The organism is Plantactinospora mayteni, assembly GCF_016862935.1.
Lineage (GTDB): Bacteria > Actinomycetota > Actinomycetes > Mycobacteriales > Micromonosporaceae > Plantactinospora > Plantactinospora mayteni.
Window position 1 is genome coordinate 114,261 of sequence record NZ_BONX01000035.1, and the last position, 114,080, is coordinate 228,340.

108 protein-coding genes, 1 pseudogene and 1 riboswitch (1 of these 110 only partly in view) are annotated in these 114,080 nt (G+C 72.1%); of the genes and pseudogenes, 81 read left to right on the forward strand and 28 right to left on the reverse strand.

Features of this window, described 5'->3' with window-relative positions:
- Positions 1–1,810: 1,810 nt before the first annotated feature.
- The 7 genes from Pma05_RS25115 to Pma05_RS25145 all read left to right on the forward strand — a co-directional run bounded on the left by Pma05_RS25115 (position 1,811) and on the right by Pma05_RS25145 (position 8,990).
- The gene (locus tag Pma05_RS25115; RefSeq protein ID WP_372441558.1) at positions 1,811–2,563 is read left to right on the forward strand and encodes a hypothetical protein; all 753 of its coding nucleotides are present in this window, start codon (positions 1,811–1,813) and stop codon (positions 2,561–2,563) included.
- Positions 2,564–2,721: 158 nt separating this feature from the next.
- On the forward strand, positions 2,722–3,192 hold the full coding sequence (locus Pma05_RS25120; RefSeq protein ID WP_203859928.1) for a DUF948 domain-containing protein: 471 nt from the start codon (positions 2,722–2,724) through the stop codon (positions 3,190–3,192).
- Between the two features lie 42 nt (positions 3,193–3,234).
- On the forward strand, positions 3,235–3,540 hold the full coding sequence (locus Pma05_RS25125; protein ID WP_203859929.1) for a hypothetical protein: 306 nt from the start codon (positions 3,235–3,237) through the stop codon (positions 3,538–3,540).
- Positions 3,537–6,218 carry an alanine--tRNA ligase gene (gene alaS / locus Pma05_RS25130; RefSeq protein WP_203859930.1) on the forward strand — a complete coding sequence of 894 codons (2,682 nt, stop codon included), beginning with the start codon at positions 3,537–3,539 and terminating at the stop codon, positions 6,216–6,218. The genes Pma05_RS25125 and alaS overlap by 4 nt, the downstream gene beginning before the upstream one ends.
- A gap of 247 nt (positions 6,219–6,465) precedes the next feature.
- The gene (gene ruvX, locus Pma05_RS25135) at positions 6,466–6,927 is read left to right on the forward strand and encodes a Holliday junction resolvase RuvX (protein ID WP_203859931.1); all 462 of its coding nucleotides are present in this window, start codon (positions 6,466–6,468) and stop codon (positions 6,925–6,927) included.
- Entirely contained in the window at positions 6,924–8,144 is a 1,221-nt protein-coding gene (mltG, locus tag Pma05_RS25140) for an endolytic transglycosylase MltG (RefSeq protein ID WP_203859932.1), read from the forward strand. The genes ruvX and mltG overlap by 4 nt, the downstream gene beginning before the upstream one ends.
- Positions 8,145–8,156: 12 nt before the next feature.
- Positions 8,157–8,990 (forward strand): shikimate dehydrogenase, encoded by an 834-nt coding sequence (locus Pma05_RS25145; RefSeq protein ID WP_203859933.1) that lies wholly within the window; start codon positions 8,157–8,159, stop codon positions 8,988–8,990.
- A gap of 117 nt (positions 8,991–9,107) precedes the next feature.
- Here the strand turns inward: Pma05_RS25145 and Pma05_RS25150 are convergent, their stop codons facing one another.
- Both Pma05_RS25150 and Pma05_RS25155 read right to left on the reverse strand, forming a co-directional pair.
- Positions 9,108–9,398 (reverse strand): hypothetical protein, encoded by a 291-nt coding sequence (locus Pma05_RS25150; RefSeq protein WP_203859934.1) that lies wholly within the window; start codon positions 9,396–9,398, stop codon positions 9,108–9,110.
- A 2-nt stretch (positions 9,399–9,400) separates the two neighbouring features.
- On the reverse strand, positions 9,401–9,652 hold the full coding sequence (locus Pma05_RS25155; RefSeq protein ID WP_203859935.1) for a hypothetical protein: 252 nt from the start codon (positions 9,650–9,652) through the stop codon (positions 9,401–9,403).
- Positions 9,653–9,907: 255 nt separating this feature from the next.
- Here Pma05_RS25155 and Pma05_RS25160 point away from each other — a divergent pair, with 255 nt between their 5' ends.
- Positions 9,908–10,684, forward strand: coding sequence for a helix-turn-helix domain-containing protein (locus Pma05_RS25160; protein ID WP_203859936.1), 777 nt, complete (start codon positions 9,908–9,910; stop codon positions 10,682–10,684).
- Positions 10,677–10,862 (forward strand): DUF397 domain-containing protein, encoded by a 186-nt coding sequence (locus Pma05_RS25165; protein ID WP_203859937.1) that lies wholly within the window; start codon positions 10,677–10,679, stop codon positions 10,860–10,862. The genes Pma05_RS25160 and Pma05_RS25165 overlap by 8 nt, the downstream gene beginning before the upstream one ends.
- An 88-nt stretch (positions 10,863–10,950) precedes the next feature.
- On the opposite strand, the pseudogene Pma05_RS25170 reads toward Pma05_RS25165, so the two are convergent.
- A pseudogene (locus Pma05_RS25170) lies at positions 10,951–11,595 on the reverse strand (IS5 family transposase); the annotation flags it as partial.
- Positions 11,596–11,702: 107 nt separating this feature from the next.
- On the opposite strand from Pma05_RS25170, the gene Pma05_RS25175 reads away from it, so the two are divergent.
- On the forward strand, positions 11,703–12,272 hold the full coding sequence (locus Pma05_RS25175) for a dihydrofolate reductase family protein (RefSeq protein WP_203859938.1): 570 nt from the start codon (positions 11,703–11,705) through the stop codon (positions 12,270–12,272).
- Positions 12,273–12,538: 266 nt separating this feature from the next.
- Here Pma05_RS25175 and Pma05_RS25180 read toward each other — a convergent pair whose 3' ends face one another.
- Positions 12,539–13,108 (reverse strand): hypothetical protein, encoded by a 570-nt coding sequence (locus tag Pma05_RS25180; protein WP_203859939.1) that lies wholly within the window; start codon positions 13,106–13,108, stop codon positions 12,539–12,541.
- A gap of 243 nt (positions 13,109–13,351) precedes the next feature.
- On the opposite strand from Pma05_RS25180, the gene Pma05_RS25185 reads away from it, so the two are divergent.
- The 3 genes from Pma05_RS25185 (at position 13,352) to Pma05_RS25195 (ending at position 21,173) form a co-directional block, all read left to right on the forward strand.
- The gene (locus Pma05_RS25185) at positions 13,352–13,540 is read left to right on the forward strand and encodes a hypothetical protein (protein WP_203859940.1); all 189 of its coding nucleotides are present in this window, start codon (positions 13,352–13,354) and stop codon (positions 13,538–13,540) included.
- 255 nt (positions 13,541–13,795) lie between these two features.
- The gene (locus tag Pma05_RS25190) at positions 13,796–14,782 is read left to right on the forward strand and encodes a WD40 repeat domain-containing protein (RefSeq protein ID WP_203859941.1); all 987 of its coding nucleotides are present in this window, start codon (positions 13,796–13,798) and stop codon (positions 14,780–14,782) included.
- A 196-nt stretch (positions 14,783–14,978) separates the two neighbouring features.
- Positions 14,979–21,173, forward strand: coding sequence for an RHS repeat-associated core domain-containing protein (locus tag Pma05_RS25195; protein WP_203859942.1), 6,195 nt, complete (start codon positions 14,979–14,981; stop codon positions 21,171–21,173).
- Positions 21,174–21,273: 100 nt separating this feature from the next.
- On the opposite strand, the gene Pma05_RS25200 is transcribed toward Pma05_RS25195, so the two are convergent.
- Positions 21,274–22,575, reverse strand: a complete 1,302-nt coding sequence (locus Pma05_RS25200) for a multidrug effflux MFS transporter (RefSeq protein ID WP_203859943.1) — start codon at positions 22,573–22,575, stop codon at positions 21,274–21,276.
- A 193-nt stretch (positions 22,576–22,768) separates the two neighbouring features.
- On the opposite strand from Pma05_RS25200, the gene Pma05_RS25205 reads away from it, so the two are divergent.
- From Pma05_RS25205 to Pma05_RS25215, 3 genes are all read left to right on the forward strand, one after another.
- Positions 22,769–23,296: a MarR family winged helix-turn-helix transcriptional regulator gene (locus tag Pma05_RS25205; protein WP_203859944.1), complete on the forward strand. Its 528-nt coding sequence runs from the start codon at positions 22,769–22,771 to the stop codon at positions 23,294–23,296.
- Between the two features lie 237 nt (positions 23,297–23,533).
- Positions 23,534–24,712, forward strand: a complete 1,179-nt coding sequence (gene aroC, locus Pma05_RS25210) for a chorismate synthase (protein ID WP_203859945.1) — start codon at positions 23,534–23,536, stop codon at positions 24,710–24,712.
- On the forward strand, positions 24,712–25,233 hold the full coding sequence (locus tag Pma05_RS25215; RefSeq protein WP_203859946.1) for a shikimate kinase: 522 nt from the start codon (positions 24,712–24,714) through the stop codon (positions 25,231–25,233). The genes aroC and Pma05_RS25215 overlap by 1 nt, the downstream gene beginning before the upstream one ends.
- A 246-nt stretch (positions 25,234–25,479) precedes the next feature.
- Here Pma05_RS25215 and Pma05_RS25220 read toward each other — a convergent pair whose 3' ends face one another.
- Positions 25,480–26,232, reverse strand: a complete 753-nt coding sequence (locus Pma05_RS25220) for an alpha/beta fold hydrolase (RefSeq protein ID WP_203859947.1) — start codon at positions 26,230–26,232, stop codon at positions 25,480–25,482.
- Positions 26,233–26,316: 84 nt separating this feature from the next.
- On the opposite strand from Pma05_RS25220, the gene Pma05_RS25225 reads away from it, so the two are divergent.
- The 5 genes from Pma05_RS25225 (at position 26,317) to nusB (ending at position 29,927) form a co-directional block, all read left to right on the forward strand.
- The gene (locus tag Pma05_RS25225) at positions 26,317–27,303 is read left to right on the forward strand and encodes a helix-turn-helix transcriptional regulator (RefSeq protein ID WP_203859948.1); all 987 of its coding nucleotides are present in this window, start codon (positions 26,317–26,319) and stop codon (positions 27,301–27,303) included.
- A gap of 11 nt (positions 27,304–27,314) precedes the next feature.
- Positions 27,315–28,391, forward strand: coding sequence for a 3-dehydroquinate synthase (gene aroB / locus Pma05_RS25230; protein WP_203859949.1), 1,077 nt, complete (start codon positions 27,315–27,317; stop codon positions 28,389–28,391).
- The gene (gene aroQ, locus Pma05_RS25235) at positions 28,388–28,834 is read left to right on the forward strand and encodes a type II 3-dehydroquinate dehydratase (RefSeq protein ID WP_203859950.1); all 447 of its coding nucleotides are present in this window, start codon (positions 28,388–28,390) and stop codon (positions 28,832–28,834) included. The genes aroB and aroQ overlap by 4 nt, the downstream gene beginning before the upstream one ends.
- Positions 28,835–28,935: 101 nt before the next feature.
- Positions 28,936–29,493: an elongation factor P gene (efp, locus tag Pma05_RS25240; RefSeq protein WP_203859951.1), complete on the forward strand. Its 558-nt coding sequence runs from the start codon at positions 28,936–28,938 to the stop codon at positions 29,491–29,493.
- A 23-nt stretch (positions 29,494–29,516) separates the two neighbouring features.
- A complete protein-coding gene (nusB, locus tag Pma05_RS25245; RefSeq protein WP_203860053.1) occupies positions 29,517–29,927 on the forward strand; it encodes a transcription antitermination factor NusB in 411 nt (136 codons plus the stop codon).
- 129 nt (positions 29,928–30,056) lie between these two features.
- Here the strand turns inward: nusB and bldD are convergent, their stop codons facing one another.
- Positions 30,057–30,545 carry a transcriptional regulator BldD gene (gene bldD / locus Pma05_RS25250; RefSeq protein ID WP_203859952.1) on the reverse strand — a complete coding sequence of 163 codons (489 nt, stop codon included), beginning with the start codon at positions 30,543–30,545 and terminating at the stop codon, positions 30,057–30,059.
- A 283-nt stretch (positions 30,546–30,828) separates the two neighbouring features.
- Here bldD and pyrR point away from each other — a divergent pair, with 283 nt between their 5' ends.
- From pyrR to ribH, 25 genes are all read left to right on the forward strand, one after another.
- A complete protein-coding gene (pyrR, locus tag Pma05_RS25255; protein ID WP_275414746.1) occupies positions 30,829–31,410 on the forward strand; it encodes a bifunctional pyr operon transcriptional regulator/uracil phosphoribosyltransferase PyrR in 582 nt (193 codons plus the stop codon).
- On the forward strand, positions 31,410–32,333 hold the full coding sequence (locus Pma05_RS25260) for an aspartate carbamoyltransferase catalytic subunit (protein WP_203859953.1): 924 nt from the start codon (positions 31,410–31,412) through the stop codon (positions 32,331–32,333). Before pyrR ends, Pma05_RS25260 begins: the two co-directional genes overlap by 1 nt.
- A complete protein-coding gene (locus Pma05_RS25265) occupies positions 32,333–33,649 on the forward strand; it encodes a dihydroorotase (protein ID WP_203859954.1) in 1,317 nt (438 codons plus the stop codon). Before Pma05_RS25260 ends, Pma05_RS25265 begins: the two co-directional genes overlap by 1 nt.
- Positions 33,646–34,764: a glutamine-hydrolyzing carbamoyl-phosphate synthase small subunit gene (gene carA, locus Pma05_RS25270; RefSeq protein WP_203859955.1), complete on the forward strand. Its 1,119-nt coding sequence runs from the start codon at positions 33,646–33,648 to the stop codon at positions 34,762–34,764. The genes Pma05_RS25265 and carA overlap by 4 nt, the downstream gene beginning before the upstream one ends.
- Complete coding sequence (carB, locus tag Pma05_RS25275; protein WP_203859956.1) at positions 34,764–38,132, forward strand: carbamoyl-phosphate synthase large subunit; 3,369 nt, start codon at positions 34,764–34,766, stop codon at positions 38,130–38,132. Before carA ends, carB begins: the two co-directional genes overlap by 1 nt.
- On the forward strand, positions 38,129–39,190 hold the full coding sequence (locus tag Pma05_RS25280; protein ID WP_203859957.1) for a quinone-dependent dihydroorotate dehydrogenase: 1,062 nt from the start codon (positions 38,129–38,131) through the stop codon (positions 39,188–39,190). The genes carB and Pma05_RS25280 overlap by 4 nt, the downstream gene beginning before the upstream one ends.
- 40 nt (positions 39,191–39,230) lie before the next feature.
- Positions 39,231–40,505 carry an adenosylmethionine--8-amino-7-oxononanoate transaminase gene (locus Pma05_RS25285; protein ID WP_203859958.1) on the forward strand — a complete coding sequence of 425 codons (1,275 nt, stop codon included), beginning with the start codon at positions 39,231–39,233 and terminating at the stop codon, positions 40,503–40,505.
- Between the two features lie 168 nt (positions 40,506–40,673).
- Positions 40,674–41,516 carry an orotidine-5'-phosphate decarboxylase gene (gene pyrF / locus Pma05_RS25290; protein WP_203859959.1) on the forward strand — a complete coding sequence of 281 codons (843 nt, stop codon included), beginning with the start codon at positions 40,674–40,676 and terminating at the stop codon, positions 41,514–41,516.
- Between the two features lie 171 nt (positions 41,517–41,687).
- Positions 41,688–42,005 carry an integration host factor, actinobacterial type gene (gene mihF, locus Pma05_RS25295; protein ID WP_101366727.1) on the forward strand — a complete coding sequence of 106 codons (318 nt, stop codon included), beginning with the start codon at positions 41,688–41,690 and terminating at the stop codon, positions 42,003–42,005.
- Between the two features lie 26 nt (positions 42,006–42,031).
- Positions 42,032–42,544, forward strand: a complete 513-nt coding sequence (locus Pma05_RS25300; protein ID WP_203859960.1) for a nucleoside/nucleotide kinase family protein — start codon at positions 42,032–42,034, stop codon at positions 42,542–42,544.
- Between the two features lie 145 nt (positions 42,545–42,689).
- Complete coding sequence (gene rpoZ / locus Pma05_RS25305) at positions 42,690–42,953, forward strand: DNA-directed RNA polymerase subunit omega (protein ID WP_101366725.1); 264 nt, start codon at positions 42,690–42,692, stop codon at positions 42,951–42,953.
- 19 nt (positions 42,954–42,972) lie between these two features.
- Positions 42,973–44,178 (forward strand): bifunctional phosphopantothenoylcysteine decarboxylase/phosphopantothenate--cysteine ligase CoaBC, encoded by a 1,206-nt coding sequence (gene coaBC, locus Pma05_RS25310; protein WP_203859961.1) that lies wholly within the window; start codon positions 42,973–42,975, stop codon positions 44,176–44,178.
- 92 nt (positions 44,179–44,270) lie between these two features.
- Positions 44,271–45,464, forward strand: coding sequence for a methionine adenosyltransferase (gene metK / locus Pma05_RS25315; RefSeq protein WP_203859962.1), 1,194 nt, complete (start codon positions 44,271–44,273; stop codon positions 45,462–45,464).
- A gap of 59 nt (positions 45,465–45,523) precedes the next feature.
- A complete protein-coding gene (locus tag Pma05_RS25320; RefSeq protein WP_203859963.1) occupies positions 45,524–47,797 on the forward strand; it encodes a primosomal protein N' in 2,274 nt (757 codons plus the stop codon).
- 239 nt (positions 47,798–48,036) lie between these two features.
- Entirely contained in the window at positions 48,037–49,026 is a 990-nt protein-coding gene (locus Pma05_RS25325; protein WP_203859964.1) for an AAA family ATPase, read from the forward strand.
- 181 nt (positions 49,027–49,207) lie between these two features.
- On the forward strand, positions 49,208–49,828 hold the full coding sequence (gene def / locus Pma05_RS25330) for a peptide deformylase (RefSeq protein WP_372441552.1): 621 nt from the start codon (positions 49,208–49,210) through the stop codon (positions 49,826–49,828).
- Positions 49,829–49,835: 7 nt separating this feature from the next.
- Positions 49,836–50,762, forward strand: a complete 927-nt coding sequence (gene fmt, locus Pma05_RS25335; protein WP_203859966.1) for a methionyl-tRNA formyltransferase — start codon at positions 49,836–49,838, stop codon at positions 50,760–50,762.
- Positions 50,759–52,423, forward strand: coding sequence for an RsmB/NOP family class I SAM-dependent RNA methyltransferase (locus tag Pma05_RS25340; RefSeq protein ID WP_239313038.1), 1,665 nt, complete (start codon positions 50,759–50,761; stop codon positions 52,421–52,423). Before fmt ends, Pma05_RS25340 begins: the two co-directional genes overlap by 4 nt.
- 144 nt (positions 52,424–52,567) lie before the next feature.
- Positions 52,568–54,685, forward strand: coding sequence for a xanthine dehydrogenase family protein molybdopterin-binding subunit (locus Pma05_RS25345; RefSeq protein WP_203860056.1), 2,118 nt, complete (start codon positions 52,568–52,570; stop codon positions 54,683–54,685).
- 72 nt (positions 54,686–54,757) lie between these two features.
- A complete protein-coding gene (rpe, locus tag Pma05_RS25350; RefSeq protein WP_203859967.1) occupies positions 54,758–55,438 on the forward strand; it encodes a ribulose-phosphate 3-epimerase in 681 nt (226 codons plus the stop codon).
- Positions 55,439–55,514: 76 nt separating this feature from the next.
- On the forward strand, positions 55,515–56,519 hold the full coding sequence (locus Pma05_RS25355; RefSeq protein WP_203859968.1) for a GGDEF domain-containing response regulator: 1,005 nt from the start codon (positions 55,515–55,517) through the stop codon (positions 56,517–56,519).
- A 99-nt stretch (positions 56,520–56,618) separates the two neighbouring features.
- Positions 56,619–56,791: riboswitch (FMN riboswitch) on the forward strand.
- Positions 56,792–56,957: 166 nt separating this feature from the next.
- Complete coding sequence (gene ribD, locus Pma05_RS25360) at positions 56,958–58,019, forward strand: bifunctional diaminohydroxyphosphoribosylaminopyrimidine deaminase/5-amino-6-(5-phosphoribosylamino)uracil reductase RibD (protein WP_203859969.1); 1,062 nt, start codon at positions 56,958–56,960, stop codon at positions 58,017–58,019.
- 5 nt (positions 58,020–58,024) lie between these two features.
- On the forward strand, positions 58,025–58,654 hold the full coding sequence (locus Pma05_RS25365; RefSeq protein WP_203859970.1) for a riboflavin synthase: 630 nt from the start codon (positions 58,025–58,027) through the stop codon (positions 58,652–58,654).
- Positions 58,651–59,940 carry a bifunctional 3,4-dihydroxy-2-butanone-4-phosphate synthase/GTP cyclohydrolase II gene (locus Pma05_RS25370; RefSeq protein WP_203859971.1) on the forward strand — a complete coding sequence of 430 codons (1,290 nt, stop codon included), beginning with the start codon at positions 58,651–58,653 and terminating at the stop codon, positions 59,938–59,940. Before Pma05_RS25365 ends, Pma05_RS25370 begins: the two co-directional genes overlap by 4 nt.
- Before the next feature lie 2 nt (positions 59,941–59,942).
- On the forward strand, positions 59,943–60,422 hold the full coding sequence (gene ribH / locus Pma05_RS25375) for a 6,7-dimethyl-8-ribityllumazine synthase (RefSeq protein WP_203859972.1): 480 nt from the start codon (positions 59,943–59,945) through the stop codon (positions 60,420–60,422).
- A gap of 58 nt (positions 60,423–60,480) precedes the next feature.
- Here the strand turns inward: ribH and Pma05_RS25380 are convergent, their stop codons facing one another.
- From Pma05_RS25380 to Pma05_RS25390, 3 genes are read right to left on the reverse strand one after another with little or no spacing between them, the layout of a single operon-like run.
- A complete protein-coding gene (locus Pma05_RS25380) occupies positions 60,481–61,239 on the reverse strand; it encodes an amino acid ABC transporter ATP-binding protein (protein WP_203859973.1) in 759 nt (252 codons plus the stop codon).
- Positions 61,236–62,075 (reverse strand): amino acid ABC transporter permease, encoded by an 840-nt coding sequence (locus Pma05_RS25385; RefSeq protein WP_203860057.1) that lies wholly within the window; start codon positions 62,073–62,075, stop codon positions 61,236–61,238. Before Pma05_RS25385 ends, Pma05_RS25380 begins: the two co-directional genes overlap by 4 nt.
- Positions 62,076–62,077: 2 nt before the next feature.
- Positions 62,078–62,935 (reverse strand): ABC transporter substrate-binding protein, encoded by an 858-nt coding sequence (locus Pma05_RS25390; RefSeq protein WP_203859974.1) that lies wholly within the window; start codon positions 62,933–62,935, stop codon positions 62,078–62,080.
- A gap of 196 nt (positions 62,936–63,131) precedes the next feature.
- On the opposite strand from Pma05_RS25390, the gene Pma05_RS25395 reads away from it, so the two are divergent.
- From Pma05_RS25395 to hisG, 4 genes are all read left to right on the forward strand, one after another.
- A complete protein-coding gene (locus Pma05_RS25395) occupies positions 63,132–63,653 on the forward strand; it encodes a SigE family RNA polymerase sigma factor (protein ID WP_203859975.1) in 522 nt (173 codons plus the stop codon).
- A 158-nt stretch (positions 63,654–63,811) separates the two neighbouring features.
- Positions 63,812–64,951, forward strand: a complete 1,140-nt coding sequence (locus Pma05_RS25400) for a GerMN domain-containing protein (protein ID WP_203859976.1) — start codon at positions 63,812–63,814, stop codon at positions 64,949–64,951.
- 81 nt (positions 64,952–65,032) lie between these two features.
- Entirely contained in the window at positions 65,033–65,296 is a 264-nt protein-coding gene (locus tag Pma05_RS25405; protein ID WP_101366712.1) for a phosphoribosyl-ATP diphosphatase, read from the forward strand.
- A 121-nt stretch (positions 65,297–65,417) separates the two neighbouring features.
- Positions 65,418–66,263: an ATP phosphoribosyltransferase gene (gene hisG / locus Pma05_RS25410; RefSeq protein WP_203859977.1), complete on the forward strand. Its 846-nt coding sequence runs from the start codon at positions 65,418–65,420 to the stop codon at positions 66,261–66,263.
- 435 nt (positions 66,264–66,698) lie between these two features.
- On the opposite strand, the gene Pma05_RS25415 is transcribed toward hisG, so the two are convergent.
- On the reverse strand, positions 66,699–68,312 hold the full coding sequence (locus Pma05_RS25415; protein WP_203859978.1) for a helix-turn-helix domain-containing protein: 1,614 nt from the start codon (positions 68,310–68,312) through the stop codon (positions 66,699–66,701).
- A 291-nt stretch (positions 68,313–68,603) separates the two neighbouring features.
- Between Pma05_RS25415 and Pma05_RS25420 the strand changes: the two genes are divergently transcribed.
- Positions 68,604–68,996 (forward strand): VOC family protein, encoded by a 393-nt coding sequence (locus tag Pma05_RS25420; RefSeq protein WP_203859979.1) that lies wholly within the window; start codon positions 68,604–68,606, stop codon positions 68,994–68,996.
- 271 nt (positions 68,997–69,267) lie between these two features.
- Complete coding sequence (locus tag Pma05_RS25425; RefSeq protein WP_203859980.1) at positions 69,268–70,002, forward strand: class I SAM-dependent methyltransferase; 735 nt, start codon at positions 69,268–69,270, stop codon at positions 70,000–70,002.
- A 426-nt stretch (positions 70,003–70,428) separates the two neighbouring features.
- Here Pma05_RS25425 and Pma05_RS25430 read toward each other — a convergent pair whose 3' ends face one another.
- Both Pma05_RS25430 and Pma05_RS25435 read right to left on the reverse strand, forming a co-directional pair.
- Positions 70,429–70,632: a DUF397 domain-containing protein gene (locus Pma05_RS25430; RefSeq protein ID WP_203859981.1), complete on the reverse strand. Its 204-nt coding sequence runs from the start codon at positions 70,630–70,632 to the stop codon at positions 70,429–70,431.
- Positions 70,625–71,515 carry a helix-turn-helix domain-containing protein gene (locus Pma05_RS25435; RefSeq protein ID WP_203859982.1) on the reverse strand — a complete coding sequence of 297 codons (891 nt, stop codon included), beginning with the start codon at positions 71,513–71,515 and terminating at the stop codon, positions 70,625–70,627. The genes Pma05_RS25430 and Pma05_RS25435 overlap by 8 nt, the downstream gene beginning before the upstream one ends.
- A 320-nt stretch (positions 71,516–71,835) precedes the next feature.
- Between Pma05_RS25435 and Pma05_RS25440 the strand changes: the two genes are divergently transcribed.
- The 3 genes from Pma05_RS25440 to Pma05_RS25450 are packed head-to-tail and all read left to right on the forward strand — an operon-like array spanning position 71,836 to position 72,586.
- Entirely contained in the window at positions 71,836–72,135 is a 300-nt protein-coding gene (locus Pma05_RS25440) for a DivIVA domain-containing protein (protein ID WP_203859983.1), read from the forward strand.
- Positions 72,132–72,401, forward strand: coding sequence for a hypothetical protein (locus Pma05_RS25445; RefSeq protein WP_203859984.1), 270 nt, complete (start codon positions 72,132–72,134; stop codon positions 72,399–72,401). The genes Pma05_RS25440 and Pma05_RS25445 overlap by 4 nt, the downstream gene beginning before the upstream one ends.
- The gene (locus Pma05_RS25450; protein ID WP_203859985.1) at positions 72,398–72,586 is read left to right on the forward strand and encodes a hypothetical protein; all 189 of its coding nucleotides are present in this window, start codon (positions 72,398–72,400) and stop codon (positions 72,584–72,586) included. The genes Pma05_RS25445 and Pma05_RS25450 overlap by 4 nt, the downstream gene beginning before the upstream one ends.
- A 41-nt stretch (positions 72,587–72,627) precedes the next feature.
- On the opposite strand, the gene Pma05_RS25455 is transcribed toward Pma05_RS25450, so the two are convergent.
- From Pma05_RS25455 to Pma05_RS25465, 3 genes are read right to left on the reverse strand one after another with little or no spacing between them, the layout of a single operon-like run.
- Positions 72,628–75,039 carry an ATP-binding protein gene (locus tag Pma05_RS25455; RefSeq protein WP_203859986.1) on the reverse strand — a complete coding sequence of 804 codons (2,412 nt, stop codon included), beginning with the start codon at positions 75,037–75,039 and terminating at the stop codon, positions 72,628–72,630.
- 3 nt (positions 75,040–75,042) lie between these two features.
- The gene (locus Pma05_RS25460) at positions 75,043–75,654 is read right to left on the reverse strand and encodes a DUF6879 family protein (protein WP_203859987.1); all 612 of its coding nucleotides are present in this window, start codon (positions 75,652–75,654) and stop codon (positions 75,043–75,045) included.
- Positions 75,647–75,919, reverse strand: a complete 273-nt coding sequence (locus tag Pma05_RS25465; RefSeq protein WP_203859988.1) for a hypothetical protein — start codon at positions 75,917–75,919, stop codon at positions 75,647–75,649. Before Pma05_RS25465 ends, Pma05_RS25460 begins: the two co-directional genes overlap by 8 nt.
- 120 nt (positions 75,920–76,039) lie before the next feature.
- Between Pma05_RS25465 and Pma05_RS25470 the strand changes: the two genes are divergently transcribed.
- The gene (locus Pma05_RS25470; RefSeq protein ID WP_203859989.1) at positions 76,040–76,456 is read left to right on the forward strand and encodes a hypothetical protein; all 417 of its coding nucleotides are present in this window, start codon (positions 76,040–76,042) and stop codon (positions 76,454–76,456) included.
- A gap of 88 nt (positions 76,457–76,544) precedes the next feature.
- The gene (locus Pma05_RS25475) at positions 76,545–77,435 is read left to right on the forward strand and encodes an IS5 family transposase (RefSeq protein WP_203859990.1); all 891 of its coding nucleotides are present in this window, start codon (positions 76,545–76,547) and stop codon (positions 77,433–77,435) included.
- Between the two features lie 6 nt (positions 77,436–77,441).
- On the opposite strand, the gene Pma05_RS25480 is transcribed toward Pma05_RS25475, so the two are convergent.
- Positions 77,442–78,347 (reverse strand): pentapeptide repeat-containing protein, encoded by a 906-nt coding sequence (locus tag Pma05_RS25480; protein WP_203859991.1) that lies wholly within the window; start codon positions 78,345–78,347, stop codon positions 77,442–77,444.
- Between the two features lie 198 nt (positions 78,348–78,545).
- Here Pma05_RS25480 and Pma05_RS25485 point away from each other — a divergent pair, with 198 nt between their 5' ends.
- Complete coding sequence (locus Pma05_RS25485; protein ID WP_203859992.1) at positions 78,546–78,860, forward strand: hypothetical protein; 315 nt, start codon at positions 78,546–78,548, stop codon at positions 78,858–78,860.
- Between the two features lie 260 nt (positions 78,861–79,120).
- Here the strand turns inward: Pma05_RS25485 and Pma05_RS25490 are convergent, their stop codons facing one another.
- On the reverse strand, positions 79,121–79,657 hold the full coding sequence (locus Pma05_RS25490) for a MarR family winged helix-turn-helix transcriptional regulator (protein WP_203859993.1): 537 nt from the start codon (positions 79,655–79,657) through the stop codon (positions 79,121–79,123).
- A gap of 40 nt (positions 79,658–79,697) precedes the next feature.
- On the opposite strand from Pma05_RS25490, the gene Pma05_RS25495 reads away from it, so the two are divergent.
- A complete protein-coding gene (locus tag Pma05_RS25495; RefSeq protein WP_203859994.1) occupies positions 79,698–80,654 on the forward strand; it encodes an EamA family transporter in 957 nt (318 codons plus the stop codon).
- Between the two features lie 46 nt (positions 80,655–80,700).
- Here the strand turns inward: Pma05_RS25495 and Pma05_RS25500 are convergent, their stop codons facing one another.
- The 10 genes from Pma05_RS25500 to Pma05_RS25545 form a co-directional block, all read right to left on the reverse strand.
- The gene (locus Pma05_RS25500; RefSeq protein WP_203859995.1) at positions 80,701–81,474 is read right to left on the reverse strand and encodes a DUF8817 family protein; all 774 of its coding nucleotides are present in this window, start codon (positions 81,472–81,474) and stop codon (positions 80,701–80,703) included.
- A 143-nt stretch (positions 81,475–81,617) separates the two neighbouring features.
- Positions 81,618–82,511 carry an oxygenase MpaB family protein gene (locus Pma05_RS25505; protein ID WP_203859996.1) on the reverse strand — a complete coding sequence of 298 codons (894 nt, stop codon included), beginning with the start codon at positions 82,509–82,511 and terminating at the stop codon, positions 81,618–81,620.
- 8 nt (positions 82,512–82,519) lie between these two features.
- Positions 82,520–83,788 (reverse strand): MAB_1171c family putative transporter, encoded by a 1,269-nt coding sequence (locus Pma05_RS25510; protein WP_203859997.1) that lies wholly within the window; start codon positions 83,786–83,788, stop codon positions 82,520–82,522.
- Between the two features lie 11 nt (positions 83,789–83,799).
- Positions 83,800–84,303, reverse strand: coding sequence for a hypothetical protein (locus tag Pma05_RS25515; protein ID WP_203859998.1), 504 nt, complete (start codon positions 84,301–84,303; stop codon positions 83,800–83,802).
- Positions 84,304–84,354: 51 nt separating this feature from the next.
- Entirely contained in the window at positions 84,355–84,804 is a 450-nt protein-coding gene (locus Pma05_RS25520; protein WP_203859999.1) for a helix-turn-helix domain-containing protein, read from the reverse strand.
- 369 nt (positions 84,805–85,173) lie between these two features.
- Positions 85,174–85,683: a nuclear transport factor 2 family protein gene (locus tag Pma05_RS25525; RefSeq protein ID WP_203860000.1), complete on the reverse strand. Its 510-nt coding sequence runs from the start codon at positions 85,681–85,683 to the stop codon at positions 85,174–85,176.
- Positions 85,684–85,730: 47 nt separating this feature from the next.
- Positions 85,731–86,600, reverse strand: coding sequence for an AraC family transcriptional regulator (locus Pma05_RS25530; RefSeq protein ID WP_203860001.1), 870 nt, complete (start codon positions 86,598–86,600; stop codon positions 85,731–85,733).
- A gap of 168 nt (positions 86,601–86,768) precedes the next feature.
- Positions 86,769–87,830, reverse strand: coding sequence for a polysaccharide deacetylase family protein (locus Pma05_RS25535; protein ID WP_203860002.1), 1,062 nt, complete (start codon positions 87,828–87,830; stop codon positions 86,769–86,771).
- Positions 87,831–88,004: 174 nt separating this feature from the next.
- Entirely contained in the window at positions 88,005–89,183 is a 1,179-nt protein-coding gene (locus Pma05_RS25540) for a DUF4037 domain-containing protein (RefSeq protein ID WP_203860003.1), read from the reverse strand.
- Between the two features lie 195 nt (positions 89,184–89,378).
- Entirely contained in the window at positions 89,379–89,792 is a 414-nt protein-coding gene (locus Pma05_RS25545) for a YchJ family protein (RefSeq protein WP_203860004.1), read from the reverse strand.
- 213 nt (positions 89,793–90,005) lie between these two features.
- Between Pma05_RS25545 and Pma05_RS25550 the strand changes: the two genes are divergently transcribed.
- From Pma05_RS25550 to Pma05_RS25655, 22 genes are all read left to right on the forward strand, one after another.
- The gene (locus tag Pma05_RS25550) at positions 90,006–90,956 is read left to right on the forward strand and encodes a DMT family transporter (RefSeq protein ID WP_239313042.1); all 951 of its coding nucleotides are present in this window, start codon (positions 90,006–90,008) and stop codon (positions 90,954–90,956) included.
- A gap of 106 nt (positions 90,957–91,062) precedes the next feature.
- Complete coding sequence (locus Pma05_RS25555) at positions 91,063–91,566, forward strand: PH domain-containing protein (protein WP_239313045.1); 504 nt, start codon at positions 91,063–91,065, stop codon at positions 91,564–91,566.
- Between the two features lie 355 nt (positions 91,567–91,921).
- Positions 91,922–92,542 (forward strand): translation initiation factor IF-3, encoded by a 621-nt coding sequence (infC, locus tag Pma05_RS25560; RefSeq protein ID WP_130460242.1) that lies wholly within the window; start codon positions 91,922–91,924, stop codon positions 92,540–92,542.
- Positions 92,543–92,562: 20 nt separating this feature from the next.
- Positions 92,563–92,757, forward strand: coding sequence for a 50S ribosomal protein L35 (gene rpmI, locus Pma05_RS25565; RefSeq protein ID WP_203860005.1), 195 nt, complete (start codon positions 92,563–92,565; stop codon positions 92,755–92,757).
- Positions 92,758–92,789: 32 nt separating this feature from the next.
- Complete coding sequence (rplT, locus tag Pma05_RS25570) at positions 92,790–93,182, forward strand: 50S ribosomal protein L20 (protein WP_203860006.1); 393 nt, start codon at positions 92,790–92,792, stop codon at positions 93,180–93,182.
- Between the two features lie 32 nt (positions 93,183–93,214).
- Positions 93,215–94,099, forward strand: a complete 885-nt coding sequence (locus Pma05_RS25575; protein WP_203860007.1) for a TrmH family RNA methyltransferase — start codon at positions 93,215–93,217, stop codon at positions 94,097–94,099.
- A gap of 506 nt (positions 94,100–94,605) precedes the next feature.
- Complete coding sequence (pheS, locus tag Pma05_RS25580; RefSeq protein WP_203860008.1) at positions 94,606–95,667, forward strand: phenylalanine--tRNA ligase subunit alpha; 1,062 nt, start codon at positions 94,606–94,608, stop codon at positions 95,665–95,667.
- A 59-nt stretch (positions 95,668–95,726) separates the two neighbouring features.
- Entirely contained in the window at positions 95,727–98,327 is a 2,601-nt protein-coding gene (locus Pma05_RS25585) for a phenylalanine--tRNA ligase subunit beta (protein WP_203860009.1), read from the forward strand.
- A gap of 272 nt (positions 98,328–98,599) precedes the next feature.
- Positions 98,600–99,682: a substrate-binding periplasmic protein gene (locus Pma05_RS25590; RefSeq protein WP_203860010.1), complete on the forward strand. Its 1,083-nt coding sequence runs from the start codon at positions 98,600–98,602 to the stop codon at positions 99,680–99,682.
- Entirely contained in the window at positions 99,679–101,136 is a 1,458-nt protein-coding gene (locus Pma05_RS25595) for a hypothetical protein (protein WP_203860011.1), read from the forward strand. The genes Pma05_RS25590 and Pma05_RS25595 overlap by 4 nt, the downstream gene beginning before the upstream one ends.
- A gap of 36 nt (positions 101,137–101,172) precedes the next feature.
- A complete protein-coding gene (locus Pma05_RS25600; protein WP_203860012.1) occupies positions 101,173–102,477 on the forward strand; it encodes an MFS transporter in 1,305 nt (434 codons plus the stop codon).
- A gap of 261 nt (positions 102,478–102,738) precedes the next feature.
- Entirely contained in the window at positions 102,739–103,119 is a 381-nt protein-coding gene (locus Pma05_RS25605; protein ID WP_203860013.1) for a hypothetical protein, read from the forward strand.
- A gap of 126 nt (positions 103,120–103,245) precedes the next feature.
- Complete coding sequence (locus tag Pma05_RS25610; protein WP_203860014.1) at positions 103,246–104,460, forward strand: outer membrane protein assembly factor BamB family protein; 1,215 nt, start codon at positions 103,246–103,248, stop codon at positions 104,458–104,460.
- Between the two features lie 136 nt (positions 104,461–104,596).
- Positions 104,597–105,604 (forward strand): N-acetyl-gamma-glutamyl-phosphate reductase, encoded by a 1,008-nt coding sequence (gene argC / locus Pma05_RS25615; protein WP_203860015.1) that lies wholly within the window; start codon positions 104,597–104,599, stop codon positions 105,602–105,604.
- Positions 105,605–105,868: 264 nt separating this feature from the next.
- On the forward strand, positions 105,869–107,044 hold the full coding sequence (gene argJ, locus Pma05_RS25620; RefSeq protein ID WP_203860016.1) for a bifunctional glutamate N-acetyltransferase/amino-acid acetyltransferase ArgJ: 1,176 nt from the start codon (positions 105,869–105,871) through the stop codon (positions 107,042–107,044).
- Entirely contained in the window at positions 107,041–107,946 is a 906-nt protein-coding gene (argB, locus tag Pma05_RS25625) for an acetylglutamate kinase (protein WP_203860017.1), read from the forward strand. The genes argJ and argB overlap by 4 nt, the downstream gene beginning before the upstream one ends.
- The gene (locus tag Pma05_RS25630) at positions 107,943–109,262 is read left to right on the forward strand and encodes an acetylornithine transaminase (protein WP_203860018.1); all 1,320 of its coding nucleotides are present in this window, start codon (positions 107,943–107,945) and stop codon (positions 109,260–109,262) included. Before argB ends, Pma05_RS25630 begins: the two co-directional genes overlap by 4 nt.
- Entirely contained in the window at positions 109,262–110,287 is a 1,026-nt protein-coding gene (gene argF, locus Pma05_RS25635) for an ornithine carbamoyltransferase (RefSeq protein WP_203860019.1), read from the forward strand. Before Pma05_RS25630 ends, argF begins: the two co-directional genes overlap by 1 nt.
- Complete coding sequence (locus Pma05_RS25640) at positions 110,284–110,799, forward strand: arginine repressor (RefSeq protein WP_203860020.1); 516 nt, start codon at positions 110,284–110,286, stop codon at positions 110,797–110,799. Before argF ends, Pma05_RS25640 begins: the two co-directional genes overlap by 4 nt.
- 76 nt (positions 110,800–110,875) lie before the next feature.
- On the forward strand, positions 110,876–112,087 hold the full coding sequence (locus Pma05_RS25645; protein WP_203860021.1) for an argininosuccinate synthase: 1,212 nt from the start codon (positions 110,876–110,878) through the stop codon (positions 112,085–112,087).
- 8 nt (positions 112,088–112,095) lie between these two features.
- Positions 112,096–113,562, forward strand: coding sequence for an argininosuccinate lyase (argH, locus tag Pma05_RS25650; RefSeq protein ID WP_203860022.1), 1,467 nt, complete (start codon positions 112,096–112,098; stop codon positions 113,560–113,562).
- 296 nt (positions 113,563–113,858) lie between these two features.
- A protein-coding gene (locus Pma05_RS25655; protein WP_203860023.1) for an epoxide hydrolase family protein crosses the window boundary here: on the forward strand, positions 113,859–114,080 show its 5' portion. 927 nt of this gene lie beyond the right edge of the window; only the first 222 of its 1,149 coding nucleotides appear in the window; it begins with the start codon at positions 113,859–113,861; the stop codon falls past the right edge of the window.

Genomic DNA, 114,080 nt, shown 5'->3' on the forward strand with positions numbered 1-114,080 from the left:
GGAGCCGTCCCCGGGACGCCGGGCGGCCCCGCCCACCGAACCGGGCGACGGTCGACACGGCCGCCCGGCCGGCCCCACCTCCGGTGACTTCCCCGGCCCGGGTGGCCCGGCCGGGCGGTTCGGGCCACCCGCCGCACCCGACGGCGGTGAATTCGTCGTACCGGCCTCCGGCAACGCCCCGTCCGTTCCGACCGCTCCGGCCGCACCTGGCCGTCCGGGCGCTCCCGAGCGCGACCCGGGCGGGCCGGGACGCGGCGGTCCGGTCCTGGGCGCGCGTCGCCCCGGTGCCGCCCCGCCGCCCTCCGGCGCACACGCCGCCGGCGCGGGTACGCACTCCGCCGCTGGCGGCTACTCCCCGGGAGCCGGTACGCACGCCTCCGGCGGGGCACACTCCGCAGACGGGGGCGCGCACGGCGCCGCTGGCGGTACGCACGCTGCCGCTGGGGCGTACTCGGTCGGTGGCGGTGCACATGCCGCGGTCAGTGGTCCGACCGGCGCGGGGGCGCATTCCGGCCCGGGTGGCGCACACGTGGCTGGCGAGCGGGAGAACCGCCCGTCCGGCCATCCGGAGCGGCCGGCGGACTGGATCCGCAAGGCTGGCCGGGGAGGCGTCCGGCCGGTCACCCCGGCCGCCGGATACGGGCCACCGGCTCCGGGCCCCGGAGTCGACGCGCCCGGATTTCCGCCGGTCCCGGCTGGTCCGACCGGCCCGGACCCGAGCAGCCGCCCACCCGGCGGACCGGGCCCGGTGAGCGGACCGGGTTCGGTATCCGGGCCGGGTTCACTGGGCGGGCCGGGCTCGCTGGGCGGGCCGGGTTCGGTGTCCGGGCCAGGTTCGGTGTCCGGGCCGGGTTCGGTGTCCGAGCCGGGCAGGGCGGGTAACCGGTCGGCGGGTAACCGGCCACCGTCCGGGCCGGACGGCTTCGACGGCGGGCATCCGGGCCCGGGTCGGCACGGGGCGCCGCCGACCGAGGACTCCCGGGACGACGGACGGGGTTCCCGGGGCCGCCCCGGCGCGGGTCCGTCCGGTCCGCCGTTCGGGCCCGACGGTGCCGGCGGCGGGCGGCACGGCGGGTTGCCGCCGGTCGTACCAGGGCGGCACGGCGCGGTCGCACCACCGGCCGGCGCCGGGCCGCGTGGTGACCATCCGACCACCGGAGGTCCGTCCGGAGCCGGCGCTCCGCCGGTCTCGGGTGCCCCCCGCAGCGCACCGCCGCGCGGCGGTACCCCCCGTCCGGTCGAACCGGGTGGTGAGCCGGGGTCGCCCCGGGCCGCCGCCGGGCTCGGCCGGCCTCCCGTCGAAGCGGCGGAGCGGCGCGCGGCGCCCGGCGGCAGGTACGCCGTCGAGCCGGCCGACCGGGTCGGCCCGCCGGTATCGGGACCCGGCCGGGGCGAGGGCCCCGCCGGCCGCCCGGCTGCAGGTCGCGCCGGTACGCCCGTCGACGGCGGTGCGGCTGCTCGACCGGGTGGTGCCGCCTTCGACGGTGGCGTACCGGGGCGACCCGGTGCAGCCCCGGTGTCCGGTGGCCCGGCTCGGGCGTCGGCCCGGGGGCCGGCCGCACCGGTGCACCCCGGTTCCGCCCCGCCGGCCGGCCCGACCCGGGACCCGGGCGCCGGTGGACCCGCCCGCCCCATACCGGCCGACGGCCGGGCGGCCACCACCCGTCCCGCCCCGGGACGGCTGGACGGGCCACCCCGGGACGAAGCGACCCGACCCGACCCGCCGGTCCGGCCCGACGCCCCGACCCACCCGCCGGTACGCCCGGACGGCGCCGCCCGCCCCGACGGCCCGCCCCGGCCCGACGCGGCGATGCGCTCCGCCGCCATCCCGCCGGCCGGCGGCCTCGGCTCCGACGGCGGTCCCGTCCGGTCCGATCCGGCGGAACCCCCGGCGGAACCCGCCCGGGGTGCCCGGGCCGAGTTGCGGCATCAGCTCCGCGAGCAGCGTCGACTGAAGACGATCGCCCTGCTGCTGGCCAGCCTGCTGGTGCTCGGCGCGCTGCCGACGTACTTCGGGGTCCGGGCCGCGACCCGGGATCCGGTGTTCAACTCGCTCGACGCGCTGGCGGTGCCGGCCTGGGCCGCCACCGACACGGTCGACGGGGTGAGCGGCAGCCGGTGGTGCTTCATCGAGTGCCGTTTCCGGGAGCGGACCGTCGAGTCGGACCGGAAGTGGGAGGAGACGGCGCAGGCCTACGAGACCGCCCTGGCCCGCGAGGGGTGGCAGCCGTGGAAGGTGGCGCTCTGCCCGGAACAGCCGCTCGACGGGCGCTACACCTGCTGGCGCCGGGACGAGCTGACCCTCGACATGTGGGTACGGCAACCCACCTGCCCCGACCCGGCGGTCACCGCCCCGGGTGCGATCCCGTCACCGGCCGCGACCGGGCCGGACGGGGTGAACTGTGAGGGTGCACTCGTCTCGATCAAGGTCCGCAACGCGATCGAGGACGACCGGATCGGCCCGCAGCCGACCACCGACCCGTCGCTGACCGGTGTGGACCCGGATCCGCTCTTCACCGACGATCCGCTCGGCGGGTTGACCCCCACACCGACCCCGTCGTGAGGTCGGCGTTCGTCACCGACGGTAGGGTTCGGGGTTGGTACTCCGAAGGGCATTCCGGGTAACCGTCGTGACACGGCGCCGGACGTCCGGGTGAGACGCCTCGCGCGCGATTTCCGAGACGGTGCATATTCCGAGACGGTGCATAGAGGAGGACACGGGTGGACGCTGGAGAGATCGGCCAGATCGCCGCGCTCGTCGCGGCCGGGGCGTTCCTGATGCTGGTGTTGGTGCTGGCCAGGCCGATCTGGCGGCTGGGCAACACGGTGGACGCGGCGACCCAGGCGATCAACGACATCAACGACCGCACGGCACCGCTGCTCGCCAACATGAACGTCACGGTGGAGAACGTGAACACCGCGCTGGGCCAGGTGCACACCTCGCTGGACGGGGTGAACATCCAGCTCGCCAAGATCGACACGATGACCGGTCACGCCCAGAACGTCACCGCCAACATCGCCAACCTGAGCACCGTCGTCTCGGCCGCTGCGGCGAACCCGCTGGTCAAGGTGGCCGCCTTCGGGTACGGCGTACGGCGGGCCGCCGCCGCCCGGCGGCATGCCGAGGAGGAGCGCGAGGTCCGTACCACCCTCAAGCAGCAGCGTCGGGCCGCCCGGCGCGGCGGGCACTGACCCGGCGCGCGGGGCGATCCGGTACGGAGGAAGGATGAGGCCATGAAACGACTGCTCTGGTTGGGCATCGGGCTGGCCGTCGGTGCGCTGGTCGTCCGCAAGCTGACCCGCACCGCCCAGGCGTACACGCCGGGTGGGATCGCGAGTTCGGTGGCGGATTCGGCGGGTGGCCTGGTGCAGTCCCTGCGGGACTTCGCGGACGACGTCCGGGACGGCATGGCCGAGCGTGAGCAGCAGATCCACCAGGCGTTCGCCGAGGGTGTCGCGTTCGACGACCAGTTCGAGGAACTGCGCGAGGACCCCAGGATCGGCGACCGTGAGTTGTTTCCGGAGGAAGGCACCCGATGAAAACGGCGGAAGTCAAGCGGCGCTACCTGGCGCACTTCGAGGCCAACGGGCACACCGTGGTGCCGTCTGCTCCGCTGCCGGCGATCGACGACCCGAACCTGCTGTTCGTCAACGCCGGCATGGTGCAGTTCGTGCCGTACTTCCTCGGCCAGCAGACGCCGCCGTTCCGCCGGGCGGTGTCGGTGCAGAAGTGCATCCGTACCCCGGACATCGACGAGGTGGGCAAGACCAGCCGGCACGGCACGTTCTTCCAGATGAACGGGAACTTCTCGTTCGGTGACTATTTCAAGGAAGGCGCGATCTCGCTCGCCTGGGACCTGGTGACCAAGCCGGTCGCCGAGGGCGGTTTCGGGCTGGACCCGGAGCGGATCTGGCCGACGGTCTACCTGGACGACGACGAGGCCGAGACGCTGTGGCGCAAGATCGGTGTGCCGGCGGAGCGGATCGTCCGGCGCGGCAAGGCGGACAACTTCTGGTCGATGGGGATCCCGGGGCCGTGCGGGCCGTGTTCGGAGATCTACTACGACCGGGGCCCGGCGTACGGGGCCGAGGGTGGTCCGGCGGTCGACGAGGACCGCTACCTGGAGTTCTGGAACCTGGTCTTCATGCAGTTCGAGCGGGGTCCGGGGACCGACAAGGAGAACTTCCCGATCCTCGGTGACCTGCCGGCGAAGAACATCGACACCGGGATGGGTCTGGAGCGGATGGCCGCGATCCTCCAGGGTGTCGACAACCTCTACGAGATCGACGAGGTGCGGCCGATCCTGGACCGGGCGGCCGAGCTGACCGGGCGGCAATATGGTGCCCGCTCGGGGCACGCGGCGAGCGAGTCGCACCCGGACGACGTACGGCTGCGGGTGGTCGCCGACCACGTGCGGACCGCGCTGATGCTGATCGGTGACGGGGTGACCCCGGCCAACGAGGGGCGCGGCTACGTGCTGCGCCGGATCATGCGGCGGGCGATCCGGGCGATGCGGCTGCTCGGCTGGCAGGACCGGGCGCTGCCGGAGCTGCTGCCGGTGGCCCGGGACTGCATGTCCCCGTCCTACCCCGAGCTGGCGAGCGAGTTCGACCGGATCTCGTCGTACGCGTACGCAGAGGAGGACGCGTTCCTCTCCACCCTGCGGGCCGGTACGACGATCCTGGACACCGCGATCGCCGAGACCCGTACGGCGGGCGGCGCGAAGCTGTCGGGTGACAAGGCGTTCCAACTGCACGACACGTACGGCTTCCCGATCGACCTGACCCTGGAGATCGCCGCCGAGCAGGGCCTGTCGGTGGACCAGGACGGGTTCCGCCGGCTGATGGCCGACCAGCGGGCCCGGGCCAAGGCCGACGCGCAGGCCCGGAAGACCGGCCATGTCGACCTCTCCGCCTACCGTTCGGTGCTGGACTCCGGTGGTCCGGTGCAGTTCACCGGCTACACCGAGGTCTCCCGGGAGTCGTCGGTGCGGGCGCTGCTCGGCGCCGGTGGCGCACCGGTCGAGGTGGCCGGCGAGGGCGACACGATCGAACTGGTGCTGGACGCGACCCCGTTCTACGCCGAGGGCGGTGGCCAGCAGCCGGATGTCGGCCTGATCACCGTCGGCGAGGGTCAGGTCGAGGTGCTCGACGTGCAGCAGCCGATTCCGGGGCTGATCGTGCACCGGGCCCGGGTGGTCCGTGGTGAGGTACGCACCGGCGAGGCCGGCCTCGCCGAGATCGACGTGGTACGCCGCCGCGCGATCTCCCGCTCGCACACCGCCACCCACCTGGTGCACCAGACGATGCGCAACTTCCTCGGCGAGTCGGCGACCCAGGCCGGTTCGCTGAACGCGCCGGGCCGGCTCCGGTTCGACTTCAACACCCCGACCGGGGTGGCGCCGAGCGTGCTGCTCGACGTGGAGCAGCAGGTCAACGAGGTGCTGCTGGCCGACCTGGAGGTGAACGCCTTCATCACCTCCCAGGAGGAGGCCCGCCGGCTCGGCGCGATGGCGCTCTTCGGCGAGAAGTACGGCGACGAGGTGCGGGTCGTCGAGGTCGGCGACTACGCCCGGGAGCTGTGCGGCGGTACCCACGTGGCCCGCTCGGCCCAGCTCGGCCTGGTGAAGATCCTCTCCGAGTCCTCGATCGGCTCCGGGGTACGCCGGGTCGAGGCGCTGGTCGGGCTGGACGCGTTCCGCTTCCTGGCCAAGGAGCACCTGCTGGTCTCCCGGCTCGCCGAGCTGTACCGGGTCCCCGGCGACCAGGTGGCCGACCGGGTCGAGCAGACCGTCGCGCAGCTCCGGGACGCCGAGCGGGAGTTGGAGAAGCTCCGCGCCCAGCTCGTGCTCGGCGGTGCGGCGGCGCTCGCCTCGGCGGCCCGGGACATCCGTGGGGTCGCCTTCGTCGGCACCGAGGCACCGGAGGGCGCGGCCGGCAACGACGTGCGTACCCTCGCCCAGGAGATCCGGGGCAAGATCGACCCGGCCCGCCCGGCGGTGGTCGCGGTGGCGGCCCGGGCGAACGGCAAGGCGTCGCTGGTGGTGGCGGTGAACGGCGCGGCCAAGGACCGGGGCGTCTCGGCGGCGGCCCTGGTCAAGGGCGCGCTCTCCGGCCGGGGTGGCGGCAACGCCGACCTGGCCCAGGGCGGTGGCCTGCCGGCCGGCGAGGCGCCGAGCCTGCTGGCGGCGGTCGAGAAGGCGCTCGCCGAGGCGTGACCTCGGGCAATGGTTGCTCCCCGGCGGGCCGTTGTGATTGGATCTTCAGCCACGACGGCTCGCCGGTTCGGGCGGATCTGCCCGGGACCGGCCGACAGGAATCGGATGATCCAGATTTTCTGGTGGCGTAACACGATGAACCGACCTTTCCCGGGCGGCGCGATGATCCGCTCGCACTCCGGCGCGGCACGATGACCCGATCTCACTCCGGCGCGGCACCGGCCGCCGACCGACAACGAGACGCACGATGACCGCTCCTCCCCGTGGCGCACGGCTCGGCGTGGACGTCGGCCAGGTACGCGTGGGCGTGGCGCTCTCCGACCCGGACGGGATCCTGGCCACCCCACTGGTGACGCTGGCCCGGGACCTGAAGACCGGTATTGAGGCGGTTCCAGCCGATATCTCGGAAATCGCGCGGCTCGTCGAACTCCACGAGGTGATCACGGTGGTGGTCGGTCTGCCGGTGACACTCGCCGGTGGGCACGGGCCGGCGGCGACCCAGGCGAAGGCGTACGCCAAACGGCTGGCTGCGGCGATCACGCCGGTGCCGGTCGATCTGGTGGATGAAAGGATGTCGACCGTCGTGGCTTCTCGTAGGCTAGCCGAGCGGGGCGTCCGAGGAAGGCGTCAACGGGCGGTGGTCGATCAGGCGGCCGCGGTGGAGATTCTGCAGAGCTGGCTAGACAGGCAGCGGAGGCGGACGGGATGATCGACGAGTTGGAGCTCGCGTTCGACGAGCGTGCGGAGAAGGGACGGCACCGGCGCGGCGCGCAACGCAAACGCAACGGCAAGAAGAAGCGTGGCGGGCGGGGTCGTACCGTCGCGGCCCTGCTGATGACGTTCGTGCTGCTGGGCGTGCTCGGCGGCGCCGGCTGGTACGGCTTCGACCGGGTACAGGGCTACTTCGTCACCCCGGACTACGACGGCGGTGGCAGCGGTGAGGTCCAGGTCCAGGTCGAACAGGGCCAGAGCATCGCCGACATCGCCAACACGCTGGTCGCGGCGGGCGTCGTCAAGAGCACCAAGGCGTTCATCGAGGCGGCCCAGGAGAACTCCCGGAGCCAGAACATCCAGCCGGGCGTATACAAGGTCCGCAAGGAGATGAACGCGAAGGCGGCGCTGGGCCTGCTGCTCGACCTGAAGAACAAGCTCGTCAACGGCTTCCTGGTCAAGGAGGGCGCGACCGCCAAGCAGATCTTCAAGGCGCTGGCGGCCGATACGAAGCTCCCGGTCAAGGACTTCGAGACCGCCGCCAAGGACCTGGAGGGGCTCGGCATCGCCGACTTCTGGTTCAAGCGCGACGACAAGCAGTCGGTTCGGAAGTCGATCGAGGGCTTCCTCTTCCCGGACACCTACGAGCTTCCGCCGAACGCCACCGCCGAGGCGATCCTCAAGCTGATGGTCCAGCGCTTCCTGTCGGTCGCCGAGGATATCGACTTCGTCGACCGGGTGCAGAAGGAGCGCGAGATCAGCCCGTACGAGGCGCTGATCGTGGCGTCGCTGGCCCAGGCCGAGGCGGGCAACGCCGACGACCTCGGCAAGGTCGCCCGGGTGGCGTACAACCGGATCTACAGCGGGGACCACTACTGCAAGAACGGCAACGGCCTGACCGGCTGCCTGGAGTTCGACGTCGGGGTCAACTACTACTGGGAGCTGACCGGCAAGAAGACCAAGCGGTCCGGGGACATGACCGACGCGGAACTCTTCGATACGAAGAACCCGTACCGGATGCACGGCAAGGCCGGTCTGCCCCCGGGGCCGATCAACAACCCTGGTCAGAAGGCCCTGGAGGGGGCGATGAACCCGCCGCCGGGCAAGTGGCTGTTCTTCGTGGCGGTCGACAAGGAAGGCCACTCGGAGTTCGCGGAGACGAACGAGCAACACGAGCGGAACAAGCAGAAGGCCCGTGAGAACGGCGTGCTCTGAGGTGACGGCGAGGTGAGCGCCCAGCGCCGGGCGGCGGTGCTGGGCAAGCCGATCGCCCACTCGCTCTCCCCGGTGATCCACAACGCCGGTTACGCGGCGGCCGGGTTGACCGGGTGGTCCTACACCGCGATCGAGTGTGCCGAGGCCGAGCTGCCCGACCGGGTGGCCGGGCTCGGCCCGGAGTGGGCGGGGCTCTCCCTGACCATGCCGCTGAAGGAGGCGGCGCTCGCGGTGGCCACCGAGGTCTCGCCGGTCGCCGCCGCGATCGGCGCCGCCAACACTCTGGTACGCCGACCGGACGGCTCCTGGGCCGCCGACAACACCGACGTACCGGGGATGGTCGACGTGCTGACCGGCGCAGGCGTGCCAGCCGGTGCCGAGGTGGTGCTGCTCGGTGCCGGCGGTACGGCCCGAGCCGCGCTCGCCGCCGCGGTCCAGTTGGCCGCCCGCCGGGTCACCTGCCGGGTACGCCGTCCCGCCGCCGGTGCGGAACTCGCCCGGCTGGCCGGCGCGCTCGGGCTGCGGTTCGAGATCGCGGACTGGGCGGCTCCGGCCGCCGAGCGGGACGGCGCGGATCTGGTGATCTCCACCGTGCCGAAGGGCGCCGCCGACGGTTTCGCCGGGGCGGCCCGGTCCTGGCGGCCCGAGACGGTCTTCTTCGACGTCGTCTACGACCCGTGGCCGACCCCGCTGGCTGCGGCAGCGGCGGGGGCCGGCTGCCGGATCGTCTCCGGCCTCGACCTGCTGCTGGCCCAGGCGGTCGGGCAGTTCGCGCAGTTCACCGGGGTACCCGCCCCGGTGTCCGAGATGCGTTCCGCCCTCGCCGCCGCCCGCGCCGCGCACTAAGCCGGATCCGGGTCGCGCGGACGACGCAGTTCGGATACTCGGGCGGACAAAGGCCCGCCCCGGAACGCCGAGGGGAAGGCGGCGAACCGAGGCGGGCCGGTTGGGTGATGAGGCAGGTCATTGGCGGCGCCGGGGCACCCAGTAGAGGATCTGTCCGGCGATCAACGCGGGGTGTGTGTCGGGCATCGCTTGCAGTGCGCGGGTGAGGTGCACACCGAGGTACATCATCAGTCCGACCCGGTTGCCTCTGAAGCCGATGAGCAGGGCCAGGCGGGCGGGCGCACAGGGCCAGGGGTCCCGACAGGTCTCGCAGTTGTACGACTGCGCCGGAGTGTGCCTGCCGGTCGGGTAGCGCCGCTGGGCGAGCCGTCGCATGTGCCGGTACCAGCGCTCCTGTGGCCCGATCACGGCTACATCCGACCGGCTCGCTCGGCGGCTGACTCCCGTTCGCCGTAGTGGCCCCGGTAGGTCTGGGCTGGTGTCAGCGCGCCGGCCCGGCCGATCTGTTGCCGTCCGGACGGCGAGTTCCAGATCGGATCGTCGCTGCCGTCCCTGCCCTGCCGCGACCGGCGCACGTTGGCTGGCGGCGGTCCGATCGGAGCCGAGCGCGTCACCTTGGGCGAGAACGCCTCCATGCCGGCCCGATACTCCGCCTCGGTCATCGGTCGCAGCGGGGGACCGAATGGCAGCGGAACCCGTTTGAGCGAGTCCGGGCAGACCCAGCGGTGGCCACATCGGCAATAGCGCCACAGCCGTCGCCAGTCACGTTGGTGGGGCCGCCTTCCGTGCGTCATTGGTTCACCTCTCAGTCGCTTGGTCTGCCCTCCACCCTGGACCGGAAGCCGCGTGGAGCGGAAGATAAGCGAGCGAGAGTATCGAAGGATATTGACTAGTTGATCTGGAGCCGGGTGGATTAAGTGAATGACCTACGCGAGATCCTCAGGACACAGCGAACGCGGGCGAAGCGAACCCGTGATCAGGTGGGGGCGGCCGTTGGCCTGAGTGGCGCGTCGATCGCGGCGTTCGAGCAGGGCCGGATGATTCCTCAGCCGGACACCGCCGAACGCCTTGACGAGCATTTCAAGACCGGAGACCAGATCCAGCGTGCGACCAGGGAGGCGCGAGAGGATGCCCGGCCCACCTGGCTGCGCCCCTGGACGGAGCACGAGCAGCGGGCAACCATGTTGCGCTGCTTCGAACACAGCCTGATTCCCGGACTTCTCCAGACCGAGGGGTACACCCGGGCGCTGCTGGCCAGCGGCAGGCTGCCCGATGAGGTGATCGACCGGACAACGCAGGTCCGGCGTGAACGGCAGGCCGCAACGATCGACCGGCCCAACCCTCCGATGCTGTCTGCGGTCATCTGTGAGGTGGCCCTTGGCTATGGGCCTGTCGACGTCATGAAGGGGCAGCTAGAGCATCTGATCGAGGTGAGTCGCCGGCCGCAGGTGCAAATCCTGGTTGTGCCCCGGGCTGCTGGCCTGCATCCTGGCCTCCAGGGAGCGTTCGTGCTGGCGACCCTTCCGGCCCGAGGGCGGGCCGTCTATCTTGACGACCAGCTTCGAGGACGTTCGGTGACTGACGGGGCGGACGTGGACGAACTGGAGCGATCGTGGGAGATCGTCCGAGGTCTGGCCCTGCCTGTAAGCTTGTCGCAAGACCTGATCATGAAGGCGGTCAACAACCATGACTGAGCCGAACTGGCACAAGAGCAGCCGCAGCGGCACCAACCAGGGCAACTGCGTGGAGGTTGCCGAAAACCTTCCGGGCCGGGTGCTGGTCCGGGACACCAAGGATCGGGATGGCGGCACCCTGACGTTCGGCCCGGCCGCTTGGCGGGCGTTCGTCGGCGAGGTGGCCCGGTTGCCGTAGCCGCCAGAGGCACGACCAGCGCCCCGACCCGGTCGACCGGGTGGGTGGGGCGTTGCGTCGGCTCTAGGCCGTGTTTCATAGGTGACGGTTATAGCCACTCGTTGATGGCGACGATGTGCAGGGTGGCCAGGTAGCGGACGGCGAGTTTGTCGTACCGGGTGGCCATCCCACGGTGGCGTTTGAGCCGGTTGATGCCGCACTCCACGGAGTGTCGCTGCTTGTAGATCTCGGGGTCGAAGGCCGGCGGACGGCCGCCCTTCGACCCCTTCTTCCGCCGGTTGGCCGCCTGGTCGACCTTGATCGGAATCGTGGCCGGGATACCGCGCCGACGCAGGTGCTCACGGTTTGCCCGGGAGCTGTACGCCTTGTCTGCGAGGACCCGGTCAGGTCGAGTACGAGGCCGGCCGCAGGCCGGTCTGGGTACTCGAATACCGGCCAGGACCCGGGCGAACTCGGGACTGTCGCCACGGTGCCCAGCGGTCAGCAGCATGACCAGGGGCTTGCGGCCCTGCTCACACCCCAGGTGCACCTTGGCGGTCCAGCCTCCCCGAGATCGTCCCAGCGCGTGATCGGCAGGTTCCTCCTGCCCTCCACCTGGCGGCTCCCTCTGCGACTCCGGTTCGGTACGGGCACCAGCGGCATGCTGATGCGCCCGAGTGACGGTGGAATCGATGCTGACGTCCCAGCCGATCAGGCCAGCGGCGTCGGCGCGGACCTGCAAGCCGGTCACGATCGGCGGCGTTGATGTAGTGCGATCGGGGCACCGATGAGAAATGCCGCCGGCGGTCGTCTAAGTAGGGTCCGATGAACGCGGGGCGCGCATCAAGGGAGAGCAACGAGATGAGACCACTTCGCTACTCGATCAACGTCACGCTCGACGGCTGCTGCCATCACGAGGCAGGGCTCCCCCCGGACGAGGAGACGATGCGCTACTGGACCGCTGAGATGGCACGAGCCGATGCCCTGCTGTTCGGCCGGGTGACCTACGAGATGATGGAGTCGGCGTGGCGGAAGCCGGCCACGGGCACGTGGCCTGACTGGATGGATGAGTGGCAGATCCCGTTCGCCGAGACCATCGACCGGGCGAAGAAGTACGTCGTGTCGAGCACGCTGAGCGGGGTCGATTGGAATGCCGAGCTGGTGCGAGGCGACTTGGGGCAAGCGCTTCAGCGGCTCAAGCAGGAGCCAGGCGAGGGCCTGTGGGTGGGTGGCGTGACGCTCCCCCTGGCGTTGGCAGATCTGGGACTGATCGACGAGTACGAGTTCCTTGTGCAGCCGGTCCTTGCCGGACACGGGCCGACGTTGCTCGCCGGCTTAGGCGAGCGGCTTGAGCTGAAGCTCGTGGGGCGCCAGGAGTTCCGGTCGGGGGCGGTCGCCCTGCGGTACCGGCCCGCGCGAGTTACGGCTTGACGTGATTTGTCCTGGCGCGTTGGCCGCTGCCTCACGACGGAACGACGGATCGGGTTGCATGACGAGGGCCGCCGGCTGACCCAGAACGCGCGGCCATATCGACGTGGGCGGCTGTCACTGAGGTGCCGGTGGAGGACCAGCGCAAACGTTGCCTGACGCGGCACTAGGAGCTTTGAAACACGGCCTAGTACCCCGGCCGTAGCTGTCCGAGCGCCCAGCCCTGCCGGTTGTCGGCAGGGCTGGGCTCACGGGCTTACCGGGTGGTTCTAGGAGTCGAAAAGCTCGATCATGTCGATTTTGTTGTTCCAGGTCCCGCCGCAGGCTCGCGGAGTGTTGGAGAGGTTGTAGATTGCCAGGTTCGGCCGGGCGAGAAGCGTCTCGTTCGGGCAACTGCTGTCGATCAGGACAACGTGACCGGACCGGTTGTTGAAGTAACTTGTGATCAGGTTGTTGACGTCCGGGAACGAGTACGCCAGGGATAGCGAACCCGAGGCGGACCGCCAGTGCCAGGGATAGGCCGAGTTGAAGTCCGCCGCGGCCCAGAAGCAGAATCGACCTTCGAGGCAGTCGTTGATCGAGAGCGGCGCCGTGACGACCTCGGAGGTCGCCCCGGACGCCCTGGACGTCCCGGCCGGCCCGCTGCCGGTGATCTCGGCCGCCACCGCCGCCGCCTTGTCTTCATAGCAGGTGAGCTTGCCGTCGCCGTGCCGGAAGCAGAACTCCGCACCGCTCTTGCCGGGAGGCGCGGCGGTTTCCGCCGCAGCCGGCGCGGCCGCAACGGCCGCAAGTGAAATCGCGGCGGCGAGTGTCGCCATCGTGTAACGAAGGACCCGCATTGTCCATTCCTTCCGCACAACGGTGCCGTCTCACCAACTGGCGAGACCCGGGGCGCAGGTTTCCATTCCTGGTCGTTACGGCCTGGATGCCTACGCCAACTCCACGATGGCGCTTCCGGACGTACCGCCACAGGCCGGCAACCGGACATTCACCGGACAGATCATGCGCCTGGTGCGGTGGTTCAGGTGAGTCGACGGGGGGTAGTCCTGTCATGCCCCGCGAGCCTGGAGGCCGGCCGAACCATGACTGACGCAACCGCACTCGTCACCGTTTTCGCAGAGCGCGACGCCGAAACCCTCGGCCTCACCGTCCGGGTGCTCCCGGACGGCCGGATCCAGGTCGTCACCGGGGACCGCGAGTGGACACTGCACCGGGACGACTCGTACACCGTCGCCTCGACGGCGATGTCGGCGATGGCGGACTCGGAGTGACCGGCGAACCGCGTACCCGGTAGCCGAGCGTCGCCACGATCGGCAGAACCTACTGTTCATGATTCATTCGGCTCTCTTCGACGGTCCACCGGATGCCGGCGACCCGGAGGAGTTGGGCGAGTGTTGCCCGGCGTGGGGACCAGCAGCGGTAGAAGGCCGCCGCCGGCGCGCTCCTGGAAGGTGGCTGGTACGGCAGGCTTCGTCCCCGAACCGGAGCCACGCGAGTTGTCGGATCGGACGGCTATCCTCCGCCGCGTGTCCGATGAGCGATTGATCTGGAATTCCCGCATTCCGTCCCGCAGTCCGGTGCAGGACTTCGCCGTGATCGATGTGGATGGCCGTCCGCTGGTGGTGTGTGCCGACTGGGGGAACAGGGTATGGACCTGGGACCTGCTCGCCGACGAGTGGGTCGAACGACCGCTGGCAGAGCTCGGCGACGGGTTGTACCGCGAATTCCAGCACGTGGCCGTCGAAGTCCTCAATGGACGTACGGTGCTCGCAACGGGCGGGCCGCGCCAGAACCTGGCCCTGTGGGATCTGTTCGGCGGCCAACTGCTCAGCCCTCCGCCGTTGGACCGCGCAGGTGTCCACGCGCTGGCGGCGGCACAGGTCGGCGGGCAGTTGACCCTCCTGGCCGGCGCCGGGTACCCCGACGTCTACTCGTGGGATCCGTCCCGGGTCGGGCCGGCGGTGCGGGCGGCGCCGCGGCTTTCCGGACACCGGGACGACATGTCCGGCGTCGCGGTGGCGCGACTCGACGGGCGTCACCTCGTGGTGTCCGGCGGTTACGACCGCAGGCTGGTGCTGTCGGATCTGGAGAGCGGTGAGCTGATCGTCGAGCTTTGGCCGGGCGGGGTCCCCCGTGCCGTGAAGCTGGCCACCGTCGGTGGTCGTCCCGTCGTCGTGGCGGCGAGCGATGCCGGAGAGACGAGCGATCGCGGAGAGGTGTGGATCTTCGACCCCGTCACCGCCGAACCGGTCGGCGCGGCACTCGCCGGGCACGAGAACCGCATCCTCGCCTTGGATGTCGCCGCGATCGGCGACCGGACGATCGCCGTGACCGGCAGCGAGGACGGGACCGCCAGGATCTGGGACCTGGCAGCCGCCCGACAACTCGGTGCACCGCTCACCGGCCACCGCGACGAGATCTTCAGCGTCGTGATCGCCACCGTTCGCGGTCGTCGGGTCGCGTTGACCGCCGGCCGGGACGGCAGGGTACGCGTCTGGGACCTGACGCCCTGAACGCGAAGTCGCTTCGAGAATCGTGTGCTGCTACTACCCCTGGAGGGGTAGTAGCAGCACACGCACCGGTCGTCGGCGGTCCGTTCCGGTTGTGACCGGGAGGTCGGAGTAGGCGAGTGTACGGCGACGTATGCACTTACATATGCGCATCGCTCAATAGCCTGGGTGGACCGTGAGGACCCCCAGAGGTGATGACATGCGCACTCCACGTACCCGTTCTGGAGGCCGAGCCTACCGCCTGTTCGTGGTGGCGCGCCGGGCCGTGACGTATGCGACGGCCGCGGCGGTCGTCGGAGGTCTGCTGGTCGCACCGCGTTCGGCGGACGCGGCCCCGTCCGGCGCCGAACGGGCCGCCGTCGCGGCGCCGGTCTCGGTACCGGTCGCCCCCGCACGCCAGGCGGCGATCCCGCCGGATCCGGCTCGGCAGGCGGTGTCCCAGCGGCCGGTGACGGTCACCTGGCCCGCGGCCGGGTCCGCCGAGGTGGCCGTGCCGGCCCCGGGCGCGAACCGGAGGGCCGGGGCTGCCGGCCCGGCCAGGGCCGGCAGCCTCCCCGTCTGGCTCGGGCCGGCCGGCACGGCGCCCGCGGCCACCGACCCGCGCGGGTCGGCATCGGCCGGGTCCGCGTCCGCCGGGCCCGCGGCGAACTCCCCGCCCGCCCGGGTGCGGGTCGAACTGCTCGACCAGGCGGCGGTACGCCAGCTCGGGCTCACCGGGCTGCTGCTGCGGCTGCGCCGCACGGACGGTGCGACGACCGAGGGTGCGGTCGCCGCAGAGGTGGACTACTTCGGCTTCCGGGCCGCCGCCGGGGGCGGCTTCGGGGCCCGGCTTCGCGTGGTGCGGCTGCCCGCCTGCGCGCTCGCCCCCGGCTGCACGAGCCCGGCCGAGGTGGTTCCCGGACGCAACGACGTGGCCCGGTCCCGGCTGCGCGTCGACGTCACCGTACCCGGCGGCGCCGGCGCGCTCTTCGCGGTCGTCGCGGCGCCGGCCGGCAGTACGGGGTCGTTCGCGGCAACCGAGCTGACGCCATCGGCCCGCTGGTCGGTCGGGCTCCAGTCTGGCGACTTCACCTGGTCGTATCCGCTGGTCGTGCCGCCGGCGCCCGGCCCGGTGCCGGACCTCGCGCTGACCTACAACTCCGGCAGCGTGGACGGGCGGATGGGCTCGTCGAACAACCAACCCTCCTGGGTGGGCGAGGGGTTCGACCTCTCCGCCGGGTACATCCAGCGTTCCTACCGGGAGTGCGCCGAGGACGGCGGCAACGCCGGCACCCTCGACCAGTGCTGGGTCACGCAGAACGCGACCGCGGTCTTCTCCGGGCTCGGCGGCGAACTGGTCCGCGACGACGCCACCGGCACCTGGCGGGCCCAGGACGACAAGGGGTGGCGGGTCGAGTTGAAGACCGGTGCGGTCAACGGGGACAACGACGGCGAGTACTGGATCCTCACCTCCCCCCAGGGCACCCGCTACTACTTCGGTCTGAGCCGCCTGCCGGGCTGGTCGTCGGGGCGACCGGTCACCCAGTCGACCTGGACTGTCCCGGTCTTCGCGAACCAGGCCGGCGAGCCCTGTCGCCAGTCCACTCCTGCGGCGTCCTGGTGCCAGCAGGCGTACCGGTGGAACCTCGACTACGTCGTCGATGCGCACGGCGACGCCATGTCGTACTGGTACCAGCAGGAAACCAACTCGTACGGCCGGTGGAACGGCAGCCCGTACTTTGGCGAGACCACGCCGTATGTGCGCGGCGGATACCTGACCCAGGTCGACTACGGGCAGCGCGACGGCGCGGTATACACCGCCACCCCGGCCGCCCGGGTGACGTTCGGCGTCGCCGACCGGTGTTCGGCCACCAGCACGAGCGCCTGCGATCCGGCCAACTCGGCCAACTGGAAGAACTGGCCGGACGTGCCGTGGGATCAACGCTGTACCAGCTCCTGCACCTACTACTGGCAGCCGACCTTCTGGACCACCAAGCGACTCGCCTCGATCAGCACGCTCGTCAACAGCGGCGGCACGCTGTCGCCTGCGGAGAGCTGGACCCTGCGCCACTCGTACCCGGATCCGTACCCGGCCGGCGGCGACCCGTGGACCGAACCCAACGACGCCAGCCGCTCGCTCTGGTTGGGCGGTATCACCCACTCGGGCGGCGGGGTAACCGAGCCGGAGGTGACCTTCAGCGGCGTCTCCAAGATCAATAGGCACAACGCGAACGCGGAGTTCCCGGGCCTGTACAAGTGGCGGGTCGGCGCGATCACCAACGAGACCGGCGGCCGGATCGAGGTGACCTACTCCTCCCCGCAGTGTGGCGCCGAGCCGTACATCATTCCCGACCGCAACGTCAGCCGCTGCTATCCCCGCGGGGACATGCCGGCGCCGTACGCCGGACCGGACGTGTTCTACAAGTACGTGGTCGACCGGGTGACCGAGCGCGACATGGTCGGCGGGAACCCGGACCAGATCACCAGCTACGAGTACCTCGACGGCGCGGCCTGGCGCTACGACGACGCGGACAACACCCCGACCGCCGACCGCGACTGGAACCAGTGGCGCGGCTACCAGAAGATCCGGGTACGCACCGGGCCGGCCGGCGCGCAGACGCTGCGCGAGCACCTGTTCCTGCGCGGCATGACCGGCGACCGGAACATGGACGGCAGCACCAAGAACGTGACCGTCACCGACTCGCAGGGCGGCACCACCAACGATCGGCTGTACTGGCGCGGCTTCGCCCGGGAGACCATCGTCTACAACGCGGCGGGCAGCGCGGCCATCGAGAAGACCCTCGGCGAGCCGACGCTGGTGCGTACCACCGCCACCCGCGCCCGCTCCGGACTCCCGACGCTGGAGGCCACGTACACCGACGAGCGGGTCGAGCGCAAGGTGACGACCCTGGCCGCCGGCGGCACCCGGACCACCGAGATCCGCAGGGAGTACGACGCGCAGGGCCGGCTCACCGCGATCGACGACATCGCGGACGTCGCCACCACCGCCGACGACGCCTGCACCCGGATCACGTACGCGGAGAACACCGACGCCTGGATCCTCGACGCGGAGGCCCGGATGGAGATCGTGGGGGTGAACTGCCAGACGACGCCCTCCTACCCCGGTGATCTGCTGCTGGACCGGCGGAACTACTTCGACGGCGCCACGGTGTGGGGGACACCGCCCACCCGGGGCGCCGTGACCCGGGTCGAGGAGGCGAGCGGCCACACCGGCGGCAGCGCCTCCTACGTGGAGGTGAACCGGTACCTGCGGGACGCGCACGGCCGCATCACCGCCAAGTACGACGCGCTCGGCAACGTCGAGACGACCGCGTTCACCCCGGCGACGGGCGGCCCGGCGACGCAGATCGTGACCACCAACGGCCTGGGGCACCGCAGCAGCACCGTGCTGGACCCCCGGTTCGGGCTGCCGCTGCGCAGCACCGACGCCAACGACCGGGTCACCGACATGGAGTACGACGGGCTGGGCCGGCTGCGCCGGGTCTGGGCGCCGGACCGTGCCCGGGCCACCTGGCCGAACGAGCCGAGCGTCGAGCACGGGTACACCATCCGGGCCGGCGGCCCGTCCTTCGTCACCACCAAGGCCCTGGTCGGCGACGGGAGCCGATACCAGACCAGCTACCAGCTCTTCGACGGCTTCCTCCGGGAGCGGCAACTCCAGGCACCGTCGCCGGCCGGCGGTCGCGTCATCACCGACGTCCGGTACGACGGGCACGGCCGGGTCAGCCGGAGCAATGCGCCGTACTGGAACAACCAGGCGGATCCGGGCAGCACCCTGGTGGACGTCGCCGACGCCGCCGTACCGGGCCAGACCCGGTTCCTCTACGACGATGCCGACCGGGAGACCGCCGAGATCTTCCTCTCCGGGGGCGTGGAGAAGTGGCGCACCACCACCTCGTACGGGGGAAACTGGATCGCCGAGGACCCGCCGGACGGCAGCCCGGCCACCATGCGGATCTTCGACGCCCGGGAGCGGGTGGTGGAGCTGCGGCAGTACACCGGGGGCGCGCCCACCGGCGCGTACGACACCACCCGGTACGCCTACGGGCGGGCCGGCGAGCTGTCGTCGGTGACCGACGCGGCGGGCAACGTCTGGCGCTACGGGTACGACCTGCGTGGGCGCCGGGTCCGCGCCGAGGACCCCGACACCGGCGTCGCCACCTCCAGCTACGACAACCTGGACCGGGTCACCGCCACCACCGACGGCCGGGGCCGGACCCTCGCCTACACCTACGACGCGCTGGGCCGCCGTACCGCGCTGCACGAGGGCTCCACGGCCGGCGCGAAGCTCGCCGAGTGGAGTTACGACATGGCCGGCGGCAAGGGGATGCCCGCGAGCACGGTCCGCTACGCCGGCGGCGCCGCGTACCGCAGCGAGGTCCTCGGGTACGACGGGGCGGGGCGCCCGACCGGGCACGCCGTGGTGATCCCGGAGAGTGAGACCGGACTCGCCGGACGGTACGAGACCCGACTGACCTACCACGACACCGGCGAGGTGGCCACGGCCACGCTGCCGGCGGCCGGCAACCTGCCGGCGGAGACCCTCCGCTACGGCTACCAGCCCGTGACCGGGGACCGCACGACGCTGACCAGCGACCTGGCGACGTACGTGCAGTCGGCCAGCCACACCGAGCTGGGCGAGCTGAGTCAGCAGCGGCTCGGCGCGCCGGAGAAGCAGGTGGTGCGGACCTTCGGCTACGAGACGGGTACCCGGCGACTGGCCACGGCGACCGCCACGACCCGTACCGCGACGGCCGAGACCCCGATCACCTCGGTCTCCTACACGTACGACCCCGCCGGCAACATCACCCGGATCGCCGACTCGGTCAGCCGGGACACCCAGTGCTTCCGCACCGACTACCTACGCCGGCTGACCGAGGCGTGGACGCCGGCCTCCGGCGCGTGCGACGCCGCACCGTCGACCGCCCTCGGCGGGCCGGCACCCTACTGGCACTCCTACGGCTACGACCGGACCGGCAACCGCGTCCGCGAGGTGCGGCACGCCGCCTCCGGCGACACCACCCGCGACTACGCGTACCCGGCGGCCGGCGCCGCCCAGCCACACACGGTGCGGTCGGTCACCACCACCGACTCGGCCGGCTCGCGTACCGATGCGTACGCCTACGACTCGGCCGGCAACACCACCAACCGACCGGGCCAGCAGCTCAGCTGGGACGCCGAAGGGCGGGTGGCCGCGGTCACCGAGGGCAGCTCGGTCACCTCGTACCTCTACGACGCGGACGGACAGCGGCTGATCCGCCGCGACGCCAGCGGCAGCACCCTCTACCTCGACGACACCGAGCTGCACAGCGCGACCGGCGGCACCCGCTACTACCTGCTCGACGAGCGACCGGTCGCGGTGCGTACCGGCGGCACGCTGACCTGGCTGGTGGCGGACCATCAGAACACCGGCGACATCGCCGTCGCAGCCGGCACGCTCGACGTGACCCGCCGGTACCGGCTGCCCTTCGGCGCGCCACGCGGCGCCACGCCGGTCACCTGGCCCGGCGAGCGGGGTTTCGTCGGCGGAGTCACCGACGCCGCCACCGGCCTGACCCACCTCGGTGCCCGGGAGTACGACCCCGGCCTCGGCCGGTTCCTCTCCGTCGACCCGGAGGTCGACCAGTTCGACCCACAGACCATGCAGGGATACGCCTACGCCCTGAACAGCCCGGTGACCCTCAGCGACCCGGACGGGCGCAAGGCCAAGCCCGACCCGTACAAGAACTGCGGCGGGACCAAGCGGGCCTGCGAGTACTACGAGGAGCAGTACGTCAAGTACAAGAAGAAGCTGGCGGAGCTGGAGAAGAAGCGCAAGGAACTACAGGAGGCCGCCAAGCGGATCCGGGAGCAGGCCGAGAAGGCGCGTCAGAAGGACAAGCCGGCCCTGGGCAAGCTCCTCGACTGGCTGGCCAAGCAGATCGACGAGATCACCAGCAGCCCGGTCTGGCGGGTGGTCAAGATGGGCGCGGCCCTCTGCGCGGTGGCGATGCCGGGCTGCGCCGCCGTGGCCGTCGCGATGAGCGCCGTCGACGCGGTGGTCAAGCTCAGCAAGGGTGACCTGGTCGGCGCGGGGCTCGAGATCGTCAGCACCCTCGCGGGATCCATCGGCCTGGCGGCCAAGGGGCTCGGCAACGTGGCGCGGGTCGCGTCGGGCGGACTGAAGAACCTCAGCAAGAAGGCCCCGAGCTGGCCCTTTGTCTGGCGGGTCACCAAGAAGGCCCCGCACGAGCTGGCGAAGAAGCTGGACCGCTTCGCGGACCGGATGGACCGACTGGCCGACCGGATGAACGGGGTCGGCTGGGCAGCGGAGACCGGCGGCCAGGGCTGGGACCTGTGGAAGAAGGCCGTGGAGGAGCAGAAGAAGGCGGAGGAACGCCGGAAGAAGGCGTGACGGCGTCCGTGCGCCCGGTTTGTGCGATCGACGACCCGGGCAGCGGGGTGCTTCAGGGACCCGGGCACGGGGTGCTTCAGGACCCGGGCAGCGGGGTGCTTCAGGTGCGTTCTGCCGGGGCGGGACCGGCGGACGTACCCGAGCGCTCGGTCTTCCACCGGCTCAGGCGCCTCGGTCGGTCCGCCGCCGGCTCGGCCGGTTCCCGTCCCCGGGCGATGGTGAAGACCACCAGCGCGGAGAGGGCGGTGCTGCCGAGCACCAGTACGGCCATCGGCAGCGCGCTGTCGTCCGGGCCGAGCCCGGCCAGCGGTGCCACGGCGGCGGCGATGGAGAGCTGGAGCGCGCCGAGCAGCGCGGCGGCGCTGCCGGCGTGCCCGGGATGCCGATCCAGGGCCAGGGCCAGCCCGTTCGGCAGGGTCATCCCGACGCACGAGACGAAGACGAAGAGCGCGACCAGGACGGTCGGGACGTTCTCCGTGGCCGCCCCGCCGAGCAGGGCGGCGCCGGCCAGCAGGCTGGCGAGCAGGGCGGTGCCGAGCAGTCGGCGGGTGCCGTACCGGTCGAGCAGCCGGGCGTTGAGTTGGCCGATTGCGGTCATCCCGACGGCGTTCACCGCGAAGACCAGGGTGAACCAGCCGGCGGAGAGCGCGAAGACGTCCTGGATCAGGAACGAGGACCCGGAGATGTACGCGAAGAGCGCGGCGAAGGCCAGCCCCTGGGTGAGTACGTAGCCGAGGTAGATCCGGTCGGTGAGCAGTCCCCACATCACCCGGGCGGTAGCGGCTGGTCCACCGGTGTGCCGCCGTTGCGGCGGGAGCGTCTCCGGCAGCCGCCAGACGACGGCGGCGAGCACCAGCAGCCCGATCGCCGACAGCGCGACGAAGACGGCCCGCCAGGAGCCGAACCGGAGTACCAGGTTGCCGAGGGCCGGCGCAATGGCCGGGGCGACCCCGAAGATCAGGATCAGCCGGGAGAAGTACTTCGCCGCCGCCACCCCGGAGTGCAGGTCCCGGACGATGGCCCGGGCGACGACCACGCCGGTACCGCTGGCCACTCCCTGGAGCAGTCGGAGCGCGGCCAGCGCCTCGGCCGACGGTGCGAACGCGCAGAGCAGACTGGTCACCGTGTACGCGGCGACGCCGACCAGTACCGGCCGGCGGCGTCCCCACCGGTCGCTGAGCGGCCCGGTGACGAGCTGGCCGAGGGCGAGGCCGAACAGGAAGGTGGTGAGGGAGAGCTGCACCTGTGCCGGAGTGGCGCGGAGGTCGCCGGTCATCTCGGGGAACGCCGGCAGGTACATGTCCAGGGACAGTGGACCGACCGCGGTCAGGGTACCGAGCAGCAGCAGTTGTCCGACTCCCGAGGCGCGGCCCGGCGGCGCTGCGGAGCGCGCTCTGCCCACGGTGGTCCCCCTAGTCTTGGGCTGGACACCGACACCTTAGCTCTGTAGGCAGAGCTATTGCGATGTGAGGTAGCCGACGCCGGGCCACCGACAGGTCCCGGCGACGACGGCACGGCGGACGAAACGGCGCCGGACCACGAGGGTGGGTGCCGGACGAGCACGACGGTGCCGGACGAGACGGTGAGGGGCGAGGATGACCGACGACGCGACGGCCGACGCGACGGCTGGTGCGGCGGAGGCGCTCGGCAGCGCCGTGGCCGACCTGCACCGGGTGCTGCGCCGCTCGACCAGCCGGCGGGTCGGCCGTCCACCGCTGCCCGACGCCCAGGTGGAGGTGCTGCGGCTGGTCGAACGCTGTCCGGAGATCAGCGTCAAGGAGGCGGCGGAGCGGCTGCACACCGCCGCCAACACGGTCAGCACGCTGGTCGGCGACCTCGCCGGAGCCGGCCTGCTGGAGCGCACCCGGGATCCGCACAACCGGCGGATCGTCCGGCTCCGGCTCACCCCGGCCGCGCACCTGCGGATCGGCGAGTACGTCGCGCACCGGCGTGACCTGCTGCTCGACGCGCTGCATCGGCTCGACGAGCCGGCCCGGCGGGACATCGAGCGGGCCGCCGGCCAACTGCACCGGCTCGCCGACCTGCTCGCCGACCACGAGCGTGCCACCGACCACGAGCGTGCCGACCAGCCGTCAGAGCCGCCGGCCGCTGCCCGTCCGTAGGCAGGAGCGTGCCGTCGACCAGGAGCGTGCCGACCAGCCGTCCGATCCGCCGGCCGCTGCCCGTCCGTAGGCAGGAGCGTGCCGCCGACCAGGAGCGTGCCGGCCAGCCGTCAGAGCTGCCGGACGCTGCCCGTCCGTAGAGCGGGACGGCACGGGCGGTGCGCGGCAGCACACCCGGCCCGTGCCAGACTTGACCGGCGGGCGGCCGGCCCGGTCGCGACGAGGAGAGGGTTGGTCGTGTTGCGCTGGTTGACGGCGGGAGAGTCCCATGGTCCCGCCCTGGTTGCGGTGCTGGAAGGGTTGCCGGCCGGGGTCGAGGTGACCAGCGAGGAGATCGTCCGCCAGTTGGGCCGCCGCCGACTCGGCTACGGCCGGGGTGCCCGGATGTCCTTCGAGCGGGACGAGGTCGAGATCGTCGGCGGTCTCCGGCACGGACTGACCCTGGGTAGTCCGGTGGCGATCCGGGTGGGTAACTCCGAGTGGCCGAAGTGGCAGACGGTGATGGCGGCCGACCCGGTCGACCCGGAGCTGCTGGCCGGCCAGGCCCGCAACGCACCGCTGACCCGCCCCCGTCCCGGGCACGCCGACCTGGCCGGCATGCAGAAATACGGCCACACCGACGCCCGGCCGATCCTGGAGCGGGCCAGCGCCCGGGAGACCGCGGCCCGGGTCGCGGTCGGCACCGTCGCCCGGGCCCTGCTCCGGCAGGCGCTCGGCATCGAGATCGTCTCGCACGTGGTGGAACTCGGCTCGGTGGCCGCCAAGCCCGGGCTCCAGCCCCGGCCGGAGGACGCCGAGCGGATCGACGCCGACCCGCTGCGCTGCCTCGACCCGGAGGCGAGTGCCCGGATGGTCGCCGAGGTGGACGCCGCCAAGTCCGACGCCGACACCCTCGGCGGGATCGTCGAGGTGCTCGCCTACAACGTGCCACCAGGGCTGGGCAGTCACGTGCAGTGGGACCGCAAGCTCGACGCCCGGCTCGCCGCCGCGCTGATGTCCATCCAGGCGATCAAGGGTGTGGAGATCGGCGACGCCTGGCAGCAGGCCCGGTCCCGGGGCTCGGTGGCGCACGACGAGATCGTCCCCACCGCCACCGGGGTACGCCGGGTCACCGACCGGGCCGGTGGCCTGGAGGGCGGGATCACCACCGGCGAGCCACTGCGGGTACGCGCCGCGATGAAGCCGATCTCCTCGCTCAACCGAGCACTGTCCACGGTGGACGTGGCGACCGGCGAGCCGGCGACCGCGATCAACCAGCGCTCCGACGTCTGCGCCGTACCGGCCGCCGCGATCGTCGCCGAGACCATGGTCGCGCTGGTACTGGCCGAGGCGGCGTTGGAGAAGTTCGGCGGGGACTCGGTTGCCGAGGTCCGCCGCAACCTCGCCGGCTACCTGGACAACCTGGTGATCCACTGATGGCGCCGGTCTGTGTGCTGGTCGGCGTGATGGGCGCCGGCAAGACCAGCACCGGGCTGCTGGTCGCCAAGGGGCTCGGGGTCGACTTCCGCGACACCGACAGCGACATCGAGGCGACGGCCGGCAAGCCGATCCCGGAGATCTTCGTCGACGACGGCGAGGAACACTTCCGTACCCTGGAACGGGCCGCGGTGGCGACCGCGCTGGCCTCCTTCGACGGGGTGCTGGCGCTCGGCGGCGGCGCGATCCTCGCCGAGGAGAACCGGGCCGCCCTGGCCGGGCACCGGGTCGTCTACCTCTCGGTCGAGCTGTCGGACGCGGTCAAGCGGGTCGGCCTCGGCACCGGTCGGCCGCTGCTCGCGATCAACCCCCGGGCCACCCTGAAGCATCTGCTCGACCAGCGGCGCCCGCTCTATGCCGAGGTGGCCACCTGGACCGTGGTCACCGACGGGCGGACCCCGGAACAGGTGGCCGACGAGATCCTGGCCGAGCTGGCCGGCGACCGGCAGCCGGGAAGGTAGTCGGTGCGAAGACTGTCGAGCTGGGTGCACGAACGGGGCGCGGAACCCCGGTGTCGGGACGGCGGTCGGCAGCTCCACCGGTAGCGCGGTGACCGTGCCGGGTGCCGGATGGCGCGACGGGTGCCGGATGGCGTGGTGGGGGCACAAGCGGGGCAGCTCGACAGTCTCCCCGCCGGACACCTTGCCCTCCCCGGCGGACACCCGCCGGCCACCCGTGCCCGGCGGGGACGCCCAAGCCGCCGACGGCTATCCGGTGCTGGTCGGGGTCGGAACCGCTCGGCCGATCCGGTCCAGCAGCTCGGTGAGGCGCTTCGGTTCGCTGAACATCGGCCAGTGCCCGGTCGGCAGGCCGTAGAGGTCGGCACCGGTCAGCCCGGCGAAGAACGGGTGCCCCTGCGCGATCATCTGCCGCACCGTCTCGACCGGGAAGGTGCAGGCGATCAGCGCGGTCGGCACCGCGCCGCCGTGCGGCAGTCGTACCGGGTCGGTGGCGGCGCGCAGCGGCTGGCCGGTGGTGCGGTCGCGGAGCAGGTCCAGCATCTCGTCGTCCAGCCCGGCCAGGTTGACCGGGTCGGCGGCCCGATCCCAGTCCGGCGGCGGCAGCAGGTGTCCGGCGCCGATCAGCGCCCGGAGCCGCTCCTGCTCCTCCGGCGGGTGGGTGTCGAACTGCGCCGTACCCGTCGGCAGCGGTCCGCTGTCGAGGTAGACCACCCGGGCGAACCGGTCGGGGAGTCGGTCCGCCGCCTGCTGGACCGGCATCCCGCCGCCGGAGTGCCCGACCAGTACGACGTCGTGCAGATCCTCCGCCTCGACCAGCCGGACGATGTCGGTGGTGTGGGTCTCCAGGCCCACGTCGGGGTCGGCCAGGTGGGCCCGGTCGGCCACCCCGGTCAGGGTCAACGGGTACGCCCGGTGCCCGGCCGCGCGCAGCCCCTCGGACACCTCCCGCCAGGCCCAGGCGCCGAGCCAGAAACCGGGGACGAGGACGAACGTGGCCATCTGTCTGCTCCTTCTGTCGGGCGATCCGGCGTCGACGGTAGAGTCGAATCCGGGCGACTTCCGCCCGGATCAGGAGCGTGACCCGTGCCACATCCGGCCGCCCGGGTGCTCGGGATGCTGGAGCTGTTGCAGAGTTCCCACCGGCTGACCGGTGCCGAACTGGCCGCCCGGCTCGGCGTCGACGAGCGGACCGTCCGGCGGTACGCCGAGACCCTGGTCGACCTCGGCATCCCGGTGACCGCCGCCCGGGGCCGGTACGGCGGCTACCGACTCCAGCCCGGCTACCGGCTGCCGCCGCTGATGCTCACCGACGACGAGGCGGTGGCCGTACTGCTCGGGCTGGTCGCCGCCGAACAGCTCGGGCTGGGTACCGCCGCGCCGGCCACCGGGCTCGCCCAGGCGAAGATCCGTCGGGTACTCCCCGGGCCGCTCGCCGACCGGCTCGACGCGGTGACCCAGAGCCTCGGGTTCAGCCTGCGACGGCGCGCCGACGTGCCCCGGCCGGCCACCGCGATCCTGCTCGCGCTGGGCGCGGCGACCCACTCCCGGCACCGGGTCACCATCGGCTACCGCTCCTGGCGCGGCGAGCCGTCGGTACGCGACCTCGACCCGTACGGGCTGGTCTTCCACGCCGGCCGCTGGTATGTCACCGGCCACGACCACCGGCGTGACGACATCCGTACCTTCCGGCTCGACCGGATCGCCTCGGTCGAGACCGGTACCGAGAGTTTCGCCGTGCCGGCCGGGTTCGATCCGGTCGGGCAGGTCACCCGGTCGCTGGCCGGGGTGGCCTACCGCTGGGAGGTCGAGGTGCTGTTGGAGACCGACCTCGAACAGGCCCGGCGCCGGGTACCGCCCAGCGTCGCCGAGCTGACCGCCACCTCCGACGGCATCCTGCTGCGGGGCCGGGCCGAGGACCTGACCGGGATGGCCCAGCTCCTCGCCGGGCTGGGCTGGCCGTTCACCGTGCTCCGCCCGGCCGAGCTGCGTACCGCCGTCACCGAATACGCCGGCACGCTCGCCGAGTACGCCGCCCGCCGACCACCGCCCCCGGCGGACCCCATCCTCTAGGCTCTAGCTCGATGGACGAGCTGACCCGCATTCCGGTCGGCGGTGACCGGCCGTACGACGTCCTCGTCGGCCGGGACCTGCTGGCCGCGCTGCCGCCGCTGCTGGCCGGTGCCGAGCGCGCCGCCGTACTGCACGCCCCGCCGCTGAAGGCGCACGCCGACGAGCTGGCCGAGCGGCTCCGCGCCGCCGGGATCACCCCGCTGACCGTGCCGGTGCCGGACGCCGAGGCCGGCAAGGACATCGAGGTGGCGGCCGACTGCTGGGCGCGGCTGGGTGCGGCGGGCTTCACCCGTACCGATGCGGTGGTCGGGGTGGGCGGTGGCGCCGTGACCGACCTGGCCGGCTTCGTCGCCGCCTGCTGGTTGCGCGGCGTCCGTTGGGTGCCGGTCTCGACCTCGCTGCTCGGCATGGTCGACGCGGCGGTGGGTGGCAAGACCGGGGTGAACACCGCCGCCGGCAAGAACCTGGTCGGTGCGTTCCACCCGCCGGCCGGGGTGCTCTGCGACCTGGCGATGCTGGACTCGCTGCCGGCGGTCGACCTGACCGCCGGGCTGGCCGAGGTGGTGAAGTGCGGCTTCATCGCCGACCCGGCCATCCTCGACCTGGTCGAGTCCGATCCGGCGGCCGCCGTTGATCCGACCGGGGCGGTGGTCCGGGAACTGGTCGAGCGGGCGATCCGGGTGAAGGCGGAGGTGGTCTCCGGCGACCTGCGCGAGGCGGGCCGGCGGGAGATCCTCAACTACGGACACACCCTCGGGCACGCGATCGAGAAGGTCGAGGGCTACCGCTGGCGGCACGGGCACGCGATCTCCGTCGGCCTGGTCTACGCCGCCGGACTGGCCCGCCGGGCCGGCCGGCTGGACGAGCCGACCGCGGCCCGGCACCGGACGGTGCTGACCACGCTCGGGCTGCCGACGAGCTACCGGGCGGACGCCTGGCCGGAGCTGCTGGCCGCGATGCGGGTGGACAAGAAGGCCCGGGGCAACCGGCTGCGGTTCGTGGTGCTGGACGGACTGGCCGAGACCGGAATCCTGGACGGTCCGGACGACGAGGTGCTGTTCGACGCGTACGCCGAGGTGGCGGCATGAGGGTGTACGTGCTCAACGGCCCCAACCTGGGCCGGCTCGGCATCCGGCAGCCCGAGGTGTACGGCGCCACCAGCTACGCCGACCTGGTGGCGAACTGCCAGGCCACCGGCAAGGAACTGGGGCTGGACGTGGAGGTCCGGCAGACCGACGCCGAGGCGGAGTTGATCGGCTGGCTGCACCAGGCGGCCGACGAGGAGGCGGGGGTGGTACTCAACCCGGCCGCCTGGTCGCACTACTCCTACGCGGTCCGGGACGCCTGCGCCATGCTGCGCGGCCCGCTGGTCGAGGTGCACATCTCCAACATCCACGCCCGGGAGGAGTTCCGGCACCACTCCGTGGTCTCGGCCGTCGCTACCGGGGTGATCTGCGGCCTCGGGGTCGACGGTTACCGGCTGGCTCTGCTGCACCTGGCCGGGCTGCGGGACCGGTCCGCCCGAGGCTGATCGACCGCCCCACCTCGCCGAAACGGGCTGGTCCTGATCAACTGGACGCCCCTAGTAGACTTGCCGGGTCCGTGCGCCCGAATTATAGATCAAGGCAGGAAATGGCCACCACCAACGACCTGAAGAACGGGCTGGTTCTCAACCTCGACGGCGAGCTGTGGGCCGTCGTGGAGTTCCAGCACGTCAAGCCCGGCAAGGGCGGTGCCTTCGTGCGCACCACGCTGAAGAACGTGCTGTCCGGCAAGGTGGTCGACAAGACGTTCAACGCGGGTACCAAGGTCGACACGGCCACCGTCGACAAGCGCACCATGCAATACCTCTACATCGACGGCGAGGACTACGTCTTCATGGACCTGGAGACGTACGACCAGATTCCGGTGCCCGGCGGCACGGTGGGCGAAGCGGCCAACTACCTGCTGCCCGAGGCGGAGGCGATCGTCGCCACCCACGAGGGCGTGCCGCTCTACGTCGAGTTGCCGACCAGCGTCGTGCTGGAGATCACCTACACCGAGCCCGGCCTCCAGGGCGACCGGTCCACCGGTGGCAACAAGCCGGCGACGGTCGAGACCGGTGCCACCGTCCAGGTGCCGCTCTTCATCACCACCGGCGAGAAGATCAAGGTCGACACCCGCGACGGCCGCTATCTCGGCCGAGCCTGATGGCGGAGGGCCCCAAGCAGCAGATGCCGGCCCGCCGCAAGGCACGCAAGCGGGCCCTGGACGTCCTCTACGAGGCGGACCTGCGGGACCGGCCCGTCCCCGAGGTGCTGGCCGGCTATCTCCAACGCCTGGAACAGCCGCGCCCGGAGCACCTGGGCTATGCGGTGGGCCTGATCGAGGGCGTGGCGGAGCACCAGGCCCGGATCGACGAGCTGATCGACAGCTATGCCGAGGGCTGGACGCTGGACCGGATGCCGGTGGTCGACCGTAACCTCGCCCGGATCGCCATCTACGAGCTGCTCTACATCCACGAGATCGACGACGCGGTGGCGATCAGTGAGGCGGTCGAACTGGCCCGGCAGATGTCGACCGACGACTCGCCCCGGTTCCTCAACGGCATCCTCGGCCGGATCGCCGAGTACGCGACCCGCTGAGGTATTTGCCGGCTTTCTTCGCCCGGCGGTCCGGTTCGGGCTGGCCGGACGATGTCTCTGCGCCGGACTACGGCGGAAACGGCTCGCGGGGCCCGTGCCTGGTGGCACGGACCCCGCGAGTCGGGGGGATCAGGACGCGAAGAGCGCCCGGGGGTCGGCGACGAGCACACCGTGCTCGGTGAGCCGCTCGATCAGCCCGGAGGGCGAGGAGTCGTAGACGATCGCGAGCGCCCGTAGGTCGTCCGCGCGAATCGACAGCACCCGTCCGTTGTAGTCACCGCGCTGCTGCTGGATGGCTCGGGCATAGCGGGCGACGTAGGCGAGATCCTCGGAGGCTTCGTCGTACAGCCGCTCGAGGTCGAGCACGATCTTGCTCGTCGGCTCGTGACGGACGCCACTGCCGTCCGGCAGCAGCTCCGAGACGGGCACCCGGTAGAAGTCCGCGAGTTCGGCGAGACGGGACACCGTCACCGCCCGGTCGCCCCGCTCGTACGAGCCGACCACGACGGCTTTCCACCGTCCGTTTGACTTCTCCTCCACCCCCTGCAAGGACAAACCTTGCTGCTGACGGATAGAGCGCAGGCGCGCGCCCAACGACTTGGCGTATTCAGAGGGCATTCGGCACTCCCAGTGCTGGTCGGGGATCTCCCCAGCGATCGCTACGGAGCGTGACGGTACGGGGATAACGACACGTGGTCAAGTGCTAGTTACCTACCTATTACAAAGATCGTGTTCAGCCGGGCGGTTTCGACTCGCTGATCCGGGGGTCAGCCACCCGCCAAGCCCGGCCCTGTGGCCAGTGGTAACGTGACGAGAGCCCCGGCCCGGGCCGCTTCAGGCAAGCGCCGGAATCCGACGTCCTTTAACGACCCGTCCCGTGAGGCGGGGAAGGGGGTCCGCCGTGGCGTACCCGCAGGCTGCTCAGCCGCAGCCGGTCTCACCACCGTCCGTGAAGGTCATCCTGACCAGCGCCGAACTGGCCCGGGTGGTGGACCGAATCGCACACCAGATCCTGGAGAAGACCCAGGGCGCGGCCGGTACCGTGCTGCTCGGTGTCCCCACCCGAGGCGCTCCGCTGGCCCGCCGGCTGGCGGCCCGGATCAACGCCTTCGAGGGCATCGCCGTACCGGTGGGTGTGCTCGATATCACTCTCTATCGTGACGATCTCCGCCGGCACGCGGTACGTGCGATCGGCCCGACCCAGGTCCCCCCGGAGGGGATCGACGGCAAACGGGTGATCCTGGTCGACGACGTCCTCTTCTCCGGCCGGACCGTCCGGGCCGCCCTCGACGCGCTCAGCGACCTCGGCCGGCCCAGTTCGGTGCAGCTCGCCGTACTGGTCGACCGCGGCCACCGGGAGTTGCCGATCCGGGCCGACTACGTGGGGAAGAACATCCCGACGGCGCTCGCCGAGAGCGTGAAGGTGACGCTCGCCGAGACCGACGGCACCGACGAGGTCAAGCTGATCGGAGGGGCGGCATAGTGCTCAAGCACCTGCTTTCCGGGGCGGATCTCGACGCGGCCACCGCCACGCTGATCCTGGACACCGCCGCCGAGATGGCGACCGTGGCCGGCCGCGAGGTGAAGAAGCTGCCCGCGCTGCGCGGCCGTACCGTGGTGAACCTCTTCTACGAGGACTCCACCCGGACCCGGATCTCCTTCGAGGCGGCGGCGAAGCGGCTCTCCGCCGACGTGATCAACTTTTCCGCCAAGGGCTCCAGCGTCTCGAAGGGCGAGAGCCTGAAGGACACCGCGCTGACCCTCCAGGCGATGGGGGCCGACGCGGTGGTGATCCGGCACCCCGCCTCCGGTGCCCCGCACCGGCTCGCCAACTGGGTCGAGGGCTCGGTGCTCAACGCCGGGGACGGCACCCACGAGCACCCGACCCAGGCGCTGCTGGACGCGTACACGATGCGGGCCCGGCTGGGGCGGATCGCCGGGCTGTCGGTCGCGGTGGTCGGGGACGTGCTGCACAGCCGGGTCGCCCGCTCCAACGTGCTGCTGCTGGCCACCCTGGGTGCCAAGGTGACCCTGGTCGGCCCGCCGACGCTGATCCCGGTCGACATCGGCGCGGCACTCGCGCCCGGCACCGAGGTGTCGTACGACCTCGACGCGGTGCTGCCCACCTCGGACGTGGTGATGATGCTGCGGGTGCAGCGGGAGCGGATGGCCGACTCCTACTTCCCGTCCGCCCGGGAGTACGCCCGGCGCTACGGACTCGACGGGCCCCGGATGGCCCGGCTGCCGGACCACGCCATCGTGATGCACCCGGGTCCGATGAACCGCGGGATGGAGATCGCGCCCGAGGTGGCCGACTCGCCCCGCTCCACGATCGTCGAACAGGTCGCCAACGGCGTCTCCGTCCGGATGGCCGTCCTGTACCTGCTGCTGGGGGGAATGCACTGATGACCGAGTACACCGCCGGAGGTGACCCGGGCGCCGCGAAGCCGGCGTACCTGATCCGGGGAGTGCGGGTGGTCGGCGCCGCGCCGACCGACCTGCTGCTCGCCGGTGGCGTGGTCGCCGAGGTCGGCCGGGACCTGGCCGCCCGGGGGGCGCGGGTGGTCGACGGGGACGGGCTGGTCGCGCTGCCCGGCCTGGTCGACCTGCACACGCACCTGCGGGAGCCGGGCCGGGAGGACGCCGAGACGGTCGAGTCCGGCTCGCGGGCGGCGGCGCTGGGGGGCTACACCGCCGTCTGCGCGATGGCCAACACCTCGCCGGTCGCCGACACGGCCGGCGTGGTCGAGCAGGTGTGGCGGCTCGGCCGCGAGGCCGGGCTGGTCGACGTGCAGCCGATCGGCGCCGTCACCGTCGGGCTGGCCGGCGAGCGCCTGGCCGAGCTGGGCGCGATGGCCGACTCCGCGGCCCGGGTGCGGATCTTCTCCGACGACGGGCACTGCGTGGCCGACCCCAAGCTGATGCGCCGGGCCCTGGAGTACGTCAAGGCGTTCGACGGGGTGATCGCGCAGCACGCCGAGGAGCCCCGGCTGACCGAGGGCGCCCAGATGCACGAGGGCGAGGTTTCCACCCGGCTCGGCCTGACCGGCTGGCCGGCGGTGGCCGAGGAGGCGATCATCGCCCGGGACGTGCTCCTGGCCGAGCATGTCGGCAGCCGGCTGCACGTCTGCCACCTCTCCACCGCCGGCAGCGTGGAGGTGCTCCGGCACGCCAAGAAGCGCGGGGTACGGGTCACCGCCGAGGTGACCCCGCACCATCTGCTGCTCACCGACGAGCGGGCCGCCAGCTACGACCCGGTGTTCAAGGTGAACCCGCCGCTGCGGACCAGTGCCGACGTGAGCGCGCTGCGCGAGGCGCTGGTCGAGGGGATCATCGACATCGTCGCCACCGACCACGCCCCGCACGCGCTGGAGGACAAGGAGTGCGAGTGGGCGTACGCCCGGCCGGGCATGCTCGGGCTGGAGACGGCGCTTTCGGTGCTGCTCGACGTACTCGGTGAACGGTGGGACCTGATCGCCGAGCGGATGTCCCGGACCCCGGCCCGGATCGCCGGACTGGTCGAGCACGGCCGGAACCCGGCACCCGGGGTACCAGCCAACCTGACCCTGGTGGATCCGGCCGCCCGCCGTACCGTCGACCCGAGCGAGCAGGCCAGCCGCAGCCGCAACACCCCGTACGCCGGGCTCACCCTGCCCGGCCGGATCGTCGCGACCTTCCTGCGCGGCGAGCCGACGGTGCTGGACGGAAAGGCCGTGAAGTGAACCGGCGGCGGCCGGCGATCCTGGTCCTGGAGGACGGCCGGACCTTCCGTGGTGAGGCGTACGGCAGTGTGGGGGAGACCTTCGGCGAGGCGGTCTTCAACACCGGGATGACCGGCTACCAGGAGACCCTGACCGACCCGTCGTACCACCGCCAGGTGGTGGTGCAGACCGCGCCGCACATCGGCAACACCGGAGTGAACCCCGAGGACGACGAGTCGGGGCGGATCTGGGTGGCCGGGTACGTCGTCCGGGACCCGGCCCGGATCGGCTCGAACTGGCGGGCCACCGGCGCCCTGGAGGACCGGCTGGCCACCGAGGGTGTGGTCGGGATCGCCGGGGTGGACACCCGGGCGCTGACCCGGCACCTGCGGGAGCGCGGCGCGATGCGGGTCGGGGTGTCGAGCCTGACCGAGGACCCGAAGGAGCTGCTGGCCCGGGTGCACGAGGCACCGAAGATGGCGGGAGCGGACCTCTCCGCCGAGGTGACCACGGCGCAGCCGTACGTCGTCACGGCCGAGGGGGAGCACCGGTTCACGGTGGCCGCGCTCGACCTGGGGATCAAGCGGAACGTGCCGCGCCGGCTCGCCGCACGCGGGGTCACCACGCACGTGCTGCCGGCCTCGTCGACCATCGACGACCTGCTGGCCACCGGCGCCGACGCGGTCTTCTTCTCACCGGGTCCGGGCGACCCCGCCACCGCCGACCATCCGGCCGGGCTGGCCCGCGAGGTGATGCGCCGGCAGATTCCGCTCTTCGGGATCTGCTTCGGCAGCCAGATCCTCGGCCGGGCGCTCGGCTTCGGCACCTACAAACTGGGGTACGGCCACCGGGGCATCAACCAGCCGGTGCTGGACCAGTCCACCGGCAAGGTCGAGGTGACCAGCCACAATCACGGGTTCGCGGTCGACGCCCCGCTCAACCAGGTGATCGACACCGATTTCGGTGGCGTCGAGGTGAGCCACGTCTGCCTGAACGACAACGTGGTCGAGGGGCTGCGGGCGAAGGACGTACCGGCGTTCACCGTGCAGTACCACCCGGAGGCGGCGGCCGGCCCGCACGACGCGGACTACCTCTTCGACCGCTTCGCCGAGCTCATCGAGAAGAAGGGCTCCTGATGCCCAGGCGGACAGATCTCAAGCACGTACTGGTGATCGGCTCGGGGCCGATCGTGATCGGCCAGGCCTGCGAGTTCGACTACTCCGGTACCCAGGCGTGCAGGGTGCTGCGCGCCGAGGGGCTGCGGGTCAGCCTGGTCAATTCCAACCCGGCGACCATCATGACCGACCCGGAGTTCGCCGACGCCACGTACGTCGAGCCGATCACCCCGGAGTTCGTCGAGCTGGTCATCGCCAAGGAGCGGCCGGACGCGCTGCTGCCCACCCTGGGCGGCCAGACCGCGCTGAACACCGCCGTGGCGCTGCACGAGTCCGGTGTGCTGGCCAAGTACGGCGTCGAGCTGATCGGCGCCGACATCGACGCGATCCGGCGCGGCGAGGACCGGCAGCTCTTCAAGGAGATCGTCGCCAAGGCCGGTGGCGAGACCCCGCGCAGCCGGGTCTGCCACTCGATGGACGAGGTCCGGTCGACCGTCGGCGAGCTGGGCCTGCCGGTGGTGATCCGGCCGTCGTTCACGATGGGCGGCCTCGGTTCCGGGATGGCGCACACCGACGAGGACCTGGAGCGGATCGCCGGGGCGGGGCTGTCGGCCAGCCCGGTGCACGAGGTACTCATCGAGGAGAGCGTGCTCGGCTGGAAGGAGTACGAGCTCGAACTGATGCGGGACCGGCACGACAACGTCGTGGTGGTCTGCTCGATCGAGAACGTCGACCCGATGGGCGTGCACACCGGGGACAGCGTCACCGTCGCACCGGCGATGACCCTGACCGATCGGGAATACCAGCGGCTGCGCGACCTCGGCATCGCGGTGCTCCGCGAGGTCGGGGTGGACACCGGCGGCTGCAACATCCAGTTCGCGGTCAACCCGCGGGACGGCCGGCTGGTCGTGATCGAGATGAACCCCCGGGTCTCCCGCTCCTCCGCGCTGGCCTCCAAGGCGACCGGGTTCCCGATCGCCAAGATCGCCGCGAAGCTGGCCGTCGGCTACACCCTGGACGAGATCCCGAACGACATCACCCTGAAGACCCCCGCCGCCTTCGAGCCGACCCTCGACTACGTGGTGGTGAAGATCCCCCGGTTCGCCTTCGAGAAGTTCCCGGCCGCCGACCGCGAACTCACCACCACGATGAAGTCGGTCGGCGAGGCAATGAGCCTGGGCCGGAACTTCCCCGAGGCGCTGAACAAGGCGATGCGCTCGATGGAGACCAAGGAGGGTGGCTTCTGGACCCTCCCCGACCCGAAGGGCGCCACCCTGGAGGGCACCCTCGCCGCGCTGGGTATGCCGCACGACGGGCGGCTCTACAGCGTCGAGCGGGCACTTCGGCTCGGTGCCTCGGTGGGCCAGGTGTCGGAGGCGTCCGGCGGGATCGACCCGTGGTTCCTGGACCAGATCGCCGGGCTGGTCGAGCTGCGCGCCGAGATCGTCGGTGCGGCCGTACTCGACGAGGAGCTGTTGCGCCGGGCCAAGCGGGCCGGCGTCTCCGACCGGCAGCTCGCGGCGCTCCGCCCGGAGTTGGCCGCCGAGGACGGGGTACGGACGCTCCGGCACCGGCTCGGGGTACGCCCGGTCTACAAGACCGTGGACACCTGCGCCGCCGAGTTCGCCGCCGGTACGCCCTACCACTACAGCAGTTACGACGAAGAGACCGAGGTGAGCCCGTCGGACCGGCCGAAGGTGCTGATCCTCGGGTCGGGGCCGAACCGGATCGGCCAGGGCATCGAGTTCGACTACTCCTGCGTGCACGCGGTACAGGCGCTGCGGAGCGCGCCGCTGGGCTCAGCCGCTCCGTCCGGTTCCGGCGCCGAAGGCGCCGGCTACGAGACCGTGATGGTCAACTGCAACCCGGAGACCGTCTCCACCGACTACGACACCGCCGACCGGCTCTATTTCGAGCCGCTGACCTTCGAGGACGTGCTGGAGGTCTGGCACGCCGAGGACAGCTCCGGTCGGGCGGCCGGCGGGCCGGGCGTGGTCGGGGTGGTCGTGCAGCTCGGTGGCCAGACCCCGCTGGGCCTGGCGCAGCGGCTCAAGGACGCCGGGGTGCCGATCGTCGGTACCAGTCCGGAGTCGATCCACCTGGCCGAGGAGCGGGGCGCGTTCGGCGCGCTGCTGGACCGGGCCGGGCTGCGCTCCCCGGCGCACGGCACCGCCACCTCCTTCGAGGAGGCGCAGGGCATCGCGGCCGAGATCGGCTATCCGGTACTGGTCCGGCCGTCGTACGTGCTCGGCGGGCGGGGCATGGAGATCGTCTACGACGACGACACGCTGCGCGGGTACATCGCCCGGGCCACCGACATCTCGCCGGACCATCCGGTGTTGGTGGACCGCTTCCTCGACGACGCGATCGAGATCGACGTGGACGCGCTCTGCGACGCCGACGGCGAGGTCTACGTCGGCGGGGTGATGGAGCACATCGAGGAGGCCGGGATCCACTCCGGCGACTCGTCCTGCGCCCTGCCGCCGATCACCCTGGCCAGCTCGCACCTGGCGGCGGTACGCCACTACACCGTGGAGATCGCCCGGGGCATCGGGGTACGCGGCCTGCTCAACGTCCAGTACGCGCTGAAGGACGACACCCTCTACGTGCTGGAGGCGAACCCCCGGGCGTCGCGTACCGTCCCGTTCGTCTCCAAGGCGACGGCGGTGCCGCTGGCCAAGGCGGCGGCCCGGATCATGCTCGGCGCCAGCATCGCCGAACTGCGCGCCGAGCGGCTGCTCCCGCCGAGCGGCGACGGCACCACCACCCCGGCCGACGCGCCGGTGGCGGTGAAGGAGGCGGTGCTGCCGTTCAAGCGGTTCCGTACCCCGACCGGCAAGGGCATCGACTCGCTGCTCGGCCCGGAGATGAAGTCCACCGGCGAGGTGATGGGCATCGACACCGCGTTCGGGCACGCCTTCGCCAAGTCGCAGGCGGCGGCGTACGGCTCGCTGCCGGTCAAGGGCAAGGTCTTCGTCTCGGTGGCCAACCGGGACAAGCGCGGCATGATCTTCCCGGTCAAGCGCCTCGCCGACCTCGGGTTCGAGATCGTCGCCACCACCGGCACCGGTGAGGTGCTGCGCCGGCACGGCATCTCCTGCGAGCTGATCCGCAAGCACTACGAGGAGGGCGCCGACTCGCCGGACGCGGTCTCACTGATCGCGGCCGGCGAGGTGGACCTGGTGATCAACACCCCGCAGGGGTCGGGGGCGAGCGCCCGCTCCGACGGGTACGAGATCCGCAGCGCGGCGGTCGGCGCGGACATCCCGTGCATCACCACCGTGCCCGGCGCGGCGGCGGCGGTGATGGGGATCGAGGCGCTGATCCGGGGCGACATGGCGGTCCGGCCGTTGCAGGAGTTGCACGCGGCGCTCCGGGCCGGCGAGTGAGCACGGCGACGACGGAGCCGGGCCGGGGCGCGGCGGGCGGGGGAGCGGTCTTCGACCGGATCGTCCGGCCGGCGCTGTTCCGGCTTGGCGGCGGGGACGCCGAGACCGCGCACGAGTGGACGCTGCGCCGGCTGGCCGGGCTGTCCCGCAGTCCGGCCGCGCTGGCCCTGCTGCGGGCCCGGTACGCCGTCTCCGCCCCGCGTACCGTCTTCGGGGTCAGCTTCCCCAACCCGGTCGGGCTGGCCGCCGGGATGGACAAGGACGGCGCCGCGCTGCCGGCCTGGCCGGCGCTGGGCTTCGGTTTCGTCGAGGTGGGTACGGTCACCGCGCAGCCGCAGCCGGGCAACCCCCGGCCGAGGCTGTTCCGGCTGCCGGAGAGCGCGGCGGTGATCAACCGGATGGGCTTCAACAACGCCGGTGCGGCGGCGCTGGCCGCTCGGCTGGCCGGGCTGCGCCGCCCGCTGGGGGTGCCGCTCGGCATCTCGCTCGGCAAGTCCAAGGTCACCCCGCTGGACGACGCCGTGAGCGACTACCTGGCGTCGTACCGGGCGTTGGCGCCGTACGGCGACTACTTCGCGGTCAACGTCTCCTCGCCGAACACGCCGGGGCTGCGGGCGTTACAGGACCGGGGGCACCTCGACGCGCTGCTGACCGCGCTGGTGGGGGAGAAGCCGGTCCTGGTCAAGATCGCCCCGGACCTGACCGAGCCGGCCATCGCCGAGCTGCTGGCGGTCTGTCTGGACCGGGGCGCCGCCGGGGTGATCGCCACCAACACCACGCTGGGCCGGGACGGGATCGCCCCGGCCGAGGCACACCGGGCCGGTGAGGCGGGCGGACTCTCCGGGCGACCGCTGACCGCGCGTACCCGTGAGGTGGTCTCCTTCGTGCACCGCGAGACCGGCGGCGCGCTGCCGGTGGTCGGGGTGGGCGGCATCCTCGACCCGGCGGACGGCAGCGCGCTGCTGGACGCCGGAGCCAGCCTGGTGCAGCTCTACACCGGCTTCGTCTACGGCGGGCCGGGGCTGGTCCGCGCGGTGGCCCGGGCGGCCCGGCCGTGAGCCCGAAGGAGCCCGCCACAGCGGGATCGGAGCGGCGCTGGTGACCCCGGAGGAGATCGTCGCGGCCGACCGGGCACACGTGTGGCACCCGTACGCCCCGATGCCGGCCAGCACCGATCCCTACGTGGTGGAGAGCGCCGAGGGGGTCCGGCTGCGCCTGGCCGACGGCCGGGAACTCGTGGACGGCATGTCGTCGTGGTGGGCGGCGATCCACGGGTACCGGCATCCGGTGCTGGACGCCGCCGTCACCGACCAGCTCGGCCGGATGGGTCACGTGATGTTCGGCGGCCTGACCCACGAGCCCGCCGTCCGGCTGGCCCGCACCCTGGTCGAGATCACCCCGCCCGGGCTGGAACACGTCTTCCTCTGCGACTCCGGCTCGGTCGGGGTGGAGGTGGCGGTCAAGATGGCTCTGCAATACCAGCGGGGTCGGGGGCGCCCGGAGCGGCATCGGCTGGCCACCTGGCGGGGTGGCTACCACGGGGACACCTTCCATCCGATGAGCGTCTGCGACCCGGTCGGCGGGATGCACTCGCTCTGGACCGGCGTACTGCCCCGGCAGGTCTTCGCCGACCTGCCCCCGCCCGGCTTCACCGCCCCGGTCGACGAGGCGTACGCGACCGCGCTCGCCGACGCGCTGCACCGGCATGCCGGTGAACTCGCCGCGGTGATCGTCGAACCGGTGGTGCAGGGCGCCGGTGGGATGCGCTTCCACAACCCGCACTACCTGCGGCTGCTCCGCGACCTCTGCACCACGTACGACATCGTGCTGATCTTCGACGAGATCGCCACCGGCTTCGGTCGGACCGGCGCGCTCTTCGCGGCGGAGCACGCTCGGGTGACCCCGGACGTGATGTGTCTGGGCAAGGCGCTCACCGGCGGCTACCTGAGCCTGGCCGCCACGCTCTGTACTCCCGAGGTCGCCGAGGGCATCTCCGCGACCGGGGTGCTGGCGCACGGCCCGACGTTCATGGGGAACCCGCTTGCCTGTGCGGTCGCAAACGCCTCCATCGGGCTGCTGGAGGCCGGAAACTGGGCGGCGGACGTGCCGAGGATCTCCGCCGGGCTCTCGGCCGGTCTGGCGCCGTTACGGGGCGCCCCGGGGGTGGCCGACGTCCGGGTGCTGGGCGCGATCGGCGTGGTGCAGCTCGACCATGACGTGAAGATGGCGGCGGCGACCGAGGCCGCGGCGGCGTACGGGGTCTGGCTGCGCCCGTTCCGGGACCTGGTCTACACGATGCCGCCGTACGTCACCGGGGACGAGGACCTGGCCCGGATCTGTACGGCGATCGGCGCGGCCGTGGCGGCCGGCTGACCGGACGCGCCGATGTCCCCGGGGAGAGTCCGGCAGAGCCGACGCCGGCCCCCCGTGCGGCGGACCCGCCGGACGGCACGCCGGGCGGGGCACGCGCGGATCGATGACGTGACAGGTGGTGCCGGCGACATGACAGAGAGTCGTGGCGTCGGTGGAGAGGAGAGGCGAATGGAGACCTTCGGCAGCCGGTTGCACCGGGCGATGGCGGAGCGCGGACCGCTCTGCGTCGGCATCGATCCCCATCCCGCGCTACTGGCCCGGTGGGGCCTGTCCGACGACGTCGACGGGGTGGCCCGGTTCAGTGAGACCGTGGTCGAGGCGCTCGGCGAGCGGGTCGCGGTCGTCAAGCCGCAGTCGGCATTTTTCGAGCGGTTCGGGTCGCGCGGGGTCGGCGTACTTGAGTCAATTATCCGACAGTTGCGGGGCACGGGAGCGCTCGTTCTGCTTGACGTCAAGCGCGGCGACATCGGCTCGACGGTCGCCGCGTACGCCGACGCGTACCTCGATCCATCCAGCCCGATGTATGTCGACGCGGTCACCGCGAGCCCCTTCCTGGGGGTCGGCTCGCTCGCTCCGATGTTCGACACGGCGCGCAAGCACGGCGGCGGCGTCTTCGTGCTGGCGCTCACCTCCAACCCCGAGGGCGCCAGCGTCCAGCGCGCCGTCGGCGCGGACGGGCGCACCGTCGCGCAAACGATCATCGAAGAGATTTCGCAGCTCAACGCGGGTGCGGAGCCGCTCGGCAGCTTCGGGCTGGTGGTCGGCGCCACCGTCGGCGAGACCGGACACGACCTCTCCGGGGTGGGCGGTCCGCTGCTCGCTCCGGGCCTCGGCGCGCAGGGCGGACGCGCCGACGACCTGCGTACGGTCTTCGGGAACGAGCTGTCGTCGGTGCTTCCGTCGTACTCCCGGGAGGTGCTCGGCGCGGGCCCCGATCACGCCGCGTTGCGCGCCGCGGCGGACCGGGCGCTGGCCGATTGTCGGGCCGCGCTGACCGCTGCCGGTCAGTGATCTCGTGGTTACGTTGACATGATCATGGCGTGCCCACGTTGCCGAAAGCTCCGTTGGCCGCTAGTTTTCCCCGCGCTGGGAACCACGTACCCCTTTGGTTGCCAGGCACACCACGTTTCACAGATGCGACGGCGCGTCCCGCCCGTCGCGATAGGGACCTGAGGAGAACTGGTGCCGCTCCCCCAACTGAGCCCCGAACAGCGCGCAGCCGCGCTGGAGAAGGCCGCGGAGATCCGCAAGGCCAGGGCGAAGCTCAAGGAAGAGCTCAAGCAGGGCAAGACCAACCTCGCCGCCGTCCTCGACCGTGCGGAGTCGGACGACGTCGTCGGCAAGCTGAAGGTATCGGCCGTACTTCAGGCCATGCCGGGAATCGGCAAGATCCGGGCCACCCAGATCATGGAGAAGCTCAAGATCGCCGACAGCCGTCGCCTCCGTGGCCTCGGCGAGCAGCAGCGCAAGGCACTGCTTGGGGAATTCTCGGCGAACTAGTTCCACTCGCCGTGTAGAAACAAGCAGTGGGTACGCATGACGATGTCCGCCCAGCGGCTCGTCTCACGGTCCTTGCCGGTCCCTCCGGGGCCGGCAAGGACAGCGTGACGGAACTTGTCCGGGCCCGATCGCCGGAGTTGTGGCTCTCGGTCCCGGTGACCACCCGGCCCCGTCGGCGGTACGAGATCGACGGGGTGCACTATCGCTTCGTCGACCCGGTCGAATTCGGCCGACTACTCGACGACGGACAGTTGCTGGAGTGGTCGGAAATTGGCGTCCACCGGTACGGGACGCCACGCGAGCCGGTGCGGATCCGGTTGTCGGCCGGCCAGCCGGTGCTGCTCCCGATCGACCTGCGCGGCGCCCGCCAGGTGCGGGCGGCGATGCCGGAGGCGCGGCTGGTCTTCCTCGCCCCGACCCGGCTGGACGCCCGGGCGGCCGGTCGGGAATTCGACGCCACGGTCGTGAACGACGTGCTCGGGCGCGCCGCGGATGAACTGGTAAGCTTGCTCGGTTCGTCCTTTCTGACGCCGACCTGAGGTGCCGACGCGGGCCACCGCCCCGAGCGCTGCCGACCCGGTCGACGCGGATTCGAGTCGGGCACAGACCTGAGGTCAACTACAGACGCCAACTCCGACCTGACCGCCGCGCCCGGCGGTCGAGAAGACACCGAGGTTTATCTCCGTGGGATCCATCGCCAGTCCCGAAGGCATCACCAACCCGCCGATCGACGAGCTGCTCGAGAAGACCACCTCGAAGTACGCTCTGGTGATTTTCGCCGCCAAGCGCGCCCGCCAGGTGAACGCCTACTACAGCCAGCTCGGCGAGGGCCTGCTGGAATACGTCGGCCCGCTGGTGGAGACCACCCCGCAGGAGAAGCCGCTCTCGATCGCGATGCGGGAGATCAACGCCGGTCTGCTCACCGCCGAGCCGACCGACCAGCCGTAGGGTCGTCCGGGCGTCGGCGATGACCGCTGTCGTACTCGGGGTGGGCGGTGGCATCGCCGCCTACAAGACCTGCGAGCTGCTCCGGCTCCTCACCGAGTCGGGGCACCGGGTCCGGGTCGTGCCCACCGCCTCCGCGCTGCGCTTCGTCGGCGCGCCGACCTGGGCGGCGCTGAGCGGCCAGCCGGTCGCCGACGAGGTCTGGGCCGACGTGCACGAGGTGCCGCACGTACGCCTCGGTCAGGCCGCCGACCTGGTGGTCGTCGCCCCGGCAACGGCCGACCTGCTGGCCAAGGCCGCGCACGGCCTCGCCGACGACCTGCTCACCAACACGCTGCTGACCGCCCGCTGCCCGGTGGTGCTCGCTCCGGCGATGCACACCGAGATGTGGGAGCACCCGGCGACGGTGGAGAACGTCGCGACGCTGCGCCGCCGCGGTGTCCTGGTGATCGAGCCGGCGAGCGGCCGGCTGACCGGTGCCGACACCGGCAAGGGCCGGCTGCCCGACCCGGCCGAGATCTTCGCGGTGGCCCGCCGGGTGCTCGCCCGCGGCGTCGCCGAGCCCCGGGACCTGGTCGGCCGCCGGGTGGTGGTCACCGCCGGTGGCACCCGCGAGCCGCTGGACCCGGTGCGGTTCCTCGGCAACCGGTCGTCGGGCAAGCAGGGCTACGCGTTCGCCCGGACGGCGGTGGCCCGGGGCGCCCAGGTGACGGTGGTCGCCGCGAACGTGGCGCTGCCGGACCCGGCCGGGGCGGACGTGGTCCGGGTCTCGACCACCGAGGAGCTGCGCAAGGCCACCCTGGAGGCGGCCGAGACGGCCGACGCCGTGGTGATGGCGGCGGCACCGGCCGACTTCCGGCCGGCGACCTACGCCCCCGACAAGATCAAGAAGTCGGACCGGGGCAGCACGCTCACCGTCGACCTGGTCGCCAACCCCGACATCGCCGCCGAGCTGGGCGAGCGCCGACGGCCGGACCAGGTGCTGGTCGCCTTCGCGGCCGAGACCAGCGACGCCGAGACGAACGCCCGGGCCAAGCTGGCCCGCAAGCGCGCCGACCTGATCGTGGTCAACGAGGTCGGGCCGGACAAGGTCTTCGGTGCCGACCGCAACACCGCCGTCGTACTCGGCGCTGACGGTTCGACGACAGCGTTTCCCGAGCAATCCAAGGAAGATCTCGCCGACGGCGTCTGGGATCTGGTAGTAACGCGCTTAACCGGCCTGTCATGACCGGGTAGCACGCTTACCCGGGCAAGGTCAGGGGACCAGGCGGCCGTGACTACACTGCCGCGTTAACTGAATTCGAGATCTTTAGGAGCACCGTGGTACGTCGCTTGTTCACCTCGGAGTCGGTCACGGAAGGCCACCCGGACAAGATCGCTGACCAGATCAGCGACGGCATCCTCGACGCGCTGCTGGACCAGGACCCGCGTAGCCGGGTCGCGGTCGAAACTCTCATCACGACCGGCCAGGTGCACGTCGCGGGCGAGGTGACCACGAAGGCGTACGCCGACATCCCGGCGATCGTCCGCGAGACGATCCTCGGCATCGGCTACGACTCGTCGAAGAAGGGCTTCGACGGCGCCTCCTGCGGTGTCAGCGTGTCGATCGGTTCGCAGTCGCCGGACATCGCCCAGGGTGTGGACAGCGCCATCGAGCTGCGCTCCGGCTCGTCGGAGAGCGCGCTGGACGCCCAGGGCGCCGGTGACCAGGGCATGATGTTCGGCTTCGCCTGCTCCGAGACGCCCGAGCTGATGCCGCTGCCGATCGCCCTGGCGCACCGGCTGGCCCGCCGGCTCTCCGCCACCCGCAAGGACGGCACGATTCCCTACCTGCGGCCGGACGGCAAGACCCAGGTCACCATCGAATACGACGGGCTGCGCCCGGTCCGGCTCGACACGGTCGTGGTCTCCAGCCAGCACGCCGCCGACATCTCGCTGGAGTCGCTGCTCGCCCCGGACATCCGCGAGCACGTCATCGCGCCGGAGCTGGAGGAGCTGGGCCTCGACATCGACGGCTACCGGCTGCTGGTCAACCCGACCGGCCGGTTCGAGATCGGCGGCCCGATGGGCGACGCCGGACTGACCGGTCGCAAGATCATCGTCGACACCTACGGCGGGTACGCCCGGCACGGTGGTGGGGCGTTCTCCGGCAAGGACCCGTCCAAGGTCGACCGCTCGGCGGCGTACGCGACCCGCTGGGTGGCGAAGAACGTGGTGGCCGCCGGGCTGGCCGAGCGCTGCGAGGTCCAGGTCGCGTACGCGATCGGCAAGGCGCACCCGGTGAGCCTCTTCATCGAGACCTTCGGCACCGAGAACGTAGCGGTGGACCGGATCGAGCACGCGGTCGGCGAGGTCTTCGACCTCCGTCCGGCGGCGATCATCCGGGACCTGCACCTGCTCCGCCCGATCTACCGGCAGACCGCCGCGTACGGCCACTTCGGCCGTGAGCTGCCCGACCTGACCTGGGAGAACACGGACCGCGCCGCCGACCTCAAGTCGGCCGCGGGAGCCTGACCACCAGCAAGCGCAGCGACCGGCAGCCCGCGCCCGGGCTGCCGGTCGCTCGCGTCTGCGTGGACGTTCCGCTGGCCCACCTGGACCGGCCCTTCGACTACCTGGTCCCGGCCGAACTGGCCGAGCAGGCCCGGCCGGGTACCCGGGTCCGGGTGCGCTTCGCCGGCCAGTTGGTCGACGGCTGGCTGCTGGACCGGGCCGAACTCTCCGCGCACGACGGCCGGCTGAGCTACCTGGAGCGGCTGGTCTCGCCCGAGCCGGTGCTGACCCCGGAGATCGCCCGGCTGGCCCGGGCGGTCGCCGACCGGTACGCCGGCAACCTCGCCGACGTGCTGCGGCTGGCCGTCCCGCCCCGGCACGCCCGGGTCGAGCGCGAAACCGCCCCGCCCGGCCCGGACACTTCGCCCGCCCCGGACACCGCACCCGAGCAGCCGTTGGCGGCGGAAGCAGCGGTGGAAGCAGCGACGGGATCGGGGACGGAGCCGGCGGAGAACGCGCCCGGGCCGGTCGCCGACACCGCCGTCGACGTCGCGTCGGTGCCGGTCGCCGACCTTGATCCCGAACCCGGCATCGGGTCAGCGCCGATCGCCAAAGCCGACGCCGACGCCGATACCGGCATCGCCAACGGGTCGGTGCCGGTCGCCGAGTCCGACCCCGGCCCTGCGTCTGTGCCGATCGCCGGAGCCGACGCCGAGACCGGTACCGATACCGGCATCGGGTCGGTGGCCGAGACAACTGGTCCGGCGCCGGGTGGTGAGGTCGGGGCGATCGCGAGCGGGTCGGTCGAGGCGGGCTGGCGGAGCTATCCGGCCGGACCGGGGTTCCTGCGGGCCCTGGCCGACGGCCGGGCGCCCCGGGCGGTCTGGTCGGCGCTGCCCGGCGAGGACTGGGCGACCCGGTTCGCCGAGGCGGCGGCGGCGACCGTACGGAGTGGCCGGGGCGTGGTGGCGGTGGTGGCCGACGCCCGGGACCTGGAACGGCTCGACGCCGCGCTGACCGGGCTGCTCGGTACCGGGCGGCACGTGGCGCTCTCCGCGGCCCTCGGGCCGGCCCGGCGGTACCGGGCGTTCCTGGCCGCCTGTCGGGGACGGGTGCCGGTGGTGATCGGTACCCGGGCCGCGAGTTTCGCCCCGGTCGACGGCCTCGGCCTGGTGGCGATCTGGGACGACGGGGACGACCTGCACGCCGAGCCCCGGGCGCCGTACCCGCACGCCCGGGAGGTGCTGCTCACCCGGGCGCAGCTCGGTGACGCGGCGGTGCTGGTCGGCGGGTACGCCCGGACCGCCGAGTCGCGGTTGCTGGTCGAGACGGGCTGGGCGAAGGAGATCGTGGCGGACCGGTCGACGCTGCGGGCGCGTACCCCGAGGATCACGCCGACCGGTGACGACCCGCAGTTGGCCCGCGATCCCGCCGCGGCCTCGGCCCGGCTGCCGAGCCTGGCCTGGGATGCGGCCCGGGCGGCGCTGAAGGCCGACGCGCCGGTGTTGGTGCAGGTGCCCCGGCGCGGCTACCTGCCGGCGGTGGCCTGCGCCGAGTGCCGGGCGCCGGCCCGCTGCCCGCACTGCTCCGGTCCGCTGTCCCTGCGCTCGGCCAGCGCCACTCCCACCTGCCGGTGGTGCGCCCGGGTGACCGCCGGGTACGCCTGCCCGCACTGCGGTGGGCGGCGGCTCCGGGCGGCGGTGGTGGGTGCCCGGCGTACCGCCGAGGAGCTGGGCCGGGCGTTTCCCGGCGTGCCGGTGCGGACCTCGGGACGGGAGGAGGTGCTGCGTTCGGCGCCCGGCGACGCGGGCCTGGTGATCGCGACGCCGGGAGCCGAGCCGGTGGCCGACGGCGGTTACGGCGCGGTGCTGCTGCTGGACTCCTGGGCGCTGCTGACCCGGGCCGACCTGCGGGCCGGCGAGGAGGCGCTGCGTCGCTGGCTGGCGGCGGCGGCGCTGGCCCGGCCGGGTCCGGCCGGTGGCCGGGTGGTGGTGGTCGCGGACGGGTCGCTGGCGCCGGTGCAGGCGCTGCTGCGCTGGGATCCGGGCTGGTTCGCCGGCCGGGAGCTGGCCGAGCGGCGCGAGCTGGGCTTTCCGCCGGCCGCCCGGATGGCCAGCCTGACCGGGGTGGCGGCGGCGGTGACCGAGCTGCTCGACGAGGCCCGGCTGCCGCCGGCCGCCGAGGTGCTCGGCCCGGTACCGGCCCCGGACGGTCAGCAGCGGATGCTGGTCCGGGTGCCCCGGTCCCAGGCCGCGGCCCTGGCCGCCGCCCTGCACGAGGCGACGGCGCTCCGGACGGCCCGCAAGGCCGGCCAGCCGGTGCGGATCCAGGTCGATCCGCAGGACATCTTCTGACAGGTGCCGGCCGATTCTGACCGGGTACCGACGGAGAGTCCGACACGGAGCGTTGTTTCGACTACCGTCCGCAGTGGGTATCTGGAGCCGACGCACTCAGAGTCCGACCTGTGGTCGGGGATCCGGGTGATACCATCGCCCCTCATGCTCCACGCGTGTGGCGTGACGGAGAGTGACCGCGCCGGTTCGGCGTTCAAGCTATTGATCTTGAGCAACCTGGGATCAGGGGTGGGTAGGTCGTGACCGGTCGTCAGTCGATCGTCCTGAACGGTGACCTTGGCAGCGGCAAGAGCACCGTCTCCATCGAGCTGGCCAAGCGGCTCGGCCTGCGCCGGGTCAGCGTGGGTGACCTCTATCGGGAGATGGCCCAGCAGCGGCAGATGACCGCGCTCCAGCTCAACCTGCACGCCGAGCTGGACCAGGCGGTCGACGGCTACGTCGACCAGCTCCAGCAGGACATCGCCGACTCCGGCGAGCAGCTCATCGTCGACAGCCGGCTCGCCTGGCACTTCTTCACACACGCGCTCAAGATCCATATGATCACCGAGCCGACCGAGGCGGCCCGCCGGGTGCTCGCCCGGCCGTCCGGGCCGGCGGAGAGCTACACCTCGATCGAGGAGGCCCGGGCCAAGCTGCACGAGCGCAGCGAGAGCGAGCGGAACCGCTTCCTCGTCCGGTACGGCGTCGACAAGGCGAAGCTGCGCAACTACGACCTGATCTGCGACAGCACCAAGGCGTCGGCGGAGGAGGTGGTCGCGCACGTCATCGCCGCCTACGAGGGCTCCTTCGGCCAGCGGATCCTGCGCGACTCCCCGCCGCTGCTGCTGCTCGACCCGGCCCGGATCTATCCCACCCAGGAGATCCAGGCGCTGCGCGGCCTCTGGGAGACGGAGTCCGACTTCGTCGCCCAGATCGGGCAGGCCGGCGAGGAGGCGCTGGAGCCGCTGCGGATCGGCTACACCGGCGAGAAGTTCTTCGTGGTCGACGGGCACCGGCGGCTCAGCGCGGCGCTGCGCAACGGCTTCAAGCTGGTGCCGGGGCAACTCGTCGCCGAGTGCGACGAGCAGGTGGTCGGCGGGCTCAGCGCCATCGAATACTTCCGGTCCGAGGTCGGGCTGAGCGTGATCTACGACTGGGACGCCGCGCACGGCACGCAGCTCCCGCTCCCCGAGCACATCCTCGAGCGCACCGACGCCGTACTGGCCGGCGAGCCGGGCACCCAGCCCTGACCCGTCGTAGTAGCGCCCGGCAACCGCCGCGTCCCACCGGTCGATCCCGGGGCACACCGTGACCGATGTCACGGCCGGCCCGCGTCGCACCCTCGCTGGACCGGCGCGCCGGTCGTCGCCCCGGTGCGCCCGTAGACTGGGTACGGCACCACCGAATCCATCCGTGAAGGAGCAGTCCCGCGTGACCGTCCAGCCCATCCGTCTGTTCGGGGACCCGGTGCTGCGCACCCCGGCCGAACCGGTCGTCGACTTCGACGCCGAGCTGCGCAAACTGGTCGCCGACCTGACCGACACGATGCGCGAGCAGAACGGTGCCGGCCTCGCCGCGCCGCAGCTCGGCGTGGGGCTGCGGGTGTTCGCCTTCGAGGTCGACGACGTGCTCGGGCACCTGGTCAACCCGCTGCTGGAGTTCCCCGACGAGGACGAGCAGGACGGTCCGGAGGGCTGCCTCTCCATCCCCGGGCTCTACTTCGACACCAAGCGCCGGCTCAACGTGGTCGCCAAGGGCTTCAACGAGTACGGCGACCCGGTGCAGATCGTCGGCACCGGCCTGATGGCCCGGTGCGTGCAGCACGAGACCGACCACCTCGACGGAGTGCTCTTCCTCGACCGGCTCGACGCCGAGGGGCGCAAGGAGGCGATGAAGGCGATCCGGCAGGCGGAGTGGTATTCCCAGGACGCCCCGCCGGTGGTCAAGGTCAGCCCGCACGACCCGCCGGCCAACCGGCGCCAGGGACTCGGCGCCAAGCTGGGGCTGGGCGGCTCGGACCGCTCCGCCAACCCGTTCGGTCTGGGTCGGTGACCGCCCGGTGCGCCTGATCTTCGCCGGTACGCCGGCCGTCGCCCTGCCCAGCCTGGACGCCATCGCCGGCTCCGGGCACGAACTGCTGGCCGTGGTGACCCGGCCGGACGCCCCGGCCGGTCGGGGCCGGGGACTGGCCCGGTCACCCGTCGGCGCCTGGGCCGACGAGCGGGGCATCGAGGTGCTGACCCCGGCCAGGCCCCGGGAGCCGGAGTTCCTCGACCGGCTGCGCCAACTCGCCCCGGAGTGCGTACCGGTGGTCGCCTATGGCGCGCTGGTGCCGCCGGATGCGCTGGGGATCCCCGCGTACGGCTGGGTCAACCTGCACTTCTCGCTGCTGCCCGCCTGGCGGGGCGCCGCACCGGTGCAGCACGCGGTGCTGCACGGCGACCAGGTCACCGGCGCCAGCGTCTTCCAACTGGAGGCCGGGCTGGACACCGGACCGGTCTTCGGCACCGTGACTGAGGAGATCCGGCCGGCCGACACCGCCGGTGACCTGCTGGAGCGCCTCGCCGACAGCGGCGCCGGGCTGCTGGTGACCGTGCTCGACGCGATCGGCCAGGGCACCGTGCGGGCGGTGCCGCAGCCCGCCGACGGGGTCTCGCTGGCGCCGAAGCTGACCGTCGCCGATGGTGAGGTCCGCTGGTCGGAACCGTCCTTCGCGGTGGACCGGCGGATCCGCGCCGCCACCCCGGCACCCGGTGCCTGGACCGAGTTCCGTGGCGACCGGGTCAAGCTCGGCCCGGTGCGGCCGGTCGGCGACGCACCCGAACTCAAGCCGGGCGAGTTGCTGGTCGAGCGCGGCCGGGTGCTGGCCGGTACCGCCAGCACACCTGTGGAGTTGGGCGAGGTGCGCGCGGCCGGCAAACGCGCGATGCCGGCAACGGACTGGGCCCGGGGCGTCCGGGTCGCCGGTGGGGAGCAGTTCGGATGAGCGACCGTACCGGACAGGTCGGCGGCACCGCACGGGCCGGAGCCGACCGGAGCCACGACGACCGTACACAGGGCGGCGCCGACCGCCGGCACGACGACCGCCGCCGCGACGACCGCCGGCACGACGGTCAGCGACGTGACGATCAGCGACGCGACGACCGGGGGCGTAGCGGTCAGGGCGGTGTCGATCGGGGCCGGGCACGGGACGGTGTCGATCGTGGCCGGGCGCGGGACGGGGCTGACCGGGGTGGCCGGGGCGGCGACCGGCGGGACCGGGACGGGCGGTCGGCCCGACCGGGGCGGCCGGCGGTGGACCTGCCCCGACAGGCGGCGTACGAGGCGATCGAGGCGGTGCACCGGGACGACGCGTACGCGAACCTGGTCCTGCCGGGCATCCTGCGCGACCGGCGGCTGCACGGCCGGGACGCGGCCTTCGCCACCGAACTGACCTACGGCACGCTGCGGGTCCGGGGCACCCTGGACGCGATCCTCACCGCCGCCGCCGGCCGGGACGTCGCCCGGATCGACCCGCAGCCCCGGGACGCGCTGCGGCTCGGCGCCTACCAACTCCTCTACACCCGGGTCCCGGCGCACGCCGCCGTCTCCTCGACGGTCGACCTGGTCCGGTCCCTCGCCCCGGGTGCGTCCGGGTTCGCCAACGCGGTGCTGCGGGAGGTCGCCGGCAAGGACGTCGACACCTGGCTGACCGAGCTGGCCCCGTCGGCCGAGAGCGACCCGGTCGGGCACCTGGCACTCACCTACAGCCATCCGGAGTGGATCGTGCGGGCCTTCTCCGAGGCGCTCGGCGGAGACCTGGGGGAGACCACCCGGCTGCTGATCGAGGACAACCAGCGACCACCGGTGCACCTCTGCGCCCGCCCGGGTCGGGCGGACGCGGTCGAGGTCGCCGACGAGGTGGGCGGGGCGCCGGGCGCCTTCTCGCCGTACGCGGTCTATCTGGCCGGCGGTGCCCCGGGCGAGTTGGCCGTAATCGCCGAGGGGCGGGCGCACGTCCAGGACGAGGGCTCCCAACTGGTGGCCGCCGCGCTCGCCGCCGCCGAGGTCGACGGCACCGACGAGCGGTGGCTGGACCTCTGTGCCGGGCCGGGCGGCAAGGCCGGGCTGCTCGGCGCGCTGGCCGCCCAGCGGGGCGCCCGGCTCACCGCCGTGGAGGTGGCCGAGCACCGGGCCCGGCTGGTCTCCCAGGCCGTACGCGGGCTGCCGGTGACCGTGCTGACCACCGACGGACGTACCGTCGGGCGCGACCAGGACCTGCCGGAGAACACCTTCGACCGGGTACTCGTCGACGCGCCCTGCACCGGTCTCGGCTCGCTGCGGCGGCGTCCGGAGTCCCGCTGGCGCCGCCAGCCCTCCGACCTGCCGGCGCTGACCCGGTTGCAGCGGGAACTGCTCGGCGCCGCGCTCCGGGCGGTCCGCCCCGGCGGGGTGGTGGCATACGTGACCTGCTCGCCGCACGTGGTGGAGACGCACGTCTCGGTGACCGAGGCGGCGCGGCGCTCCGGCGTACCTGTCGACTTCGTCGACGCCCGTCCGCTGCTGCCGGCCGGCATGCCCGGCCTCGGCGACGGCCCGACCGTGCAGCTCTGGCCGCACCGGCACGGCACCGACGCGATGTTCCTGGCGGTACTGCGCCGGGGCTGAGCACCCGGCACACCGAGCTGGGCGGGCCCCGACCGTGGTGCCCGGCCGGATCCAGGTGAAGGCACCGGCGAGGTATCTGTCGGCACTTCCACCGAAGCGGGTGGGCGGGGACAGTTCCTTACATACATTGCAGGTGTGGACGGGATGACGCTGCCGGTCCGGGCCATCGGCACTCCGCTGGACAGGTTCGACGGGCCGGCGAAGGTCACCGGGACCGCCCGGTACGCCTTCGAGCACCCCGTCGACCGCCCGGCGTACCTGTTTCCGGTGCAGGCGACCGTCGCGGTGGGACGGATCGTCGCCGTGCACACCGAGCCGGCGTCGCGCGAACCGGGTGTGCTGGCCGTGCTGACGCCCGAGAACGCGCCCCGGGTCGCCTCGTTCGACGACCCCGAGGTGGTGATCCTCCAGAACCACGAGGTGGCGTACCGGGGGCAGTTCGTCGCCGCCGCGGTGGCGGAGACCTCGGAGGCCGCCCGCCGGGCCGCCGAGCTGGTCCGGGTCGACTACCAGGCCGGCCCGCACGACGTCGAACTGCGGGCCGACCACCCGGACCGGTACGCCCCGGAGGTGATGAACGGCGGGTTCGCCACCGACAGTCTGCGCGGCAACCCGGAGGCGGCGCTCGCCGACGCGGCGGTACGCCTGGACGCCACCTACACCACCCCGTGGTATCAGCACGCCCAGTTGGAGCCGCACTCGACGATCGCCCGCTGGGCCGACGGCCGGCTCACCCTGCACGTGGCCAGCCAGGGCGTGCACCGGCTGCGGGAGTCGCTGGCCACGCTCTTCGGACTCGACCCGGAGCGGATCCGGGTGATCTCGCCACACGTCGGCGGCGCGTTCGGCGGCAAGCTGCACACCCATCCCGACGTCGTGCTCGCGGTGCTGGGCGCGCTCGCCGTGCCCGGCCGTCCGGTGAAGCTCGCGCTCACCCGGCAGCAGATGTTCTCCCAGGTCGGCTACCGCACCCCGACGGTCCAGCGGGTCCGGCTCGGTGCCGGGCCGGACGGCCGGCTGGTCGCGGTCAGCCACGAGGTGGTGCAGCAGACCGCCCGACACAAGGAGTTCGCCGAGCAGACCGCCACGCCGACCCGGGTGATGTACGCGGCGCCGCACCGCAGTACCACGCACCGGCTGGTCCGGCTCGACGTGCCGGTGCCGACGATCATGCGCGCCCCGGGCAAGACCCCGGGGATGTACGCGCTGGAGTCGGCGATGGACGAGATGGCGATCGCCTGCGGGCAGGACCCGGTCGAGTTCCGGATCGCCAACGAGCCGCCGCTCGATCCCGAACTCGACCGCCCGTTCTCCACCCGCAACCTGGTCGGCTGCCTGCGCGACGGTGCCCGCCGGTTCGGCTGGGCCGGCCGGGACCCGACTCCCGGGGTACGGCGGGCGGCGGGCGGCTGGCTGGTCGGCACCGGAGTGGCCGCCTCGATGTACCCGGTCTACCGGCTGCCGGGTTCCTCGGCGACGATCCGGCTGGAGCCGGACGGCCGGTACACCGTGTCGATCGGTGCCGCCGACCTCGGTACCGGCACCTGGACCGCGCTGACCCAGGTCGCGGCGGACGCGCTGGGCGTACTGGTGGACCGGATCGTGCTGCGGATCGGCGACACGGACCTGCCGGCGGCGATGGCGGCCGGCGGTTCGTCCGGGATGACCTCGTGGGGTAGCGCGGTGGTCGAGGCCGCCGGCCGGCTGCGGGCCCGGCTGGCCGCCGAGCAGCACGACCCGGTGCCGGCGGACGGCATCGAGGCCAGCGCCGAGATGCCGCCGAACCCACACCGGGAACACTTCTCGATGTACGCCTTCGGCGCGCAGTTCGCCGAGGTCCGGGTGCACGAGGCGACCGGGGAGGTACGGGTGCCCCGGCTGCTCGGTGTCTTCGCCGCCGGCCGGATCATCAACCCGAAGACGGGCCGTTCCCAACTGCTCGGCGGGATGACGATGGGGTTGTCGATGGCGCTGCACGAGCGGTGCGTACTCGATCCCCGGTTCGGTCACGTCGTCAACCACGACCTCGCCGAATACCACATCGCGACGAACGCCGACGTCGGCCGCGTCGAGGTGCACACGCTCGTCGAGGACGACCCGTACGTCAACCCGATGGGCTCGAAGGGCATCGGTGAGCTGGGCATCGTCGGTACCGCCGCGGCGATAGCCAACGCCGTGCAGCACGCCACCGGGGTACGCGTCCGCGACCTGCCGATCACTCCAGACCGGTTCTTCGTCGGCGCGACCTCGGTCCGGGGCTGACCGCCCGGCAGGCATGACCGTCGGCCGAGGGTGACGAGCGCCCGGGGTGGCCGGCATTCGTACACTGGCGCGGTGACCGTACCAGCGCCGATCGTCGCGCCCAGCATCCTCGCCGCAGACTTCGCCCGGCTCGCCGACGAGGTGCAGGCGGTGGAGTCCACGGCGGACTGGCTGCACGTCGATGTGATGGACAACCACTTCGTGCCCAACCTGACGATCGGGCTGCCGGTGGTGCAGAGCCTGCTGGCCGCGACCGCGCTGCCGTTCGACGTACATCTGATGATCGAGGAACCGCGGCGGTGGGCGCCGAGCTACGCGGACGCCGGGGCGTACAACGTGACGTTCCATGCCGAGGCGTGCGACAACCCGGTCTCGCTGGCCAAGGACCTCCGCTCGGCGGGGGCGAAGGCCGGGTTGGCGATCGACCGGGACACTCCGATCGAACCGTACCTTGACCTGTTGCCCAGCTTCGATACATTGCTGATCATGACTATCAAGGCGGGCTTCGGGGGGCAGCGGTTCATCCCCGAACTGCTCGACAAGGTCCGTACCGCCCGCCGGCACGCCAGCGCCGGCCACCTCGAACTGCGGATCGAGGTCGACGGCGGCATCGCGGCCGACACCATCGAGCAGGCGGCGGCGGCCGGCGCGGACGCCTTCGTCGCCGGCACCGCCGTCTACGGCGCGGCGGACCCGGCCACGGCCGTGACCCAACTGCGGCGGCTCGCCGAGCGCGCCGCACCGAGACCGTGAGCGAGCGCAGCGAGCGAACCAGTCAGCTCAGTGCGGTTGTGCCTCATGGCCGGCCGGAGCGAAGCGGAGGGCGGACATGAGCGTCGACGGGGCCGAGGAGCGGCCCGACCTGATCCTGGTGGTCGACGACGACGAGGACATCGTCCGGTTCGTCTCGTTCAACCTGCGGCTGCACGGCTTCGAGGTGGTGCAGGCCCGGGACGGCCAGGAGGCGCTCGAGGTGATCGAGCAGCGCCGGCCCGACCTGGCCGTGGTCGACCTGCGGATGCCCCGGATCGACGGGCTGGAGCTGACCCGGCGGCTGCGGGCCAACCCGATGACCTCGGCGCTGCCGGTGATCATGCTCACCGCCAAGGGGCTGACTGTGGACAAGGTGCACGGCCTCACCGCCGGTGCCGACGACTACCTGGTCAAACCCTTCGACACCGCCGAACTCGTCGCCCGGATCAGCTCCACGCTGCGCCGCAACAAGGAATTCCGCGAGGTCTCACCGCTGACCGGGCTGCCCGGCAACACCCGGGTCCGCCGCGAGATCGGCGACCGGGTACGCAGCGGCGTCGACTACGCGGTGGGATACGTCGACATCGACCGGTTCAAGAGCGTCAACGACCGGTACGGCTTCGTCCGGGGCGACGAGTTCATCAGCGCGCTGGCCCGCAGCCTGCACCGGGCGGTGGTCTCGGTCGGGTTGCCGCCGGCCTTCCTCGGGCACATCGGCGGCGACGACTTCGTGATCGTCTGCGCCCCCGAGCAGGTCCGGCCGCTCACCGAGCGAGCCGTGATCGACTTCGAGAAGACCGCCGACGAACTCTACGACCCACAGGACGCCAAGCGCGGCTACGTCGAGCTGAAGGACCGGCGCGGCAACGTCCAGCGGGCGCACCTGGTGACCCTCTCCATCGGGGTCTCGCTGTCGGTGCCCGAGCGCCGGTTCACCGACCCGCTCGAAGTGATCGCGGCGGCCTCCGAGATGAAGACGGTGGCCAAGAGCCAGCCCGGGTCGTACGTGGCGATGGACCGACGGCGTACCCCGGGGGCACCGGCGGCCGACGCGGGGGAGCGGCGGCGCGGGGCGAAGTGACGGTGCGGGGCGAAGTGACGACGGTCACGTCGCTGTGAGGTGGGTCGCCTCACTGACCCGAGGACCCCGGTTCCGTGCAAGACTCGATCCGTACCCACCACGCGCTGGCGGGACTCGGTGTAATTCCGAACCGGCGGTGATCCGGGCGCAAGCCCGGTAAGCCCGCGACCCGGTCGGCCTCGGCCGCCCGGTGGACCTGGTGAGAACCCAGGGCCGACGGTTGGGGGCGGGCAGTTTCCGCGCCCAGACAGTCCGGATGGGAGACAGCGCGCGGGGTCGGATGGGTCCGCCGGCCGGCGCGTGTGCGCCGACCCGTGGTCCCCCGGGGTCGGCACTGCCGTCCCCACGCTCCGCCGCCGCACGCCCGGCCACCGGCCGGTGCCAGCTCCCAGACCCCGCCCGCGCGTCACGACGACGGGCGAAGGGAAAGGGAACGGCATGGGGGGCGTCTCCGCCGACGAGGCGATGCGCCGGGCTATCGCGCTGGCAGCCCGTGGCCTGGGCACGACGAGCCCCAACCCCCTGGTCGGCTGCGTGTTGCTCGACCCGCGCGGCGAGATCGTCGGCGAGGGTTTCCACGCGTACGCGGGTGGGCCGCACGCCGAGATCGTCGCGCTGGCCCAGGCCGGTGAGCGGGCCCGGGGCGGCACCGCCGTGGTGACGCTGGAACCCTGCGACCACACCGGGCGTACCGGGCCGTGCAGCGGGGCGCTGATCTCGGCCGGGGTACGCCGGGTGGTGATCGGCGTACCCGATCCGAACCCGATCGCGGCCGGCGGGATCGAGCGGCTGCGGGCGGCCGGGGTGGAGGTCGAGGTCGGGGTACGGGCCGCCGAGGCGGAGGCCGGCAACCTGGCCTGGCTGACCGCCGTACGCCGGGACCGGCCGTACCTGATCTGGAAGTACGCGGCGACCCTGGACGGGCGGATCGCGGCGGCGGACGGCACCAGCATGTGGATCACGTCCGAGGCGGCCCGGATCGACGTACACGCGCTCCGTGGCACCGTCGACGCGGTGATCGTCGGGGTCGGCACGGTCCTCGCCGACGACCCGAGACTGACCGTGCGGAACCTGCGCGACGGCACCCTGGCCATCCGGCAGCCGCTGCGGGTGGTGGTGGACAGCGTCGGTCGTACCCCGTTGGATGCCCGGGTCCGGGACGGCGCCGCGCCCACCTGGGTGGCGACCGCCAAGGAGGCCGGCGCCGGCCCGGACGGCCGAGTGGAACTGCCCTGGCTGCTCGCCGAGCTCTACCGGCGTGGCGTGCGGGCGGCGCTGCTGGAGGGCGGCCCGACCCTGGCCGGCGCGTTCCTCGCCGCCGGCCTGGTCGACAAGGTGGTCGGCTACCTGGCGCCGAAGCTGCTCGGTGCCGGCCCGGCGGCACTCGCCGACGCCGGCCCACAGACCATCTCCGAGGTCATCGACCTGGAGTTCACCGACATCACACCGGTCGGCCCCGATCTGCGGGTCACCGCGTTTCCCCGGAAGACGGAGGGCTGAACCAGATGTTCACCGGCATCGTGGAGGAGTTGGGCGAACTGGTCCGGCGGGACGACACCGGCGGCGACTCGGCGCTGGTCGCGATCCGCGGCCCGGTCGTCAGTTCGGACGCCCGGCACGGCGACTCGATCTCCGTCAACGGGGTCTGTCTGACCGTGGTCGAGACCGACGGGGAGACGTTCACCGCCGACGTGATGGGCGAGACGTTCCGGCGTACCTCGCTGGGGGCGTTGCGCCCGGGTGACCCGGTCAACCTGGAGCGGGCCGCCACGCTGGGCAGCCGGCTCGGCGGGCACCTGGTGCAGGGGCACGTCGACGGGGTCGCCGAGATCGTCGGACGGGAGCGGGCCGAGCAGTGGGAGACGGTCACCTTCGGCCTCCCCGCCGACCTCGCCCGATACGTCGTGCAGAAGGGCTCGATCACCGTCGACGGGGTGTCGCTGACCGTCGCCGGGCTGACCGCGCAGACCTTCTCGGTCGGGCTGATCCCGACCACGCTGGCGGCGACCACGCTGGGCCGCAAGGGTGTCGGCGAGCCGGTCAACCTCGAGGTTGACGTCCTTGCCAAGTACGTCGAACGACTGCTGACGACCGGCGGACGACTGCCGGTCGACGGACTGGAGGCCGTGGCATGAGTGAGCGGAGCACCGAATTCGGCACCATCGAGGCGGCGGTGGCCCAGATCGCGGCCGGCCGACCGGTCGTCGTGGTCGACGACGAGGGCAGGGAGAACGAGGGCGACCTGATCTTCGCCGCTGCCCGGGCCACCCCGGAACTGGTCGCGTTCATGGTCCGCTACACCTCCGGCTACATCTGCGCGCCGCTGACCGAGGAGGAGTGCGACCGCCTCGAACTGCCGCCGATGTACCACACCAACCAGGACAAGCGGGGCACCGCGTACACGGTGACGGTGGACGCGCGGGAGGGGGTCAGCACCGGCATCTCCGCCGCCGACCGTGCGCACACCATCCGGCTGCTCGCCGACCCGGCGACGGACGCCACCGACCTGAGCCGGCCGGGCCACGTGGTGCCGCTGCGGGCCAAGGCCGGCGGAGTGCTGCGCCGCCCCGGGCACACCGAGGCGGCCGTCGACCTCGCCCGGCTCGCCGGACTCCGTCCCGCCGGGGTGCTCTGCGAACTGGTCAACGACGACGGCAGCGTGATGCGCCTGCCCGACCTGGAGAAGTTCGCCGCCGAGCACGGCATCACGCTGATCACCATCGCGGACCTGATCGCATACCGGCGGCGTACCGAGGCGGAGGTCCAGCAGGTCGAGCAGGTCGTCGAGACCCGGCTGCCGCTGCCGTACGGGCCGTTCCGGGCGGTCGGCTACCGGGCCCGGCAGGACGGCGCCGAGCACATCGCACTGGTCTACGGCGACCTCGGTGACGGCCAGGACGTGCTGGTACGCGTGCACTCCGAGTGCCTGACCGGGGACGTCTTCGGCTCGCTGCGCTGCGACTGTGGCCCGCAACTCGACGCCGCACTGGCCCGGGTCGCGGCCGAGGGGCGGGGAGTGGTCCTCTACATGCGCGGCCACGAGGGGCGGGGGATCGGGCTGTTGCACAAGCTCCAGGCGTACCAGTTGCAGGACCTCGGCCGGGACACCGTCGACGCCAACCTCGACCTCGGGCTGCCCGCCGACGCCCGGGACTACGGCACCGGCGCGCAGATCCTCTACGACCTCGGGGTCCGCTCGATGCGACTGTTGACCAACAACCCGGCCAAGCGGGCCGGGCTGGAGGGGTACGGGCTGACCGTGCTGGGCCGGGAGGCGATGCCGGTCCGGGCCACCCCGGAGAACGTGCGCTACCTGCGTACCAAGCGGGACCGGATGGGGCACCTGCTGGACGGGTTGGAGACTCCGACCGACGCCGGGGAGCTGACGGCACTCGCGCAGATGACGGAAAGGTTGGCGTGACGATGGCCGGGTTCGGAGAGCCAGAACTGTCGACAGTGGATGCATCCGGGCTGACCGTGGGGGTGGTGGCCGCGCGCTGGCACGGAGAACTCACCGACCACATGGTCGACCGGGCGGTGACCGCGGCGAAGGCGTGCGGGGTGGACGACGTGGTCGTGGTCCGGGTGGCCGGCTCGGTGGAGCTGCCGGTGGTGGCCCAGGCGCTGGCCCGGCGCTGCGACGCCGTGGTCGCGCTCGGCGTGGTGATCCGGGGCGCCACCGCACACTTCGACTACGTGTGCCAGTCGGTGACCGAGGGGCTGACCCGGGTCGCGCTGGACAGTGCCAAACCGGTCGCGCACGGCGTGCTGACGGTGAACAACCTGGAGCAGGCCCGGGACCGGGCCGGACTGCCCGACTCGGCCGAGGACAAGGGCTGGGCGGCCACCGCCGCCGCCCTGGAGGCCGCCGTGGCGATCCGGGACATCGCCGCCCGGCCGTAGCCGGGGGACGGTCCCCTGATCCCGCGACTGTTGGCCCGGGCCCGGGCCGGGTCGCCGGTCAGCCGACCTGGAGCCGGCCCGCCTCGATGATCCGGCGGAGGAACTGCCGGGTACGGGGCTGGGTCGGCTCCCCGAGCACCTGCTCCGGCGGACCGTCCTCGATCACCCGCCCGCCGTCGAGGAAGCAGACCCGGTCGGCGACCTCGCGGGCGAAGCCCATCTCGTGGGTGGCCAGCACCATGGTCATGCCGTCCGCCTTCAGATCCCGGATCATCGTCAGCACCTCGCCGACGAGTTCCGGGTCCAGCGCCGACGTCACCTCGTCGAGCAGCAGCAGCCGGGGCGAGTTGACCAGCGCCCGGACGATCGCCACCCGCTGCTGCTGGCCGCCGGAGAGCCGGTCGGGATAGTCCCCGGCCTTCTCCGCCAGCCCGACCCGGGCCAACAGTTCCCGGGCCTGCGCCTCGGCCTCGGCCCGGTCCCGCCGGTGCACCCGGACCGGCGCCAGCGTGATGTTGTCCAGCACCCGCAGGTGCGGGAAGAGGTTGTACGACTGGAAGACGATGCCGATCCGCCGGCGGACCAGGTCGGGGTCGGTGCGCGGGTCGGTGATGTGTTCGCCGTCCAGTCCGATCGTGCCGTCGTCGATCTCCTCCAGCAGGTTGACGCAGCGCAGCAGGGTGGACTTGCCGGAGCCGGAGGCGCCGATCAGCGCCACCACCTCGTGCTCGGCCACGTCCAGGTCGAGGTCGTCGAGTACGACGTGCCCGCCGAAGACCTTGCGCAGCCCTCGACAACTCAGCACCGGCACGCTCATCGGGCGGCCTGCCGGCGGGCGGCGCGCAGGGTCACCCAGTCGGTGACCGCGATCAGCGGAATGGCGAGCAGCACGAAGAGCACCCCCGCGACAATGTACGGCGTGTAGTTGAAACTCTCGGCGGTGGCGATCTGGGCGGCCCGTACCGCGTCGATCGGCCCGGCCAGGGAGACCAGCCCGACGTCCTTCTGGAGCGCGACCACGTCGTTGAGCAGCGGCGGGGCGACCCGGCGGACCGCCTGCGGCAGCACCACGTGCCGCATCGTCTGCCGGTAGGTGAGCCCGAGCGACCGGGCGGCGGCGAGCTGGCTCGGATGGATCGACTCGATGCCGGCCCGGAACACCTCGGCCAGGTAGCCGCCGTAGGTGAGCACCAGGGCGATCCCGCCGAGTATCAGCACCGGCGGCATGCCCTGCAACCGCAGCCCGGGCACGCCGAGGGTGAGCACGTAGATCACGATGATCAGCGGCAGCCCGCGGAACGTGTAGGTGTAGCCGGCGGCCAGCGCCCGGACCGGGAAGAAGACCGGGCCGCGCAGGGTACGCAGCACCGCCACCAGCAGGCCGAGGGCGAGCGCCCCGAGCGCGCAGAAGAACAGCAGCCGGACGTTGAGCCAGAGTCCGGTGAGGATCTCCGGCAGGGCTTCCCGGCCGATGCGTGGGTCGAGGAAGGACTGGCGTACCCGCTCCCAGCCGGGCGACCCGGTCACCGCGAGCACCAGCAGGGTGCCGAGTACTCCGGTCGAGGCGGCGGCGACCAGCACCGAGCGGACCGTCTGCCGTTTCCGGTAGCCGGCCCGCTCGCGAGCGATCGGTGAGGGGTGGTGGTCGGTCAGCTTCACGTGATGTCGGGTACGCCGGCCACCTCGGAGAGCCAGGTCTTCTCCAGGTTGCCGAGCGTGCCGTTGGCGCGGAGCGCGTCGACCGCGCCGCTCACGCAGCCGGTCAGCGGCGAGCCCTTGTCGAGCAGCAGGCCGAAGGTCTCCGGGAGCCCGACCTGCGGCAACTGCCCGACGATCGTGGCGTCCTTGAGCTCGGCCGAGGTGATGTAGAACGCGGTGGGCAGGTCCACCACGATGCCGTCGAGCTGGCCGTTCTGGAGCGCCTTCTTGGCGTCGTCGTTGGTGTTGTAGACCTGCGGCTTGACCGTCGGCTTGATCACGTCGGTGATCGCCTGGTAGCTGGTGGTGCCCACCTGGGCGCCGAGCTTGGCCCCCTGGAGGTCGGCCAACCGCGACTTACCGGTGATCTTGGAGCCCTTCCGTGCCACCACCGCCTGCCGGGACAGGTAGTACGGCGAGGTGAAGTCGACCGCCTGCTTGCGCTCGTCAGTGATGGAGAACTGGTTGATGTCGAAGTCGAACTCCTTCGGCCCCGGCGCGATGGCGGTGTCGAACTTGACCCGTACCCACTGCACGTCGATCCGGGCGTAGCCGAGCTGCTGGGCGACCTCGTACGCGACCGCGGACTCGAAGCCCTTGCCGTTGCCGGGCAGGTTGTCGGTGAACCAGGGCGCGTACGCCGGGTCGTCGGTGGCGATGGTCAGCTTGCCCGGCGTACGGGTCTTCAACTCGGCCTTGGTGCAGGATGCCTGCGGTGGACCGGGCGCGGGTTGGTTCTGGGGCGCGCAGCCAACGAGGGACGCGAGAACAAGGGTGGCGGTCGTGAGCGCGACCGGCAGAGATCGGCGAGCCATGGCCGACAGCATAGGCACACGTCGACGGGTACCCATAGATATGTCTCTCGATCCGGTAGGGATATCAGCCTGTCGGGTGGGCGATCGGCCTGTCGGGTGGTGCCGGGCCGGCGGGGCGGGTAAACCGTAACGGGGGGTCGCGCGTCATCCTGCCGTGACGACCCAACTGGTCTCCGACCCGCCCGGCGGGAGGACCATGACACGACCGGGACCAGCACAGTGGTCGGCGGACGAGGCGATCACCAGCCTCTTCGCCGCCCACTACCGCACGTTGGTGCGACTCGCCACGCTGCTCCTGCACGACCAGGGTGCGGCCGAGGAGATCGTGCAGGACGGTTACGTCGCGCTGCACGGGCACTGGTCCCGGCTGCGGGACGCCGACCGGGCGCTGGGCTACCTGCGGACCAGTGTGCTGAACCGGTGCCGGTCGGCGCTGCGGCACCGCCGGGTGGTGACGGCGTACCTCGCCGGGACGGGGCCGGCGGCGGACGCGCCGAGCGCGGAGAGCGGCGCACTCGCCCTGCTCCAGCACGACGCGGTGATGGCGGCGCTGCGTACCCTGCCGACCCGGCAGCGGGAGGCACTGGTGCTGCGCTACTACCTCGATCTCTCCGAGGCGGAGACCGCCGACCTGATGGGCGTCAGTCGGGGCGCGGTGAAAAGTCACACCTTCCGGGGACTGGCCGCGCTGAAGCAGAGCCTGGGGGCGGAACGATGAACGAGCAACGGTGGCCCGGAGCGTCCGCCGACGGACCATCGGCATCGGCATCGGCATCGGCCTCGACGTCGGCCTCGGCGTCGGCGTCGGCGTCGGCGTCGGGAGAGCGGGCGCCGGGAGAGCGGGCGCAGGGAGAGTGGGCGTCGGGGGGCGAGGACGTGCTGCGTCGGGTACTCGCGGCCGAGGCCGCCCGGGTCGAGCCGGGACCGGGCGCGCTGCCCGACATCCAGCGGCGGATCCGGGCCGGCGACCGGGGCGGCGCGCGGCGCCGGTGGCCCGGACCGGAATGGTCGCTGCCCCGCCTCGCCCGGGGTCGGTGGGGCGGCTGGTCGCCGCTGGCGGCGGGTGCGGTGACGATCGCCACGCTGAGCGTGGCTGCGGTGGTGGTCGGGCTGGCCAGCACGGTCGTGCCGACCCCGATCGACCGGGCCGAGCCGCCACCCGGCGCGGTCGGCGCGGACCAGTCGGCGAGCCCGGCCGCGTCGCCGGACGACGTCCGCCCCGGCCCGACTCCGCCGGACGGCGCGGTCGCCCCCTCGGTCGGCGCCGGCACGGGTACGCCGGCACCCGGCCCCACCGCGAGCACCGCCGGCCTGCCGGTCTACTACCTCGGCGGTGACCCCGCCCGCCCCCGGCTCTACCGGGAGTTCCACCGGCTGTGGCTGCACGACGGCTCGGCCCGGGACCGGATCACCGCCGCGCTGCGGAACCTGCTGGACGGACCGGTCGGGATGGACCCGGACTACCGCAACCCGTGGCCGGCGGGGACCGACCTGCGGGACGTGACCGTCGGCGACGGCATCGCCACCGTCGACCTCGCCGGGGCGGCCCGGAACGGCGTCGACGAGGTCACCGCGCGGCTGGCCGTGCAGCAACTGGTCTGGACCGCCACGGCGGTGCCCGGGGTGTCCGGGCTGCGGCTGCGGCTCGACGGGGCACCGGTCGACCGGCTCTGGGGCCGGGTCGCCACCTCCGGGGTACTGCGCCGGGCCCCGGCGATGGAGGTACTCGCCCCGGTCTGGCTGATCTCGCCGCAGCACGGCGACGCGGTCGGCCGGAGCTTCCAGGTGCACGTCGCCGGGATCCTGCCGGAGGCGACCGCCCAGCTCCGGATCCAGCAGGGTACGCGTACCGTGCGCGAGCAGGTGGTCACGCTCTCCATCGCCGGGCCGGCCCAGGGGGAGGCGAAGGTCGGCGTCACGCTGCCGCCGGGTCGGTACACGCTGACCGCGTACGCGATCTCGCTGGAGGACGGGTCCGAGCGGTTCCTCGACGACCACACCGTGACGGTGCGCTGAACCGGCCGGCGGTCCACCTGGTGGGCCGCCGGCCGACCCGGCGACCCGGCCGGTGCCGGCAGCCTGGGAGAATCCGATTCCGTGAAGACGTTCGAGGAGCTGTTCGCCGAGTTGCAGGCCAAGGCCGCAGCCGGCACCCCCGGCTCGGCGACGGTGGCCGCGCTGGAGCGCGGCGTGCACGCGATCGGCAAGAAGGTCGTCGAGGAGGCGGCCGAGGCGTGGATGGCCGCCGAGCACGAGGGTCCGGAACGGGCTGCCGAAGAGATCTCCCAGTTGCTCTACCAGGCGCAGGTGCTGATGCTCGCCACCGGTCTGGAACTCAAGGACGTCTACCGACATCTGTAGTGCCCCGCAAGCGTCCCGCCCCGTCGATCGCCACCCGGCCACCCGCCGGGCCGATGATCCCGGCCGCGCCGGACGCCACCGTCAGCCCGATTCCGATCCCTGACCGCGAGGAGCACTCCCGATGCTGCGCATCGCCATTCCCAACAAAGGCACCCTGTCCGGACCGGCCGCCCAGATGCTGCGCGAGGCGGGCTACCGCCAGCGCGGCGACGACCGCGACCTGATCTGCCGGGACGACGCCAACGACGTCGAATTCTTCTACCTCCGCCCCAAGGACATCGCCACCTACGTCGGCTCCGGCGACCTCGACCTCGGCATCACCGGCCGGGACCTGCTGGTCGACTCGGCCAGCCCGGCCGAGGAGATGCTCGACCTCGACTTCGGTGGGTCGATCTTCCGGTTCGCCGCCCGGCCGGAAACCGTCTCGACGATCGACCAGATCGCCGGCCGCCGCATCGCCACCGCCTATCCCGGGGTGGTCGAGGGGTACCTGACCGAGCACCAGCTCACCGCGACCGTGATCCGGCTCGACGGCGCGGTCGAGAACGCCGTACGCCTCGGCGTCGCCGACGTGGTCGCGGACGTCGTCTCCACCGGCGCGACGCTCCGGCAGGCCGGACTGGTGATCATCGGTGAGCCGATCCTGCACTCGTCGGCCGTACTGGTGCGCCGGACCGGTGCACCGGCCAACGGGCAGGTGGACCAGCTCGTCCGGCGCCTCCAGGGGGTGCTGGTCGCCCGCCGGTACGTGATGCTCGCCTACGACGTCCGGGCCGACCTGCTGGAGAAGGCCAGCGCGCTCACCCCGGGGATCGAGTCGCCGACCATCTCGCCGCTGCACCGGGAGGGCTGGGTGGCGGTGCAGGCGATGGTACTGCGCCAGGACGTACACCGGATCATGGACGAGCTGTACGACGTCGGCGCCCGGGCGATCCTGGTCACCGCCATCGACGCCTGCCGGCTGTAGCCCGTCATTCGGCCGCCTGCCGGCTGTTGCCTGTCGATCGGCCGCCACCTCAATGCCAAGGCCACCGTCCGGCTGCCCTTCGCCCTCGTGGCATAGCCCGAAGGGGCGCCGGACGGTGGCCGTCCCCCGCATCGGCACCGCCACCGTACGGCGCCACGGAAGCCGGCCGCGAGGGGCTGATCTGCACAGCGACCCTCGTACCAGTCCTGCCGTGCACAGCGACCGCGCTGCCGCTCCCGCTGTGCGCAGTGACTCTCGTACCGGTCCCGCCGGGCGCGGTGACCCCGCTGCTGGTTTCGCCGTTCACTGCTTGACCACGCTTCCGGTCCTGCCGTGCACCGTGACGGCGCTGCTGGTCCCGTCGGGCGCGGCGAGCGCGCCTCCGGCCGGGCCGCCGGACAGCCGGGCCGTGGCCGCGCTTCGTCGAGCCGGCGCTCAGTGGTCGTCGGCCAGCTCGATCGCGCGTAGCGCGAGCCAGAGTTCGTGCCGGGCGTCCGGTGCGTGCAGCAGCGAACGCCCGAGCGCCTGTTCGGACCGGGCGAGCCGCTTGCGGGTGGCCGACACGGAGATGCCGAGCACGGCCGAGGTGGCGGAGAGGTTGGTGTCGGCGGCCAGCCAGGCCCGTACCGTCTCGAGTCCGGTCGACCGATCGGCCTGTCGCAAGGGGCGGAGCCGGGCCCGGGCCCACGCCGTCACGGCCGGAGCGGCGAGCAGGTGCTCCAGGGTTACCTCCCGGGCGGCGGTTGCGGTCAGCACCGTTCCGGCCTCCGGGGTGTCCGGCCGGGGCGCGTCGCGCAGCCGCAGCGCCAGCCAGGCGGTGGACTGGTCACCGACCCGGAGGAGATCCAGTCCGAGCAGCGCGTTGAGCAGTCGTAGCCGACCGGTCAGGGTATTGCGGTGGATCTTGAGGTGCCGGCTGGCCGCGCCGTCGAAGGCCAGCCACGAGCTGAGCGTACCGAGCAGTTCCGCCGCGCCCGGGTCGGCCCGGCGGGCCGGGGTGTGGCCGAGACAGGGTCGCAGCAGCCGCTGGGCCCAGGCGTACCCGTCCGGGCCGGTGAGCGGCACGAGGTCGTGCTGCCGGTCGAAGCGGGCGTACCCGTTGGTCGTGGCTCGGGCCACCGCCAGCGCGTGGAATGCCTGCTCGTAGCCGCTGGCCGTGTCCGGCAACGCGACCGGCTCGCTCATCCCGACCCGGCACTGCCGGACCCGGGCGATGATCAGCCGCCCGAGCCGGTCCGCCGGATCGGCCCGATCCGCACCTCGTCGATCGGTCCCCGGGCTTGCCGAGGCGGCACCGGCGGCGGACGACGGCTCGGCCGGTACGAGGGCGATGAGATGGGTCGAGCGGACCGGGCAGGGCACGATCCAGGCCCGGCCGGCCAGCGATCGGTCGATCTCGGCGGCGACCTCGTACCGTTGCCGGCCGACACACTCGATCACACAGACCCGGAGCGCGTCCGGCAGCTGCGGTCGCAGCGCCGAGGCGATCCGTCGGGCGGGCGGCAGGTCGCCGACCATCAACAGGTGCAGTACCGCCTCCCGGCCGTGCGCGTCGGCGGCGACGATCCGCTGGCGGGCCCGGTCCGCCTCCTCGACCCGCCAGCACAGCGACAGCGTCCGCGCGGCGTCGGCGAGCAGTTCGCCGAGCTGCCGGTCGGGGGCGGCGACGACCACGAGGTACCCGACCTGTTCCTCGGCCCGGGCGACCAGTGACGCGGCCGACGGGTCCGGGTCGGCGCCGCCCAGCCTCAGCAGGTGCACCCTGGTCGGTCCGCCGGTGTCGACGACGGCGGCGCCCGACCCGCGCCGGGACAGATCCGCCACGGCGGCGCCGACGGCCCGGGACATCCGGGCGCCGGTTCCGGGCCGGCCGGCGGGCTCGGCGAGTACCTTCCCGTCGGCCCCGACCAGCAGGGCCGCGCCACCGGTACGCCGGCCGAGCCAGTCCAGGATGCCGCGTACCGCCTCCCGCCCCACCGACAGGCGGGCGAGGGTCAGCAGGTCGTCGCCACGGCTGGCCGCCACCACGTCCTCTCGTTCCCGGCTCATCGGGTGCTGACTCCTCGGTACGTCCTCCCGGGTCGGCGAACTCCGGTGCGGGTCCGTCGTCCCGGCCGAGCCGGTGGGCGGGCAGCCAGCGTACCCGGCTGTTTCCCGAGGCCGACTCCCGTTGTTCCGGACTTGAACCCGACGTCACGGGAGGTCGTAGCGTTCCGGGCGTGACCGGGAGAGACGACACCGGACGTCGGTGGAGCATCGGTGAGCTGGCCCGGACCAGCGGAACCACGGCCGGTGAGGGCTCGGGCTTCGTGGCCGGACCCGGGGCCTAGTCTCCGTCAGGTGCGGATCGATCTGGTGACCATCGTGGTGGCGGAGTACGACCCGGCGATCGAGTTCTTCACCGGAGCGCTCGGCTTCGAACTGGTCGAGGACTCGCCGTCGCTGACCAACGACGGTCGCCCGAAACGGTGGGTCGTGGTCCGGCCACCCGGTGCTGAGACCGGCATCCTGCTCGCCCGCGCCGACGGCGAGCGGCAGGGTGCCGTGGTCGGCGACCAGGTGGCCGGCCGGGTCGGGTTCTTCCTCCGGGTCGACGACTTCGACGCCGCGTACGACCGGATGGTCACGGCCGGTGTCGAGTTCGTGAGCCTGCCGAGGACCGAGCCGTACGGCCGGGTGGCGGTGTTCCGGGACGTCGCCGGCAACCGGTGGGACCTGCTCGGCCCGGCCTGAGCCGTACCCCGTAAAGCGGTTGCCGGGGTCACCGGGGTTCTGTTGTCCTGACTCTGCCCGGCGGTCAGAGCCGACCGGAAGCCACCGAGAGGAGACGGCCATGCCACGAGTGCCCATGTCCAGTCAGCGAGCAGTCATCGGCTATCCGAAGGATATGAGGCTTCATGAGTACGTCGAACTCCACGACCAGCACAGCGGCGGGCGCCGGTAGGACACGCCCGACCGGGATCTCGCCGGCCGCTCGGCCGACCCGGCGCGAGGAGGGCGAGTGATGTCGCTCCTCGACGATCCCGGGCTCTTCGGCCGGCTCTGGGCCGCCGGCTACGACAACGGCCCCAACCCCGATCCCGCCCCGGCGGTGGACTTCCTCGCGGGTCTGGCCGACGGCGGACCGGTGCTGGAACTCGCGATCGGCACCGGCCGGATCGCACTTCCACTGGCCGCACGCGGCCTCGTGGTCGAGGGCGTCGAGGCGTCCGAGGAGATGGTGGCACAGCTCCGTGCCAAGCCCGGTGGCGAGCGGTTGCCGGTGGTTGTCGGTGACATGGCGGACGTACCGGTCGACGGGCCGTTCACCCTGGCCTACCTGGTCTACAACACGTTGTTCAACCTCGTCGACGCGCGGCGGCAGCAGGACTGCTTCCGCAACGTCGCGCGGGTGCTGGCGCCGGGCGGCGCGTTCGTGATCGAGGCGTACGTCCCGGACCCGGTCGACATGGACCGGACCGAGCAGCAGGTCCAGGTCTGGGACGTCACGGAGGACTCGGCGACGATCCGGCTGCACCGGTTCGACCGGGCCGCACAGACGTTCATCCGGCAGACGATCAGGTTCGACGGTCAGGGTGTGCACCTGAAGCCGTTCGGCATGCGGTACGCCTGGCCCGAGCAGATCGACGAGCTGGCGGAGCAGGCCGGTCTCCGGCTCGCCGACCGGTACGCCGACTGGCACCGTCGACCGTTCGACGCCGACAGCAGGAGTCACATCTCCGTCTACCGTCGCGGTTAGCTGAGCGTCGACCGGGGACCCGTCGTAGCGATCTGGACTGTCAACGCGCCGTTGCCACCGGAACTTCCGGCCATCTTCCGGGAGCTGCGGATGGGCTGGTGTCTGGCGCGTACAGGTCTTGTGTCGAGGGCGCTCGATGGGTATTAATAGTGGTACGGCACATCGACGGAGCTAGATTACCGGAAGTTTTCGGCAACGCATCTCGGTCGGCGGCCGGCCGTCGAGTCGGGTCCGGCTTCTGCGACGCCGGATTCGGTCCCGCGAGGAAGTGCCACCCGCGCTGCCTGTCAACGGCTGCGGCCCACCAGCGCCGCCAGTTGACGTCGGGGGAACCCGGTGCGGAGGGAAGGACGCCCCTCCGCACCGGGTTGGCGGCCGAAAGGCGAACGCCTCCGCAGCCGGAGGCGTTCATGGCATGAGGACTGGTCAGCGGTGAAGGGTACCGCTGGTCAGAGCCGTGACGAAAACAGTCCAATCGCTCGGATCGAAGGTCAGTGTTGGGCCGCCCGGGTCCTTGGTGTCGCGTATTCCGACGATGCCGGGCAGGTTATCGGCGATCTCGACACAGTTGCCGCCGTTGCCGCCACTGCGGGTGCTCTTGCGCCAACGGGCGCCGGTCAGGTCAGTCATGCCGCATCTCTCCAATGATCTTCCTCATCATCTCCTTCGATTCTGACTCATCGAGTGCGAGTGCCTCCAAGCTGCTCCAGGCGTCCCCATAGGCCCGCAGCTCCTCTGGCTTCTCGAGGTAGAGTGCACCGGTCAGCGACTCGCTGTAGGCGACAGAGGGCTCGGCCTCGGCTCGCCCGCCCTTGCCGGAGGGGAAGTCAAGGATCACGAATGACCCGGCCACGGCGCCGGAATGTGGTCCCGCCGTGAAGGGCAGGACCCGAACGGACACGTTGGGTAGCTCAGCCGCATCAAGCAGGTGTTCAAGCTGTCCCGACATGACCTGCGGACCGCCTACGGCACGCCGTAGCACCGACTCCGACAACATCACGTCCAGCCGGGGCGGCTCCGGTAACCGCCGGGTGAGCAGAGCCTGTCGCTGCAATCGCACCTCGACCGCCCGCCCACGCTCCTCCTCACTTGCCTTTGGTCGATCAATCTTGGCCAGCCCCAACGCGTACTCCCGGGTCTGCAACAGTCCCGGGATCAGGGTCTCCTCGTACTCACGGAGGTGTGACGCGGCGGATTCGAGGCCGACGTACAGCTCGAACCAGCTCGGGACGGCGTCGCCGTACGCGTGCCACCAGCCCTTGGACTTCGTCTCGACGGCGAGTCCACGCATCGCGTTGGTCATCTCCGCCGTCACGCCGTACAGCTCGCACATCGCCTTGACGTCGAGCACCCGGACGGCGCCCGTGCCGGACTCGATACGCCAGATCTTCTGCCGGCTGTACTCCAACTCGTCGGCGGCGGCGTCGAGGGTGACCCCGGCCTCGGTCCGAAACTGTCGGAGCATTCGGCCAAGCTGTCTGCGGGGCACGGTCGAACCAATGTCCTCTGCCATCTGGACCCTCCCTGGTTCCATCCAGCAACCTTGTGACTCGCCCCTCTGCAACATTTATGGGTTTCAGTAAAAAAAGTCAAGTTCTGGAGCAGAAATTCCGCTTTAGAACATTGCGAAGCTACTCCGGACTGTCACAGGATGGCTACCGGCGCGGCGGTCGTCCTCCGACTCCCCCGATCGGCCGCCGCGCTCCGCACCACCAACCATGAGCAGCCCTGCCACCGGTAAAGCCCGCGGAGCTGTGGTGGCAGGGCGGGGTGGGTCCGCCTTGCAGAGGGCGGGCGGACCCACCCACTCGATGACAGGAAGGCGGTCCGGCAATGGGCGAGCACAGCCATCGGCCAGCGCGAGGGCGCAGCGGGATTCCCTATCCGGCCACCGGCCGCCCGACCCTGATGCCCTGGCAGGTACGTGAGCGTCGATTCCGGACCGTGGGGTTCGGCCGACGTGGACTCGACCCGACCGAGGTACGCGAATTCCTGGAACGGGTGGCCGGCGACCTGGCCGCCGTGCAGCAGGCGCTGGCCCACAGTCAGCAGGAGACGGCTCGGCTCGGAGACACGCTCCGGCGCTGGCAGGCCCGGCACACCGGAACAGGCAACAGGTGGGAAGGCCGATGACGCGCTACGTCGTACACCTGCCTGTCGTCGCCGCCGATCTGGCCGGCGCGATCCGGTTGGCCAGGGTGGCGGCCTGGTCGGTGCGTTTCCTGCCGCAGGCCGACCCGCGGGCCACCACCGTCTCGACGGAGGCGAATCCCGACGTACGGCATCGCACCTTCTGCGACGCGGCGCTTCCGAACGGGCGGCCTTGCCTGCTGCGGGCCGACCATGACGGCCCCTGCTCCCGCCGTATCCACCGGTTGCCGGCAGAACCGGGGAGGTGACGACAGTGGTGGACTCGTTCATCGTGCTGACGGCGGTCGCGGTCCTTGCGTTCGCCGCCGGCCTGTTCCTGTTCAAGGTGAAGGCGCGTTGGTGCGGTCAGTGTGGGGCGACGCTGAGCTGCCCTGACTGCCGTAGCCCCGCCCGCCGGCCGCATCTGCGAAACAATCGCGGAAGTAGCTGGTGATGACCCGTGTATCGATTACCCCGCCAGCCTGCGGCTACCGGTCAACCTGGGGGCTCGGCCAGCATCCTGTCGATGCGGGCGCGTACGGCGAACGCGCGGGCGTCGTCGAACCGGGCCAGGCGGGACCGGGCCTCGCGCCGATGCTCGGCCGCCTCCTCTGGCTGCCCGGCGTCGACCAGGGCGGCGGCGAGGTGATCGAGCGTGTTGGCCAGCTGCCAGTCGTCGCCCAGCTCACGATGGACCATCGCCGCGCGCAGGTGGAACCTGACCGCCTCGTCGGGCTGACGGAGGTCCCGGTACGCCTCACCGGTGCCGTCGAGAGCCATCGCCTCGCGGCTGTGGTCGCCGATTGTCCGTTGCCGAGTCGCCGCCTCGTGTAGGGCTCCCAGCGCCTCGGTCGCTCGATCCAGTGCTCGAAGCACCCGGGCGTACTCCACCAACCAGTGGGCGAGCCAGACCGGGTTGCCAGCATTACGGGCGATCCGCAGCGCCGCATCGATGGCGGTCAGCGCTTCATCGACCCGCCTCTGCTCCCGCAGGGTCATGCTCAGGAAGAACAGCGAGTTCCCCTCCTGGCCACGGTCGCCGATCTCCCGCTGTACGACGATCGCGCGGCCCAGCAGCGCGGCGGCGTCGGTCAGGTCGCCGAGTTCGTAGTGGGCCTCGGCCAGGTTGCTGTGCAGCAGCGCCGTCCAGCGCCGCTCGCCGAGCTGCTCGAAGATTTCCAGACTGCGTTGGAAGTGGACGAGGGCGCCGGCGAGTCGGCGGTGCCGGAGGCCGAGCAGTCCAAGAGCGTTGATCGAGACGGCGATGCCGAACCGGTCTCCGAGTTCGCGCCGGATCTCCAGCGCGGCCCGGTGGTACTCGGCGGACTCGGCCAACTGGCGGGCCTGGAAGTGGGCCTTGCCGAGGCCCTCCAACATCTCCGCCTCGGCATGCCGGTCGCCGACGGCGCGGGCGGCTGCCAAACCGAGCCGGCCGGTCGTCAGCCAGCTATCGAAGGCGTTCTGGTGCATGAAGACGTTTCGCAGCACGGCGGCGAGCTGCCAGGTGATGCGGTGCAGGTCCGCCGTTGCCGCAGACCGGGTCGAGGCGACCAGGTTGTCGCACTCCGCCTCGAACCAGGCTGCCGCCTCGGTGCTGCTGGCGAAGCTCAGTGCCGTGATGTCATCGGGAGTAGCCGTGGGAGTCGTCGGACTGAAGGGCAGGACCTTCGCCAGCGCGGCGTCCGCGGTGTGTAAATACCAGTCGAGTACCCGCCGCAGCGAAGCCTGTGACGTCTCCTCGCTTTCGTGCTGTCGTACCTGGTCCAGGGCGTAGGCGCGCAGCAGGTCATGTAGTTGATACCGTCCGGGTGCGTGCTGTTCGAGCAGATGTGCCCCGACGAGTACGTCGAGTAGCTGTCGGACTTGGTGGCCCGGCGCATCGCAGAGCGCGCCCGCCGCCTCCGTGCTGAAGTCTGGTCCGGGATGCAGCCCGAGCAGCCGGAAGAGCCGGGCTGCCCCGTCCGGCAGTGAGCGGTACGACCAGGCGAAGACCGTCCGAACCGCATCCGCCTCCTCGTCGTCCTCGGCGGTCAGAGCGTCCCAGAGCGCCGACTCGTCCCGCAGGTCCCGGATCAGCTCGCGAAGCGGCATGAAGGGCCGGCTCGCTGCCCGCTCGGCGGCGATGCGGAGCGCGAGCGGCAGTCGGGCGCAGAGCCGCGCCAGCTCACCCAGGTCGTCGGGATCGTCGTCGCGGCGGTAGCTCGCCGTGACGTTGTGGAGCAGGGCGACGGCGTCCTCCTCCGGCAAGACGCGCAGGGTCAGCCGGCGCCCACCATCCCGGGCCACGAGCCCGGAGAGCCGGCTACGGCTGGTGACGAGCACCAGGCAACCGTCGGTGCCGGGCAGCAGCGGGCGTACCTGCCCGACGGTGGCGGCGTTGTCCAGCACCACCAACACACGTCGGTCGGCGAGCCGGGAGCGGTACAGGGCGGCCCGGTCCTCGGGGTCCGGCGGGATCGCCGTAGCGGGGACTCCCAGGGCGCGGAGGAAACGGTCGAGCCCCTGCGCCGGCGTGACGGGTGCTCCCGGGTCGTATCCCCGCAGGTTGACGTAGAGCTGCCCGTCAGGGAAGCGATGACGGACGCTGTGAGCCCAGCGCAGGGCGAGTGAGGCCTTCCCCACCCCGGCGGTGCCGGCGATAACAACGAGGGTGAGGTCGGCAGCTTTCCCCTGTTCATGAAGCAGCACCCGGTCGAGGACCGACAACTCGTCGAGCCGGTTGACGAAGCCGCGTACGTCGCCGGGAAGCTGCCGTGGGGGCTGCTCGGATGCTTCGCGCTCGGTTCCGTGGAAATGCACACCGCCGTGGACATCTCGCGCCTGCACCAGATCGGCCGGCCCGGCCAGCTCGGAGCGGTTCACCTGGCGGGCGTCCCGCTCGTCGTCGCCCGACGTCCCGAGGCCCATCCGTCACTGCCCGCCGGGTGGCTCCAGGGAGGCAACCTCCCGGTCGAAGAACTCGTCCAGCGGCTCTCCGTCGCGGTAGAGGTCGGCGACGAACCGCTGACACCGAACCACCAGATCCCGGTCCCGCCACCGCTGAGCCGCTGCCAGCACCCCGTTGTCGTCGTAGATCGCCTCGTACATCACGTCGGTGCCAAGCGTGTAGATTTCCGGCAGCGGCCCGCTCACCTCGTACCCGCAGACCCGATCTGGACCGACGACCCGGGTCAGCCCGCCGTACTCATGGCGCAACCGGAGGACGTGCAGTTCCCACTGTAGGTAGGGCGTGATTGGCTTCTCGACCACCCGGACCCGGCGCGTGTGGAATCCACGCTCGGCGATTCTGCGGTAGTAGCTCGCGAACTCAGTGCGTCGTTGGTCGAGGATCTCGAGCGATTCTGTCCACCGCCCTGCGGCGAAGGCTTGCCAGCCGTCATCGCCGGGCTCCTTGAATGTCTGCTGCCGCTCCAGCTTCCAGAATCCCGGAGCAGCGGTCGCCCAGAACCGCTGCTCGAAGTCGGCCCAGTACTCCGCGAGGCTCAGCCGCTCCCCGGGATCACCGGCGAAGAGGTCACGCATCAGGTATGTCCACCTTGGCCGCGATCATCGTCGATCGCGGGATAATAACCAGCCGCTCACCCGGATCGACCGACACCCCGTCGGGAAGCCTGCCCCGATAAGCCTCCGTCAGGTCCTGCCCGATCACCGCCACGTCACCGTTGGCCAGTTCCCAGATGTCCGGGCAGCTCCCGTCGCCGGACGTGTTCCCCAACTCGTGCGACGACTTTCCCCAGCGCCGGGCCAGCTCCGCTGACGGGTCCGCCTCCCATCGCTTTCCACTCATCGTGACCTCCGAGGGTGCGTGATTGGGTGAGCACCTAACGTAACATCGATGAGCTGAACTACTACCCGTCGACAAGGCTGTGGTGACGCTACGGCGAGCCATCCTTCGGAGGTGTTGCGAATGGCAGATCCCGTCATGGTCACCGCGGTCGCGGCGCTGGTCTCCTGGGCGACGACCGAACTCGCCGAGGGTGGCCGGTCTGCGGCGCAGTCGTTGATTTCGTACGTACGGGAGCGGTTCCGGAATCGACCGGATGAGCGGGCTGTGGTCGACGCCGCGCTGTGCCAACCGTCGACTCCGGTCACCGCGAGCCGACTCGCCGATCTCCTGGAGCAGGAGTCTGCCGCCGACCCGGTCTTCGGGGAGGAGTTCCGCAGCCATTGGACTCGGGTTCATGCGGCCCTCATCGCAGCACAAGGCGGCGTGCTCAACTCGGTCTGGGGCGACGTCAGTGGGACCGTGGTGCAGGCGCGGGACGTACGTGGCGGGATCAACCCTAGGCCGTGTTTCATAACTGCCCAGGCGGATGGTTTGTGAGGAACTTCCGGCAAGTCATCGGCTGATACACGGCAAGATCTCCGGTAGATGGTTCAGTGACCAAGAAGAGCCATCATCCGGAGACCTCGTGGCCACCATACCGGTGACGAGGCGGTTCGACCTGACCGACGCTCAGTGGGCGGTGTTGGAGCCGCTGCTGCCCACGGCACGGACGGGACGTCCGTCGAAGTGGACGAAACGGCAGCTCATCGATGGAATCCGGTGGCGGGTCAGGGTGGGTTCGCCGTGGCGGGATGTCCCGGCGATGTACGGACCGTGGCAGACGGTGTACGGACTGTTCCGGCGGTGGCAACGGGATGGGACATGGTGGCGGATCGTGACCGGACTGCAGACGCAGGCTGATGAAGTCGGGTTGATCATTTGGGACGTGAGCGTCGATTCCACGATCACCAGGGCGCACCAGCACGCGACCGGTGCCCGTACCGCCCCGGACGATCAGAAAGAGCCGCCGGGCGGTGTGGACGTCGAGCCGGCCGACCATGCGCTGGGTCGTTCCCGTGGCGGGCTGACCACGAAGCTGCACCTCGGGTGTGAGCAGGGCCAAAAGCCGCTGTCGATGCTGATCACTGCTGGGCAGCGCGGCGGCAGCCCGCAGTTCATCCGGGTCCTCGACAACATTCGGGTGCCACGTCCCGGTGGCGGTCGACCACGCACCCGACCCGACCGGGTCCTGGCCGACAAGGCATACACCTCGAAGGCCAACCGCGACTACTTGCGCCGACGCGGCATCAAGGCGACCATCCCGACCAAGGCCGACCAGGACGCCAACCGCCGCAAGAAAGGGTCGAAGGGCGGCAGACCCCCGGCGTTCGACCCCGCCATCTACAAGCAGCGCCACGCCGTGGAGTGTGGTATCAACCGGCTCAAACGCCACCGCGGCGTGGCCAGCCGATACGACAAACTCGCCGTGCGCTACCAGGCCACCATCCACATCGCCGCCATCGGCGAATGGCTCTGAGCAGCTTCAGGGCCGCAGACCGCCATCGCGAAGGAGACCGCCGACGAGGTCGGCGGCCTCTCCTGCGTCCCGAAGATTAATCAACGTCACGCCGTCGCGGTCCAGCGACAGCTCGATGTGATGCAGAACGGCGTGTGCTAACCGCGCAGCAGGATCCTGATCGACGCCGGCAAGCGCTGCGGCGGCGCGTTCCATCAGCGCCTTATCCCTGATCAGCACCACTTGAGGATCGTTGGGCAACCGGACGGAGTCGAAGCTCACGCCGCGGAAGTCGCAGCCGTCGAGCACGGCCTCGGTAAGATCGACTTCAAGCATCGGGTTCCCGTCGGGCTTGCCTTCACCGAGCAGCCGTCCGTCAAAGACGACGTCGCGCAGCGGCCCGGCGAACGTGCACCGGATGAGGCTGGATTGCCAGAAGTTCACCCGCTCGAGCTCTGCGAACGCGAAGTCGCAGTCCTCGTACGTCGCGGCGCTCGTCGTGGCGTTACGCAGTCGCGCCGAACCGAAATGCACACTGCGGTACCGGTTGCCGCGTCCTTGGTACCACTCGCCCAGCGTTGCGTTACGCAGATCCGCCTTGAGGAACGAGGTGTCCATGACCAGACAGGCGCGAAGGTGCCAGAACTGACAGTCAGCCGAGTCAAACCGACAATCCGCGATCACGCTGTCGACGAATCGAAGGTTTGCCGCCATCGCTCCGGAGAAGTCCAGTCTTCGAAGCTCGACCCCGTCAAGAAGCGAGAAGTCCGCAGTGAGCGGGATGAAACGCAGGTCGACTCGGCCGTCGATCGATTCGAGGCCGAGCCCGTCCAGTGGCTGCCTGTCGCGGAGTCGCCGCTCCGCGGCGCGGACCAACTCGCGGCCGTCGGCGGTAGTCCAACGTCGCTTTAGGGCGGCGGAGCTCTGCGTCATGCGCGCAAGAGTACCCATTGCCACCCGTACAACCGTCGGACGTTATGAAACAGGCCCTTTTTTTAGGTGGCCACCCTCCGACATCCGGCGGCCGCCGTACGTGATCAACCGACAGGGACGCGAGTGACGCCCGGCGTTGCTACGGTGTCGGCCGTGAGCCCAGGGCAATCATGGCGGAGCGGATGGCAACGAGCCGCCATGCCGGGACAGGAACTGCTCCAGAGGCACCAGCAGGAGGTCGCGGCACTTCGGGATAGTTCATTTCGCGTGTTCCGCAACGCCCTCGCCAATGTCCCGATCTTCTTCGCGGTTGTCTCGGGGTTCTTGATCTTTTCGGGCGACGTCACGCGGACGACCCTGATCCCGATGTCATTGAGCGTTGTCGGTGGCGCCTTTGGTATCTCCACCTATCTGGTGGGCAACCCAACCGTGCCCGCCCGTCGCCTGCTCGTCGCCGCGCTGGGCTTGGCCGCGCTGGGCTTGGCCGGCATGATCCTGGTGCGAATGCTCTGAGCTGGGACAGCCTCGGCTTGACGGATCCTTGACACCGTTCCGGCACGGTGTCCACGGAAAGGAGCGTCAAGATGACTCGACGTATAAGGCGGCTCGCCGTTGCGGTCGGGGCCGCGCTCGCCGCCAGCACGGGGCCGGGCTGCTCGGCGCCGGCCAGGCAGGAGCGGCTGGTCCGAGCCAGGTACCGCCGGAGGGCACCGTCTGTACCAGCCAGATCCGGGCGGACGCTTATGGGTGAGATATATCCATAGAGACATATCTCAATCATGGGGCCGACTCAAGTCCGTTCCGGTCGGAAGTGGCGCTTCCAGGGCCGCGAGCCAGGTGGCGAGCAGGTGTTCCAATGCGGCGGAGTCGTCCGGCGGCAGCAGGTCGAGGAGGCGGCGTTCGTTGCGCATGTGCTCGGCGAACGCCTGGTCGATGAGTTTCCGGCCGGCCTCGGTGAGCGCGACCACCCGGCCTCGCCCGTCGGTCGTACTGGGGCGTCGGCTGACCAGCCCGTCGCGCTCCAGTCGGTCGATCCGCTTGGTCATCGCCCCGGTGGTGACCATGGTGAACGCGGCCAGCTCGCCGGGAGCGCGCTCGAAGGGCTCGCCGGCGCGTCGCAGGGTGGCGAGGACGTCGAACTCACCCTCGCCCAGCCCGTACCGCCGGTAGACGACCTGGAGCTGCTCGCTGAGGTGCCCGGCGAGGCGGTGCAGCCGGCCGATCACGCCCTGTGGGCGTACGTCGAGGTCGGGGCGCTCCCGGCTCCATGCCTGCTGGATCCGGGCCACGTGGTCCAGGTACTCGGTCACACCCGCCACTATAGCTTCCACGGAAGGTATAGTGGCTTCCGTGGAAGCTACTTTTCGCTGGGTACCCGTCACCGCGATCGCCCCGGTGGCCTGGGGCGCGACCTACTTCGTCACCCACCGGTTCCTGCCGGCCGACTATCCGCTGTACGGGGCCGTCATCCGCGCACTCCCCGCCGGCCTGCTGCTCGTGCTGGTACGCCGGACGCTGCCGCGCGGCTCGTGGTGGTGGCGATCGCTGGTGCTCGGCACCCTCAACATGGGCGCGTTCTTCGCCCTGGTCTACCTGGCGGCGCAGGTCCTGCCCACGAGCGTCGCCTCGACGATCATGGCGACCGCACCGGTGATGATGATGCTGATCGCCTGGGCGGCACTCTCCGAACGCCCCCGGGCGGCACACCTGGCCGGCGCCGGCATCGGGATCGGCGGCGTCTGCCTGCTCCTGCTGGACGGCGCGGTCGCCGTCGACCTCTCCGGGGTACTCGCCTCGGTCGCCGCCATGCTGATGTCCTCGCTCGGCTACGTGCTCGCCAAGAAGTGGAGCGCGGGCGTTCGGGCGGATCCGGCTGCCGACCGGCCGATCGACGTCTTCTCGCTGACCTCGTGGCAGCTCGTCGCCGGCGGCGTGGTGCTGCTCCCGGTCGCCGTCGCGGTGGAGGGACGGCCGCCCGCCCTGGACGGGCCGGCACTGGTCGGCTTCGGCTACGTCACGGTGGTGGCGACCGCGCTCGCCTTCGCCGCCTGGTTCACCGGGCTGCGGCACCTGAGCGCCGGCACCGTCGGCCTGATCGGGCTGCTCAATCCGGTCACCGGGGTACTGCTCGGCACGGTGATCGCCGACGAGACCCTCACGCCACAGCAGGTCTGCGGACTCGTCCTGGTCTTCCTCGGCATCCTGCTCGGGCAACCCGCCACGGTACGCCTCGTCGCGCTCCTCCGGGCGGCCCGAGCCGCCCGCGCCAGGCGGGCCGAGGAGCCGGCCTCCCTCTGCACGGGCTGACACCGCGAGTCTGCACGGGCTGACACCGCGAGTCGGCGGCGACCGGTTACCCGGCCTCACCCTCGTCGGGCGAGGTGCCGTGCGGCAGCCATCCGGCGAGTACGGCCGGGTCGGCGACGCCGCCTTCCACCTGCTCCCGTTCGGGCCCGGTCAGCGGGACCTCCCGCAGCCGGGCGCCCCATTCGGGTACTCGGTCGGGCTCGTCCAGCGCGATCGACAGTTCGATCAGCGCGGCGAGCGCCAGGGCTCGGTCGAGATCGGATGCCGTCTCGCCGTGTCGGCGCAGCCCGGAGTTGAGTGCCCGGAACGCGGCCCGGTCGTCGGTCTTGAACTCGCGTAGGATCCGGGCGTTGTCCAGTACCTTCGCCAGCCCGGTCAGCCGCTTCGAGCCGCCGTACTCCAACTCCTCCGGCTCGTCCCGACGGATGAAGATGATCGAGTTGCCGGACGGGTCGACGATGCTGAACCGGGATGCGCCGGACCGGTAGCGGGTGATCCTCGGCAGCCCCTTTCCCAGCACCTTCCCGTACGTCTTCCGCATCGCCGCCACGAACGCCGCGTGGTACGGCGCGACCGCCCCGACCATCACCAGGCAGCCGCCGGTGTTCTCCAGCGTCGGGTCGAGCCCGGCCGGCGCCGCCCCGTAGTGCAGCTCGAACCCGCTGCACCGCAACGCCAGGTAGAGGTACGGCTTCCGCTGTTCCCAGGTCACCTCGAAGCCCAGCGCCCGCCAGAATGCGAGCGTCTCGTCCGCGGACACACAGTGCAGCAGCGGCACGGTCGTCTCGTCCGGCACGATCCGCTCGTCGGTGGTCGTCATCGATCCCTCGTCCCCGTCCCGGCCATCAGGTCCGGCCATTAAGTCCGGCCATTGTGCCAGCGCACCGGCACCATCCGCCTATGAGCGCCGCCTATGAGCGGGCAGGACGGGCTGTGAGCGAGGAGGACGGGTACCAGCTCCGCTCACTCCGACGACTCCGCCCGCGCCGCCCCGTCCACCCGGTGTTGCTCCGCCGGGCCGACCGTGGCGACGTTGTACCCGTCGGGGTAGGTCTTCGCCCGCAGTCCACCGTCGAGGTACTGCTGTCGGCGCGGTGCCGCCCCGTGCCGCAGGTACCCGGCGCGACCGGCGAGCCCGCCGGACAGCAGGGCCCGGGCCCACCACGGCGGCGGGGTCACGCCGACGGCCGCCCGCAGCGGTGGGTCGAGCAGCGCGTCGGCGACCCGCTCGCCGACCGGTACCAGTGGCTTCGGCAGGTCGGCGAGGAGCCTCTTGGTCGCGGTGATGAGCTGCCGGGCGGCCGGGCTGGCGGCGAACCGCTCCGCCTCGAACGCGTCGTACCAGTGCGCGTAGCTCTCCAGGTCCGGCGGGATGCCGGTGATCCGCAGCCGCCGGCCGAGTTCGGCGTAGAAGTGGTAGATCGCGGCACGCTCGTGGCAGCACAGCGCCCGCCAGCCGTACCGGTCGATCCAGCGGGTGCCGACGAAGACGAAGGTGCCGAGCACGTAGAGGTAGTCGTCGTTGTCGATGGCGTACCGGCGGTGCAGTTGGTTGAGCCGGCGGGTGGCCGCCCGGCCCAGCGGGTGGTCGAGGCCGTACTCGATCAGGGTGTACATCAGGATGCCGGTGTCGTCGGCACGGCGCTCGGTCCGAGTCGTGGTCTCGCCGGTCGCGGCGAGCAGTTCGGCGATCGACGGCACCGCGAAGGTACGCCAGAACGCCAGCAGCAGCCCCATCCGGACGTCGAACGGGAATTCCCACAGCGCGGTGGTCCGGTAGATCTGGTGACAGTCCCGCACCGGGTCGAGTTCGCGGATCTCCCGTAGCCGGTCGAACCGGCCGGGCCGGTGCAGCATCTGTGCGGTCAGCTCCTCACCGGCGTACCCGGGGAGGTGGCCGTGGCCGTCGCCGGTGACAGCCGGCGCAGGGCCGACGAGACCTGGCCGAGGAATTCCAGGTCACCGACGAGGTCCCCGTCGTCGTCCGGCGGTGCCGGCGGCGCGGAACGGCTGTCCCGGGCTGCCGGACCGGCCGGAGGCGCCGCCTGCCGCTCCGGGGCCGCCGCCCGCAGCCGGGCGAGCGCGTCCCGGATCCGGACCGCCTCGCGGGTCGCCGCGGCCGTCGCCCCGCTGCTACTGCCGCCGCTGCTGCGGGCCGGCGGCGGAGTCTCGTCGGTCGGTGCCAGGTACGGCGCGAGCGCGAGCCGGCCGTCCCGGATCTCGATGACCCGTCGGTAGAGCGCGAAGTCGAGATCGCGCAGCATCCGCAGGTCGTCCCGGCGGGACGCGGGCGGGTCCAGGGCGATCTCCGGCATCACCTGGTACATGGCGTGCCACAGCGGATAGAGCCGGAGATAGGTGCGGGCCCGGCCCAGCCGGTCGGCAGCGGCGGAGAGGTTCGGTCCCCAGGACGGGATCGTGAAGCCGATCGTGATCACGAGCGCTCCGAGGCAGGCGCAGAGCGTACCGACGTCGCTCAGCAGCGGCAGCCTTGTGCCGAGCCAGGCGGCGACGACGTACCCGCCCTTGCCCAGGCAGTAGCCGAGCGCGACGATCGATCCGGCCGCGACCAGCCGCAGCCCTCGGCGCAGCCACGGGCGGCCGTCGGTCCGGGCGACCCGGTTGGCGAACTGGAGGCTGCGCCAGGCGGCGACGCCGAGCCCGAAGGCGAAAGCGGAGACGTAGACCAGCAGGAACGTGCCGCCGACCGGGCGGGGGCCGTAGATGTCGTCGAAGTCGCTCGGCGCCTCGACGGTGGCTCCGCTGTTGGCGAAGAGTACCGCCATCGCGACCAGCACCAGGCCGTAGAAGACCGCCAGCACCCTGGCCCGGGGCAGCGCCTCGGCCGCCGGCATGTGCCAGAGCATCAGCATGACCAGCGCGGTGATGCTGTATCCGACGATGCAGCTGTAGACCAGCAGCGAGGCGAGGTTCGGTACCCCGAAGAAGCGGCTCACCGCCGTGTAGACGGCCGGGACGGCCATGGTGAAGCCGGCCGCCGGCAGGGCGATGCAGAGGGTCAGCACCCACAGGTTCAGGTTGCGGGGGTTGCGGGCGAGTGCCGCCACCTTGTAACCCACCGCGATCCACGCCGCCGCCGCGCAGAACAGGAAGATGCCGCTCTTACCGTCCATTCGGCAACACTCTAGTGCTCCAGGGACTGGCCGAGCCGCTCGACCACCGGGTCGCTCGGGGTACGCGGGGCGGGCGGGCGCCACAGTCCGGCCCGCTGCCCGAGCAGCGAGGCGAGGGTCTCGGCCTCCTGCTCCTCCTGGCTGCTGTAGTTGGTCCGGGCGAACATCGACCGCACCACCCCCGGGTCGAGGTGCCGGAACAGTTGTCGGCTGCCCTGCACGTCGTCGACCAGGTGCAGCCGGTGCTCCAGCAGCAGGTGCGCCAGCTCGTGCAGGGCGATGTGCACCCGTTGCACCCCGGTCGCGGCGGAGGTCACCACCAGGTAGTCGGCGACGTCGGTCGAGACGCAGAGCCCGCACGGCGCCCCGGGCGGCAGGTCGAACGCGATCAGGTGGACCGGACGTCCCCGGTCGGCGCCGAAGTCGCTGATGAACGTGTCGAGGTCGAACGGGTCCGGCACCCGGATGCCGCGTGCGAGCTGCTCACAGCGCCGGCGTACCTGCCGTAGCGTCATGGGCCCACCGTCCCTCTGCGCGGCGTGCTGTCGCCAGACCGCGATCCGCATTCACGCGCCATCATCCGCGTCCGGCTTGCCCTGTTCAAGGGCGCGAATCACCCCGAGCAGCTCGGTGAGGGCATCGATCGCGGACTGTGCCTCCGGGATGACGGACTTGCGCAGCGCGACGGTGCGGGCGCGGACCTGCTGCAACGCGGCGGCGAGGTCGAGTTCCTTGTCGACGTCGGCCGCCAGCCGGTCGCTGGTGAAGTATTCCACCGGTACGCCGAAGAACTTCGCCAGCGCCCGGAGGTGGCTGAGGTTGGGGTCGGCCTTCTTGCCGGTACGCAACTGTCCGATGTAGGTGTGCGAGATCGACTCGCCCTGTGCGGTGATCGTGTCCGCCACCTCGCGCAGGCTGTAGGCGGTGCCGTCGGACTTCCGGATCCGGTCGAAGAGCCGGTCCAGCCGGTCGGCCAGGCTCCCCGGGCTGCGGAACTCGCCCGCCTCCTCAGCCATCTGGCCTCCTCCGGACTGGTGCCAATCGTTTACAGCATGCCACAGCTCTGTCCACAAATGTTGACGGGATCACCTGCCGTGTGCGTATCATCGCTGCGAACGCGCGGGCAGGCATGCCGGAAGGATTATGCCGGGACGCGCGTACGGGGAGGTGTCGTCTGTACAACGGGGGAGACGGGAGCGGTGTCACGACACCGTGGCCCGTCGTACTGACGACATGTGCGGACCATACGCCGGGGGCGGCGGGTCCGTGAGCCCGACGGTCGGCGTCGGGCGCTCGGCCGGGGCAGGGGTTCCGCCGGGCGTCCGACGCCAGATCCATCTGCGAGCCACCCTCCGGCCGGGCGTCAGGCATACTCCGGCCGGCGTTCAGGCGTACTGGAGGTCGGCCACCGCGATGCGGTCGCCGGTGTAGCTGAACCGGTAGTGGGCCCGCCAGCCGCTGGAGCCCTCCGGTGCCCAGTGCACCAGCAGATCCTGCCCACCCGCCATCGGGGCCACCTCGACGACCTCCAGCCGGCCGCCGATGACCTCGTGCTCCGCCCAGCTCCGGATCGCGTCCCGGCCGGTGATCCGGCGGGACACGTCGACCACCGTCCCGTCCTCGGCGAACGCGGCGACCAGCGCGGCCAGGTCGCCGTCGTTCACCGCGTCGACGTACGCCCGGCCGGCCGGAGCCAACTCCGCACCCGCCGCCGGCCCGGTCGCCCCGGCCGACGGGGAGGCCGCCGGCGCCCCGGTCGGGTCGCCGGACCGGGCCGGATCCGCGCCGCACGCGGTCACCGTGCCGAGTGCGGCCACCGCCGCCAGCAGGGCGACCCATCGGGTACGGCGACTCCGCCCCATCCGGTCCGTCGGCTTCCCAGAGTGGTTGTGCACGTCCGTCCTCCTGCTACCTTCGCCTGACGTCCTCCTGCACCGCCACGCTAGGAGCGCCCCGGCCCCGGCCGGTTGTACGTTCTTGCGGATTCGGCGTACCGGCCGGGGCGGACGCCGACCACCCGGGTGAAGTGCCGGGTGAAATGGCTCGGATCGTGGAAGCCGGTCCGGTAGGCCACCTCGGTCACGCTGTGCGCGGCGAGCAGGAGCCGGCGGGCGAGGTTGATCCGGGACTGCACCAGATAGGCGTGCGGGGCAAGCCCGAACTCCTGGCTGAAGGTGCGGGCCAGGTGGTAGGGGCTGAGGTTGGCCACCCGGGCCAGCTCGGCCAGCGACACGTTGCTGGCGAGGTTGTCCCGCAGGTACGCCCGCGCCTGGTGGGCCGCCCGCCGGGCCGAGGTCGGCCGTCGGCCCGGTGACCGCAGGCCACCGTGCCGGCCGAGCAGGCTGGCCAGCGCCGACTGTGTCAGGCAGTCCAGGGCGAGCCGGCTCTCCCGCGACTGGTACGCCCGGTGCAGCCGGGTGAACCGCCGGAACAGCTCGTCGTCGGGTACCACCAGGTCGGGCAGCCGCGGTTGGCCGGTGGGCCGCCCGGTCAGCTCGACCGCCGTGTCGGCGACCGACCCGGGATCGAGGTAGAAGACCCGGTAGTCGGCGTCGGTACCACGATGGTCGACGTCCCGGGTCTCGTGCACCTCGCCGGGTGGCACCACCGCCAGGCTGCGCGGCGGCACGGTGTGCCAGGCCCGGTCGTACCAGACCCGTCCGGGCAGCCCGAAGTTGAGGCAGAGCTGGTATTCCTCGTGCGCGTGCCGGGGATATGCGACGGCCGGCCCGGGGGCGTACCGGTACCGCTCCAGCAGGACGCCGTGCACGGACCACGCCTCGATCCGGGGCTGCCCCGTCGGCACCGGCACCGCGTCCCCCTCCCGCCGCCGCCACGCTACTCGGTGCGGGTCGCCGGCCGGGGTCGCGCCGCTGTTGCCGGCCGGGGTTCGGCCGGGGATCCGGTGCGGAGGACGCCTCCTCCTCCGCACCGGACGTCCGGCGCCCCGTCGAACGCGGAGGGCGCGGCCGGTGGGGACTCAGCTCGCCGTGCAGGTGGGTGACATGCCGGTCCCGCTGCCGGTGCCCTGGAAACCGAACTCGGTCGACTGTCCGGGGGCGATCCGGCCGTTGAAGCTTACGTTGGTGAAGGTGACCGCGCCGCTGCTGCCGCTGCGCTGGCTGTTCCACGAGTTCGTGACCGTGGCGCCGGACGGCAGGGTCACCCGTACCGACCAGCCGTTGGTGCCGGACGAGCCGGCGGTCACCCGTACGGTGGCCACGAAACCGCCGTTCCAGGAGTTCAGCGACACGGTCGCGGTGCAGCCGCCCGGTCCCTGCGTCGGCGGGTTGGTCGGCGGGTTCGTGGGCGGGTTCGTCGGGGGATTGGTCGGCGGGTTGGTGCCGTCGGGCGCGACGGCCCGGCCGGTGGTCGGGGAGATCATCCCGGGGCAGAGGTTGCGGTTGGCCAGGTTCGCAACGATCTGCGGAACGGCGCTGATGGTGGTCTGGTAGCCGTCGTGCATCAGGATGACGCCGCCGTCGGTGAGGTTGTTGGCGGCCTGGACGATCTGGGCGGTACTGGCGCCGTTCCAGTCCTGGGAGTCCACACTCCACAGCACCTCGGTCAGTCCGAACTGGGCCTGCACCGAGCGCAGCGTGGCGTTGGTCTCCCCGTACGGCGGCCGGAACAGCCTCGGCGCGGTGCCGGTGGCCTGCTGGATGGCCTGCTGGGTCTGGCTGATCTCCGAGGTCATCTGCGCGGTGCTGAGCTGGGTCATGTGCGGGTGCGTCCAGCTGTGGTTGCCGATCCACATCCCGGCCTGCTGCTGGGCGCGTACCAGCGTGGGGTTCTGCTGGGCCCGCTGGCCGATGTTGAAGAAGGTGGCCCGGGCGCCGGTCGACCGCAACGCGTTGAGCAGCGCGTTGGTGGTACCGGTGTTGGGGCCGTCGTCGTAGGTCAGCGCCACGTAACCGTTGCAGGCCGCGGCGGCGACCGGTGGGGCCGCGACGGTCAGGGCGACGGCTCCGGCGGCGACGGCCAGGGCGGTGGCGGCGAGCGCGGCGTACAGGCCGCTCGGCCGGGAACGCGGACGGGGCATGGCGGCTCCTCGGTGCGTGGCAGGGCTGGCCTGCCGGTGGTGGCGGTGGGAGTTGAAACATTTCGCGGTGTCGATCGAAATATATTCAACGGCAATGGTCGATGTCTAGTGGCATCGTGCCGAGTGGAGCCGATTGCGGGGTTCCGGCCGTGCCGGCCCGGCGCCTCGGTGCCCTCAGTACTCCCGGCGCTGCCAGGCGGCGGCCATCAGCGCCCGGGTCAGCTTCGGTTGGCACAGCACGGGGGTGCTATCGACGTACTGGTCGATCCCGCCGACCGGGGGCAGCCCGGCGATCTCGGGGTCGGCGATCCGGGCCAGCAGGGCGGACGCGAACCGGTCGGCGTCGATGACCGGGTACGGCCGGTCGTGGAACCACCGCCGGGTCGGGTCCACCGGTTCGGCCAGGCCGAGCCGGTTCTGCCACGCCCCGGCCGCCTCGTAGGCGGTGCAGAGCGCCGCCTGCCGCGCCGAGGCGTCCCCGCTCAGCGCCTCGTCCAGCGCGACGGCGACCGCCGACGCCTCGGGGGCGACCGCCGACGCCTCGGGGGCGACCGCCGATGGCTCGGGGGCGGCCAGCGACGCCTCGGGGGCGACTGGCGATGGCTCGGGCAGGGTGGTGAAGGCGCTGCCCAACCACTTGCCGTACGGCGGGTACCGGCGGGCCAGCAGCAGGCAGAGCCGCATCACGTCCCGGACCAGCCGGGCCGCCAGTATCCGGCTGCCCGCCTCGGATCCGGCCTCGGCGGCCCGTCCCACGAACGGCTCCTCCTGGCCGATCCGGGCCCACTGGCAGGCCAGCAGGTAGCGCCAGACGTCGTCCGGATACCAGCGCAGGCGCGCCCGGATCGCGGTCAGCTCGCCGAGGTCGTCGCGGAACACGGCCCCGCCGGTCACCTCGGCCAGCAGTTGCGCCGGGGTGGCCAGCCAGTCGAGGGTCCGCACCCCGGACCGGGGATCGAAGGCAAGTTGCGTGTCACACCAGGTGCCCAACTCGGTGACCTGTACCAGGTGCGCCACCGGCCCGTCGGTCGCGGCCAGCACCCGGGCCCGGCCCGCCGCCGGGACGAAATGCGTCGGCCAGCCGCCGACCTGCTTCGGCAGCCGCTCGGAGAGCAGCGTCGAAACCCGCTCGCCGTACCGGACGAGGTCGTCGGGGGAGAGGAACAGGGTGAGCCGGGGACCCCAGTCGTGGTCGACCGAGCGCTCGGTGTCGAAGCCGAGCACCTCCGACCCGGAGCCGAGCCGGGCCGCCGCGTAGCGCAGCTCCGGGTACGCCTCGGCGAGCAGCGGGCGTACCGCCTCGGTGTAGAAGAGCCGGCACAGTCGCAGGCCCGGCACGAACGGTCCCCACATCCGGCTCACCGTACGGCCGGCGGTTCGCGGCCGGCCAGCGAATTGTCGAGGTGCGGGGCTGTTGGCGGGTTGCGTTGGCGGGTTGCGTCTGTGCACTCCCGTCCGCCGACTCGGCCGCCTGACAGCGCTGGCAGCGCCTGGCAGCACCCGACAGCACCGGACCGGCGGCGGGGGAGGACGGCTCGACCCGGCGGGCTACTCGGCGTCGAGGTAGCGCCACTGGCCGTCCTCGCGGCCGAAGCGGCTGCGCTCGTGCAGCTCGCCGGGGTGGCCCGACTGTCGATAGTGGGCCCGGAACTCGACGGTGCCGGTGGTGTCGAACAGTCCACCCCGGTCGGTGTCGAGGATGTCGAGGCGGGTCCACCGGTGCGCCGGGTCGAGCGCCAGTCGCGCCGGGCGGGTGCGGGAGTGCCAGGTCCGGAGCAGATAGCCGGTGTCGCCGACGGCGTACGCGCTGAACCGCGAGCGCATCAGCGCCTCGGCGGTCGCCGCGACCGTACGCCCCTGGTGCAGTGCGCCGCAGCACTCCTCGTACGCCGGTCCGGAGCCACACGGACACGGCCGCCCGGTTCCGTCGCCGCCGGCCCGGCGGGTCTTCCGTTTCGCCACCCGACGATTGTCGCCCCCGTTCCGCCCTGCTCGACGGCTGCCCGCGCCACCGGGACCTGACCTCCGCCCCGGCGTCCCGCCGCCGGCCGCGCGGAGCGATCCCGGTCACGATCACTGACAGCCGTACCCGCCGGCTGTGAAGCTGGACCGGCGCTGTGCGGAGCCGGTCGAACGGCGACCCGTCCGGGCAGCGCGTTCGGACGGGGTGTCGCTGTGCGAAGGGTGCCGGGTCTCCCGGTGAAGGTGCTGCCGGGCTGGGCCGCGATCGGGCTGACGGTGTTGGCCGGGGTCGGGTCGGCGGCGCAGAACCTGGCCAACGCCGAGATGGGCGAGCGGACCGGTCACCCGATCATCGGGGCACTGGTCAACAATGCCGGGGGTGTGGCGCTGGTCCTGCTCGGCCTGCTCGCGCTGCCGTCGATGCGCTCCGGTCTCGGGGTGCTGCGTCGGACCAGGCTGCCGTGGTGGACGTATCTGGGCGGGCTCTGCGGGGCGTTCTTCATCGTCGCGGCGACGTACGTCGTGCCGGTGCTCGGGGTGGCGGTCTACACCATCGCCCAGGTGGCCGGCAACAGCGGTGGCGGGCTCGTGGTCGACCGGACCCGGCTCGCCCCGGCCGGCCGGATGGGACTGACCCGGTCCCGGGTGGCGGGTGCGCTGCTCGGGATCGCGGCGGTGGCGCTGGCCCAGTTCGGCCGGCCGGTCGGCGACCTGGCGGTCGGGCTGGTACTGCTCGGTGTCGCCTGCGGGGTGCTGATCGCCGTCCAGGGTGCGTTGAACGGTCGGATCTCCACGGTTGCCAACCCGGCCGCCGCCACCGCGGTCAACTTCGGGGTGAGCAGCGCGGCGATGCTGCCGGTGGCGGCCGTGACCGGCGCGCTGGCCCAGCTCGGCACCGCCGACTGGCCCGACGAGTGGTACCTGTACGTCGGCGGTCCGCTCGGGGTCGCGATCACCGTCGCGCTGCTGGTCGGCATCCGGTCGATGGGGTTGCTCCGCACCGGTCTGGCCCTGGTCGCCGGGCAGTTGGGCGGGGCGCTGCTGCTCGACCTGCGGCCGGGTGGGCCCGGCGCGAGCCTGGCGGTGCTGGTCGGCGCGGTGCTGACCCTGCTCGCGGTGGTGGTCTCCGGCCGGGCGGCCCGGGGTACTCCGGCCGCCACCTGACCCGGCCCGCCCGGTCCCGCCAGCCCGCCCTCGGCGCGGCTGGCGTTCCGGTCGGGTTTGCGGGCTGGCGGCGGCTGGCCAGGTGCCGGATGGCAGACTGGGCGGCGTGACCGAATCCGCCGTCGCCCGTGATCCCGGCACCGTCTTCGTGCGTCCGCGACGCATCCGGGTGGTCTGCTGGATCCTGGCTCCCGCGCTGGTGGTCATGTTCGCCCTGTTGAGCATCGGGCTGCACGGCGCGACCGGGTCCGGGGCGGCCACCTTCCAGCGTGGCGACCAGCTCGCGATGGCCGGGCTGGGCGTGCTGGGTGGCCTGGTGGTGCTGCTCTTCACCCGGCCCCGGGTCGAGGCGGACGCCCGGGGCGTCCGGGTGCGCAACGTCTTCGGCGGCTACGACCTGCCCTGGGACGTGGTCCGAGCGGTGCGCTTCGACCGCAGCTCGGCCTGGGCCAGCCTGGAGCTGCACGACGACGAGCTGGTCCCGGTGCTGGCCCTCCAGGCGGTGGACCGGGAGCTGGCGGTCGACGGGGTACGCGCGCTGCGCGCCCTGCACGCCGCGTACCGGCAGCCCCAGTCGGAGCAGTCGGAACCCGAGGTCACCCAGGGGTAGCGGGCCGGGGACTGATCGTCCGGCGAAGACCCGCCGTCCCCGGCGTGCCCGTTTTGGCATCCTGCGGGCTGACCTGCTAATCTTTACCAGTCGACCACTGTCTGGGTTCATCCACAGGCAGTCAAGAAGCGGAGCGCCTGCTCCCACCCGTGTCGCCTCATCCGGTGGCCGGGTCCGGTCACCGGTTCGGTTCCGCCGATCCGGGGTGCGATCGTCGATCGCGGCAGACCGGTCGAGCGGGCCCTGGCATGCGCCGGGGCCTTCTGCTTTGGGTCGAAGACGTTAGGACCGGCCACCGCTGACGCGCGGCCGGTGAGGATCACCACGAGGAGGCCACATCAGCGTCGAGCCACGCGTGAACGAGCAGATCCGGGCACGTGAGGTCCGACTGGTCGGCCCTGAGGGCGAGCAGGTGGGCATCGTCCCACTGGAGCGCGCCCTACAGCTGGCCGCGGACGTCGACCTGGACCTGGTCGAGGTTGCGCCCATGGCGCGCCCGCCGGTGTGCAAGCTCATGGACTTCGGAAAGTACAAGTACGAGTCCGCACTCAAGGCGCGCGAAGCCAGGCGTAACCAGCAACAGACCGTCATCAAGGAGATGAAGCTCCGTCCGAAGATCGATCCGCACGACTACGAGACCAAGAAGGGTCACGTGGTGCGGTTCCTCAAGGCGGGCGACAAGGTCAAGGTGACGATCATGTTCCGCGGTCGCGAGCAGAGTCGACCGGAGCTGGGCTACCGGCTCCTGCGCCGACTCGAATCCGAGATCTCGGAACTGGGGTACGTCGAGGCCGCTCCGAAGCAGGACGGCCGTAACATGATCATGGTCCTGGCTCCGCACCGGGCCACCAAGGCCGCCGCCACGGCTGCCCGGGCTGGCTCGCCGCGCGAGCGGGAGGCCGGTGCCGCCGAGGCATCGCCGGCTGCCGGAGCGACACCCGGCCCGGCCGGACCCGCCGGAACCACCGGCGAGTAACAGGGGAGAGACGCACCAAGATGCCGAAGATGAAGAGCCACACCGGGATGGGCAAGCGGGTCAAGGTGACCGGCAAGGGCAAGATCGTCGCCCAGCAGGCCGGCCTCCGGCACAACCTGGAGAAGAAGCCCTCCACCCGGACCCGCCGGCTCACCGGCACCGTCGAGGTGGCCAAGGCCGATTTCAAGCGAATCAAGAAGTTGCTGGGCCGCTGACGCGCGCCTCTTGACCCGAAGGAGTAGTTGAGATGGCACGCGTCAAGCGGTCAGTTAACGCCCAGAAGAAGCGCCGTACGGTCCTGGAGACCGCAAGCGGCTACCGTGGCCAGCGGTCCCGGCTCTACCGCAAGGCCAAGGAGCAGGTGCTGCACTCGATGCAGTACGCCTACCGGGACCGGCGCGACCGCAAGGGCGACTTCCGGCAGCTCTGGATCACCCGGATCAACGCGGCGGCCCGCGCCAACGGGATGACCTACAACCGGCTCATCCAGGGCCTGAAGCTGTCCGGCGTCGAGGTGGACCGCAAGATTCTGGCCGACCTCGCCGTCAACGACCCGACGGCCTTCGCGGCCATCGTCGAGGTCGCCCGCGCCGCCGTGGCGGCCGAGGGCACCGGTGGCGCGTCGGCCCAGGCCGCCTGAGCACACCGCGACACCCGATCGAGGCGTCCCGCATGTCGGTAAACCCGCAGGTGGGGCGCCTTGACCATGTCCGGGCACCGGATCAGCCGCTGTTCACTCCGCGTACCCCGAGAATCGTCGCGGCCCGGCGGCTGCACCGGCGCCGGGACCGGGACGCGACCGGGCGGTTCCTGGCCGAGGGCCCGCAGGCGGTCCGGGAGGCGCTGGCCGCGCCGGGCGTACTTGTCGAACTCTTCGGCACGCCGGCCGGGCTCGACCGGTACGCCGACCTCGCCGGCATCGCCGCCCGGGCCGGGGTACCGGTCTCCGGGGTGACCGACGACGCGCTCGCGGCGCTGACCGAGACGGTCGCCCCGCAGGGGATCGTCGCCGTCTGCGCCCGGCTCGACGTGTCGATCGGTACCGCGCTGGAGCGCCGTCCCCGGCTGGTCGCCGCGCTCGCCGAGATCCGTGATCCGGGCAACGCCGGTACCGTACTGCGCACCGCCGACGCCGCCGGGGCGGGTGCGGTGGTCTTCGCCGGGGACGCGGTCGACCCGTACAACGGCAAGTGTGTGCGGTCGTCGGCCGGCAGCCTCTTCCACCTCGACGTGGTCCGGGCCGCCGACCCGGCCGAGGTGCTGGCCGAGTTGCGGGCGGCCGGGCTGACCGTGCTGGCCGCCTCCGGCTACGGCGAGGCGGACCTGGACGACCTCGCCGACTCCGGTGGCCTGGCCCGGCCGACCGCCTGGCTGTTCGGCTCCGAGGCGCACGGCCTGCCGGCGGAGCTGGCCGACGCGGCCGACGCCCGGGTACGCGTGCCGCTGCACGGCCGGGCCGAGAGCCTCAACCTGGCTGCCGCCGCCGCGGTCTGCCTGTACGCTTCGGCCAGAGCCCTGCGGCCCGGGGCCACCCGCGGTGCGCCGGAGAGCGCATAATGGACCCCCGGGGCAGCAGATAGAGACCAGGGAGTTGTCGACCCGATGACCGAGTCCGCGAAGTGGCGCGTAGCCGACGCGCGACGCCGCTCGTTTAGCCAGCCCGCCGGTGTCGGCGGGCGGCAGGGCTGACCTCTTCTCCTCCCTGCGCACCCTCCGTACCGGCGGGCTGCGGCCCAGCCGCCCGTCCGTAGACTCGGGGAGCCGCCCGGAAGGGCGCCCACCGAACCTTTCAACCCGAACAACGCGGCGCCGCCGCCCCGACCCTCACCTCGGGGCCGCCTCGGACCGCAAGGGGAGGGCTGACCAGGGTTCACCGACCTTGTCCACGGCGTCGCCGGTGCTCCGGCGCACCCCGACCGGACCGCCGGGTCCGCGTACCGCCCGTGGGCGGAGCGGTCCGGGTCTCCGGCGGGGTGTCCGGAGGCGTCCGGCGTGGCGCGGGGACATTCGACGTGGAGGCAGCGGGACCACCGCCCGCGACGCAGAGGGAGTAGCCGCACGCCATGACGTATCGCAACGACCCGTACGACCCGAAGCAGGTCGCCCTGCTCGACCCGGAGGCGCTGGCGGCGGCGGTGGCCGACGCGACGGCCGCGTTCGACGCCGCCACCGACCCCGACGGGCTGGCCGAACTGCGCCGGGCGCACCTCGGCGACCGGGCACCGGTCTCGCTGGCCCGCCGGGAGATCGGCGCGCTGCCGCCGGCCGCCAAGTCCGACGCCGGCAAGCGGGTCAACGAGGCCCGCCGATCGATCGAGTCCGCCCACGCCGAGCGGCTCACGGTCGTCCAGGCGGCGCAGGCCGAGCGGATCCTTGCCGAGGAACGGGTGGACGTCACCCTGCCCTACGACCGGCGACCGCGTGGCGCCCGGCACCCGATCAGCACCCTGTCGGAGCGGATCGGCGACCTCTTCGTCGGGATGGGCTACGAGATCGCCGAGGGGCCCGAGGTCGAGTTGGAGTGGACCAACTTCGACGCGTTGAACATCCCGCCGGACCACCCGGCCCGGGGCACCATGGACACCTTCTATCTCGACGTACCGGGGATGGTGCTGCGGACGCACACCTCGCCGGTGCAGGCCCGGACCATGCTGGCCCGCAAGCCGCCGATCTACGTCGTCTGCCCCGGCCGGGTCTATCGGACCGACGAGCTGGACGCCACGCACAGCCCGGTCTTCCACCAGGTCGAAGGGCTGGTGGTGGACGAGGGGATCACCATGGCGCACCTGCGCGGCACCCTGGACCACCTGGCCAAGGCGATGTTCGGGGCCGAGGCGCGGACCCGGTGGCGTCCGCACTACTTCCCGTTCACCGAACCGAGCGGCGAGTTCGACGTCTGGTTCGCCCAGCACCGGGACGGTCCGCGCTGGGTCGAGTGGGGCGGCTGCGGCATGGTCAACCCCCGGGTACTGCGGGCCTGCGGCATCGACCCGGACGTCTACTCCGGATTCGCCTTCGGGATGGGCATCGAGCGGACGCTGATGTTCCGGCACGGCATCGGCGACATGCGGGACATGGCCGAGGGCGACGTGCGGTTCACCCGCGCGTTCGGGGTCGAGGTGTGATCGGGATGGCGAACGACGTGATCCTGCTGGACGACGCGACGGATGCGGTGGTCTGAGTCATGCGAATTCCTGTTTCCTGGCTGCGCGAGCACGTCGAGCTGCCCGCCGAGCTGAGCCCCGAGGAGCTGGACCAGGCCCTGGTCGAGCTCGGCGTCGAGGTCGAGTCCATCGTGGACCTGCGGAGCACCGTCACCGGGTCGCTGGTGGTCGGCGAGGTGCTGGAGATCGAGGAGCTGACCGGGTTCAAGAAGCCGATCCGGTTCGTCCGGGTCGACGTCGGCGCCGCGAACGGGACCGGCGAGCCGCAGGAGATCGTCTGCGGGGCGTCCAACTTCGCGGTCGGCGACCGGGTGGTGGTGATCCTGCCCGGCGGCGTACTGCCGGGCGGGTTCGCGATCGGCGCCCGGAAGACGTACGGGCGGAACTCGAACGGGATGATCTGCTCGGTCCGGGAGCTGGGTATCGGCGACGACCACGCGGGCATCCTGGTGCTGCCCGAGGACGTGCCGGCCAAGCCCGGTGACGACGCGCGGCCGGTGGTCGGGCTCGACGACGTGGTCGTCGAGGTGGAGATCACCCCGGACCGGGGGTACGCGCTGTCCGTACGCGGCCTGGCCCGGGAGCTGTCGCACGCCTTCGAGGTGCCGTTCCGGGACCCGGGGCTGGCAGCCGCGCCCGGTGCGACGGCGGAGCCGGCGTACCCGGTCCGGGTGGTCGACACCGTCGGCTGTGACCGGTTCGCCGCCAGGGTGGTCCGGGGGATCGACCCGGCCGCCGAGTCGCCGATCTGGATGCGGCAGCGGCTCACCCACGCCGGCATCCGGACCATCTCGCTGCCGGTCGACATCACCAACTACCTGATGCTGGAGCTGGGCCAGCCGATGCACGCCTTCGACCTGGGCGCGCTCCGGGGCGAGTTGGTGGTCCGCCGGGCGGTGCCGGGGGAGCGGCTGACCACCCTGGACGGGGTCGACCGGGCGCTCGACCCAGAGGACCTGGTGATCTGTGACGCCGGCCTGCCCGGCGGGGTGGCCGGCGACGGCGGCGGGGTGCCGATCTCGCTGGCCGCCGTGATGGGCGGTGAGACCAGCGAGGTCGCCGACAGCACCGTCGACGTGCTCTTCGAGGCGGCGCACTGGGACCCGGTGGTGGTCGGCCGGACGGCCCGCCGGCACCGGCTGTTCAGCGAGGCCGCCAAGCGCTGGGAGCGGGGCGTCGACCCGGCCCTGCCGCTGGTCGCGCTGGAGCGGGCGGTCGAGCTGCTCACCACGTACGGGGGTGGCGCGGCCGGCGCCGAGGTGCTGGACGTCGACCACGTCAGCCCGCCGCACCGGATCGTGATCGACGCCGACCTGCCGGCCCGGCGCGCCGGGGTGCCGTACGAGCCGGCCCGGGTGGTGGCGCTGCTGGAGCGGGTCGGCTGCGCGGTGGCGCTCGGCGACGGGCGGAGCGTGGCCGGCAACGGGCGGGCCGGCACCGGCAACGGGCCCGGGGGGCGGCACGCGAGCGGGCCGGAGACCCTGGTGGTGACCCCGCCGACCTGGCGGCCGGACCTCACCGACCCGGCGGACCTGGTCGAGGAGGTGATCCGGCTGGACGGCTACGACAAGGTGCCGTCCGTGCTGCCGGTCGCCCCGCCCGGCCGAGGGCTGACCCCGGAGCAGCGGCGGCGCCGCTCGGTGAGTCGTACCCTCGCCGAGGGCGGCTTCGTCGAGTCGCTCTCCCCGCCGTTCGTCTCCGCGGAGCTGTTCGACCGGCTCGGCCTGCCCGCCGACGACCCGCGCCGCAGCGCGGTACGGCTGGCCAACCCGCTGGCGGACACCGAGCCGCTGATGCGGACCATGCTGCTCGGCACCCTGCTCGGCACGCTGCGGCGCAACCTCGGGCGGGGCCACCGCGACGTGGCGCTCTACGAGATCGGCATGGTCTTCCTGCCCCGTCCCCGGACCGCCCCGCCGCCCGCGATGGGGGTGGAGCACCGGCCGAGCGACGAGGAGTTCCAGGCCGCCGACGCCGCCCTGCCGGACCAGCCGTGGCGGGTTGCCGCGGTGCGCAGCGGCGAGGTGGAGCAGGCCGGCTGGTGGGGCCCGGGTCGCCCGGCCGGCTGGGCGGACGCGGTGGAGGCGGGCCGGGACGTGCTGGCCGCCGCCGGCATCCCCGGCGACCGGGTGGTGGTCCGGCAGGCCGGGTACGCGCCCTGGCACCCGGGCCGGTGCGCCGAGTTCCGGGTCGACGACGCGCTGGTCGGGCACGCCGGGGAGCTGCATCCGGCGGTACTGGCCGAGCTGGACCTGCCGCCCCGGACCAGTGCCCTGGAGATCGACCTGGACGCCCTGCCGTCCGCCCCGGTGGTGCCGGCACCCCGGATCTCCGGCTACCCGCCCGCGCTGATCGACGTGGCGCTGGTGCTGGACGCCGGCGTACCGGCCGACGAGGTGGGCCGGGCGCTGGCCGAGGGCGCCGGCGAGCTGCTGGAGTCGATCCGGCTCTTCGACGTGTACGAAGCGGAGCAGTTGGGGCAGGGGCGCCGGTCGCTGGCGTACAAGCTGGTGTTCCGGGCGCCGGACCGGACGCTGACCGGCGAGGAGGCGGTGGCCGCCCGGGACGCGGCGGTGGCCGAGGCGGCCCGCCGGTTCGGGGCGGTGCTCCGGGGCGCCTGACCGGGAGCGGGACTCCTTCTGGATGGTCGATCGTGGCCGTCGCGCTCCGGCGCGGCGGCCACGCCCGTCTCCGGCGGCAGGATGCGGGCCGGTCTCTTCGGCTGGCTGAACGCGAGCCGCCCCCGCGGGTACCGTCGTCGGGGCGACCGGCCCGGCGCAGCGAGCCCGTCCGGTTTTCGCGGATCTTGTACCCTACGGTCTCGCGGAAGACGTCCCGGGGTACGCCGTGCCGCGCCACCCCGGTCGTCACTGTCCGGATAGGAAGATCGAACGTGACGTCGAACCCAACCAGGTGGTCCGCCCTGCTCAAGCCGTTCCGGATCTGGGGTCCGGTGCTCGTCCTGCTGCTGGTGGTGGCCGGAGCCGGGACGTACGTGACGCTCGGCCTGCGCCCGTCGCCCACCTCGCCGTCCCGGCCGGTGCTGGTCTCCAGCGGCGACTGGGCCCCGTTCGTCGGCCCGGAGCTGCCCGACGGCGGCCCGGTCACCGAGTTGGTGGTCGAGGTGCTCAACCGGTCCGGCTACCGCCCCGAGATCAGGTACACCTCCTGGTCGCTGGCCGAGGAGCAGGTCCGCTCGGGTGCCACCGTCGGGATGTTCCCGCTGGTGGGAAGCGAGTCCCGGCGGGCGGACCTGCTGCTGTCGGACCCGCTCGTCGACTTCGAGTACGTGCTCTTCTACGACCGCCGGGCCGGCCAGCCGACAGTCTCCTCGGCCGCCGAGCTGGGCGCGCTGCGGGTCGGCGGCATCACCGGGTACGACTACTGGGACGAGTTGGAGTCCGCCGTCACCGACCTGGTGGAGTTCCCGTCCACACTGGAGGGGTTCCGGGCGCTGGCCGACGGCCGGATCGACCTGCTCGCCGAGGGGCTGCTCCCCGGCCAGGCGGCGCTGGCCGACCCCTCCTTCGCCGGAGACGTCGGCGACTTCGGCCACCTCCCGGGCGACGACCCACTGATCCACTCCGTCGAGGGGCTGTACTTCATGATGGCGGACAGTGCCGAGGCGGCCACGGTGATGCGGGAGTTCAACCAGGTGCTCGCAGAGCTACGCCAGACCGAGGAGTACGCGGAGATCGTTGCCGAACTCAGCCCGTCCGGGCAGCGGGAGGTGACCCTCGACCCGGTCGGCGGCAGCGGGTTGGTGGAGTTGCTGGACGAGCGCGGCAGGCTGGTGCTGCTCGCCCCGCAGGGGACCCGGGCGCAGGTGCTCGACTGGCCGACGGAGTTCGTCGACCGGGCCGGCCCGACCCCGGGGCGGATCCTGGTCGAGGTGAAGCTGACCAACGGGCCGGGACAGGGGCGGGTACTGCACGTCGACGCCCGGGCGCTGCGGCTGGGAGCGGTGGGCCGATGACGCAGTTGCGGATCCTCGCGCCGGTGGTGGTCGACTACTACGCCGTACCCGGATCGGCGCTGCGCGATCCCGAGGCGCACGCGCGGTTCTGGGCCGAGCGGGAGTCGGACCTGGACGCCCTGCTGCCCCGGCTGGCGCCGCAGGGCCCGGCGGAGGTTGCCGAGCCGGCGCCCGGGACGGATGCGGCGTCGGCGCCCGCCGGACCGCCGCCGGTGGTCGTGCTGAAGCACACCCGGCCGCGCAGTTCGCTGAACCTCTACCGCAGCATCAGCGCACACGCGGCGGAGCGGACCCTGCATGTGCTGACCGGCCGGCTCCGCCCCGAGCACCTGTCCGAGCGCCCCGGTGACCCGCGGTGGTCCGGGCTCGTGGAGATCAGCTTCCGGCTCTACGACCACGGCCTGATGCTGCTGGAGATGCTGGCCGAGGTGGACCCGTGGTTGACCGGGCCGACCGACCGACTGCCGGCCCGGCTCGACGAGTTGCAGGCCCGGGCGGTGGAGCTGGGTGAGCGGACGGCCCGGGAGGTCGTCCGGCGGTATCTGGATCCGGTGCTCGCGCTGCTGCGCGCGGCGGACCGGGACGAGGCGGTACTGCACGCGGCCACCCCGGCGGACGACCCGGTGACGGCGGAGTTCGGCGAGGTGCTCTGGGTGACCCGCAGTCTGGTGGTCGACCCGTCCGGGCCGGGTGCCGAGGAGATGACCCGGCACTGGGTCAAGGACGTCGTCACCGGCGACGACCGGGCCCCGGCGGACCGGCTGCTCGACGGCGACCTCGACCACCTGGTCCGCTGGCTGAACTACCTCTTCCTGGACCGGACCGGTGCGGGTGCCCGGATGCTGCCCGGCGACCCGTTCCGGGACCAGTGGGAGGCGCTGCGCTACGCCCAGGTGTTCTACGGCGTACTGGAGCGGATCGACGCCCGGCTGTCGAGGATCCTCGCCGACTCGGCGGCGGCCGGCTCCCGCTGGGAACTGGAGCGGCTCAAGGGGCAGTTGACCCGGTTGAGCCAGCGGGCCGAGCTGATCATCATGGAGCGCCAGGACCTGTCGAAGTACCTCAAGCGGGCGGTACGGGTCGAGATGGACGCGATCCTCGACTTCTGGGACTACGAGAAGCTGCTGGAGCAGCCGGTCCACTTCAAGATCGAACTCTGTGGCCGGCGGCTGGCCGAGCTGGCCGCCCGGCGTACGGCCCGGTCGGCGATGTTCACCGACCTGATCCTGCTCGGCATCGCCATGACCTCGATCCTCGGTACGGCGCTCGCGGTGACCGAGTTCGGCCGCTCCATCGCCAGCGATCCGGAGATGGCCGCCTACGACCTCGGCCGCTCCGCCCTGGTGGCCTGGGTCGCCTCGCAGCCGGCGGACGCGATCCTGATCACCTCCGGGGTGGTCTCCGCGCTGCTGGTCATCGTGTACCTGTTCTTCCGGCGGGACCGCAGTGCGTGACGGCGGGGCGCACGTGGTGAAACGCGGCCGACCCGGATGAGGCAGGCGCTGCGCAGCCGGGCGATCCGCACCTTCGCGGTCACCCAGTTCCTGCTGGAGGTCCAGTTCTGGTTTCCGATCTGGCTGATCTACCTGCTGGACCTCGGCTTTCCGCTGGCGACCGCGGTACTCGCCGACGGGGTGTTCCGGATCGTCTCGGTGGCCTGCGAGTTTCCGGTGGGTGTGCTCGCGGACCGGATCGGGCGGCGCCGGGCGTACCTGACGCTGGCCGGGGGCGCGGTGCTGACGTTCGCGGCGATCTCACAGGTCCGGACCGTCCAGATGCTCTTCGCCGCCTGGGTGCTCTGGGCCGTACTCTGGGCGCTCACCTCCGGGGCGGCCAGCGCCTACCTCTACGAACTCTGCGTACAGGACGAGTTGGAGATCAGTCCGGCCCGGGCCTTCGGGCTGATCCGGGCGGTGGGCAGCGGCAGCGTACTGCTCTCGCTGCTCGCCGCCGGCTATCTGTACAAGATGGACCCGACGTTGCCGTTCACCGTCACCGCCGGCCTGGCCGCGCTGGCGTTCCTGCTCGCACTGACCCTGCCGGAGATCTCCGGATCACGGGTCGCCAGCACGCTCTCCTCGGTGGTCGCCGACATCCGGGCCGCGGCGGCCGACGTGCGGCTGCGCCGGGCCGTGTGGCTGGGGGTACTACTGCTCCTGTTCGGCTGGAGCGCCCGGATCCTGTTCCAGCCGCTGGCCCTGGAACTGGGCCTCTCCGCACAGCTCACCGGCTGGATGTACGCGGCCTTCGCCGCCGCCTCGGTACTCGGCGGCCTGCTGGCCGGGTACGTGTCGGTGCCACGTCGGCGGCTCGCGCTGACCGTGTCGTTCCTGCTCGTGCTCGGCACCCTGGTCGCGGTGAGCCAGGCGGAGTGGCTCGGCCCGTTCCTGTTCCTGCCGGTGATGGGCTTCGGCTACGCGCTCGGCATGACGGTGCTGGAGGTACTCACCAACGAGGTCACCTCGCGTCGGGTCCGCGCCCTGGTCTTCGGGGTGGTCGCCAGCCTGGCCGGGATCGGCATCGCGGTCGCCCGTCCCGCCCTCGGGATCCTCTCCGAGCGGCGCTCCACACCGTTCGCGGCCGGGGTGTGGGCCGGCATCGGCGTCGGACTGGTGCTCCTGGCGGTGTGGCAGATCCGCAGGCTGCGGCCGGAGCCCGATGGTTCGGCGCGGGGACTGCACTCGGCCGACCGACCGCCGGTGCCGGATCGGCGACCGGGGGAGCAGGTGACCGGCGGGACCGCCGAGCGGCGGGATCCGGCGGAGCACACCGGCCGACCACTCCCGGACCGGTGAGCGTCGGCGGGCGGGCATGGCGGCCGTCGGCGGGCGGGCTGGTGGCCGTCGACCGGATCGTGCGGCCGACGTCTCGGGCTGGGGAGCCTGGACCACGACCATGTGACACCGCACACCACCCGCCAGGACGGGGGAGCGGCTCACCAGTACCGTCGGCGAGTTCCGCAGGGCTGGGCGGCCCGCCCGGGACATCGAGGAATGGACATCTCGCCGTCGATGCTGAAGGATCTGCCTCGCACACGACCTTCGGGGGGTTACGGGGTGGAGAGTCGTCGACTGCGCGCGCTCGGGTACGGCGTGCTGCTGGTCCTACTGCTGACGGGTGGCTGCCGCGGGGCGGGGGTCAACACCTCGCCGGAGGCGTGCAACGACGCCCGGGCCCTGCTCGGCCAGTTCCACGGCCTGCGAGGCTCGGCGGAAGAGGTCCGGGCCACCCAGATCGAAGCCATGCAGCCCGAGCTGGCGAAGGTGGCGGAGTCGGCGGACGGCGACGTGAAGGGCGCGATCCAGGGCCTGGTCGACGCCATCGAGTCCGCCGGCATCGACTCCAGTCAGCCGGCCGCCACGCTCCGGCCGAAGCTGGCCGAGTTCGACACGGCGTTCGAGAAGGTCCGGCAGGAGTTCGACGAGGTCTGCGACTGACGCCCGTCCGGTCGGCGCCGAGGGCGGGGACGGGGCGCCGTGACCGTCGCCGACGACCTCCCGGTCGAACCCACTAGGCTCGGTTGATCGGCGGCCCGGGAGCGGGCCCTCAGATCGGGAGACCAGGTGGAGAGCCGTGCCACGGTGCTCATCGACCTCGGCGACGATCGCGGCCTTCCCGACGTCGAAACGCCGCCTTCGCCCGGGTCGCGCCGGGTCTCGGTGCGCTGGCTGGCGGGGCTGCTCTCCGGTCTGCTGGTGCTCTTCGGGGTCACCGCCGCCGCGCCGCCGGGCGGGGCGCTGTGGCCGGTGGGCGGTTTCGACGTACCGGCTGGGAGCACGTACTTCGTCGCCGACGACGTGTTGCTGGTCTCCGCCGCGCCGGTCGGTCGGCCGAGCACCCTCAGCGCGTACGACCTGCCGAGCGGGGACCGGCGCTGGACGGTACCGGTCAGCGTGGCCGGCCGGCACTACGCGGAGCGGGTCGGCGAGATCCTGCTCGTCGCCGAACTCGACTCGGTCGGCCGTCGTACGGTGACCGCCGCCCGGTCGGCCCGCACAGGTGCGGTGCGGTGGAGTCGACCGGGCCGGGTCATCCGGGTCGCCGGCAGTGACCTAGGGCTCGGGGTCTCCGAGGTACGCAGCGTCTCCGGCGCCGGTCGCCGGCTGGAGGGGGCGGTCGAGGCGGTGGACCTGGTCACCGGGGAGGTCCGGTGGCGGCTGCCGCTGGCGTCGACCGCGGTCGTGCAGCCGGTACCCGGCGATCCGGCCCGGGTGCTGATCGTGCACGACAACGTCACGGTGGAACTGCACGACCTTGCCACCGGTGCCCTGGTCGGTACCGGTGAACTGCCGCCGGCGGACTACGCACAGAGCAATCCCCGGGTGGTCGGCGGCCGGCTGGTACTGCGGCACCCCGCTGGGCGGCAGCCGGCGGTCAGCGGGTACGACCTGCCCGGGCTGACCCGACGGTGGACGCGGCCGGGTGACGGGATCGGTGAGGTGATCCGGGACTGCGGGGGGCTGGCCTGCCTGGACGGCGAATCGTGGGTGGTCGCGCTGGATCCGCTCAGCGGGGCGGAGCGGTGGCGCCGGGCCCGGCTCCAGGGGTGGAACTCGATCGTCTGGTCCCCGGACATCCTGATCCGGCCCGACGTCTACGACGGCCGTTCGCTGCTGGCCGTGGCCGACGGTGCGGCGCTGCGGATCCTCGGTGCCCTGCCGGCCGGAGTGGTGGACTGCCGGGCCGGCGCGTCCGCCCTGGTCTGCCGGACGGCCCCGGACCGGCTCGGCGTGTGGCGGCTGGCCGGGCCGGGTCGAACCCCCGCCGCTCGTCGCTGACGCACCAGGGGTCGTCGACGCCGCTGCGCAACGGTGAGTTCACCTGATCGAAAGATCATTCAGTTCGTTGCATAGACTTGCAGTTCCGGGGGAGGCTTTGCTAGCGTGATCTCTGCATAGAAATGCGGAGGTAGGCATGGGAATTCGAGTCGCGGTCGCCGGTGCGAGTGGCTACGCGGGCGGCGAACTGCTCCGGCTGATCGCCGGGCACCCCGAACTCGACCTCGTCGCCGCCACCGCGCACAGCCAGGCCGGTCAGCCGGTTGCCGCCGTACACCCGCAGCTCACCGGCCTCGACCTGGTGTTCGGCCGGACCGAACCGGCGGTGCTCGCCGACGCGGACCTGGTCTTCCTGGCCCTGCCGCACGGCGAGTCGGCGGCGCTGGCCGCGGCCCTGCCGGACGGGGTCCGCCTGGTGGACCTGGGCGCGGACCACCGGCTCACCGATGCCGCCGCCTGGACCCGCTACTACGGCGGCAGCCACGCCGGCGCCTGGACCTACGGACTGCCGGAACTGCCCGGCCAGCGGGCGGCGATCGCCGGTGCGACCCGGGTCGCCGCCACCGGCTGCTATGCGGTGGCCACCATCCTCGCCCTCGCCCCGCTGCTCGCCGCCGGAGTGGCCGCCCCGCACGACGTGGTGGTGGTCGCCGCCTCCGGCACCTCCGGGGCCGGCCGGTCGGCCAAGCCGCACCTGCTCGGCAGCGAGGTGATGGGCGACCTCTCGCCCTACAAGGTCGGCGCACACCAGCACGTGCCGGAGATCAAGCAGGCCAGCGGGGCGACCGGACTCTCCTTCACCCCCGTGCTGGCCCCGATGCCGCGCGGCATCCTGGCCACCGTCACCGCGCTGCCCGTCGGCGACGCCCCGGCCGACCCGCGTGCGGTGCTGGCCGAGGCGTACGCGGAGACGCCGTTCGTGCACCTGCTGCCCGAGGGGCAGTGGCCGCACACCGCCGCCACGCTGGGCGGCAACTCCTGCCACCTACAGACGACCGTCGACGTCGACTCCGGTCGGCTGATCGTGGTCAGCGCCATCGACAACCTCGGCAAGGGCGCCGCCGGCCAGGCCGTGCAGTGCGCCAACCTGATGCTCGGGCTGCCGGAGACCACCGGCCTGTCCGGGCACGGGATCGCGCCGTGACCGGGGCCTGGGCGGCGCATGACCACCCGCTGGAAGCACCCGGTACCGCGCCCGGTCGTCGTGGCCGTGCCCGGACCTGGGCAGCGAGTGCCAGGCAACGAGGGAGGGTTGGCATGAGCGAGCGAGTCAGGCGGCTCGGTGCGGATGTGCCTCATGGCGGCCTGGAGCGCAGTGGAGGGGCGGCATGAGCGAGCGGGGCGAGCGGATCAGGCAGTTCAGTGCGGATGTGCCTCGTGGCGGCCCGGAGCGCAGCGGAGGGGCGGCATGAGTGTCACCGCGCCCCGGGGATTCCGGGCCGCCGGAGTGGCCGCCGGACTCAAGTCCAGCGGCGCCCGGGACGTCGCGCTGGTGGTCAACGACGGGCCGGACGCCGTGGCGGCCGGGGTCTTCACCGCCAACCGGGTCAAGGCGGCACCGGTGCTCTGGAGTCAGCAGGTGCTCCGGACCGGCCTGGTCCGGGCCGTGGTGCTCAACTCCGGCGGCGCCAACGCCTGCACCGGGGCGCCCGGCTTCCAGGACACCCACGCCACCGCCGAACATGCCGCCGCCGCGCTCTCCGGATCCGCCGACGGCGGGCCGGAGGTCGGCGCAGGTGAGGTGGCGATCTGCTCGACCGGGCTGATCGGCGAGCGGCTGCCGATGCAGCGGCTGCTGCCGGGCGTGGCGGCGGCGGTGGCCGGGCTGGCCGCCGACGGCGGACTGGCGGCGGCCGAGGCGATCATGACCACCGACACCCGGTCCAAGACGACCGTGGTCGCCGGTACCGGCTGGACGGTCGGCGGGATGGCCAAGGGCGCCGGCATGCTCGCGCCCGCGCTGGCCACCATGCTCTGCGTGGTCACCACCGACGCGGTCGCCGGGCCGGCAATGCTGGACGAGGCGCTCCGGGAAGCCTGCCGGGTCAGCTTCGACCGGGTCGACTCGGACGGCTGCCTCTCCACCAACGACACCGTGCTGCTGCTAGCCAGCGGCGCCTCCGGGATCGCACCGAGCCAGGCCGAGCTGACCGCCGCGGTCACCGAGGCATGCCGGGACCTGGCCCGGCAACTGGTGGCCGACGCCGAGGGCGCCAGCAAGGAGGTCGCGATCGAGGTGGTCGGGGCGGCCGGCGAGGACGACGCGGTCGAGGTCGGCCGTTCGGTGGCCCGGAACAACCTGGTCAAGACCGCGCTGTTCGGCAACGACCCGAACTGGGGCCGGATCCTCGCCGCCGTCGGTACCACCGGTGCCGCCTTCGAGCCGGACGACATCGACGTGGCGGTCAACGGGATCTGGGTCTGCCGGTCCGGTGCCGCCGCCGAGGACCGGGCCAAGGTCGACCTCTCCGGCCGGCAGGTGGCCATCCGGATCGACCTGCACGCAGGTTCCGCCGAGGCCACCATCTGGACCAACGACCTGTCGCACGCGTACGTGCACGAGAACTCGGCGTACTCGACATGATGCTGACCCGGGATCTGACCGAGGCACAGCGGAAGGCGGCCACCCTCATCGAGGCGCTGCCCTGGCTGGCCCGCTTCTCCGGCTCCACGGTGGTGGTGAAGTACGGCGGCAACGCCATGATCGACCCCGAGTTGCAGCGGGCGTTCGCCGCCGACATGGTGTTCCTGCGCTACGCCGGGCTGAAGCCGGTGGTGGTGCACGGTGGCGGGCCGCAGATCTCCGCCATGCTGCGCCGGCTCGGCATCACCAGCGAGTTCAAGGGCGGACTGCGGGTGACCACGCCCGAGGCGATGGACGTGGTCCGGATGGTACTGGTCGGCCAGGTCGGCCGGGAACTGGTCGGCCTGATCAACGAGTACGGCCCGTACGCGGTCGGCCTCTCCGGCGAGGATGCCCGGCTCTTCACCGCAGTACGCCGGCCGGCGTACGTGGACGGCGAACCGGTCGACATCGGCCAGGTCGGTGACGTGGACCAGGTGAACGTCTCGGCGGTCGCCGACCTGATCTCGGCCGGCCGGATCCCGGTGATCTCCACCGTCGCGCCGGACGCCGACGGTGTGCTGCACAACCTCAACGCCGACACCGCCGCCGCCGCGCTGGCCGTCGCGCTCCAGGCTCGCAAGCTGGTGGTGCTCACCGACGTCCCCGGGCTCTACGCCGACTGGCCGGACACCGACAGCCTGGTCTCCGAGATCACCACCGGTCAGCTCGCCGACCTGCTGCCGAAGCTGGAGTCGGGGATGGTGCCGAAGATGGAGGCCTGCCTGCGGGCGGTCAGCGGCGGGGTGCCGGCGGCGCACGTGGTGGACGGGCGGGTGGCGCACTCGACCCTGCTGGAAGTTTTCACATCGGAGGGATTCGGCACGATGGTGGTACCCGAGCCCGGGGCGGTCTCGTCATGACCACGACCCTGGTCGACCGCTGGACGCAGTCCATGATGGACAACTACGGGACCCCGCAGCTCGCGCTGGTCCGCGGCAGCGGCGCGGTCGTGGTCGACGAGGCCGGCCGGGAGTACGTCGACCTGGTCGGCGGCATCGCGGTCAACGCGCTCGGGCACGCCCACCCGGCCGTGGTGGAGGCGGTCTCCCGGCAGGTCGCCACCCTCGGGCACGTCTCCAACCTCTTCGTCGCCGAGCCGCCGGTGGCGCTGGCCGAACTGCTGCTGGCGCTGGCCGGCCGGGCCGGTCGGGTCTTCTTCGCCAACTCGGGCGCGGAGGCGAACGAGGCCGCCTTCAAGCTGTCCCGGCTGACCGGGCGCACCCAGGTGGTCGCCGCGGAGGGCGGCTTCCACGGCCGGACAATGGGCGCGCTGGCGCTCACCGGCCAGCCGGCCAAGGTCGACCCGTTCCGCCCGCTGCCCGGCGAGGTGACCCACGTCCCGTACGGCGACGTCGAGGCGCTGGCCGCGGCCGTCACCGACGAGACCGCGATGGTGATCCTGGAGCCGATCCAGGGCGAGAACGGCGTGGTCGTGCCGCCGCCCGGCTACGTCGCCGCGGCCCGGCGGATCACCGCCGAGCACGGCGCGCTGCTGGCGCTGGACGAGGTGCAGACCGGGATCGGGCGTACCGGGCACTGGTTCGCGCACCAGGCCGACGGGATCGAGCCGGACCTGGTCACCCTGGCCAAGGGGCTCGGCGGCGGGCTGCCGATCGGCGCCTGCCTGGCCTTCGGCGAGGCCGCCGAGCTGCTCCGGCCGGGCCTGCACGGCACCACCTTCGGCGGCAACCCGGTGAGCTGCGCCGCCGCCCTCGCCGTCATCTCCACCATCGCCAACGAGGGCCTGCTCGACCACGTGAAGCGGGTCGGCGAGCGGATCCGGCACGGGGTGGAGGCGCTGGACCACCCGCTGGTGGCCGAGGTGCGCGGCGCCGGGCTGCTGCTCGGCGTCGTGCTGCGGGCGCCGGCCGCCGCCGCGACCGCCGGGGTGCTGCGGGATGCCGGTTTCCTCACCAACCCGGTGCAGCCGGCGACGATCCGGCTGGCCCCGCCGCTGATCCTCGGCCTGGACCAGGCCGACGCCTTCCTCGCCGCCCTGCCAGCGGCGCTGGACGCGGCGAACCCGGCGACCCCGAACCCGGCGACCCTGGATGCGGCGGCCCTGGACGCGGTGCCCCCGACTCCGCGGGAGACGCCGACGGAGACGCCGATGTCGGCAGGCCCGGAGACGGCGGCTCCGGCCGTCGTCGAGCAGACCCGGGGTGGTGGGTACTGATGCCCCGGCACTTCCTGCGCGACGACGACCTCAGCCCGGCCGAGCAGTCGGCGGTACTGGACCTCGCCGCCCGGATGAAGACTGATCGTTACGCTCTGCGCCCGCTCGCCGGCCCCCGGGCGGTGGCGGTGCTCTTCGACAAGCCGAGCCTGCGTACCCGGCTCTCCTTCGATGTCGGCATCGCCGAGTTGGGCGGCCACCCGATCGTGGTGGACACCCAGGTCACGCACTTCGGCCGGGGTGAGTCGCTGGTCGACGCCGCCCGGGTGCTGTCCCGGTACGTCGCCGCGATCGTGCTGCGTACCTTCGGCGACGAGCGGATCGCCGAGCTGGCCGAGGGCGCGACGGTGCCGGTGGTGAACGGGCTGACCGACGGGTTCCACCCCTGCCAGCTCCTGGCCGACCTGCTCACCGTCCGTGAGCGCTGTGGCGGTACCGCCGGCCGGACGTTGGCGTACCTCGGCGACGCGGCCAACAACATGGCGCACTCCTACCTCGTCGGCGGGGCGACCGCCGGGATGCACGTCCGGGTCGCCGGCCCGGCCGGCCACGACCCCGACCCGGCCGTCGTGGAGCGGGCCGCCGAGATCGCCGCCACCACCGGCGGCTCGGTACGCGTACTGCGTGACCCGGTCGAGGCGGTGGCCGGGGCGGACGTGGTCGCCACCGACACCTGGACCTCGATGGGGCAGGAGGGCGACGGCCGGGACCGGTTCACCGCCTTCCAGCCGTACCAGGTCAACAAGACCCTGCTGGCCGGTGCCGGGCCGGCGGTCGTGGTGCTGCACTGCCTGCCGGCGCACCGGGGCGAGGAGATCACCGACGAGGTGCTGGACGGCCCGCGCAGCGCGGTCTTCGACCAGGCGGAGAACCGGCTGCACGCCCAGAAGGCCCTGCTCGGTTGGCTGCTGGACCGGCACGCCGAGGAGCGGAGCGCTGCCGCTGCCGGTGCCGGCGCGGCGCAGCCGGCCGGCGAGCCGTCGGCGGCCTCGATCATCGCGTCCGTGGTGGGCGAGTCGGCATGACCGGACCGCTGACCCGGGCCGCCCGGCACGCCCGGATCGTCGACCTGATCCGCGAGCGGGCGATCCGTTCGCAGACCGAGCTGGCCGACCTGCTCGCCGCCGGCGGGGTGCAGGTCACCCAGGCCACCCTCTCCCGCGACCTGGACGAGCTGGGCGCGGTCAAGGTGCGCGGCGGCGACGGACCCGCCGTCTACCTCATCCCGGAGGACGGAAAGCGACCGCTGCGGGACGCCGAGCAGGCGCCGGCCCGGCTGATCCGGCTGCTCCGCGAACTGCTCAACGGGGTCGACTCGAGCGGCAACATCGCCGTGCTGCGTACCCCACCCGGTGCCGCCCAGTACCTGGCCAGCGCGCTGGACCGGGCGGGGCTGCCGGAGGTCGTCGGCACCATCGCCGGCGACGACACCATTTTCGTCGTGGCCCGCGAGGCCACCGGTGGCGCGGCACTGGGGGAGAAGCTCTCCGCCTGGGCCGCCCGGGAAGAACATGCTGAAGGGAGCACCACACCATGAGCGAGCGTAGCGAGCGAATCATCAAATTCAGTGCGGATGTGCCTCATGGCGGCCCGGAGCGCAGCGGAGGGCCGGCATGAGCGAGCGCGTCGTACTGGCGTACTCCGGGGGCCTGGACACCTCGGTCGCCATTCCATATCTGGCCGAGCAGACCGGCGCCGAGGTGATCGCGGTGGCGATCGACGTCGGGCAGGGCGGCGAGGACCTGGCCGCGATCCGCCAGCGGGCACTGGACTGCGGCGCCGCCGAGTCGGTGGTGGTCGACGCCCGCGAGGAGTTCGCGGCCGACTACTGCATTCCGGCGATGCGGGCCAACGCGCTCTACATGGACCGGTATCCGCTGGTCTCGGCGCTGTCCCGGCCGCTGATCGTCAAGCACCTGGCCGAGGCGGCGAAATACTACGGCGGCACGATCGTGTCGCACGGCTGCACCGGCAAGGGCAACGACCAGGTCCGGTTCGAGGCCGGGCTCGGCGCACTCGCCCCCGACCTCAAGGTGATCGCGCCGGCCCGGGACTTCGCCTGGACCCGGGACAAGGCCATCGGGTACGCCGAGGAGAAGGGACTGCCGATCGACGTCACGCACAAGTCGCCGTACTCGATCGACCAGAACCTCTGGGGCCGGGCGGTGGAGACCGGGTTCCTGGAGGACATCTGGAACGCCCCGATCGAGGACGTCTACTCCTACACCGCCAACCCGGCCGAGTCGCGCGACCCGGACAGCGTCGTGATCACCTTCGACGCCGGGGTACCGGTGGCGATCGACGGTGAGACGGTCACCCCGTACCAGGCGATCGTGGAGCTGAACCGGCGGGCCGGGGCCCAGGGCGTGGGCCGGCTCGACATGGTCGAGGACCGGCTGGTCGGGATCAAGAGCCGCGAGGTGTACGAGGCGCCGGGCGCGATCGCGCTGATCACCGCCCACCAGGAGCTGGAGAACGTCACCGTGGAGCGGGACGTGGCCCGGTTCAAGAAGGGCGTCGACCAGCGCTGGGGCGAGCTGGTCTACGACGGCCTCTGGTTCTCGCCGCTCAAGCACGCGCTGGACGCGTTCATCGACGACACCCAGAAGTACGTCTCCGGCGAGGTCCGGCTGGCCCTGCACGGCGGCCGGGCGGTGGTGACCGGCCGGCGCTCCGAGGCCAGCCTCTACGACTTCGGCCTGGCCACCTACGACACCGGCGACACCTTCGACCAGTCCCTGGCCAAGGGCTTCGTGCAGCTCTGGGGCCTGCCGAGCAAGCTGGCCTCGGCCCGGGACGCCCGGTTGGGCGGCACCGAGAGGTGAAGGGTTCAATGGTCGGCGTGGACGACAAGAGCTTGACCGAGAACAGCGCCGGGACCAACCGTACGAGCCTCTGGGGCGGCCGGTTCGCCGGTGGTCCCGCCGAGGCGTTGGCCCGGCTGTCGGTCAGCGTCCAGTTCGACTGGCGACTCGCCCCGTACGACCTGGCCGGCTCCCGGGCACACGCCCGGGTGCTGGCCGCCGCCGGCCTGCTCGACCCGGACGAGCTGGGCCGGATGCTGGCCGCCCTCGACGACCTGGAGGCGGCGGTGCTGACCGGCACCTTCCGGCCCACCGTCGAGGACGAGGACGTGCACACCGCGCTCGAACGCGGCCTGCTGGAACGCCTCGGCACGCTCGGCGGCAAGCTGCGGGCCGGCCGGTCCCGCAACGACCAGGTCGCCACCGACCTGCGGCTCTATCTGCGCGACCACGCCCGGGGACTGGCCGCCCGGATCGTCGGGCTGGCCGACGCGCTGGTCGAGCAGGCGGCCCGCAACCTGGAGACCCCGGCCCCGGGGATGACCCACCTGCAGCACGCCCAGCCGGTCACCTTCGGGCACTGGCTGCTGGCACACGTCCAGCCGCTGCTGCGGGACCTGGACCGGCTGCGTGACTGGGACCACCGGACGGCGGTCAGCCCGCTCGGCGCCGGCGCACTGGCCGGCTCCGGCCTGCCGCTCGACCCGGTGGCGGTCTCCAAGGAGCTGGGCTTCCGGACCTCGTTCGCCAACTCGATGGACGCGGTCGCCGACCGGGACTTCGTGGCCGAGTTCCTCTTCGTCACCGCGCTGCTCGGGGTGCACTTGTCCCGGATCGGCGAGGAGGTGGTGATGTGGACCTCGCAGGAGTTCGGCTGGGTGGAGCTGGACGACTCGTTCGCCACCGGTTCGTCGATCATGCCGCAGAAGAAGAACGCCGACGTCGCCGAGCTGGCCCGGGGCAAGTCCGGCCGGCTGATCGGCGGGCTGGTCACCGTACTGACCATGCTCAAGGGCCTGCCGATGGCGTACGACCGGGACATGCAGGAGGACAAGGAGCCGGCGTTCGACGCGATCGACACGCTCGACCTGGTGCTGCCGGCGCTGGCCGGGATGGTCTCCACCATGACCGTCCGGGCCGACCGGCTCGCCGCCGCCGCCCCGGTCGGCTTCTCGCTGGCCACCGAGGTCGCCGACTGGCTGGTCCGCAAGGGCGTGCCGTTCCGGGAGGCGCACGAGGTGACCGGCCGGCTGGTGGCGCTCTGCGTGGCCCGGGACTGCGAACTGGACGAGGTCTCCGACGACGACCTGCGGCTGGTCAGCGAGCACCTCGACCCCGGGGTACGGGACGTGCTGTCGGTCCGCTCCGCGCTGGCGGCCCGGATCACGCCCGGCTCGACCGGGCCGGGACCGGTCGCCGACCAGCTCGCCGCCGCCGCCGACCAGCTCGACGGCTGGCGCGAGTGGTCCACCGAGCAGGTCCTGCCGCGTACCTGACGGATCGCGGGACCTCCCCGGACCCGTCGGCGGATCGACGCCGCGGCCGGGGAGGTCCGGTTTCCGCTGCGTGGACCGAGCGGATGCCGGTCGGCGCGCCCCGGTTCCGGTAATCCGTTTGCGGGCGGGGCACGGCAGTGGAACGATTCGCCGGTCAGCGCCGAGAGGAGGTGAGCCCGATGCAGTACGACCGTTCCGTTCGGGCGTCCTCTCCGGCCATCCGCCTCCGCTGACCTCGGCGCGTCCCGCGCCCGCACCGGTCCGGGGGTGACGCCCTCCGTCCTGGAGGACTTCTGATGATCTCCCCGTTCCGGATCGCGGTTCCCGATCCGGTCCTCGACGACCTGCGTGCCCGGCTCCGGCGTACCCGGTTCACCGAGCGCAGCGGTGACCGGCCCTGGTTGGCCGGTACCGATCCCGACTACCTGCGTGAGCTGGTCGGCTACTGGGCCGACGGCTTCGACTGGCGGGGCCGGGAGGCCGCGCTGAACGCGTACCCGCAGTATCTGGCCGAGATC

Excerpts from the sequence above, each read along its gene's own strand:
- Pma05_RS25390 (WP_203859974.1), bottom strand. The coding sequence starts at position 62,935 with ATGGCTCGCCGATCTCTGCCGGTCGCGCTCACGACCGCCACCCTTGTT.
- Pma05_RS25445 (WP_203859984.1), top strand. The coding sequence starts at position 72,132 with ATGACGCGCTACGTCGTACACCTGCCTGTCGTCGCCGCCGATCTGGCC.
- Pma05_RS25340 (WP_239313038.1), top strand. The coding sequence starts at position 50,759 with ATGAGCGACCGTACCGGACAGGTCGGCGGCACCGCACGGGCCGGAGCC.
- Pma05_RS25500 (WP_203859995.1), bottom strand. The coding sequence starts at position 81,474 with ATGACGACCACCGACGAGCGGATCGTGCCGGACGAGACGACCGTGCCG.
- coaBC (WP_203859961.1), top strand. The coding sequence starts at position 42,973 with ATGACCGCTGTCGTACTCGGGGTGGGCGGTGGCATCGCCGCCTACAAG.
- Pma05_RS25365 (WP_203859970.1), top strand. The coding sequence starts at position 58,025 with ATGTTCACCGGCATCGTGGAGGAGTTGGGCGAACTGGTCCGGCGGGAC.
- Pma05_RS25595 (WP_203860011.1), top strand. The coding sequence starts at position 99,679 with ATGACGCAGTTGCGGATCCTCGCGCCGGTGGTGGTCGACTACTACGCC.
- Pma05_RS25480 (WP_203859991.1), bottom strand. The coding sequence starts at position 78,347 with ATGACGCAGAGCTCCGCCGCCCTAAAGCGACGTTGGACTACCGCCGAC.
- hisG (WP_203859977.1), top strand. The coding sequence starts at position 65,418 with ATGCTGCGCATCGCCATTCCCAACAAAGGCACCCTGTCCGGACCGGCC.
- Pma05_RS25430 (WP_203859981.1), bottom strand. The coding sequence starts at position 70,632 with ATGACTGACCTGACCGGCGCCCGTTGGCGCAAGAGCACCCGCAGTGGC.
- Pma05_RS25505 (WP_203859996.1), bottom strand. The coding sequence starts at position 82,511 with ATGCTGCACCGGCCCGGCCGGTTCGACCGGCTACGGGAGATCCGCGAA.
- mltG (WP_203859932.1), top strand. The coding sequence starts at position 6,924 with ATGATCGACGAGTTGGAGCTCGCGTTCGACGAGCGTGCGGAGAAGGGA.
- Pma05_RS25355 (WP_203859968.1), top strand. The coding sequence starts at position 55,515 with ATGAGCGTCGACGGGGCCGAGGAGCGGCCCGACCTGATCCTGGTGGTC.
- Pma05_RS25125 (WP_203859929.1), top strand. The coding sequence starts at position 3,235 with ATGAAACGACTGCTCTGGTTGGGCATCGGGCTGGCCGTCGGTGCGCTG.
- Pma05_RS25465 (WP_203859988.1), bottom strand. The coding sequence starts at position 75,919 with ATGAGTGGAAAGCGATGGGAGGCGGACCCGTCAGCGGAGCTGGCCCGG.
- aroQ (WP_203859950.1), top strand. The coding sequence starts at position 28,388 with ATGAGGGTGTACGTGCTCAACGGCCCCAACCTGGGCCGGCTCGGCATC.
- Pma05_RS25175 (WP_203859938.1), top strand. The coding sequence starts at position 11,703 with ATGAGACCACTTCGCTACTCGATCAACGTCACGCTCGACGGCTGCTGC.
- Pma05_RS25585 (WP_203860009.1), top strand. The coding sequence starts at position 95,727 with ATGCGAATTCCTGTTTCCTGGCTGCGCGAGCACGTCGAGCTGCCCGCC.
- Pma05_RS25205 (WP_203859944.1), top strand. The coding sequence starts at position 22,769 with ATGACCGACGACGCGACGGCCGACGCGACGGCTGGTGCGGCGGAGGCG.
- pyrF (WP_203859959.1), top strand. The coding sequence starts at position 40,674 with ATGGAGACCTTCGGCAGCCGGTTGCACCGGGCGATGGCGGAGCGCGGA.
- argF (WP_203860019.1), top strand. The coding sequence starts at position 109,262 with ATGCCCCGGCACTTCCTGCGCGACGACGACCTCAGCCCGGCCGAGCAG.
- nusB (WP_203860053.1), top strand. The coding sequence starts at position 29,517 with ATGCCGGCCCGCCGCAAGGCACGCAAGCGGGCCCTGGACGTCCTCTAC.
- Pma05_RS25425 (WP_203859980.1), top strand. The coding sequence starts at position 69,268 with ATGTCGCTCCTCGACGATCCCGGGCTCTTCGGCCGGCTCTGGGCCGCC.
- Pma05_RS25645 (WP_203860021.1), top strand. The coding sequence starts at position 110,876 with ATGAGCGAGCGCGTCGTACTGGCGTACTCCGGGGGCCTGGACACCTCG.
- Pma05_RS25485 (WP_203859992.1), top strand. The coding sequence starts at position 78,546 with ATGCCGGGACAGGAACTGCTCCAGAGGCACCAGCAGGAGGTCGCGGCA.
- Pma05_RS25370 (WP_203859971.1), top strand. The coding sequence starts at position 58,651 with ATGAGTGAGCGGAGCACCGAATTCGGCACCATCGAGGCGGCGGTGGCC.
- Pma05_RS25460 (WP_203859987.1), bottom strand. The coding sequence starts at position 75,654 with ATGCGTGACCTCTTCGCCGGTGATCCCGGGGAGCGGCTGAGCCTCGCG.
- Pma05_RS25520 (WP_203859999.1), bottom strand. The coding sequence starts at position 84,804 with ATGGCTGAGGAGGCGGGCGAGTTCCGCAGCCCGGGGAGCCTGGCCGAC.
- argH (WP_203860022.1), top strand. The coding sequence starts at position 112,096 with ATGGTCGGCGTGGACGACAAGAGCTTGACCGAGAACAGCGCCGGGACC.
- Pma05_RS25435 (WP_203859982.1), bottom strand. The coding sequence starts at position 71,515 with ATGGCAGAGGACATTGGTTCGACCGTGCCCCGCAGACAGCTTGGCCGA.
- Pma05_RS25115 (WP_372441558.1), top strand. The coding sequence starts at position 1,811 with ATGCGCTCCGCCGCCATCCCGCCGGCCGGCGGCCTCGGCTCCGACGGC.
- Pma05_RS25575 (WP_203860007.1), top strand. The coding sequence starts at position 93,215 with ATGTCGGTAAACCCGCAGGTGGGGCGCCTTGACCATGTCCGGGCACCG.
- Pma05_RS25185 (WP_203859940.1), top strand. The coding sequence starts at position 13,352 with ATGACTGACGCAACCGCACTCGTCACCGTTTTCGCAGAGCGCGACGCC.
- Pma05_RS25155 (WP_203859935.1), bottom strand. The coding sequence starts at position 9,652 with ATGACCGAGGCGGAGTATCGGGCCGGCATGGAGGCGTTCTCGCCCAAG.
- Pma05_RS25165 (WP_203859937.1), top strand. The coding sequence starts at position 10,677 with ATGACTGAGCCGAACTGGCACAAGAGCAGCCGCAGCGGCACCAACCAG.
- Pma05_RS25180 (WP_203859939.1), bottom strand. The coding sequence starts at position 13,108 with ATGCGGGTCCTTCGTTACACGATGGCGACACTCGCCGCCGCGATTTCA.
- argJ (WP_203860016.1), top strand. The coding sequence starts at position 105,869 with ATGAGTGTCACCGCGCCCCGGGGATTCCGGGCCGCCGGAGTGGCCGCC.
- argB (WP_203860017.1), top strand. The coding sequence starts at position 107,041 with ATGATGCTGACCCGGGATCTGACCGAGGCACAGCGGAAGGCGGCCACC.
- ribD (WP_203859969.1), top strand. The coding sequence starts at position 56,958 with ATGGGGGGCGTCTCCGCCGACGAGGCGATGCGCCGGGCTATCGCGCTG.
- Pma05_RS25455 (WP_203859986.1), bottom strand. The coding sequence starts at position 75,039 with ATGGGCCTCGGGACGTCGGGCGACGACGAGCGGGACGCCCGCCAGGTG.
- bldD (WP_203859952.1), bottom strand. The coding sequence starts at position 30,545 with ATGCCCTCTGAATACGCCAAGTCGTTGGGCGCGCGCCTGCGCTCTATC.
- Pma05_RS25395 (WP_203859975.1), top strand. The coding sequence starts at position 63,132 with ATGACACGACCGGGACCAGCACAGTGGTCGGCGGACGAGGCGATCACC.
- Pma05_RS25380 (WP_203859973.1), bottom strand. The coding sequence starts at position 61,239 with ATGAGCGTGCCGGTGCTGAGTTGTCGAGGGCTGCGCAAGGTCTTCGGC.
- Pma05_RS25630 (WP_203860018.1), top strand. The coding sequence starts at position 107,943 with ATGACCACGACCCTGGTCGACCGCTGGACGCAGTCCATGATGGACAAC.
- efp (WP_203859951.1), top strand. The coding sequence starts at position 28,936 with ATGGCCACCACCAACGACCTGAAGAACGGGCTGGTTCTCAACCTCGAC.
- Pma05_RS25345 (WP_203860056.1), top strand. The coding sequence starts at position 52,568 with ATGACGCTGCCGGTCCGGGCCATCGGCACTCCGCTGGACAGGTTCGAC.
- ruvX (WP_203859931.1), top strand. The coding sequence starts at position 6,466 with ATGACCGCTCCTCCCCGTGGCGCACGGCTCGGCGTGGACGTCGGCCAG.
- Pma05_RS25640 (WP_203860020.1), top strand. The coding sequence starts at position 110,284 with ATGACCGGACCGCTGACCCGGGCCGCCCGGCACGCCCGGATCGTCGAC.
- Pma05_RS25415 (WP_203859978.1), bottom strand. The coding sequence starts at position 68,312 with ATGAGCCGGGAACGAGAGGACGTGGTGGCGGCCAGCCGTGGCGACGAC.
- Pma05_RS25440 (WP_203859983.1), top strand. The coding sequence starts at position 71,836 with ATGGGCGAGCACAGCCATCGGCCAGCGCGAGGGCGCAGCGGGATTCCC.
- aroB (WP_203859949.1), top strand. The coding sequence starts at position 27,315 with ATGGACGAGCTGACCCGCATTCCGGTCGGCGGTGACCGGCCGTACGAC.
- Pma05_RS25220 (WP_203859947.1), bottom strand. The coding sequence starts at position 26,232 with ATGGCCACGTTCGTCCTCGTCCCCGGTTTCTGGCTCGGCGCCTGGGCC.
- alaS (WP_203859930.1), top strand. The coding sequence starts at position 3,537 with ATGAAAACGGCGGAAGTCAAGCGGCGCTACCTGGCGCACTTCGAGGCC.
- Pma05_RS25600 (WP_203860012.1), top strand. The coding sequence starts at position 101,173 with ATGAGGCAGGCGCTGCGCAGCCGGGCGATCCGCACCTTCGCGGTCACC.
- Pma05_RS25195 (WP_203859942.1), top strand. The coding sequence starts at position 14,979 with ATGCGCACTCCACGTACCCGTTCTGGAGGCCGAGCCTACCGCCTGTTC.
- pheS (WP_203860008.1), top strand. The coding sequence starts at position 94,606 with ATGACGTATCGCAACGACCCGTACGACCCGAAGCAGGTCGCCCTGCTC.
- Pma05_RS25535 (WP_203860002.1), bottom strand. The coding sequence starts at position 87,830 with ATGCCCCGTCCGCGTTCCCGGCCGAGCGGCCTGTACGCCGCGCTCGCC.
- ribH (WP_203859972.1), top strand. The coding sequence starts at position 59,943 with ATGGCCGGGTTCGGAGAGCCAGAACTGTCGACAGTGGATGCATCCGGG.
- rpmI (WP_203860005.1), top strand. The coding sequence starts at position 92,563 with ATGCCGAAGATGAAGAGCCACACCGGGATGGGCAAGCGGGTCAAGGTG.
- carB (WP_203859956.1), top strand. The coding sequence starts at position 34,764 with ATGCCCAGGCGGACAGATCTCAAGCACGTACTGGTGATCGGCTCGGGG.
- Pma05_RS25540 (WP_203860003.1), bottom strand. The coding sequence starts at position 89,183 with ATGTGGGGACCGTTCGTGCCGGGCCTGCGACTGTGCCGGCTCTTCTAC.
- Pma05_RS25470 (WP_203859989.1), top strand. The coding sequence starts at position 76,040 with ATGGCAGATCCCGTCATGGTCACCGCGGTCGCGGCGCTGGTCTCCTGG.
- Pma05_RS25515 (WP_203859998.1), bottom strand. The coding sequence starts at position 84,303 with ATGACGCTACGGCAGGTACGCCGGCGCTGTGAGCAGCTCGCACGCGGC.
- argC (WP_203860015.1), top strand. The coding sequence starts at position 104,597 with ATGGGAATTCGAGTCGCGGTCGCCGGTGCGAGTGGCTACGCGGGCGGC.
- Pma05_RS25510 (WP_203859997.1), bottom strand. The coding sequence starts at position 83,788 with ATGGACGGTAAGAGCGGCATCTTCCTGTTCTGCGCGGCGGCGGCGTGG.
- rplT (WP_203860006.1), top strand. The coding sequence starts at position 92,790 with ATGGCACGCGTCAAGCGGTCAGTTAACGCCCAGAAGAAGCGCCGTACG.
- Pma05_RS25215 (WP_203859946.1), top strand. The coding sequence starts at position 24,712 with ATGGCGCCGGTCTGTGTGCTGGTCGGCGTGATGGGCGCCGGCAAGACC.
- Pma05_RS25265 (WP_203859954.1), top strand. The coding sequence starts at position 32,333 with ATGACCGAGTACACCGCCGGAGGTGACCCGGGCGCCGCGAAGCCGGCG.